Genomic DNA, 115343 nt, shown 5'->3' with positions numbered 1-115343 from the left:
TGCCGCAGGTAGCGCCGGGGCCGGGCCAGGTGGCGCCCGGCGCGGATCAGCCGCGGCAGGTCGGCCCGGTCGTGCACCCAGGCGGTGTCGGCGGGCGAGCCCGCGTCGCGCACCAGCAGCACACCGGAGTCGCGGTCGGCGAGCGCCTGCGCCTCGGCGGTGGCCCGGTCGACGGCGCCCTCGGCCGCGAGGCCGATGTGGCAGTGGACGTCGACGAGACCCGGGACGACCCAGCCGCCGATCGTCGTCACGTCACCGGACGCGGGCCGCTCGAACGTGATCCGGCCGCCGACCACCCAGGCCTGCCCGACCACCCGGTCGTCGTCCAGGACGACCGGGCCGGTCAGGTGCAGGACCTCGGCGGTCACCGGCGCGGGCCTCAGCGCCCGAGGAACTTCTGCAGGTCCTCGAGGCTGGACGGGTCGAAGGCGTCCGGCTGCTGCTGCGGCGCGGCGCCGCCCAGGCCGAACGCCGAGCCCTTGGCCGCGGCGGGCGCGGCCGGGGCGATGCCGGCGGCCCGGTCGGCCGCGGCCTTCGCCTCGAGGGCGCGCTTGGCCGGGTTGCCGGACTTGCCCTTGACCTTCTTGGACGCCGCCGCCGTGCGGCCGCGGCCCTTCTTGCCCGTGCCGGGCAGGTTGCCCATGCCCGGGATCGGCATGCCGCCGCCCTTGGCCATCTGCTGCATCATCTTCTGCGCGGCGGTGAACCGCTCCAGCAGCCCGTTGACGTCGGACACCTGGACGCCGGAGCCCGCGGCGATGCGCGAGCGGCGCGAGCCGTTGATGATCTTCGGGTTGTCCCGCTCGGCCGGCGTCATCGACCGGATGATCGCCTCGACGCGGTCGACCTCGCGCTCGTCGAAGTTCTCGATGGCCTCGCGCATCTGCCCCATGCCGGGGAGCATGCCGAGCATCTTCTTCATCGAGCCCATGTTCTTCAGCTGCTGCATCTGCTGCAGGAAGTCCGCGAGCGTGAAGCCCTGGCCCGACGCGAGCTTGCCGGCCATCTCCTCGGCCTGCTCGGCGTCGAACGCCTTCTCGGCCTGCTCGATGAGCGTGAGCACGTCGCCCATGTCGAGGATGCGCGACGCCATGCGGTCCGGGTGGAACACCTCGAACTCGGTGAGCTTCTCGCCCGTGGAGGCGAACAGGATCGGCCGGCCGGTGACCGAGGCGACCGACAGCGCGGCACCACCGCGCGCGTCGCCGTCGAGCTTGGACAGCACGACGCCGGTGAAGCCGACGCCCTCCTGGAACGCGGTCGCGGTCGCGACGGCGTCCTGGCCGATCATCGCGTCGATGACGAACAGGATCTCGTCCGGGTCGACCGCGTCGCGGATGTCGGCGGCCTGCTGCATGAGCTCGGCGTCCACGCCGAGCCGGCCGGCGGTGTCCACGATGAGCACGTCGTGCTGGCGCGCCCGGGCGGTCGCGAGGCCCTCGCGGGCGACGGCGACCGGGTCGGCACCGGTGACCACGTCCAGCTCGCTGCCCTGGTTGCCCGGGTGCGGGGCGAACACCGGGACGCCGGCGCGCTCGCCGACCACCTGGAGCTGGGTGACGGCGTTCGGGCGCTGCAGGTCGGCCGCGACCAGCAGCGGCGTGTGGCCCTGGCTCTTGAGGTGCAGCGCGAGCTTGCCGGCGAGCGTCGTCTTGCCCGCACCCTGCAGACCCGCGAGCAGGATGACGCTCGGCGGGTTCTTGGCCAGGTGCAGCGGCCGGCTCTCGCCGCCGAGGATCGCGACGAGCTCGTCGTTGACGATCTTGACGACCTGCTGCGCCGGGTTGAGGGCGCCGGAGACCTCGACGGAGAGCGCGCGCTCGCGCACCGCGCCGGTGAACTGGCGCACCACGGGCACGGCGACGTCCGCGTCGAGCAGGGCCCGGCGGATCTCGCGCACGGTGGCGTCGATGTCCGCCTCGGACAGCCGCCCCTTGGAGCGCAGGTTCTTGAAGGTCGACGTCAGTCGGTCGGACAGGGTGGCGAACACCGCGCGATCCTCACGCTCTCTCGGCGGTCAGGGACGTCCCAGGGTACCCGCCAGCCGGGCCGACGCCCGCGCCACGAGGTCGTCGGCGAGCTGGGCGCGCCACGCGGTCCAGGCGGCCGGCCCGGCGGAGGACGCGTCGGCCTCGGTGAGCGCCCGCAGCAGCGTCAGCAGGTCCGCCCGGTGGTCGACGGCGGCCAGCAGCGCGTCCACGGTCGCCGGGTCGTCCGGGTCGGAGCCCGTGGCGAGCTCGGACAGCGTCAGGTGGTGCCGCACCAGCCGCGCGACGTCGGCGGCGTCGTCGGGACCGAAGCCCATCCGCAGCGCGATCGGCCCGGCCAGGCGCGCGCCCTCGACGGAGTGGTCCCCCGCACCGGCGCGCTTGCCGATGTCGTGCAGCAGCGCGGCGACGAGCAGCACGTCCGGCCGCTCGACCGTCCGCCGCAGCCCGGCGGCGCGGGCCGCGGCCTCGACCAGGTGCCGGTCGACGGTGTGCCGGTGGATCGGCGAGCGCTGCGGGCGGTTCCGCACCCCGGCCCACTCCGGGATCCAGGTCGTGACGACGCCCGCCAGGTCCAGCGCCTCCCACACCGGCACCTGCGCCGCGCCTGTGGCGAGCAGCTGGACCAGCAGCGTGCGCGCGGCCCGGGGCCACGGCGTCGGCAGCGCGGGGGTCCGCTCCAGGCTGGCCACGGTGATCGGCGACAGCGTGAGCCCCGTGCGCGCGGCGGTCGCGGCGGCGCGCAGCGCGAGCAGCGGGTCGGTGCCCGGCTCGGCGTCGGCGGCGAGCACCAGCTCCCCGTCGTGCTCGACCAGGCCCTCCCCGACGGTGCGCAGCCGCGGGGGCGTCCGGCGGCCCCGGACCAGCACCGGCCGGCGGGCGGGCCGGGCCAGCGCCTGCCGGGCGTTCCGGGCCGTGGTGTCGAGCGCGTAGGAGACGATGCGGCCGGCCTCGGCCAGCCCGGCGAGCAGGTCGTCGCGGTCCCCCACGCCGAGCAGCGCGGCGACCTCGTCCTGGTCCGCGAGCAGCAGCCGGTTGGTGTGCCGCCGGCTCACGGTCTGCACGGCGTCCCGCACGTCGAGCAGGTGCGCGTGCGCCCGGTCGACGGCGCCGTGCGGGCGGTCGGTCAGCCAGGTGGCGGCGAGCGCGGACAGCACGACGGCGTCCCGGATCCCGCCGCGGGCCTCCTTGAGGTCGGGCTCGATCAGGTACGCGAGCTCGCCGTGCCGCTCGGCGCGCTGCCGGGTGGAGGCCAGCAGCTCGGGCAGCCGGCGGCGCGCGGCGGACCGCCAGTCGGCGAGCAGCGCGGAGCGCGCGCGGTGCACGATCCCCGGGTCGCCCGCGACCGGGCGCAGGTCGAGCAGCCCGACCGCGGCCGGCAGGTCCTTGGACGCGACCTGGCGGCACTGCGCGAGCGAGCGCACGGAGTGGTCCAGGTCCAGCCCGGCGTCCCACACGGGGTACCAGAGCCGGTCGGCCAGCTGTGCGAGCTCCGCGGCGGTGTGGCCGCGGCCGTCGTGCACCAGCAGCAGGTCCAGGTCGCTGGTCGGGCTCGCGTCGCCGCGGCCGACGCTGCCGACCGCGCCGAGCCCGATGCCGGGCGTCTCGCGCCCGTCGGTGGCGAGCTCCCACTGCTCGGCGAGGCGCCGCAGCACCAGGTCGGACATGGTCCGGCGCCGCTCGGCGCCGTCGGCGTCGGGCCCGGACTCCCGCGTGGCGAGGTCGAGCCGCTCATGGCGGAGGTCCCGCACCCCCACGGGATCGCGGGGGTGCGGGACCTCGGGCAGTGCAGCCATCTACAGCGCGTCGGGGCCGTGCTCGCCGGTGCGCACCCGGGCGACGTCCTCGACCGGGACGACCCAGACCTTGCCGTCGCCGATCTTGCCGGTCTGCGCGGCCTTGACGACCACCTCGACGACACCGGGGGTGTCCTCGTCGGCGACCAGCACGTCGATCTTCACCTTCGGCACCAGGTCGACGGTGTACTCCGCGCCGCGGTAGACCTCGGTGTGGCCGCGCTGCCGGCCGTAGCCGCTCGCCTCGCTCACCGTCAGACCGCGGACACCGGCCGCCTCGAGGGCCGACTTCACGTCGTCCAGCCGATGGGGCTGGATGACTGCCGTCACGAGCTTGGTCATGCCTTCACCTCCGTCACCACGCGGGCGCCGCCCAGCGTCTCGTATGCGGTCTCACCGTGCACGGCGAGGTCGATGCCGCCGACCTCGGCCTCCTCGCTGACCCGCCAGCCCATCGTGGCCTTGAGGATCACGGCGATGACGAGCGTCGCCAGGCCGGAGAACACGATCGCCGCGACCGCGACGATGATCTGCGTGAGCAGCTGCGTCACGCCGCCACCGTAGAACAGGCCCTCCATGGCGCCGTCCGGGAACCAGGCGGAGTCGCCGTCGGTCGCGAACAGGCCGATCAGGATCGTGCCGACCAGACCGCCGACCAGGTGCACGCCGACCACGTCGAGCGAGTCGTCGTAGCCGAACCGGTACTTCAGCCCGACCGCGAGGGCGCACAGGACGCCCGCGACGAGGCCGATGGCGATGGCGCCGAAGGTGTCGACCGCCGCGGCGGCCGGGGTGATCGCGACCAGGCCGGCGACGACGCCGGACGCGGCGCCCAGCGAGGTGGCGTGGCCGTCGCGGATCTTCTCCGTGATCAGCCAGCCGAGGATGGCGACCGCGGTGGCGACGAGCGTGTTGAGCCAGGCGCGTCCGGACACGGAGTCGGCGCCGAACTCGGAGCCGGCGTTGAACCCGAACCAGCCGAACCACAGCAGCGCCGCGCCGAGCATGACGAACGGCAGGTTGTGCGGCCGCATCGGCTCCTTGCCGAAGCCCTTCCGCTTGCCGATGATCACGGCGAGCACCAGGCCCGCGATACCGGCGTTGATGTGCACGACCGTGCCGCCGGCGAAGTCGATCGGGGTGGACAGGCCGCTGGTGATGCCGTCGGCGCCGAGCGCGCCGCCGCCCCAGACCATGTGCGCGAGGGGGACGTAGACCACGGTGACCCAGACGGCCACGAAGGCCAGCCAGGTGCCGAACTTGGTCCGGTCCGCGATGGCGCCGGAGATCAGCGCGACGGTGATGATGGCGAAGGTCGCCTGGTAGCCCACGGCGACCAGCGCCGGGACGCCCATGCCGAGCATCAGGCTGTCGTCGTCGGTCATCCCGGCGAGGCCGAACCAGTCGAACGGGTTGCCGATCAGGCCCGCGACGTCGGTGCCGAACACACCGGAGTAGCCGTAGAGCACCCAGATGAGGCCGACGACGCCGATGGCGCCGAAGCTCATCATCATCATGTTCAGCACGCTCTTGCCACGCACCATGCCGCCGTAGAAGAACGCCAGACCAGGCGTCATCAGGAGGACCAGGGACGCGGACGTGAGCATCCACGCGGTATTTCCGCTGTCGAGCGCGAACTCTTCCATGCAGGTCGCCTTTCCCGTTCGTCGGCACGAGCGGCCGGATCGGGCACCAGCGTCCTGGTCGGGCATTTCGTGGCGTGGCAGCGCGCGTTACACGCGTGTGACGCGAGGGTCCGCGAGGTAAACGTTCTGTTGCCGGACGGCCTGCGTCTCAGCCCGCGAACGGTCCGGCGTCAGCCGAGGATGCCGTCCACGAACTCCTCGGCGTCGAACGGCGCCAGGTCGTCCGGGCCCTCCCCCAGGCCGACGAGCTTGACCGGCACGCCGAGCTCGCGCTGCACCGCCACGACGATGCCGCCCTTGGCGGTGCCGTCCAGCTTGGTCAGCACGATGCCGGTGACGCCCGCGACCTCGGCGAACACCCGGGCCTGGTTCATGCCGTTCTGGCCGGTGGTGGCGTCGAGGACCAGCAGGACCTCGGACAGCGGCGCGGTGCGCGTGATGACGCGGGTGATCTTGCCGAGCTCGTCCATCAGGCCGGCCTTGTTCTGCAGCCGCCCGGCGGTGTCGACCAGGACGACGTCGACGCCCTCGGCCACGCCCTCGCGGACCGCCTCGAACGCCACCGAGGCCGGGTCGGCCCCGTCGCGGTCGGAGCGGACGGTGCGCACGCCGACGCGCGACCCCCAGGTCTCGAGCTGGTCCGCCGCGGCGGCGCGGAAGGTGTCCGCCGCGCCCAGCACGACCGTGCGGCCCTCGGCGACCAGGACGCGGGACAGCTTGCCGACGGTGGTCGTCTTGCCGGTGCCGTTGACCCCGACGACCAGGACGACGGCCGGGACGGTGACGCCGTCCTCGCCCGAGGTGGGCGCGGTCGCGAGCGAGCGGTCCAGCGTCGGGTCCACCAGCGCGAGCAGCTGCTCGCGCAGCAGGGACCGCACCTGGGCGGGGTCCTTGAGGCCCTGCACCCGGGCCTGCGTGCGCAGCGCCTCGACGAGGTCGGCGGACGGGCCGGCGCCGACGTCGGCCAGCAGCAGCGTCTCCTCGAGCTCGTCCCAGTCGTCCTCCGTGAGGTGGTCGCGGGACAGCACCTGCAGCATCCGGGCGCCGAGCGGCGAGCCCGACCGGGCGAGCCGGTCGCGCAGCCGGGACAGCCGGCCGGCCGCGGGCGCCGGGACCTCGAGGGCCGGCGCCGTCGCGGCGGACTCCGGCGCGGGGACCGCGACCTCGGGCGCCTCGGCCTCGGGCGCGGGGGCCGCGGGGCGCTCCAGCGTGGTGGTGCTGCCGGCGGGGCGGTCCTCGGGCCGGTCGCCGCGGTCGCCCGAGCGGCGTCGCTGGATGACCGCGGCACCGCCGCCCAGCAGGGCCAGGGCCGGCACGCCGACGAGGAGCAGGTTCAGGAGGTCGTTCGAGTCCACCCGGACAGTGTGTCAGGCCGCGTCAGCCGTCGCCGCGCTGCGGCGGCACGGCGGGCGGTGCGGCGGGCGCCGCGACCCTGCCGACGGGCACGTGCCCGCCGCGCCGCGGCCCGGTCGGGCCCGCGGGGCCGGGCGCGCCCGCGGGGCCGGGCGCTGCCGACGGCGTCGCGGGCCGGCGGGCGGCCGTGCTCGACCCGGTGCGGGACTGCGGCAGGTGCCCGCGGAGCCGGCTCGCGCGCTCGCCCGTGCGCTCGAGCACGCCGGCGAGCTCGTCCAGCTGCAGGTAGCCGTCGTCCGGCTGGGAGACCTCGGCGAACAGCTGGTCGAACGGGACGTCGACCGGCTCGGCCTCGTCCAGGTCACCGGCGTCCTCGTCGCGCCGGCGGCGCAGGCCGCTGCGGAAGTCCCGCCAGAACCCGCGCACGTCCGTGCTGCCGCCGCCGGCTGCGTTCGCGACGGCGATGACCCCGATCGCGGCCAGCAGCGCCAGCCCGACCACCCAGATGTACCCGCCCATGGTGATGATGATCGGTCGTCCGGCGGCGACGCGCCGGGGCGCCGCGCGCACCCGCGTCGAACTGCTACGGGATCTTCACACGGCGCCGTGGCGCCTCAGACCCCGACCTCGTCCCGCAGCCGCTGGCTGATGACGGTCGTCACGCCGTCGCCGCGCATCGTGACGCCGTAGAGGGCGTCGGCGATCTCCATCGTGCGCTTCTGGTGGGTGACGACGATCAGCTGGGAGTCGCGCTGCAGCTCGGTGAAGATCTCCAGCAGCCGGCCCAGGTTCGCGTCGTCCAGCGCGGCCTCGACCTCGTCCATCACGTAGAACGGGCTGGGCCGGGCCTTGAAGATCGACACCAGCAGCGCGACGGCCGTCAGCGACCGCTCGCCGCCGGACAGCAGCGACAGCCGCTTGACCTTCTTGCCGGCGGGGCGGGCCTCGACCTCGATGCCGGTGGTGAGCATGTCGCCGGGGTCGGTGAGCACCAGCCGCCCCTCGCCGCCCGGGAAGAGCCGCGGGAACACCAGGTCGAACTGCGCGGCGGTGTCCCGGTACGCCTCGGCGAACACCTGCTCGACGCGCTCGTCGATCTCGCGGACGATCTCCATCAGGTCGGCGCGGGACTTCTTGAGGTCGGCGAGCTGCTCGACCAGGAACTTGTGCCGCTCCTCCAGCGCCGCGAACTCCTCCAGCGCGAGCGGGTTGACCCGCCCCAGCTGGGACAGCGCGCGCTCGGCCTGCTTCAGGCGCTTCTCCTGCTCGGCCCGGACGTACGGCACCTCCCGGGGCGCGGGGTCGCCGTCCGGGTCCGCTGCGTCCGCTGCGTCCGCCGGTGCCGTCAGCACGGGGACCCCGCGGTGCGGGCCGAACTCCTCGACCAGCACGGCCGGGTCGATCCCCAGGTCCTCGACGGCGCGGGTCTGCAGCTGCTCGACGCGCAGCCGCTGCTCCGCGCGCGCCACCTCGTCGCGGTGCGCGGCGTCGGTCAGCCGGGCGACCTCGCGCTGCCGCTCGTCCAGCTGGGTGCGCACGGTGCCCAGCTCGGCCTCCCGCTCGGCGCGCGCGGCCTCGGCGGCGTCCCGCTCGGCGGCGGCGGCGGCCAGGCTGCGCTCCAGCACGCCGAGCGTCTGCGCGGCGCCCTGCGCGACGGCGGTGGCGATCGCGGCGTGCCGGGCCCGGGCGCGCTCGCGCTCCGCGGCCTTCTCCCGGGCGGCGCGCTCCGTCCGCGCGGCGCGGGCCAGGGACTCGGCGCGCCCGGACAGGGCCCGGGCACGCTCCTCGGCCGTGCGCAGCGTCAGACGGGCCTCCATCTCGCGGCCGCGCGCGGCCGAGGCCGCGGCCGTCAGCGTCTCCCGCTCGGCGGTGCGCTCCTCGATGGCGGTGTCGGTGTCGGCGGGCTCGGCCTCCGCGGCGGCGAGCCGCTCGGTGAGCTCCGCCAGCTCGGTGGCGCCGGCCGCCAGCGCCTCCTCGGCCGTGGTCAGCGACGCGCGCACGCGCTCGGCCTCGGCGCGCGCTGCGCGGGCGGTCGCGCCGAGGTGCCCGAGCTGCTCGGCGACGGCCGCCAGCGCGGCGTCGGACTCGTTCAGCCGCTCCAGGGTGCCCTCGTACTCCGCGCGGGCCGCCTCGTGCGCCTCGCGGGCCCCCACCAGCGCGAACCGGGCCTGCTCCGCCCGGGCCGTGGCGGCGTCGGCGCCCTGCCGGGCGTCGTCGAGCGCGGTCTGCAGGTGCAGGGCGCTCGGCGCCGTCGCCGACCCGCCGGACGCCCGGTGCGTGGCCAGCACGTCACCGGTGCGCGTCGCGACCACCAGGTCGGGACGACCGCGCAGCACCACCCGGGCCGCCACCAGGTCGTCCACGACGACGACGTCGCGCAGCAGCCGGCGCACGGCGGGCAGCACGGCCGGCGGGGCCTGCACCAGGTCCACCGCCCAGGCGGCCCCGTCCGGGGCGGCGCCCGGCGCGTCCTCGGCGTCGGAAGCCGCGGCGGCCACCACGAGCCCGGCGCGCCCGGCGTCCTGGTCCCGCAGCCAGCGGATCGCGTCGACGGCGGCCTCGACGGACTCGACGGCCACCGCGTCGGCCGAGGCCCCGAGCGCGGCGACGATCGCGTCCTCGTCGCCCGGGGCCACGCCGATCAGGGCGGCGAGCGAGCCGACCACGCCGGCCAGGTCGTCCGAGCCGAGCAGCGCGCCGGCGCCGTCCTTGCGCGTGAGGCTGAGCTCCAGCGTCTCGATCCGGGAGGTCAGCGCCGCGTGCTCGCGCTCCGCCCCGCTCAGCTGCTCGGTCAGCTCCGCGACGCGGGCGGCGGCGGTCTCGACGGCCTCGGCCGCGGCCTCGTGCGCGGCGTCCAGGCCCTCCTCCCCCTCCTCGACGCCCGCGACCTGCGTCTCGAGGGCGGCGAACTCGACGGTGGCCTCCTGCCCGCGGCGCTCGGCCTCGGTCAGGGTGGCGCGCAGGCGGCCGATCTCGGCCTCGGTGGCCTCGAGCCTGCTGCGCCGGGCGCCGACCTGGCCCGCGAGCCGGGCGAGGCCCTCGCGCCGGTCGGCGGCACCGCGCAGCACGGTGGCGAGCGCCTTCTCCGCCGCGGCGGCGGCGTCCTCCGCCTCCTGGCGCGCGGCCTGCGCGGCGGTCAGCCCGGTGCGCGCGACCTCCACCTCGGCCGCCAGCTCGGCCTCCGCCGCCCGCGCGCGCTCGGCCTGGCGCTCCAGCTCGTCGGGGTCCTGGCCGCGGCTCGGCTCGGGGCCTGCCGTGCCGAGCAGCCGCGCCCGGTCCCCCGCCAGCGAGGCAGTGCCAAGCAGCCGCTCGCGCAGCGACGACAGCCCGTACCAGAGCTCCGCGGCCGCCCCCAGCGCCGGTGCGGCCTCCGCCGCCTCGCGCTCGAGCGCCGCCAGCCGCGCGCGGGCGGAGTCCAGCGCCTGCTCCGCCTCGGCCCGCCGGGCGCGCAGCGCCGTGTCGTCGGCGATCTCCTGCTCCAGGGTCGCGGTCAGCTGGGCCAGGTCGTCGGCCAGCAGCCGCGCGCGGGCGTCGCGCAGGTCGGCCTGCACGGTCTGCGCGCGGCGGGCGACCTCCGCCTGCCGGCCGAGGGGGCCGAGCTGCCGCCGCAGCTCCGCGGTCAGGTCGGTCAGGCGGGTCAGGTTGGCCTGCATCGCGTCGAGCTTGCGGAGCGCCTTCTCCTTGCGCTTGCGGTGCTTGAGGACGCCGGCCGCCTCCTCGATGAAGCCGCGGCGCTCCTCGGGGGTCGCCCGCAGCACGGCGTCGAGCTGACCCTGGCCGACGATCACGTGCATCTCGCGACCCAGGCCCGAGTCGGACAGCAGGTCCTGGATGTCCAGCAGCCGGCAGGCGCGGCCGTTGATCGCGTACTCCGAGCCGCCGTTGCGGAACAGCGTCCGCGAGATCGTCACCTCGGTGTACTCGATCGGCAGCGCGCCGTCGGAGTTGTCGATCGTCAGGGACACCTCGGCCCGGCCCAGCGGCGGGCGGCCGGAGGTGCCGGCGAAGATGACGTCCTCCATCTTGCCGCCGCGCAGGGACTTGGCGCCCTGCTCGCCCATCACCCAGGCGAGCGCGTCGACGACGTTGGACTTGCCCGAGCCGTTCGGCCCGACGACGCAGGTCACCCCGGGCTCCAGGTTCAGCGTCGTCGCCGAGGCGAACGACTTGAACCCGCGCAGGGTGAGCGTCTTCAGGTGCACGGCCGCAGCCTAGTGCGGCGGACCCGCCCGCCCGCGGAGGCTCCGGCCGCGGGCACCTCGCGGCCCCCGCGGACCCGTGAGGTCGTCAGACGACGACGAGGTCGTCACGTAGGTGTGACGACCTCGCCGACGTGTGACGACCTCGGCGCTCGACGGCTCCGGGTACGGGACGGGTGCGGGACGGGTCAGGACGCGAGGGCGGGGAACCAGAGGCCGATCTCGCGGGCGGCCGACTCCTCGGAGTCCGAGCCGTGCACGAGGTTCTGGGTCACCTTGAGGCCCCAGTCGCGGCCGAGGTCGCCGCGGATGGTGCCGGGCGCCGCGGTGGTCGGCTCGGTGGAGCCGGCCAGGGACCGGAAGCCCTCGATGACGCGGTGGCCCTCGGCGACCACGGCGAGCACCGGGCCGGACTTCATGAAGTCGACCAGGGGCTGGAAGAACGGCTTGCCCTCGTGCTCGGCGTAGTGCTGCTGCAGCAGGGCGTCGTCGGCGGTGCGGAGCTCGACGGCCACGAGGGTGTAGCCCTTGGCCTCGATGCGGCGGAGGACCTCGCCGGAGAGTCCGCGGCGGACGCCGTCGGGCTTGACCAGGACGAGGGTGCGCTGGATGTCGCTCATGCGGGTGACTCTAACCGGAGGGGCGGCTACGGCGCGGGCGGGTCCGAGCGGTCCGGCAGCCCGCCCTGCGGGGTCTGGTCCGGGTAGAGCCGGTCGAACTCCGCGCGCTCCGCGTCGATCCGCCCGCCGAGCCGCAGCGACACGAACCACAGCACCGCGAACAGCAGCCCGAGGACGTACATCAGCGGGATCACCACCCCGCAGGCGATCACCAGCAGCTGGGCCACCGAGCCGGCGACGTAGCCGCCAGGCCGCGTCACCATCCGGGACAGGACGACCAGGACGAGGAACATCGACCCCGCCACGGTCCAGATGACCGGTGGCGGGGCCGAGCGCAGCCCGTACGCCGTCAGCGCCGCGAACAGCACCAGCACGCCCTCGAGGACCAGGATCATCGAGGTGAACTGGGGCTTGGCGGGGCGCTTGGGGCGCGGGGGCCGCGACGCGTGCATGCTCACTCCGGGGCCCCCGCGGGATCGGGAGCGCAGCGAGCGATGTCGTGGGCTGAGTTCACGACCGCAGGTTACCGGCGGTCGTGGCCGGACCCGGCACCGGGGGTGCCGTCGCCTGCCCCCGACGGGACGGTCGCGCCGACCGGGCCGGGCGGCACGGACGCCGCCCCCTGCGCAGCCGCGTCGACGGCCGCGGGCGTGCCCGCGGGACCGCCGGCCGTCGCCTCGCCGCGCGCCACCATGCCGGCGACGTCGGAGAGCTTCACCTCGCGCAGGAACAGCGTGAGCACGAAGCCCAGCGCCAGCAGCGGCACGAGGTACCAGAACGCCGGGGCCAGCGCCTCGGTGTAGGCGTTCACGACGCCGTCGTGCAGCTGCTCGGGCAGCTGCGCGACCACGGCCGGGGTGAGCGACTCGGCCGAACTGGACGGGTCGATCGCCGCGTCCCCGCCGGCGGGCGCGCCCGCGAAGACGGCCTCCAGCCGCTCCGACAGCCGGCTGGTGAAGATGGTGCTGAACAGCGCCGTGCCGACGGCCGCGCCGATCTCGCGGAAGAAGTTGTTCGCGCTGGTCGCGGTGCCGAGCTCGTGCGGGTCGACCGAGTTCTGGACGGCGAGCACGATCGTCTGCATCACCAGGCCGAGGCCGGCGCCCAGGAAGAAGATCATCGCGCCGAACAGCACCATCGACATGTCGCCGGTGATCGTGGTGAGCCACGCGAGGCCGAGCGTCGCGATGGCCATGCCGGTGATCGGGAACGCCTTGTACCGCCCGGTCTTCGTGATCGCGATGCCGGACCCGATCGCCGTCAGCATGACGCCGACGGTCATCGGGAGCATGAGCAGGCCGGACTCGGTCACGCCCGACCCGGTCGACATCTGCAGGAAGGTCGGCAGGAACGCGAGCGAGGCGAACATGCCCATGCCGATGACCAGGCCGACGCCGGTGGCCAGCGTGAAGGTCCGGTTCTTGAACAGGCGCAGCGGCAGGATCGGCTCCTGCGCGCGCAGCTCGACCAGGACGAACGCGACCGCGGCGGCGACCGTCGCGACCAGCAGGCCGACCAGGCGGCCGTCGGACCAGTCGTAGCCCGCCTCGCCGCTGACGGAGCTCCACGAGGTGACGAGCACCAGGCCGGAGGTGGCCAGGGTGAGCAGCACGATGCCGGCGACGTCGAGCTTGCGGCCCGAGCGGTGGCTCGGGAGCTTCAGCGTGATCCACGCGGTCACGAACGCCGCGATGCCGACCGGGATGTTGATCCAGAAGCACCAGCGCCAGTCGGCGTGGTCGGTGAACAGGCCGCCGAGCAGCGGGCCGGCCACGGCCGCGACGCCGAACATCGCGCCCATCGGGCCCATGTACTTGCCGCGCTCCTTGGCAGGCACGATGTCGGCGATGATCGCCTGGGACAGGATGATCAGGCCGCCGCCGCCGAGGCCCTGCACGCCGCGCCACGCGACGAGCTCCCCGAACGACTGCGCGAAGCCCGCGCCGGCGGACGCGACGGTGAACAGCGCGATGGCGATGAGGAACGGCCAGCGCCGGCCCCACAGGTCGCCGAACTTGCCGTACAGCGGCATGACGATCGCGATGGCCAGGATGTAGATCGTCACGACCCAGCCCTGGTGCTCGACGCCGTTCAGCTCGCCGACGATGGTCGGCATCGCGGTGCCGACGATCGACTGGTCGAGCGACGACAGCAGCATGCTGGCGAGCAGGGCGCCGAAGATCAGCCAGATGGTGCGCTGGTTCAGCTCCACCAGCGGCTTGTCGGGTGCGGGGGCGGCGGATGCCATGGGTACCTCGTCCGTTCGGTCGGGGTCGGCAGGACGCCCCGGCGACGGCTCGGGGCGTCGTCGTCGACGGGGTGCGGAGGTGCTCGAGTGCGGAGGTGGTCAGCGGGGCGGCGGCGCGAGGATGCCCGCCAGGTCCGCGACCACCGAGGGCAGGTGGGTGTGCACGTCGCCCTCCCGGCCGGCGGTGTCCCACCGGAGGAAGGTCGCGTGGGACAGGACCAGCAGCAGGGCGCCGACCAGCAGGACGACGGCCTCGTCGGCCGCGTCCCCGAGCCGGCGCCGGACCAGGGCCTCGATCTCGTCGTGCAGGCCCTGGACGTGCGTGTAGGCGCGCATCAGCAGGTCCGGGTGGCTGCGCACCACCGCGAACGCGCGCTCCATGCGCTCCTTGCCGAGCGGCGGGTGGTCGAGCGCGCTGGCCAGCAGCGTCTGCATGTCCGTCAGCAGGTCGCCGCTCGGGCCGCCGGAGGCGAACGCCTCCGCGGCGGCGGGGTCCATCCGCCAGTGCGCCAGGCCGAGCACCGCGTCGTTCTTGGACTCGAAATAGTTGAAGAACGTGCGGACGCTGACGCCGACCTCGGCGCAGATGTCCTCGACGGTGACGGCGTCCAGGCCGCGCTCGGCGGCCAGCCGGTGCGTCGCGTCGACCAGCGCCTCCAGGCGGGCGCGCTTCTTGCGGGCGCGCAGCCCCTCGGGCTCGGTCGATTCCTGCATGGCATGCATTCTTGCACGTGCTGCAGAGTTGTGTCAGTCAACCACCAGTGCCTCGTGCGTCACACCGGGTCACACCTCGCCGAAGCCCTCCTCGACGGCCCCGACGAACGCGTCGACCGCGACGCGGGCCTGCGGGCCGCTGGCTGCGACCTCGAGGCTGCGGCCCTGGCCGGCACCGAGCTGCATGAGCTCCAGCACGCTGGCGGCGTTCACGCCGTCCACCTGCACGGCGGCGTCGAACCCGGCCATCATCCGCGCGAGCACCGCGGCGGGCCGGGCGTGCAGGCCCAGCGGGTTGCGCACCACGACGTGCGCCGTGATGACGCCGGCGTGCTCGTCCGGGTGCGGGGCGGGGGTGGCGGCCGCCGGCTCGACCTGCCCCGCGCCGACGGCGTGCGGGAACCCCGCCCCGGCGGCCACCGCGGCGCCCAGCACCTCGCCCACCGGCGCCCCGCCGGCCGCCGTCACGCCGGCGGCCACCGCGGCCTCCACGAAGGGCGCGTCGGCCAGGTGCACCCGGGCGGCGACGTCCTCGTCCAGCAGCTCCAGCACCGACTCGGTGGTGAGGACGGCGGACCCCAGGTCCGTGAGCACCACCGCCGAGCGCCCGTCGGCGGTCGCGTCGGTCAGCGCCTGCTCGACCAGGTCGAAGCTGGTGCCGAGCCCGCCCGCGCCGTCCCCGCCCGCCGCGAGGATCAGCACGTCCGGCGCCATCTGGGCGGCCAGCTCGCGGACGCCCGCGGCCAGGGTCGCCGAGTGCGAGACCAGCACGAGGGCGACCGGGGCGGTGCTCATCCCGCCGCCTCCGCCGTGACGGCCGCCGCGTCGAGGATGAGAGCGGTGGACGTCGCCCCCGGGTCCTGGTGTCCGGCGGACCGCTCGCCGAGGTAGGACGCGCGGCCCTTGGTCGCCACCAGCGGGATGGTGGCCTCGGCGCCGGCCCGCGCGGCCTCGGCCGCCGCCGCGAGCACGGCGGCGGGCGAGCCGCCGGCGTCCGCCGCGGCCACGGCGGCCTCCACGGCCGGGGACCAGGCGTCGACCATGGTCTTCTCCCCCGTGGTCGCCTTGCCGCGGACGACGATGCCCTCCAGGCCCGCCTCGAGCATCGCGACGACGGCGCCGCTGTCCAGCTCCGGGAGGCCGGTGACCTTGGCGGCGCGCAGGTAGGCCGTGCCGTACAGCGGGCCGGCGGCCCCGCCGACGGTCGACATCAGCGTGGTCGCGACCAGCTTGAGCACGGCACCGACCTCGGCCGGCGCCTCGGGGAGCGCGTCGAGCTTGGCGACGACCGCGGTGAACCCGCGCGTGAGGTTCTCCCCGTGATCCCCGTCGCCGATCTGCCGGTCGAGCTCGATCAGCTCCTCACGGTGCTCGACGACCACCTGCGCCGTCCGGCGCGTCCACGCCACCGCCCAGGCCGCATCCAGGGATCCCGCCATGCTCTGCTCCCACCTCCGCCGTCACAGCCCCGCGAGCCCGTGCGCCCGGACGGGCGACGCGACCGCTACCAGTGCAGCGCGGCCGTGCGCACCGGTGCGTCCCAGAGCGCGGTGAGCTCGTCGTCCAGCCGGAGCACAGTGACCGAGGCGCCCTGCATCTCCAGTGATGTCACATAGCTGCCCACGAGCGAGCGGGTCACCTGCACCCCGCGGCCCTCGAGCAGCCTGCGTGCCTGACGATAGACGACGTACAGCTCGCTCAGCGGCGTGCCGCCCATCCCGTTGACGAACAGCAGCACCTGCTCCCCCGACGCCAGCGCCAGGTCGTCGGCCACCGGGGTCAGCAGCAGCTCGGTGATCTCGTCCGCGCCGGCGAGCGGCACCCGGCGCCGGCCGGGCTCGCCGTGGATGCCGATGCCGATCTCGATCTCGTCGTCCGGCAGGTCGAAGGACGGCCTGCCGGCGTGCGGCACGGTGCCGGCCGCGAGCGCCACGCCCATCGACCGCACGTTCGCCACGACCTTCTCGGCCACGGCGACCACGGCGTCCAGGTCGTCCCCGCGCGCGGCGGCCGCCCCGGCGATCTTCTCGACCGCGAGCGTGCCGGCCACGCCGCGCCGGCCGGCCGTGTACAGCGAGTCCTCCACGGCGACGTCGTCGTTCACGACCACGGTGCGGACCGTCAGGTCGTCGGCCTCGGCGAGCTCGGCCGCGGTCTCGAAGTTGAGCACGTCGCCCGTGTAGTTCTTCACGATCGCCAGCACCCCGGCCCCGCCGTCCGCGGCGGCCAGCGCCGGCGCGATCTGGTCGGGGGTGGGCGAGGTGAACATCGCGCCCGGCACGGCGGCGTCGAGCATGCCGTCGCCGACGAACCCGGCGTGCAGCGGCTCGTGCCCGCTGCCGCCCCCGGAGACCAGGCCGACCTTGCCGCTCACGGGGCCGGAGGCGCGCGTGACGAACAGCGGGTCGGTGTGCACCTGCACGACGTCCGCGTGCGCGAGGCCGAAGCCCTCCACGGACTCGGCGACGACGGTCTGCGGGTCGTTGATGAGTTTCTTCACGGCGTGGGTCCCTTCGCCACGGGAGGTCACGGCGCCCTCGCCGCGACAGCACTCACACTCGTCCGCGCTGGTCGGGCGCGTCAAGGAGGGAACGTGCAGCGGGGGTGCACATCGGTGCACCCCCGCTGCCGGCCGTTCTGCCGAGCGCGACCCGTCAGGCGCGCCCCATGAGCGTCCGGGCCTCGGCCACGAGCAGGATCGAGCCCGTCACGAGCACGGCGGCGCCGCGCTCCACCTCGGCCTCGGCCAGGTCGGCGGCGAGCGTCACGGCCTCGTCCAGGCGCTCGCGCACGTGCACCCGGTCCTCGCCGAACACGTCGACCGCGATCTCCGCCAGGTCGTCGACCTCCATCGCCCGCGGGTTGGAGGCCCGCGTGACGACGACCTCCGCCAGCGACGGCTCGAGCACCGCGAGGATGCTCTCGGGGTCCTTGTCCGCCATCACGCCGACCACGCCGACGACCCGCTGGAACGCGAAGGTCTCCTCGACCGCCGCCACCAGCGCCTCGGCCCCGGCGGGGTTGTGCGCCCCGTCGACCAGCACCGTCGGGCTGGACCGCACCAGCTCGAGGCGGCCCGGCGACTCCGCGTCCGCGAACGCGGCCTCGACGATGCCCGCCTCCAGGGCGCCGCCGCCGGCCATCAGCGCCTCGACGGCCGCGAGCGCCGCCAGCGCGTTGTGCGCCTGGTGCGCGCCGTGCAGCGGCAGGAAGATCTCCGTGTAGGTGCCGCCGGTGCCGCGCAGCGTGAGCAGCTGGCCGCCGACGGCGACCTGGCGCTCCACCACGTCGATGTCGACGCCCTCCCGGACGACCCGGGCCCCGCGCTCGGCGGCGGCGTGCAGGATCACGCCCTCGGCGTCCTCCTGCTGCTGCGCGAGGATCAGGGTGGCGCCGTCCTTGACGATGCCGGCCTTCTCCCCCGCGATCTCCACCAGCGTGTGCCCGAGGTAGCGCTCGTGGTCGTAGGCCACCGGGGTGATGACCGCGACCTCGCCGTCCGCGACGTTCGTGGCGTCCCAGCGCCCGCCCATGCCGACCTCGACGACCGCGACGTCCACGGGGGCGTCCGCGAAGGCGGCGAACGCCATCACGGTGAACACCTCGAAGAACGACAGCCGCGGGCGCCCCGCCTCCTGCTCCCGGACGTCGACCATGTGCACGTACGGCGCGACGTCCTGCCAGGTCGCGACGAACGTCTCGTCGCTGATCGGCTCGCCGTCGATGGCGATCCGCTCCGTCACCCGGGTCAGGTGCGGGCTGGTGAACCGGCCCGTGCGCAGCCCGTGCTCCCGGATCAGCCGCTCGACCATCCGCGCGGTCGAGGTCTTGCCGTTGGTGCCGGTGAGGTGCACGACCCGGTAGGCCTTCTGCGGGTCGCCCAGCAGCTCGCACACCGCCAGGACCCGGTCCAGGGTCGGGTCGATGTCGTGCTCGGGCGCGCGCTCGAGGATGCCGGCGTACACCTCGTCCGCCGCGCGGCGGGCGGCCTGGGCCGCCTCGTCGCGCAGGTGGTCGGCGCCGCCCTGGCCCCGCTTCGCGGCGCTCACGCGGACACCTTCTCGACCGCGACCGTCAGCTCGACGCCGTCCGCCGGGTCGAGGACCACCTCGGTGGCGAGCGTCTCCGTGGCGATGAACTCCTGGTGCGTGCGGACCGCCTCCTCGTGCTGGGCCGGGACCTTGAGGGTCAGCCGGATCCGGTCGCCGACGGCCAGGTCGGCCGCCTTGCGGGCGTCCTGCACGGCGCGCACCACGTCGCGGGCGTAGCCCTCGGCGCGCAGCGCGTCGTCCAGCGCCAGGTCGAGCACCACGAACCCGCCCGAGGGCAGCACGCCCGCGGCGAGCGCCGGCGCCTCGCCCTCGGCGGTCGCCACCTCGATGGCCGTGGTCAGCTCGTACTCGGACGGCTCCAGCGACACGTCGCCGTCGGGCGTCCGCACGACCACGGTCCCGTCAGCGTCCGTGTCCCAGTCACCGGCCTTCGCCGCGCGGATCGCGGCCTGGACGCCCCGGCCCAGGCGCGGACCGGCGGCGCGGGCGTTGACCGCCAGGTTCCGGCGGACGGCGACCCCGCTCGCGGCGGCCTCCTCGACGGTGCTGAGCGCGACGTGCTTGACGTTGAGCTCGGCGGCCAGCAGGTCGGTGAACGGGGCGAGCAGGTCCGGCTGCGGCAGGGCGACGCGGAGCGCGCGCAGCGGCTGGCGGACCCGCAGGCCGTGCGCCTTGCGCAGCGCCAGCGCCGCGGACACGGCCTCGCGCACGCCGTCGACCGCGGCGACCAGGTCGTCGTCGGCCGCGAGCGCCAGGTCGTCCGCCGAGCCGTCGCCCAGGGTCGGCCAGTCGGTCAGGTGCACCGACCGGTCGCCGGTCAGGCCGCGCCAGACCTCCTCGGACAGCAGCGGCGCGAGCGGCGCCATCACCCGGGTCAGGGTCTCCAGGGAGGTCCACAGCGTGTCGAACGCCGCCTGGTCCTCCGCCCAGAACCGGTCGCGCTGCGTGCGGACGTACCAGTTGGTCAGCAGGTCCAGGTGCACGCGCACCGTCTCGCACGCGCCCGGCACGTCGTAGGCGTCGAGCTGCGCGGTGACGTCCTCGACCAGCCTGCGGGTCCGGGCCAGCACGTACCGGTCCATCGTGGTGACGGGCGTCTCGGGCGTGACGCGGCGCGCGGTCAGCCCGGCGCCCTGCTGAGCCGCGTTGGCGTACAGCGCGAAGAAGTACCAGGTGCTCCACAGCGGGAGCAGCACCTGGCGCACCTCGGAGCGGATGCCCTCCTCGGTGACGACCAGGTTGCCGCCGCGCAGGATCGGCGAGGCCATCAGGAACCAGCGCATCGCGTCCGAGCCGTCGCGGTCGAACACCTCGTTGACGTCCGGGTAGTTCCGCAGCGACTTGCTCATCTTGCGGCCGTCCGAGCCCAGCACGATGCCGTGCGACACGGAGGTGCGGAACGCCGGGCGGTCGAACAGCGCCGTGGCCAGCACGTGCAGCAGGTAGAACCAGCCGCGGGTCTGCCCGATGTACTCGGTGATGAAGTCGCCCGGGTAGTGGTGCTCGAACCAGTCGGCGTTCTCGAACGGGTAGTGCACCTGGGCGTACGGCATCGACCCGGAGTCGAACCAGACGTCCAGCACGTCCGGGATCCGGCGCATGGTGGACGCACCCGTCGGGTCGTCCGGGTTCGGGCGGGTCAGGTCGTCGATGAACGGGCGGTGCAGGTCGGGCTGCCCCTCGTCGTTCAGCGGCAGCCGGCCGAAGTCGGCCTCGAGCTCCGCGAACGAGCCGTAGACGTCGATCCGCGGGTAGGCCGGGTCGTCGCTCACCCACACCGGGATGGGCGTGCCCCAGTACCGGTTGCGGGAGACGGACCAGTCGCGGGCGTTGGCCAGCCAGTTGCCGAACTGCCCGTCCTTGATGTGCTCCGGGACCCAGGAGATGTCCTGGTTGAGCTCGACCATCCGGTCGCGGAACGCCGTCACCTTGACGAACCAGGACGACACCGCCTTGTAGATGAGCGGCTTCCGGCAGCGCCAGCAGTGCGGGTAGGAGTGCACGTAGGACGCCTGGCGCAGCAGCCGGCCGTCCGCGCGCAGCCGCTGGGTGATCGGCTTGTTCGCCTCGAACACCTGCAGCCCCTGGAAGTCGGGCACGAGGGACGTGAACTTCCCGCCCTCGTCGACGCTCAGCACGGTCGGGATGCCGACGGCCTCGCAGGTCTCCTGGTCGACCTCGCCGTAGGCGGGCGCCTGGTGCACGACGCCCGTGCCGTCCTCGGTGGTCACGTAGTCGGCGAGCAGCACCTGGAAGCCGTGCTCGGCCATGCCCGGCTGGTCCGCCAGGTAGCCGAACAGCGGCGCGTACCGCACGCCCGCCAGCTCGGCGCCGCGCAGCTCGCGGGTGACGGCCGCCAGCGCGTCCTCCGCCCAGTCGTACCCGAGGTCCTTCGCGTAGCCCGCGACCAGGTCGCGCGCCATCAGGAACGCCTCGCCGGCGGCGGAGGTGCCGTTCGGGCCGGCGGGCACCACCGCGTACGTGACGTCCGGTCCCACCGCGAGCGCCGAGTTGGTGGGCAGCGTCCACGGCGTCGTCGTCCAGGCGAGCGCGGCGACGTCGGTCAGCCCGAGCGCCTCGGCGCGCTCGCCCGTCAACGGGAACGTCACCGTGACCGTCTGGTCCTGGACGTCCTTGTAGACGTCGTCGTCCATCCGCAGCTCGTGGTTGGACAGCGGCGTCTGGTCGTTCCAGCAGTAGGGCAGCACGCGGTAGCCCTCGTACGCCCAGCCCTTGTCGTACAGCCGCTTGAACGCCCAGATGACCGACTCCATGTAGGACGGGTCGAGCGTCTTGTAGTCGTGCTCGAAGTCCACCCACCGGGCCTGGCGGGTCACGTACACCTGCCACTCGTCGGTGTACCGCAGCACCGAGGTGCGGCAGGCGTCGTTGAACGCCTTGATGCCCATCTCCTCGATCTGCGCCTTGTCCGTGATGCCGAGGATCCGCTCCGCCTCGAGCTCCGCCGGCAGGCCGTGCGTGTCCCAGCCGAACCGGCGCTCGACGCGGCGGCCGCGCTGCGTCTGGTACCGGCCGACGATGTCCTTCGCGTACCCGGTCAGCAGGTGCCCGTAGTGCGGCAGGCCGTTGGCGAACGGCGGGCCGTCGTAGAACACGAACTCGTTGGCGCCGTCCGCGCCGGCGTCCCGCGCGTCGATCGACGCCTGGAACGTCCCGTCGGCGTCCCAGTAGGCCAGGACGTCCTTCTCGAGGGCCGGCAGGTCCGGGGAAGCCGGCAGGCCGAAGGACGCGCCGGGCGCGACGGGGGCGGCGTGCTTGCCGCTCGGGGTGCGGTGCAGCGGATAGGCCATGGCGGATGGCGCTCCTGTGGTCGGCGGGCCCTCACGGGTCCGCGTGCGGCGGCGGGACCACGGGGACGACGTCGCACGCGGTCCGTTCCGACCTCGCGCGTTGCCGCGGTACCACCCCGCTTGCCGCTCGTTGCCCTGGTGGGGGCGGCGTGCGACCACTCGCTGACGGCTGTGACGGGCCTACCCGTCCGGGTCTACTGGGGGCGTCGGTGGAGCAGGCGCCCTGTTCTTCCGGAGGCTCCCCGGTGATGGCCGGATCGGTGCCTGTGGTCGTCAGTGTAGCGACGGCGGGCGGTGGGGTGCACGGGGATAGCAGCCGTGCCACGGGTGACGGACACGAGGCGCCTCGACGGTCAGCCCTCGACCGCCGAGAGCGCCCCCTCCAAGAACAGCTCGACAGGAGCATCGTCGTTGAAGTCTGTTCCGCACCGGTCGACGAGCAGCCTGGTCCAGTCGGCCTCTCCCAGGTAGGAGGCCGACTGGACCGCGATCTCGACACCGTCGATGGACACGACCAGCCGGCCGGAGCCTTCCCACGACCACTCGCCGCTCCCGGTGACCTCGGTACCGCCGGCGACGACGCTCGTGCATGTCGTGTCGTCGTGCGGGATGTCGGTCACGGACGCGCGGTTCTCCTCGTCGAGCGTGATCGAGATGTCGTCCTGACTCCAGGTCAGCGGGAGTCTCATACTCGGGGCGCCGTCGTCTGGAGCGCAGGCCGCGAGCGCTGCCGTCAGCGCGACGGTGAGGACGACGACCCTGACGTTCATCGAGCACGTCTCCCGAGCGCAGCTCGGACTGCACCGGGTCGACGGTGCAACGTGGCTCGAACGGATCCTCCATCATCCCGTCCGGGTACGTCGACCTGCGTGCACAGCGGGTCGAGCGCACGTTCCTGCTCACCGGCGTCAACCAGCACGACCCGCATCCGCCTCGCGATCACCGCCACCCAGCGATCATCGGTCACGGCCACGTCGTGGGGCTTCGCTCGTGGGGCGCTTCGCCCCACGTTCTCCCTGACGGAGCACGCTCGACAACTGCGTGACCGCGGTGGCGTCGTCCCGTACCCTCGTCCCGAACCCGCCCCAGGCGCGCCTACCCGGTACGGGCGCGTCCGACCGCAGCCGGCGAGGGGGGCCGCCCGTTCGAGCCGGGCCGGGTCCGTCGGAGTCCCTCGCGCTGCGGTCGCGATTCGGGCCTCCACCCTCGGCCACCCTCGGCGCGCCGAGGCGCGGTCGCTCGAGGACCGATCGCGCACCCCACGCAGCTCCTGGGACGTCACGACTCACGAAGCTCCTCACTGACGAGACTCGCCACGTGCCGAGAGTGCACGGCCCGAGCCTCGACGCGACGTCGCGCTCGCCAACGGAGCGGTCGCCGTTCCCTACGGCCGATCACGGTTCCACCAGAGGGCGGAGGTGAACGCCCGGACGCTCCGAGCGCACATGGGCAGGGCTCAACTCGGCAGCTCGTAGATCACGAAGCGAACGGTTGCCGGATCACCAGGGGGCCACAGCACGACGATGTTGCGGTCCGGGACCTCCGGGTCGACGGAGTGCACGAACCAGTCGACCGCAGGCGTCGTGGGGTCGTACGGCTCGCCGATCAGATCAGCCATCGACGGCGCCAGGATGTCACCCGCCGTGATCCCTGTGGGGAAGAACAGACCGGTCGACGTCCAGTCGAGCATCGGCTCCACCGCGTCACGCGGCAGATCCATCGCGATCAGGGTGGCATCGGCGACCATCCACCCCGACCGCTCGAAGTCGACCTCCGACATCGACACGTCCGTCGCCACCTCCGGCAGCTCCACCCCGTACGCCGCCAGGGCCTCGCTCGCGGCGACCCGAGCGTCACCCGGCACCATCTGCTCGTGGCGCGCCACCCGGTCGCCTGTCCGCGCTCCTGTGGTGTTCGGCTCGAACGTCCACGACCAACCGAAGGTGCACCCCGCCGCGCTGGTCCCGACCGCGAGGACCAGCGCAAGCGTCATCCCGGCACGTCGAAATCTCATGGCCTTCGTCCCGTCGTGATCGGTCGTCCCGTCCATCGCGTGCTCACCGGAGAGCCCACCGGCTCACGAGACCCGGTCATCGCGGCACGCGTGGCTCGACGACGCACCGGCGCTGCCGGGCGGACCCGTGTCGCCGGTCGCCGCTCACATCCGGGTCACGGGGTCGTAGACGAGGAACGTCACCTCGGCGGGATCGCCGTACGGGGCGACGACCGCGAGCCAGGGCTCCCCCACCGATCTGCGCTCCGCGACGGGCACGTGCAGGTCGACGTACTCGCCCATCAGGTCGAGGACCCAGGGCTGAAGGTCCTCCACGGTCCAGGACCCTGTGGACGGCGACAGGTCCCACCCGACGACCTCGGGGGCCAGCCACGCCTCCGCCTCGTCCCCCGGCAGCATCACGCGCACGAGCGTCCCGTCCTCGACCCAGGCGTCCTGCTCGGACTCGAAGTCGACGACGTCGACCTCGACCCGGAGGGCGCTCGGGGGGATCGCGATGCCGAACGGCTCCAGCGCCGCGTCCGCGACCCGGCGCGCGTCGTCCGCCGGGATCGCCGTGGCGTACCGGGCGACCTGCACGTCCGACGCGATGCCGGTGCCGTTCGGCTGCATCTCCCAGGCGTGCCGGAACAGCCAGTCGTCCCGGAACGTGGCAGCGGCGATCAGCAGGCCGAGCAGCGTCCCGGCGATGCCGACCAGGGCCAGGACCATCGCACGACGGGCGGTCGACACCGCGCACCACCCTCCCGGTCCGGTGCACCGGGCGGCGCGCTGTCCCTGGTCGGGACCGTAGCGCCGCGATCGGGGCGCCGTGGCTGGTCGGCGCACGTTCCCCCGAACGGGTGCGCTGCCGCGCTGCTCCGCGGAGAGCCACCGCGACGGCGCACGCGGTGGCGACGGCCTGAAGACCGACCGAGGCGGCGCACCCGAGTGCGTCTCCCTCGTCCTCGCGCGATCACGCCCGGGCAGCGCCCACCACGACGGTCCGCCCCGGCAGCCGGAGCTGCCAGGGCCGGCCGCGCGGGTCGGAATCGACCTCGATCCGACCTCGGGTGAGCTCGAAGACCGTCACCCCCCGGCGCGGGCCGCGGCCGTGCACCGCGACGAGCTGCTGCCCGCTGAGGAGCGGCACCAGGTCCCGCGTCCCCGCGTCGTCCCGATCCACCTGACGTCCCTCGATCTCACCGCGCCAGGGAGACCAGGCCGCCAGGTACCAGTCCTGTCCGCGGACCACCAGCACGGAGCTGTCGAACGAGGCGTCGACCACGTCGAGCGGGAGGTGGTCGGCGATCGAGACCCCAGAGCCCGGGGTGGAGTCGGCATCGAACCAGGACTGGAGCTCGGCCTCGGACATGCCGCGGAACGGCGCGGGGATCTGGAACGCGGGCCACCCGGTGAGGCGGACGACGAGCAAGTTGATGCCCAGCACGACGATCCCGAGGACGTACCCGAGCAGGACCGGACCGGGCGTCTCGTCCTGGATCAGCAGCGCCGTCGCGGCGCCGATCGAGCACCACGTGATCATGAGGGTGACCGGCACGATGGTGCGGACGACCGTCCGGAGGCCCCCGCCCGCGTACAGCAGGCGGACGCGCCAGTGCAGGAGATACCGCTGCAGGTAGTCGCGATCACCGCGGTTCGCCCTCCTGACGAAGTCCAGGTTCACGACGAGCGCCACGACGAGTACGAGGACGATCACCACGCGGAAGAGCACGCACGCACGTTAGTGGCGCGCGGCAGCGGCCGAGCAGGTTCACGGCGGTGCCACCCGTTCGGCTCTGCGGCCTCCGACCACGTCGAGCCCACCTCGCCCCTAGGCTGCGCGCGTGGCCGCCTTCGACCGTGACACCGACCCCGCCGAGGACCGGGCCCTCCGCCTGCTCCAGCTGTCGCCGGTGACGTTGTTCCACCGCCCGGCCGCCCTCGCCGAGACGACCACGTGGCTCGCCGGACGCGGCTACCAGGTCGTCACGCTGCCCGCCGGCACGTGGACCGACGAGGCGGACCTGCACCGGGACGTCGCCCGCCTGCTGCACTTCCCTGCGTACTACGGGCGCAACCTGGACGCGCTGCACGACTGCCTCCGCGACGTCGTGGAGCAGGCCTACGGCTGGGACTCCCAGGCAACGGGACTCGTCGTCGTCCTGTTCGGGTTCGACGCGTTCGCCCGGCTCCGACCGACCTCGGCACGGGTGCTGCTCGACCTCCTGGCCCAGCACTCGCGGGAGGCCTCCCTGCTCGGCGGCCGGCTGCTGACCCTTTTGCAGAGCGACGACCCCGAGGTCCGGTTCGCCCGCGTCGGCGGGAGCGACGTCGCGTGGAACGACCCGGAGTGGCCGGCGGCGCGGCGCCGGGGCGACGCCTGACTCAGCCGTCGACGTCCGGTCGCACCCGGGCGGAGCGCCGGCCCGGCGGCGCCTCGGCATCAGCCAGGTCGATCTCCGCGAGGCACGCTACGACCGCCGTCGGTTCCCCCGCCAGCAGCGCCGCCACGTGCCCCTCGTCCTCGACGAGCTCCCGGTACCCCCACACGGCCACGCAGGGCTCGCCCCACAGCGTCCGCCGACCCGCGCGGGCACCGGTGTCCAGCGCGAAGGACCACCCGGCCGGGAGCGTCGTGGTCACCTCGGCGAACAGCCCGGCCGGGACGAACGCCGGCCCGCCCCAGTCGTCGCGGACCAGCACGCTCAGGTGGTCCGCGAGCGCCAGCACCCCGGCGGCGACGTAGGCCCGCCCCGGCGTGACCGCGAACGCCGATGAGGCCGTCGTGCCCCGCGGGCGTCGGCCGTCGGGCAGGAAGACCCCGCGGTTGGCGACGCACCGCAGCCGCAACCCGGTCACGTGCCACCTCCCTGCCTCGTGCTGCTCATCCTCGTGGCCGGACCGCGCGAGGCCACCTCTGCCGAGCGGCCGCACCTGCTGCAGTCTCGCCCCCGGCCGGGCCCGGGTCGATCGCCCGGGGAGCCGGGCCACGCGCCCTTCCGCCCGGGACGCGTCCCGGGCGAGCGTCGTCGGCAGCGGAGGCGCACGGCCTCCGGCGAGAACCGAGGAGCCAGCGATGACCACGCACGACACACCCTCCGCCGGCCGCACGTCCAGGGTCGGTGCCGCCGCAGGGGGCGGCACGGGCACGGTGACGGCGACGCCCGCACCGGACGTCCGGGTGCGGCCGCAGCCGCGCGGCTGGGCGCTCGCCGGGATCGGGGCGGGCCTGGCCGGCCTCGTCTCGATCCAGGCGTCGCTCGGCCTCTCGGTCGACTGGGACCAGACCGCCGGCGACGCCGACGCGATGGTCGCCGACATGGCGGACAAGATCCCGACGATGGTCCTGTTCCACACCGCGACCCTGATCACGATGGTCCTGGTGACGGTGTTCGCCGCGGGGCTCGCCCGGCGGCTCGGGCAGCAGGCGCCGGCGGGGAGCCTGCTGCCGGCGGTGGCGTCGGCGGGGCTGCTGCTCGTGGCCGTCGCCGCGCTGCTCGGGACGGGCCTGGACACGCAGTTCATGTTCGGGTTCGCCGAGCCGGACAAGATGGTCACCGAGTCGGGCGCGTTCTACACGGACTGGGTCGCGACCATCCCGTGGCTGTGGGTCGGTGCCGGCCTGACGGGCGTCGCCGTGGCGGTCGCCGCGCTGCGGCACGGTGCGGCTCCGCGGTGGATCGGCTGGGTCAGCGCGGTGCTGGGCGGGCTGACGCTGCTGCTCGGGCTGTCGCCGCTGCAGTACATGGCCGGGTTCACCGGGCCGGTGTGGCTGCTGGTCGCCGCGATCGGTTTCGCGGTCGGCGACCGCCGGTGAGGGCGCCCGACCCCTCCCGTTCTGTGGTGGTTTGCCCCTACGGTGACGCCATGGTCCGGGAGGGGTCGGCGGCGCAGCGGGGCGCGGACGGCGGGCTGCCCGTCGTCGCCGCCACGATCGCGGTCGTGGCCTGGCTGCTCGCCGGGACGGCGACCGTGCTGCACGTCGCGGCCGGTGGCGGGATGATCGCGGGCGACCTGCTGTTCACGGCGGTCGACGTCGCCGTCGCGGCGGTCTACGGGACGGTCGGCGCGGTGATCCTGTCCCGGCGGCGGCACCCGGTCGGCTGGCTGGTGGCGTTCGCGGGCCTCGCGGGCGGGGTGTCCGCGGTCGGCGGCGCGTGGGGCGCGTTCGCGGCGACCCGGCCGGAGCTGCCCGCGCTGGACTGGCTGGTCGCGACGTTCGGCTGGATCTGGGTGCCGGGCACCGTGGCGCTGTTCACGGTGGTGCCGTGGCTAGCCCGCGACGGGCCGCTGGGGCCGTGGGCGCGCGCCGGCGTGGCGCTGGGCACGGTGGCCGCCGTGCTGCTGACCGGGACCCGGCTGCTCGCGCCGATGTCCGACCCGCGGTGGGCGATCGCCCTGGTCGTGGCGGCCGGGCTCGCCACGGCGGGCGGGACCTGGTGGCGGTACCGCCGCGGGCCGGCGGCCGAGCGCCGCGGGCTCGGCGTGCTGGCGGTCGCGGCCGGGATCATGGCGCTGTCGTTCGTCCCCCTGGTGCTCAGCGACCCCGGACCGGGGCTGGTGCTGGCGATCCCGGTCAGCCACCTGGTGTGCCAGGCGCTGTTCCCCGCCGCCCTGCTGGTCACGGTGCTGCGCAACCGGCTGTGGGGGCTCGACCTGGCGGTGAGCCGCGCGACGGTCGCCGCCCTGCTGGCCCTGACCCTGGCCGGCGCGTACGCCGCGGTGGCCGCGGGTGTGTCCGCGCTCGCGGGCACCAGCAGCGCCGGCGCCCAGGTGGCCGCGGCCGTCGGCGTGGTCCTGCTGCTCCAGCCGGCGCGCGGCTGGCTGCAGACCCGGGTGCGGCACCTCGTCTACGGCGACGGCGACGACCCGGCACGCGCGGCGCTGCGCCTCGGCCGCACGCTGACCGCTCCCGGCGACGCCGGGCAGCTGCTCGCGGGCCTGGTGACCAGCGTCGGCGAGGCGCTGCGGCTGGAGTCGGTCCGGCTGAGCACCACGGACGCCGACCCGCTGACCGCCGCCTGGGGCGACCCGACCTCCGCGCCGCTGCAGGTCGCCGTCGAGCACGGCGGCAGGACCGTCGGCGACCTCGCCGTCACCGCACCGCCCGGCGAGCGGCTGGACGCGCGCACCCGCACCGCGCTGGACCAGGTGCTGCCGGTCGTGGCCGCCGGCCTGGCGCTCGCCGCCGGGGCGCGGGACCTCGAGCGGGCCCGGGACGCCGCGACGAGCGCCCGGCTGCGGGAGCGCCGGCTGATCCGCCGGGAGCTGCACGACGGCCTCGGGCCGTGGCTCAGCGGCGTCCGCCTGGGGCTGCAGGGCGCGGTGAACCTGCTCGACGCCGGCACACCAGCCGGGGTGCAGGCGGCCCGCGAGGCGCTCCGCGCGCTGGGCGCCGAGGCCGAGCGGCGGGTCGAGGACGTCCGGGGCCTCGCACGCAGCCTGCTGCCGCCCGTGCTCGACGAGCACGGGCTCGGGCGTGCGCTCGACGACCTGGTCGGGCGGCTGGGCCAGGACGGGTTCGCGGCGGTGCGCACCGGTGACGACCCGGGCGACCTGGACCCGGTCGTCGCGGCCGCCGCCTACGCGGTGCTGGGCGAGGCGGCGCGCAACGCGCAGCGGCACTCGGGCGCCGCCGGGTGCACGCTCGCGGTGCGCCGGACCGCGGCGGCGCTGGAGCTGGTCTGCGAGGACGACGGCCGCGGACCCGGCGGCACGGTCGGCGTCGGCACCCGTTCGATGCGGGAGCGCACGGACGAGCTCGGCGGGGTGCTGGAGGTGACGGCGCTGGCGCCGGGCACCCGGGTTCGGGCCGTGCTGCCGCTGGTGCCGGGCGCGCCGCTGGACGCCACCGCGCCGGCCCGGGCCACGGCGGTGCCGACGTGACCGTGCGGGTGGCGCTGGTCGACGACCACCCGGTGTTCCGGATCGGGATGACGGCGCTGCTCGGCTCCCTGCCGGGCGTCGAGGTGGTCGGCGCCGCGGCGGGTGCGGCGCAGGCGCGGGCGCTGCTGGTGCGCGAGGCGCTGCCCGTCGACGTGGTGGTCATGGACCTGGACCTGGGCGACGGGTCGGGCGTCGACGTGACGCGCGAGGTGCTGGCGGCCCGGCAAGACGTCGCCGTGCTGGTGATGAGCATGCACGAGGACGACGACGCGGTCGTCGCGGCCGTGCGCGCCGGCGCCCGCGGCTACCTGGTCAAGTCCGCCCCGCCGGACCAGGTCGAGCGCGCGGTCCGCGCCGTCGCCGCGGGCGAGATGATCCTCGGCCCCTCGGTGGCGGCCCGGGCGATGGCCTACGTGCTCGGCGGTCGGTCGGCGGTGCGGGTGCCGTTCCCGCGGCTGACCGACCGCGAGCGCGAGGTGCTGGACCAGGTCGCGGCCGGCCACGACAACGTGGTCATCGCCCGGCGGCTCGGGCTGTCGGCCAAGACCGTGCGGAACCACGTGGCGAACGTGCTCACCAAGCTCGAGGTCCCGGACCGGTCCGCGGCGATCGTCCGGGCGCGGGCCGAGGGCCTCGGCGGCGCGTCGGTCGACGCCCCCGGCCGGTGAGCGTCGTGGGGCTCAGACCGTGACGGGAGGCTCCGCCGACCACGGGAACGTGATCCACCGGTCGGTGCGGCGCCACACGTAGTCCGGCGCGACGATGGAGTGCGGCTTCGCGTAGAGCACCGCGGTGCGCGCCTCCTCGCAGTGCTCCGCGACCAGGCGCTGCACCAGCGCGAGCGTCTCGCCGGTGTCGGCGACGTCGTCGACCACCAGCGCGCGCCGGCCGATCAGGGCGGCGTTGTCCAGCAGCGGCGGCAGCACGACCGGCTCGGGCAGGCGGGCGTCGACACCGGTGTAGAACTCGACGTTCAGCGTGCCGCAGGCCTTGAGGCCCAGCGCGTAGGACAGCGCGCCGGCGGGCAGCAGGCCGCCGCGCGCGACCGCCACGACGACGTCCGGCTCGAAGCCCGAGGCCACCACTGCCCGTGCGAGCTCGCGCGAGGCCTCCCCGAACTGGTCCCAGCCCAGGATCTCGCGCTCGTCGGGCAGCTCCTGGCCGGGTGCGGCCTCCGCAGTCGTCATGGGCGCCAGGGTAGACGGCTCCGGTGTGCGGCAGGTTTCGTGCGGGCGTCGTCAGGCGCCGGTGACCGCGGCGGCGTGCTCGACGATCCGGCGCACGTCGTGCAGGTGGTGCAGCGCGTCGTGCGCGTTGTTCCGGGCGACGTCGGCCGCACGCTGCGGCCCGCGGGTCGCGTGGTCCAGGACCACCCCGGCCGCGAGCGCCGCCTCGACCGCGTCGGTCCAGCCCGGGACGGCCCGGCGCAGGGCCAGCAGCGACGCGCCGACGGTGGCGTGCGCGTAGTCCTTGGCGTCCCCGAGCCGGTCGGGGTCGTAGCCCGCGGCGGCCCGGCGGCCGTCCAGGCGGGCGGCGTCCAGCCGGTAGGCCCACATCTCCAGGTTGTCGGCCACGTGCCGCACGTACGCGGCGGTGGTCCAGCCGAGGTCGGGGTGCCGCAGCGGCTCGGGCGCGGTCACCAGCACCGCCGCGAACCGTCCCGGGACCTCGGTGACGGCGTGCACCGCCTGGCCCGGCGTGCGGTCCCAGACGTACCAACACTCCCGGCACGGCTCCCCGTACAGGGCGGCGCCCCACAGCTCCATCCCGGCACCGTACCGCCGCCGGGCGCAGCCGCTGCGGGGCGCAGCCGGCGGGCGGCAACCGCTGGGGTCAGGCGCTCTCGCGCAGGGCGCGGCGGCGGTTCTCCTCGGCCATCAGCTGCACCGCGAGCGTGCGGTAGCCCTCGGGGTCCGCGGTCGCGTCCATCCGCTGCAGCCGGCCGCGCAGGTCGGCGATGTGCCGGGTGATCTCCATCTCGATCAGCGCCATCACCAGCCCGCGGGCGTAGCCGGGCAGCCGGTCGGCACGGTCCTCGGGCAGCGGCGCGACGGCGAGCTGCGTGACCAGGCCCGCCACGGGCGCGGCCGCCTCCTCGCGGACGGCCTCGACCCAGCCGACGGTCGCGCCGGGGCCGGCCGCGGCGACCCGCTGCCGGGCGGACGCCGCTCCCCCGGCGGCACGCACGGCGGCGTGCACGGCGCGGTAGGCGGGCGCGGTGAACGCGTCGGGTCCGAGGTCGTCGAACTCCGGCGGCACCACCTCGGGCATCTGCAGCACGGCCTCGAGCGCCCGGCGCTCGGTCGCGGTGACCGGGTCGCGCGGGTCCGGCATCGACATCCGCGGCGCGGGCAGCGCGATGGTGCCGTCGCCGGACCCCTGCTGGTCGAGGTCGGGCGGCGGCTCGTGCGACGGGTCGTACGGCGGCTCGCCGCCGCGCGCGTCCCACTGCCGGTCGGGACCGGGCCCGCGACGGTCGCCGCGGCCGTTGCCGCGGTCCTGCCAGCGGCCGCCGTTGCCACCGCCCCCGCGCTGGCCGCCGGGACGCCCGCCGCGACCCCCGTCCCGCTGCCAGCCGCCCTGCTCCGGGCCGGGCGGCACGAACGCGGACCGGCCGCCGCCGGGCTGGCCGTAGGTGCTCGGCGCTCGGTTCGACCCGCCGCCGCCCGCGCGCGAGCCGCCGCGGGTGGCGCTCTGCACCGCGCGCTGCACGGTGTCCAGGTCCATGCCCAGCCAGCCGGCGAGCATGCGGGTGTACTCCGGTCGCAGCGCGGCGTCGCGGATGCCGCCGGGGATCGGCGCCGACGCCCGCAGCGCGGCCACGCGACCCTCGGCGGTGTGCAGGTCGTAGCCCTGCAGCGTGGTCCGGATGACGAACTCGAACAGCGGCTGCCGGGTCCGGACCAGCGCGCGCACGGCGTCGGGCCCCTGGGCCTGCCGCAGGTCGCACGGGTCCATCCCGCCGTCGGCCACCGCGACGAACGTCTGCGCGCTGAACGCCTGGTCCTCGCCGAACGCGCGCATCGCGGCCTTCTGGCCGGCGGAGTCGCCGTCGAACGTGAACACGACCTCGCCGCCGACCGACTCCCCCGACGCCAGCTGGACGCCGCTCGCCGCGCCGCCCGCGCCCATCAGCCGCCGCACGATCCGCGCGTGGTCCGAGCCGAACGCGGTGCCGCAGGTGGCGACGGCGGTGCCGACGCCGGACAGGTGCATGGCCATCACGTCGGTGTAGCCCTCGACCACGACGACCTGCTTGTTCTTCGCGATCTCGCGCTTGGCCAGGTCGATGCCGTAGAGCACCTGGGACTTCTTGTAGAGCGGGGTCTCCGGGGTGTTCAGGTACTTCGGCCCCTGGTCGTCCTCGTACAGCTTGCGCGCCCCGAAACCGACGACGTCGCCGGTGACCTCGCGGATCGGCCACACCAGCCGGCCGCGGAACCGGTCGTACACGCCGCGGGCGCCCTGGCTCATCAGGCCGCTGGCGATCAGCTCGGCCTCCGTGAACGACCGCCCGCGCAGGTGCCGGAGCAGGTGGTCCCAGCCCTGCGGGGCGTAGCCGACGCCGAACTGCTCGGCCGCGGCCCGGTCGAACCCGCGCTCGGCGAGGAACGCGCGGGCGGTGGCGGCCTCCGGGGTGAGCAGCTGCTCGGCGAAGTACTCCTCGGCGATCCGGTGCGCCTCGAGCAGCCGCTGCCGCTTGCCGGGCTCGTGCCCGGGGCGCGGCGCGCCGCCCTCCTCGTAGCGCAGGGTCACGCCCGCGCGGCCGGCCAGGTACTCGACCGCCTCGGCGAACGGCAGGCCGTCGATCTTCTGGATGAAGTCGATGACGTCGCCGCCCTCGCCGCACCCGAAGCAGTGGTAGAGCCCGACCTGCGGGCGGACGTGGAACGACGGCGACTTCTCGTCGTGGAACGGGCACAGGCCCTTCATGGACCCGACGCCGGCGGACTTCAGCGCGACGTGCTCGCCGACGACGTCCTCGATCCGGGCGCGCTCGCGGACCGTCTGCACGTCCTCCCGCCGGATCCGTCCTGCCACGGGTCGATCCTAGGGCTCGCGCGAGGTGCACCCGGGCGCGCTCCCGGGCTCAGCGGTGCACGTCACTGCACGAGGTCGAGGGTTTCCGCCGAGGTCGAGGGTTTCGGGCCTCGATCTGGCGGCGAACCCTCGACCTCGGTGGTGGCACCGCGGTGCCGGGAGGTCGCGATCAGTACCGCGGCGGCGGGGCCAGCCGGGCGTGCCAGGCCGCGGCGCTCACGTCCGTCAGGCTCGCGACCTGGTCCACCACGACCCGCAGCCGCGCCGCGTCGTCGGCCGCCGCGCGCCAGTCGGCGGCGAACGGCGGTTCCAGCGCCAGCGGCGCGCGCTCGGACAGCACGTGCACCAGGTCGGCCAGGATCTCCCGCTGCCGCTGGTACAGCGGCTCGAGCTCGCGCGGCGCCATGACGAACGCGACGGCGAGGCCCTTGAGCACGAGGATCTCGGCCTGCGTGTCCTCCGGGACGATCAGGTCGGCGGCGTACCGGGTCAACGGGCCGGGCCCGTACTCCTCGCGGGTCGCGACCTGCGCGGCGCGGGCGAACCGGCCGATCAGCTGGCTGGTGGTGTCCTTGAGCGCCGCGAGCGCCCCGCGGGTGCCGTCGAACCCGGGCCGCCACAGCTCGGCCGCGACCAGCCGGTCCATCGCGGCCTCGAGCCCCGCGGCGTCGATCGCGTCGCCGTACCAGGTGTGGATCGCCTCGACGACCCGCGCCCGCTGGTCCGGCACGGTGAGCACCCACAGGTCGAACCGGCCGCCGACGACGGCGTCCTCGACGTCGTGCACGGAGTAGGAGATGTCGTCGGCGAGGTCCATGACCTGCGCCTCGAGGCACTTGCGGCGGCTGGGAGCGCCGTCGCGCAGCCAGGTGTACACCGGCAGGTCGTCGGCGTAGACGCCGAACTTGTGCGTCGGGCGGCCGCTCGCCGACAGCGGGCCCTCGCCGACGCCCCACGGGTACTTCACCGAGGCGTCGAGGGAGGCGCGGGTCAGGTTGAGCCCGACCGCGACGCCGTCCGGGCCGACGACCTTCGGCTCGAGCCGGGTGAGCAGCCGCAGGGTCTGCGCGTTGCCCTCGAACCCGCCGATGTCCCGGGACAGGTGCGCGAGCGCCCGCTCGCCGTTGTGCCCGAACGGCGGGTGGCCGAGGTCGTGCGCCAGGCAGGCGGTGTCGACGACGTCGGGGTCGCAGCCGAGGGTCTTGCCGATCTCGCGGCCGACCTGCGCGACCTCGAGGGTGTGCGTCAGCCGGGTGCGGACGAAGTCGTCGCTGGACGGGCCGAGCACCTGCGTCTTGGCGCCGAGCCGGCGCAGGGCCGAGGAGTGCACGAGGCGCGCGCGGTCCCGCTCGAACGGGGTGCGGGCGCGGGACTTGGGTGCCTCGGGGACCCAGCGCTCCCGGTCGGCGTCGACGTAGCCGTCGGGGTGCTCGCTGGTCACGGGGCCAGCCTATCGGCGCGCCGCCGCGCAACGGGCGCCCGACACCCTCGACCTTGGTGCAGGATGCATGCAGAATGGTGGCATGGTGGCCCTCCAGATCCGCGATGTGCCCGACGACGCACGTGACGCCTTGACCGAACGGGCCCGCGCCAAGGGCCAGAGCCTGCAGGCGTTCCTGCGCGAGATCGTGCTGCGCGAGGCGGCCTTCGGGCACAACGTCGCCGTCCTGGACACGATCGCGACCTGGCGCACCGGCTCGGACGCCACCGGGCAGGACGTGCTGGGCGCACTGGACGACGCCCGGAGCCGCCGCTCGGGCGATCCGACGTGATCGTCCCGGACGCGTCGGCGTTCGCGCTCACCTTCGCCGGGGACGATCCGCGCGCCGAGCAGGCCGACAGCGCGCTGCGTGCCGACCCCGCGTGGCTCGTCCCCGAGCACTGGCACGTGGAGGTGCTCGCGGTGATCCGCGGCCTGCTCCTCGGCCGCAGGCTCGACGAGGACCGCGCGGAGGCTGCCGTCGTCGCCCTCGCGTCGGCCACCGTGGCCGTGACCCCGACGGGGCCCCTGCTGCCCCGCATGTGGCAGGTCCGGTCGAACCTGTCCACCTACGACGCCGCCTCCGTCGCCGCGGCCGAGGCCCACGACGCGACGCTCGTCACCGCGGACGCGCGGATCGCCCGCGCCGGGGTCGCGCGCTGCCCGATCCGCACGATCGTCTGAGACCGACGCCCGGTGCCCCCTCACCGGCCGGCTTCACGCCAGGCGCCACACCTGCAGCCCCGGCCCGTCGCCCGGCAGGTGCAGCCCCGCCTCGTCGACGAGGAGGTCGGCGCCCCCGTACAGCGACGCCGGCCGCTCCCCCGCCGCCAGCAGGTACCCCGGCAGCACCGCGCCCGGCCACGGCCCCCGCGACGCGAGCACGAGCACCCGCTCGTCGGCGGTCTCCCGGAGGTAGGCGACGGCGTCGTCCTCGACCAGGACCCAGCGCAGGCCGCCCTCGCGCAGCGCGCGCGAGGACCGGCGCAGCGCGATCAGCGACCGGTACACGTCGAAGGTCGCCGCGTCCCAGCCCGCGCCGCCGCCGGCGTCGATCGCGGACCACGGCATCGGCACGCGCGCGTGCTCGCCGTTGCGCCCGACGGCGCCGCCCTCGTCGCCCGCGAACACGACCGGCGTGCCCGGGTAGGTGAGCAGCAGGCCCGCACCGACCTCGACCCGCTCGCGGGTGCCGACGATGGTGCGGAACCGCGCGGTGTCGTGCGAGCCGAGCAGGTTCCACTGGTGCGTGGTCACGGACCACGGCACGGCGGCGGCGAACTCCCGCATCGCCGCGACGGCCGCCTGCCCGGACCGGCGCGGGATGCCCGTCGGCAGCTCGACGTACCGGACGCCGGCGGCAGACCCCGGGTCGACCAGCCAGGTCCACAGCGGCCGGGTGAACGCGGAGTAGTTCATCGTGGCGTGCCAGCCGCCCGCGCGCAGGTCCTCCCCCGCGTCGTGGAAGTGCTCGGCGATCAGGGCGGCGTCCGGGTTCACGGCGGTCATGGCCGCGCGCATCCGGCGGGCGACGTCGTGCGTGAGGTCGTCCGCGCCCTGGCGGCCCGTCATGTTGGCGACGTCCACCCGCCAGCCGTCCATCCGGAACGGCTCGGCCAGGTAGCGGCCGACCACGGAGCCGGGCCCGTCCAGCAGCCGGTCCGCGAGCGCCGGCGCGTGGTGGTTGAGCTTGGGCAGGGAGGCGTGGCCGAGCCAGCCGACGTAGCCGGGGTGCTCGTCGCGCCAGTAGTAGAAGTCGCGCTCGGGCGCGCCCGGGTCGGCGACCGCCCGGCGGAACCAGTCGTGGTCGTCGCCGGTGTGGTTGGTGGTGAGGTCGCCCATGATCCGCATGCCGCGCCGGTGCACCTCCCGCGCCAGGGACGCGAACGCCGGGTCGCCGCCGAGCAGCGGGTCGACGTGGTCGAAGGTGCGGGCGTCGTAGCGGTGGTTCGACCGGCCCTCGAAGAACGGGGTCAGGTAGAGGGTGTCGACACCGAGCCGCTGCAGGTGGTCCAGCCGCGCCTCGATGCCGGCCAGGTCGCCGCCGAACAGCTGCGTGCCGGTGCCGGGGCCGCCGCCGATCGGCTCGTCGTCCCAGGACGCGGGCAGCGCCCACTCCGGCAGCGGGCCGCGCGGCGGGCCGTCGTGGCCGGTCGACCGGGCGAACCGGTCCGGGAACACCTGGTAGACCACGGCGTCCCGCGCCCAGTCGGGGCCGGCGGGCGACGTCGAGAGCCGGAAGTCGGAGGCGTCGGGCACGTCGCGGGCGATCACGCCCTCGCCGTTCAGCCACGCCTGCCCGCCCTCCAGGCCGGGCCCGGAGAGCAGGAACCGGTAGGACGTCACCGGGTTGGTGACCGGGACGTCGGCGGTGAACCAGCGCTCGTGGTCGTCGCCCCCGTCGGCGCGCGCCGGGTGGACGCGCGGTTCGCCGTCCTCGACGACGCGGACCAGCACCTCGGGCGCCGGGCCGGCGACCGGCACCCGCACCCGCACCGGCACCACGTCGCCGAGGGACGGGGTGCCGGGCGGGACGTGCAGCGCGGAGCCGTCGTGGTGCGCGCCGAGCCGCACGTGCGTCATGGTCGAGGTCAGCCCTTCACCGAGCCGGCGGTCAGCCCGCCGACGATGTACTTCTGCAGGTACAGGAACAGCAGCACCACCGGGATCGCGGCGAGCACGGCGCCGGCCGCGAACAGGCCCCAGCGCGCGTTGCGCTCGTCGGACGCCCAGTTGTAGAGCCCCAGCGCCAGTGTGAACCGCTCGGGCCGCTGCAGCACGACCTTGGCGATGATGAACTCGCCGTAGGACGAGACGAACGAGAGCAGCCCGACGACCGCCAGGATCGGGGCCACGAGCCGCAGGATGATCGTCCAGAAGATCTGGGCGTGCGTGGCGCCGTCGATCTTCGCGGCCTCGTCGAGCTCGCGCGGGATGCTGTTGAAGAACCCGTACATGAGGAACGTGTTCACGCCGAGGGCGCCGCCCAGGTAGACGCAGATGAGCCCGAGCTGGGTGTTCAGGCCGATGGCCGGGAACACCTCGGACAGCGCCAGCAGCAGCAGGAACAGCGCCACGAACGCGAGCATCTGCGGGAACATCTGGATCAGCAGCAGCGCGGTCAGGCCGGAGTGCCGGCCGCGGAACCGGAACCGCGAGAAGGCGTAGGCCGCCGCGGCGCCCATCAGGACGGTGCCGATGGCCGTGACGCTGGAGACCAGCAGCGAGTTGAGCGCCCAGTCCCCGTACCCGCGCGGCCAGAGGTCCGCGTAGTTCTCCAGGCTGAAGGAGCGGAACAGCTGGTTGGAGCCCGTCAGCGTCCCGCCCGGGTTGAGCGACGCCGACAGCACGTACAGCAGCGGCAGCACGCAGATCGCGATCATCACGACGCCGACGACGTGCCGCCAGCCGATCTCGGACCACCAGCGACGACCGCGCACGGCGGTGTGCTGCTCGAGGGTGCGGGCCATCTCAGATCTCCTCGAGGGTGCGGGTGCGACGGAAGCCGAGGTAGGACACGACCCCGACGATCAGGAAGATGACGATCGACAGCGCGCTGGCCACGCCGTACTGCTTGACGCCGCTCTCGAACGCCACGGAGTAGACCATCGAGATCAGCAGGTCGGTGTGACCGACGACGTACGGGGTGCCGACGAAGTTCGGGCCACCGCCGGTCAGCATGTAGATCAGCGAGAAGTTGTTGAAGTTGAAGGCGAACGACGAGATCAGCAGGGGCGCGACGGAGATCATCAGCATCGGGAGCGTCAGCGACCGGAAGATCCGCCAGCGCCCGGCGCCGTCGATCCGGGCGGCCTCGATCATGTCGGACGGGATCGCCTGCAGCGCGCCCGTGCAGATGAGGAACATGTACGGGAAGCCCAGCCAGAGGTTCACGCCGATGACGGCGAGCTTCGCGAGCCACGGGTCGCTCAGCCAGCCGATGCTCGCGCCACCCAGCAGCACCTCGTTGATGAAGCCGAACCGCTCGTTGAGCATGCCGCGCCAGACCAGCGCCGAGAGGAACCCCGGGAACGCGTACGGGAGGATCAGCAGCGAGCGGTAGACCCGCCGGCCGCGGACGCGCTTGTCGTTGAACGTGATGGCGAGGAACAGGCCGAGCGCGAACGTCGTCGCGACGGACAGGAACGCGAAGACGAACGTCCAGACGAAGATCTGGGCGAACGGCCCGGCCATCCGGGAGTCGGTCACGAACGCGGTGAAGTTGTCGAACCCGACGCCGACCCGCCAGCCCGGGGTCAGCCGCTCCCCCTCCGGGGAGACGAAGTTGCCGCGGTCGCCGGGCGCGTAGACGGTGCCGGTCTCGGTGTCGGTGAACGTGTCGCTGCCCGCGTCGTACTCGAGCGTCGAGCGGGCCAGGTAGCCGGTCGAGCCGTCCTGCGTGCGCACGGACCCGTCGGACGGGTCGTCGGAGAAGGGCACCCGCAGCGAGGTGATGGCCTCCTGGTCCTGCGCGACCTGCCCGAAGCTCAGCACGTCCCAGCCGGGCACCTCGGTGACGCGGCCGCCCTCGACGGTGGCGTCGGCGTCCTCGAACGGCTGCTCGGCCGTGCCGACCTGGACGTCGCCGTCCTCGCCGACGACGGCGAACCCGAGCTCCTCGCCCTGCCGCACCACGGTGAGCGGCAGCGTGGGCGAGCCCTCGACGCGGCGCTCGTTCTGCGCGGCGATCTGCGAGATCGCGTCCGCCTTGGTCGAGTTGTGCCCGTCGCCGTAGTTCGTGAACGCGACGTAGCCGGTGTAGCCCATCGCGTAGATCTGGTAGACGAGCAGGAACAGCAGGCCCGGGACCAGGTACTTGGCCGGGACCATCCGGCGGGAGAAGTACGCCCAGTTCGCGCCGGCCAGCGCGACCACGAGGAACGCCAGGATCCCCCAGGACTGCACGGCCCACGCGGTGAGGATCCCGTAGACGCCGAGGGCGTCGACCGTGCCGATGAGGATCAGCTTGGCGATGAAGCCCCTGGAGAAGTGGCGGGCGTGCGACGTGGTGCCGCGTCGCCCGCGACGCGCAGGCGGGTGGCCGGGGTCGTCGGAGACGACCTCCGGGACGGTCGACTGGTCGGTCATGCGAGGGCCTCCGGGCGCGCGGCGGTGCGGGTGGTGCGGGAGAAGAAGGTGGGACGGCGCGACCGCCGGGGCGCCCTGGGGCACCCCGGCGGTCGGCGGACGGCTCAGGCGCCGTCGATCGCGCCCTGGATGTTGGCGACCATCGCGTCCCAGGCGCCGGCCGGGTCACCGGTCTGCTGGCCGACGATCTGCGCCTCGGTCGCGCCCCAGAAGGACCACACCGAGCTCATCGCGGGGATGGCGGGCATCGGGGCACCGGTCGCGCCGGCCTCGTTGAAGCCCTGCAGGACCGGGTCCTCGACCTTCTCGGCGGAGGCGGTCAGCGCGGGGAGGCGGCCGCCGGCCTCGTAGAGCATGTCCTGCGCCTCCTCGGTGGTGAGGAAGTTGGCCACGAGCTCGTTGGCCAGCACCGGGTTCTTCGACTGCGCGGAGATGAACACGCCCTGCACGCCGACGAACGGCTGCGCGGGCTCACCGCCGGCGGACGGGATCGGCAGCACGGAGATGTCCATGCCGGCCTCCTCGAACGCCGTCGTGTTCCACGGGCCCGTGATGATGTAGGGCGCCTGGCCGTCGAGGAACGCCTGCTTGGCCTTGTCGCCGTCGACCGACAGGTCGAGCACCTTCTCCTGGCCGAGCTTGGCCAGGTACTGGGCGTACGCGTGGCCTGCCTCGCCGCCCATCGCGAGCGTGTCCGTGTAGGAGCCGTCGGGGGCCTGCTCGAACACCGGGGCGCCGAACGAGGTCTGCAGCGGGTACAGGTGGTACGGGTCGGACTCCTCGCCCTGCTGGACGACGACCGAGAACGGCTGGCCGACGCCCTGCGCCTGCGCGACGAGCTCGTCGAACGTGGTGGCGGTGGTCTCGCTCAGCAGCGCGTTGTTGCGGACCAGCGCGATGTTCTCGATGGAGATCGGCACGCCGTAGTTCTGGCCGTCGTAGGCCATGGCGGCGACGGCCGACTCGGCGAACCCGTCGGCCTTCTCGCCGAGCTCGAGCGGCGCGACGACACCGTTGTTGACCCACTCGCCGAGGCCGTCGTGCGCGGACACGATGACGTCCGGGCCCTCGCCGGTCGGGACCTGCGTGACGAAGTCGGGGCCGATGTCGCCGGTGGCCTTCTGGACCAGCTCGACGTCGACGCCGGACTCCTCGGTGAAGGCCTCGACGACCGGGCGCATGGAGTCGATGCGGGTGTCGTCGACCCACATCGTGAGCGAGCCCTCGGCGCCGGCGTCGGCGGAGGTGTCGTCGGTGGCGGTGTCGTCGCCCGAGCCGCTCGAGCACGCCGTGAGGGCGAGCGCGAGGACCGCGGTGGTGGCGAGGGCGGGGATGCTCCGTCGCATCAGGGTGTCTCCCAGCGTGAGTGGATCAGGGGGGCGGTGAGCCGTCGACGGCACCGCCGGCGCTGGCTCGATGACCCGGACGGTAGCCCGATCGGGAACGTCGTTGCAAGCCGTTACGGTAACTTTCAGGTCTCGGTTACAGTGCTCCTGCAACGCGGCACGGATCACCCTGCGACAACGACGACGAGGAGGCACCGGTGCGCCCTACGCTCGCTCCCGTGCGTACCCGTCTCACAGACCTCGCCGACCAGGCCGGCGTCTCCACCGCCACCGTCTCGCGCGTCCTCAACGGCAAGCCCGGCGTGTCGTCGCAGGCGCGGCAGGCGGTGCTCGCCGCGCTCGACGTGCTCGGGTACGAGCGGCCGGCGCAGCTGCGGACCAAGCCGGCCGGCCTCGTGGGCCTGGTGGTCCCCGAGCTGTCCAACCCGGTGTTCCCGGCGATGGCGCAGGTGATCGAGTCGATGCTGACCCAGCGCGGGTACACCCCCGTGCTCTGCGCGCAGCAGCCGGGCGGCACCACCGAGGACCAGTACGTCGAGATCCTGCTCGAGCACGACGTCGCCGGGATCCTGTTCGTCTCCGGCCTGCACGCCGACACCCAGGCCTCGGTCGAGCGGTACCAGAACCTGCGCGCCCGCGGCCTGCCGCTCGTGCTGGTCAACGGCAAGGCCGACGGCGTGGACGCCCCGACCATCGCGACGGACGACGCGGTCGCGATCGAGCTGTCGGTGCGGCACCTGGTCGCGCTCGGGCACCGCTCGATCGGCCTGGCCATCGGCCCGGAGCGCTTCGTCCCCGCGGCCCGCAAGCGCCGGGCGTTCGCCGACCAGCTGCGCGCACAGCTCGGGGTCGAGGACGCCGCGCCGCACGTCAACACCACCCTGTTCACGGTCGAGGGCGGCGCCACCGCGGCGCACGAGCTCATCGACTCCGGGCACACCGCGATCATCTGCGGGTCGGACCTCATGGCCCTCGGCGCGATCCGCGCCGCGCGCTCGCGGGGCCTGCACGTGCCCGCCGACCTGTCGGTGGTCGGCTTCGACGACTCGCCGCTGATCGGCTTCACCGACCCCCCGCTCACCACGGTGCGCCAGCCCGTGCAGGCGATGGGTCAGGCCGCGGTCTCCGCGCTCATGGCGGAGATCAACGGCACCCCGACCTCGCGCACCGAGCTCCTGTTCCACCCGGAGCTGATCGTGCGGGGGTCCACCAGCTCAGCACCCGCTTCTCCCGGAGGACCCGCGTGACCCTGCTCGACGACCGCACCGCCGACCGCACCGCCGCCCAGGTGGTGCACGAGCCCGGCCCCGCCGACGGCCCCTGGTGGCGGGACGCGGTGATCTACCAGGTGTACCCGCGCTCCTTCGCGGACGCGAACGGCGACGGCATCGGCGACATCCCGGGCATCACCGCCCGCCTGGACCACCTGGCCGCGCTCGGCGTCGACGCCGTCTGGCTGTCCCCGTTCTACCGCTCCCCGCAGGCCGACGCGGGCTACGACGTCGCCGACTACCGCGACGTGGACCCGCTGTTCGGCACGCTGGCCGACTTCGACGCGATGCTGGCGAAGGCGCACGGGCTGGGCCTCAAGGTCGTCGTCGACCTGGTGCCGAACCACTCCTCCGACGAGCACGTGTGGTTCCAGGAGGCGCTGCGCACGCCGCCCGGCTCCCCCGAGCGCGCGCGGTACCTGTTCCGCGACGGCAAGGGCGAGCACGGCGAGCTGCCGCCCAACAACTGGCAGTCGATCTTCGGCGGCGACGCGTGGACCCGGCTGACCCCGGAGCAGCACGGCGTGGACGACGGCCAGTGGTACCTGCACCTGTTCGACTCCAAGCAGCCCGACCTGGACTGGACGAACCCCGAGGTCCGGGCCGAGTTCGAGGACGTGCTGCGGTTCTGGCTGGACCGCGGCGTCGACGGCTTCCGGGTCGACGTGGCGCACGGCATGGTCAAGGCCGAGGGGCTGCCCGACTGGGACGGCCACGTCGCGATGATCGACGGCAGCGACGACGCGGACGCCGTGAGCGGCTCCGGCAACCAGGGCCCGATGTTCGACCAGGACGGCGTGCACGAGATCTACCGCGCCTGGCGCGCGGTGCTCGACGAGTACGACGGCGACCGGATGCTCGTCGCCGAGGCCTGGGTCGAGCCGCTGTCCCGGCTCGCGCGCTACGTCCGCCCGGACGAGATGCACCAGGCGTTCAACTTCGCGTTCCTGGCCACCGGCTGGGACGCGGCGGCGCTGCGCAAGGTCATCGCGGCGTCCTACGAGGTCAACGACTCCGTCGGCGCCCCGACCACCTGGGTGCTGTCCAACCACGACGTCGTCCGGCACGCGTCCCGCCTGGGGCTCGCCGACCCGTCGTCGCGGCCGAACGGCATCGCCGCCGAGGACGAGCAGCCCGACGAGGTGCTCGGCCTGCGCCGGGCGCGCGCCGCGACGCTGCTGCTCTTGGGCCTGCCCGGCTCGGCATACCTGTACCAGGGCGAGGAGCTCGGGCTGCCCGAGCACACGTCCCTGCCGGCCGAGGTGCGCGAGGACCCCGCGTTCTTCCGCACGAACGGCGCCGAGCGCGGCCGCGACGGCTGCCGCGTGCCGCTGCCGTGGGAGTCCGGCGCGCCGGGCTTCGGCTACTCCCCCACCGGCGACACCTGGCTGCCGCAGCCGGCCGAGTGGGCCGCGTACGCCGCCGACGCGCAGGACGGCGTGCCCGGCTCGACCCTCGAGCTCTACCGGGCGACGCTGCGGCTGCGCCGCGCCGAGGGCCTGGGCACCGGCGGCGCCGCGTGGGAGCCGGCGTACGCCGGCGCGACCGACGTGATCGCGGTGCGCAACGGGTCGGTGCTCGTCGTCGCGAACCTCGGGTCGGCGCCGGTCGCGCTGCCCGAGGGCGCCGAGGTGCTGCTGGCCTCCGGCCTGCCGGACGACGCGCCGGTCGGCGCCGAGCTGCCCGGCGACACCACGGTCTGGCTCCGGGTGCGCTGACGCCGTGACGCACGACGACGGGGCCGCTCCCACGCACGGGGGCGGCCCCGTCGTCGTCGTGGGACCCGCCTCCTGGAACACCCTGGTCCGGCTCGACCGGCTGCCCGACGCGCGGTCGCAGACGCTGTTCGCCGACGGGCACCACGACGGGCTGGGTGGCACGTCGGCCGGGAAGGCGCTGACGCTCGCGGCGCTCGGCGTCGACGTGCGGCTGCGGACGGTGCTCGGCGCGGACCGCGAGGGGCGGCTGGTGCGCGACGCGCTCGCACACCCGCGGATCGCGCTGGACGTGCTGCCGGCGCTCGGGGGGCGCACGGAGCGGCACGTGAACCTCATGGCCCGCGACGGCGGCCGGGTGTCGGTCTACCTGGAGCTGCCGGCTCCCGCCGCGGTGCCGCCGGTGGCGCTGACCGGGGCGCACGCCGCCGTGGTGGACCTCGCGGAGCACGCCGTGCCGGTGCTCGCCGCGGCCCGGGCCGCCGGGGTGCCGGTGTGGTGCGACGTGCACGACGACGACGGCGCCGCGGAGTTCCAGCGGCCCTTCGCCGACGGCGCCGACGTGCTGCTGGTGTCCGACGCGCGCCTGGCCGACCCGGCCGCGTACCTGCGGGCGCGGGTCGCCGGCGGGACGCGGCTCGCGATCTGCACGCGGGGTTCGCGCGGGGCGCTGGCGCTCGACGCGGGCGGGTTCTGGTCGGTCGACGCGGCCCCCGTCGACGCGGTGGTCGACACCAACGGCGCCGGGGACGCGTTCCTGGCCGGTCTGCTCGCCGCGGAGCTGGCCGGCCTGCCGACGGCGGCGGCGCTGGCCCGCGCGTCCGCCGCGGGCGCGCTGGCGGTCGGCACGGAGGCGCTCGGCGCCCCGCACGCGACCCCGGCCTCGGTCGCAACCCTCGCCGCACGCGTCCGCGTCACCCGCACCTGACCCCTCGCGTCTCCTCGCCGAGCGGGCAGTCCCTGTCCCCTCACCGCGGTCCGAGGGGACACGTCCTGCCCGCTCGGCGCGCCGCGGCCGGGCGGGTCAGCCTCCCGAGACGCTGAGCTCGGCCTCGTGCAGGGCGCGGCGGAAGTCCTCGGACAGGTCGCGGGACTCCAGCCAGCCGTCGGGCAGGTGCGGGCGCTTCGGGGTCCCGGCGCGCCCGCGCTGGCCCTCGGCGGGCTCGCCCGGGTACGGCTGGTCCAGGTCGAGCGCCGCGAGCCGGTCGTCCAGCTCGGCGAGGCTCGACACCAGGCCGAGCGCCGCACGCTGCTCGCCACCGACGACGTAGCCCTTCCAGTACCAGGCCATGTGCTTGCGCAGCTCGCGCAGCGCCTTGCCCTCGTCGCCGAACGCCTCGACCATCAGCTCGGCGTGCCGGCGGATCACCTGGGCGACGTACCGGGCGCCCGGCCGGATGCGCTCCGGCGAGCCGGCGAACGCCGCCGCGAGGTCGGCGAACAGCCACGGCCGGCCCTGGCAGCCGCGGCCCACCACGACGCCGTCGCAGCCGGTCTCCCGGACCATGCGGATCGCGTCCTCGGCGGACCAGATGTCGCCGTTGCCGAGCACCGGGATGTCGGTGACCGTCTCCTTGAGCCGGGCGATCGCCTCCCAGTCCGCGGTGCCCGAGTAGTACTGCTCGGCGGTGCGGGCGTGCAGCGCGACGGCGGCGACGCCCAGGTCCTGCGCCACCAGGCCCGCCTCGAGGTACGTCAGGTGGTCCTCGTCGATGCCCTTGCGCATCTTCACCGTGACGGGGACCCCGTACGGCGCCGCGGCCGCGACGGCCGCGCGCAGGATCGACCGGAACAGGTCGCCCTTCCACGGCAGCGCGGAACCGCCGCCGCGCCGGGTCACCTTGGGCACCGGGCAGCCGAAGTTCAGGTCGACGTGGTCGGCCCGGTCCTCGGACGCGATCAGGTGCACCGCGGCACCGACGGTCGCCGGGTCCACGCCGTAGACCTGCACCGACCGGGGCTTCTCGTCCGGGGCGTGCGAGATGATCCGCATCGACTCCTCGCCGCGCTCGACCAGCGCGCGCGACGTCACCATCTCGGCGACGTAGAGGCCGGCGCCCGACTCGCGGCACAGCCGTCGGAACGCCGCGTTCGTCACGCCGGCCATCGGCGCGAGCACCACGGGCGTGTCGATCGTCAGCGGACCGATCTGCAGCGGCGGCAGCACGTTGCCGGCGGGCGTCGCCGTGGCGGTGGAGGAAGCGGTCATGGGTCGATTGTCCCTCAGCCGGACGGGTGCACCCGAGCCGGACCGGGCAGAATCGCCCCGTGCCCACCCCCGCCGCCCTGCGCACCCGTCGTGTCATCGCCGCGATCCTGCTGCCGCTCGTGCTCGCCGCCGCCCTCGGCATGGCCCTGACCTGGCCGCACGGGGACCCCGTCACCGCCCGGACCGTCTCGGCGGTCGACGTGGACTACCCGACCGCCACCGTGACCGGCACCACCGCGGAGCGCTGCGAGGGCACCGTCGAGGACCGGGAGACCGACGGCACGATCCCCGCCGACGTCCCGTGCCTGCGCGTGGCGGCGACGGTCACCAGCGGCCCGATGCAGGGCGAGGACATCCAGGTGTGGGCGACCGCGTCCACCACCGCCGACGACGTGCCGGCGGGGACCCGGATCCTCGTCGAGCACTACCCGGCCACGGACACCGACGCGGAGATCTGGGCCTGGCACGACTACGACCGGACGCTGCCGCTGGTGACCATCGCGCTGGTGTTCGCCCTCGCCATCGTCCTGGTGGCGCGCTCGCGCGGGCTGCGGGCGCTGGTCGGCCTGCTGATCGCGTTCACGGTGATCGGCGGCTACGTGCTGCCGGCGCTGCTCGCGGGGTCCAACCCGGTGGTGGTGGCGCTGTCGGCGTCGACGCTGATCATGGTCGTCGTGCTGTACCTGGCGCACGGCCTGTCGCTGCGGACCTCGGCGGCGCTGCTCGGGACGCTCGCCGGGCTGGCGGCCACGACGCTGCTCGGCGTGCTCGGGGCGGAGTGGGCCCGGCTGTCCGGCGTCAGCTCCGAGGACTCGTACCGGTTGTCGCAGCTGCTCGGGGAGAACGGCGCGACGTCGCTGCGCGGGCTGTTCCTGTGCGGGCTGGTGCTCGCCGGGCTCGGTGTGCTCAACGACGTCACCATCACCCAGGCCTCGGCGGTCTGGGAGCTGCGCGCGGTCTCCCCCGGTGCGACCCGGCGGGAGCTGTTCCGCGGCGGCATGCGGATCGGCCGGGACCACATCGCCTCCACGGTGTACACGATCGCGTTCGCCTACACCGGGGCCGCGCTGCCGGTCCTCCTGCTGCTGGAGCTGTACCAGCTGCCGCTCGGGCCCACGCTGACGTCCGGGGAGTTCGCCGAGGAGATCGTGCGGACGATGGTGTCGTCCATCGGCCTGGTGCTCGCCATCCCGCTCACGACCGGCATCGCGGCCCTGGTCGTCACCCGGGCGGGAGCCGCTCCCGCGCGGCACGCGGAGGCCGACGGCCACGGGCACGCGCACGTGCACGTCGTCTCCGGCCCGGACACCGACGCCGCGCACACCCACGGCGCCCCCGCCTCCCCTGCGGACGACCACGCGCCGAGATGACACTCGGCGCCTGCGGGATCCGGCCGGGACGCAGGCGAGGACTGCCATCTCGGCGGGGAGGCGGCGACGCGGGAGGGCGGCGCGTCAGGCGCGGGTGCTGAGGGGGTCCGCGTCCGGGGCGGGGTCCGGCTCCGAGGTGGGGTTCGCGTCCGGCGGCGTCGTCACCGGCGCCGGGACCAGGACCGCGGCGACGGCGGTCGTCAGCGGGATCGCCAGCACCAGGCCGATCGACCCGACCAGCGTCCGGACGACCTCCTCCGCGATCTCGCCGCTGGACAGGGAGTCGAGCAGCGTCCGGTCCGACATCGCCACCAGCATCACCAGGGGCAGCGCCGCCCCGAGGTACGCGAACGCCACCGTGTACACGGTGGACGCGATGTGGTCCCGGCCGATCCGCATGCCGCCGCGGAACAGGTCGCGCCGGGACGTCGCCGGAGCCACGGCCCGCAGCTCCCACACCGCGGAGACCTGCGTGATCGTGACGTCGTTCAGCACCCCGAGCCCCGCCAGCACGATGCCGACCAGCAGGATCCCGCTGAGGTCGGCCTCGGGGGCGAGCGAGCGCAGGTCGAGGGAGTGCTCCCCGCTGAGGGCGTTGAGGTGCGTGGCCCCGGTCGCCCACGCGGCCAGCAGCCCGGTGGCGAGCAGCCCGCCGAGCGTGCCGAGCAGCGCCGTCGACGTCCGGATCGAGACACCGTGCGCCAGGTACAGCAGCGCGAACATCAGCGCCGACGCGGTCACCAGGGCGACGGGCAGCGCCGGCTGCCCCTCGAGCAGCGCGGGCACGGTGAACCAGAGGATCCCCCCGACCGAGACCGCGAGCCCGGCCAGCGCACCGAGCCCGCGCAGCCGCGCCACCGCGAGCACCAGGACGCCGAGCACCGCCGCGAGCAGCGCCATCGGCGGCCCGCGGACCAGGTCGACGAACACGTAGGGCGCCGCGCCGGTCGCCTGCGGCAGGCTGAGCACGCGGATCCGGTCGCCGACCTCGATCACGTCCAGGTACTCGGGGGCGACCTGGACGGACACCGGCTCCCCCGCGTCCGTCTCGGCGAGCAGCACCGGGCCCGCCGCGGAGTCGGCGAGCAGGTCGACGTCGGTCGTCGTCACCTCGGAGTAGGACGAGCCCTCCGGCGCGGTCTCCAGGGTCGGCCGGTCGTCGGACCGCGGCCAGAGCCAGACGAGCCCGGCGACGGTCGCGGCCAGCGCGACGGCCAGCAGCACGACGACGACGGCGCGGGCACGCCCGCCGACCCGGAGGTCGGGAGCGCCGCCCGCGCCGTGCGCGTGGTGGGAGGCCAGGGTCAGGCCCCGAGCAGCCGCTGCGCGAGGTAGCCGGTCACCTGGTCGAGCGCGACGCGCTCCTGCGACATGTCGTCGCGGTGCCGGATCGTCACGGCCTGGTCGTCCAGGGTGTCGAAGTCGACCGTGATGCAGAACGGGGTGCCGATCTCGTCCTGGCGGCGGTAGCGGCGGCCGATGGCGCCGGCGTCGTCGAAGTCGACGTTCCAGTGCTTGCGGAGCTCGGCGGCGAGGTCGCGGGCCTTCGGGGACAGCGCCTCGTTGCGGGACAGCGGCAGCACGGCGGCCTTGACCGGGGCGAGGCGCGGGTCGAGCTTGAGGACGGTGCGCTTGTCCACGCCGCCCTTCGCGTTCGGCGCCTCGTCCTCGGTGTAGGACTCGATGAGGAACGCCATCAGCGACCGGGTCAGGCCCGCGGCCGGCTCGATGACGTACGGCACCCAGCGCTCGTCCTTGGTCTGGTCGAAGTACGACAGGTCCTGGCCCGAGTGCTCCGTGTGCGTCTTCAGGTCGAAGTCGGTGCGGTTGGCGATGCCCTCGAGCTCGCCCCACTCGGAGCCGCTGAACCCGAACTTGTACTCGATGTCGACCGTCCGCTTGGAGTAGTGCGACAGCTTCTCGGCGGGGTGCTCGTAGTGCCGCAGGTGGTCGCGGTCGATGCCCAGGTCGACGTACCAGTCGGTGCGCTGGTCGATCCAGTACTGGTGCCAGGTCTCGTCCGTGCCGGGCTCGACGAAGAACTCCATCTCCATCTGCTCGAACTCGCGGGTCCGGAAGATGAAGTTGCCGGGCGTGATCTCGTTGCGGAACGACTTGCCGATCTGGCCGATGCCGAACGGCGGCTTCTTCCGGCTGGTGGTCAGCACGTTCGCGAAGTTCACGAAGATGCCCTGCGCGGTCTCGGGCCGCAGGTAGTGCAGGCCGGACTCGTCCTCGACGGGGCCGAGGTAGGTCTTGAGCATCATGTTGAAGTCGCGCGGCTCGGTCCACTGGCCGCGCGTGCCGCAGTTGGGGCAGACGATGTCCGCGAGGCCGTTCTCCGGCGCGCGGCCCTTCTTCTCCTCGTACTGCTCCAGCATGTGGTCCTCGCGGAACCGCTTGTGGCAGGACAGGCACTCGGTCAGCGGGTCGGTGAACACGCCGACGTGGCCCGAGGCGACCCAGACCTGGCGGGGCAGGATCACCGCGGAGTCCAGGCCGACGACGTCGTCGCGGCTCTGCACGACCGTGCGCCACCACTGCTTCTTGATGTTCTCCTTGAGCTCCACGCCCAGGGGCCCGTAGTCCCACGCGGAGCGCGATCCGCCGTAGATCTCCCCGCTCTGGAAGACGAAGCCGCGCCGCTTGGCGAGGGAGACGACGGAGTCGAGACGGGTGGGTGCTGCCACGGTGAGTGCTCCTGGTGCCGAGGTCCTGGCGCGCCTGGGTGACGCGCGGGGGGTGGATCGCGGTCCAGGCTACCGGCCCGTGAGCAGGGGCACACCGTCCGGTTTTGACACTCGTTCTCAACAGGTTGAGGATGGTCCCCATGTCCTCTCGCCGCTCCCTGCCCGCGGCCGTGTCCGCGGGCCTCGCCGTCCTCGCCCTCGCCGCGTGCTCCTCGGGCAGTGAGGGCACAGGCGGCACCGGCGGGTCGGGCGACGGCGACGGCGTCGCGGTGCTGGCGTCGTTCTACCCGCTGCAGTACGTGGCGCAGCAGGTCGGCGGCGACCTCGTCGACGTGCGGTCGCTCACCCCGCCCGGGGCCGAGCCGCACGACCTCGAGCTGTCCCCCGCCCAGGTCGACGAGGTCGGCCGCGCCGACCTGGTCGTCTACCTCTCGGAGTTCCAGACGGCCGTGGACGAGGCCGTCGACGCGAACCCGCCGGCGCACGTCGTCGACGCGGCGCAGGACACCGAGCTGCACGCGGCGGAGCACGCCGAGGACGGCGAGGAGCACGCCGAGGACGACGGGCACGAGCACGGCACGCTCGACCCGCACTTCTGGCTGGACCCGACCCGGCTGCCCGCCGTCGCCGACGACGTCGCCGCGCAGCTGAGCGAGGTCGACCCGGACAACGCCGCCACCTACGCCGCCAACGCCGAGGCGTTCGCCCAGGAGATGGCGGACCTCGACCAGCGGTACGTCGACGGCCTGGCCACCTGCGAGAGCCGCACGATCGTCACCACGCACGAGGCGTTCTCCTACCTCGCCGAGCGGTACGACTTGGAGCAGGTCGGCATCGCCGGGGTCGACCCGGAGGGCGAGCCGTCCCCCGCCCGCCTGGCCGAGGTCGGGCAGGCGGTGCAGGACGAGGGCGTGGGCACGATCTTCTTCGAGACCCTCGCCAGCCCGAAGGTCGCCGAGACCCTCGCCGACGAGCTCGGCGTCGACACGGCGGTGCTCGACCCGCTCGAGGGCCTGACCGACGACACCCAGGACTACGTCTCGGTCGCCGACGCGAACCTGGAGACCCTCCGCACCGCGCTGGTCTGCTCGTGAGCGACGCCGCCGCCCCGGCGGTGCTCGCCACCGGCGTCGACGTGACGCTGGGCGGGCACCAGATCCTGTCGGGCGTCGACCTGCGGGTCGACCGCGGCGAGGTCGTCGCCCTGCTCGGTGCCAACGGCTCCGGCAAGTCGACTCTGGTCCGCGCGCTGCTGGGCATCGTGCCGCGCGCCGCCGGCGAGGTGCACCTGCTGGGCAGCGCGCTCGGCGACGGCGTGCCGTGGGAACGGATCGGCTACGTCCCCCAGCGGCTGCCCGCGGGCGGCGGCATCCCCGCGACGGCCCTCGAGGTCGTCATGTCCGGCCTCGTGCACGGTCGCCGGCTGCGCCCGCCGCGCGACGCCCGGCAGCGCGCGCTCGCCGCGCTGGACGACGTCGGCATGACGGCCCACGCGCGCCGCTCGGTGCTGCAGATGTCCGGCGGCCAGCAGCAGCGCGTCCTGATCGCCCGGGCGCTGGTCCGCCGGCCCGACCTGCTGGTGCTGGACGAGCCGACCTCGGGCATCGACCTGCCCACCCAGGAGACCTTCGTCGCCACCGTGCGCCGGCTGCACGAGGCCGGCGGCACGGTGCTGGTGATCCTGCACGAGATGGGCGCCTGGGACGGCCTGATCGACCGCGCCGTGGCGCTGCGGCACGGCCGCGTGGTCTACGACGGCCCGCCGCCGCACCCGCGGGGCGAGCACGCCGGCGCCGAGCACGAGCACACCCACCCGCACGCCGACCCGCCCGCGCCGGACGGCGGCACCGGGCTGTCGATGGAGGTCCTGCCGTGACGTGGTTCGAGACGCTCGGCCAGATGCTCTCCTCCCCGCTGATGCAGCGGGCGCTGCTCGCCGCCGTCCTCGTCGGCGCAGCCGCGCCCGTCGTCGGCACGTTCCTGGTGCAGCGCCGGCTCGCGCTGATGGGCGACGGCATCGGGCACGTCGCCCTGACCGGCGTCGCGCTCGGCTGGCTGGTCGGCACCTGGGCCGGCCTGGTCCCGCAGGACACGCTGGCCATCCCCGGCGCCGTCGTCGCCGCGCTGGTCGGGTCGATCGCCATCGAGTGGGTCCGCGCCCGGGGCCGCACGTCCGGCGACCTCGCGCTGGCCCTCATGTTCTACGGCGGCATCGCCGGCGGCGTGCTGCTGATCAAGCTCGCCGGCGGCACCAACGCCAACCTGGTGTCCTACCTGTTCGGCTCCATCTCGACCGTGTCGGACGGCGACCTGTGGTGGATCGCCGCGCTCGCCGTCGGGGTCCTCGTAGTCGGCGTCGGGCTCCGGCACGTCCTGTTCGCGGTCAGCCACGACGAGGAGTTCGCCCGCGGCTCCGGCCTGCCGGTGACCGCCCTGAACATCGTCGTCGCAGCGATGTCGGCGCTGACCGTGACCATCGCGATGCGCGTGGTCGGGCTGCTGCTGGTCAGCGCGCTGATGATCGTGCCCGTCGCGGTGGCGCAGCTCGTCGCCCGGTCCTTCGCCCGCACCATGGCGCTCGCCAGCGCGATCGGCGTCGCGGTCAGCGTGGTCGGGCTGTCGATCACCTACTGGGAGGACGTCCCGCCCGGTGCCACCATCGTGCTGCTGGCCATCGGCCTGTACGCCATGGCGGCGGTGACCCGGCCGCTGTTCGCGCGGCGCGCCGGCGGGGACCCGCACGACCCCCACCCCGAGCTGCCGGACGACGTGGACCTGCCCGCAGCGCGGTGAGCCTCGTCTCACCTGGGACCTCGTCGGCGGAGGTGAGGGTGACCTCACTCGTAGACTCGTGCGCGTGACGGACACGGCTGCGGCGTACGGGATGGACGGCTGGCCGTTCGAGGCCGTCATCGCCGGGCTGTTCGTCATCGTCATCGCGCGGTCGCACGCGTTCTACTGGCTCGGTCGCGGCGTCGTGGGCGGCGCCGCACGGCTGGCGGACCGGACGCCTGACACGCCCGGGCCCGACGCGCGCGGCTCCGAGGACCGGCCGGCCGCCGGTGCGCGGTCGCACGTGCTGCGGCTGATGCGCACGCCCACCGCCCGGCGGGGGCTGGCGATGGTGCACCGGTTCGGCCCGTTCGCCGTGACGCTCGCGTACCTGACCGTCGGCGTGCAGACGGCGGTGTTCATCGGGTCCGGGCTGCTGCGGATGCCCTACCTGCGGTTCGCGCTCGCGTCGCTGCCGGGTGCCGTGGCGTGGGCGTTCATCTGGGGCACCGTCGGGCTCGGCGCGGTATGGGCCGCGGTCCGGCTCGCGACGGCGTCGCCGTGGGGCCTCGCGGGGGTGCTGCTGCTGCTGGCGGCCCTGGTCACGTGGCTGGTGCGCCGCGGCCGCGCGCGCCGCGCCGGCCGCGCGGCGGACGCACCCGCGGACCAGCTCGTCTGACCCGCTGCCGGCTGCCCCTCGCACCGGCCTCGCCCGCACGCACCACTCGGGTCGCCGCTCGTCGAAAGACCACGAACTGGCCGATGGCATCGTTGCATCCGCGGAGTTCGTGGACACTCGACGGGTGGTGGCTCCGGGTGGGCGGGCGGTCAGGTGCCGGCGGGCTTGTCGACCGCGCCGCCGTAGCGGCGGTCGCGCTTGGCGTAGGTCTCGACGGCGCGCCACAGGTGCCGCCGGTCGACGTCGGGCCACGGCTCGTCCAGGAACACCATCTCGGCGTACGCGGCCTGCCAGATCATGAAGTTCGACGTGCGCTGCTCCCCCGAGCTGCGCAGGAACAGGTCGACGTCGGGCAGGTCGGGCTCGTCGAGGTAGCGCTGGATGGTCTTCTCGTCCACCTTGTCGGCCTTGAGCCGGCCCGCGGCGACGTCCTGCGCGATGGCCTTCGCGGCGTCGGCGATCTCGGCGCGGCCGCCGTAGTTCACGCACATCGTCAGCGTGCACGTGGTGTTGCCGGCCGTCTGCCGCTCGGCGGTCTCCAGCTCGGTGATGACCGAGCGCCACAGCCGCGGGCGGCGGCCGGCCCAGCGGACCCGCACGCCCCACGAGTCCATGAGGTCCCGGCGGCGGCGCAGCACGTCCCGGTTGAAGCCCATGAGGAACCGCACCTCCTCGGGCGAGCGCGACCAGTTCTCGGTGGAGAACGCGTACGCCGACACGTGCGTGACGCCGACCTCGATGGCCCCGGCGACCACGTCGAGCAGCGACGCCTCCCCCGCGGCGTGCCCGGCGGTGCGCGGCAGCCCGCGTGCGTTGGCCCACCGCCCGTTGCCGTCCATGACGATCGCCACGTGCCTCGGCACGAGTTCCTTCGGCAGCACGGGCGGGGTGGCCCCGCTCGGGTGCGGGGGCGGCGGAACCGGCATCAGATCCTCTCGACCATCGGCAGCGAGCGCAGCGTGCGCTCGAGGTGGAACTGCGAGTACGCGGACACCAGGCCGTTGCCCTCCTTGCGGTGCCGCTCGGCGGACGCGTCGGCCACCGACCAGTCCCCGACCAGCAGGGCGGACAGCAGCTCCAGCGTCTCCGGGGCGGGGGCGGTCGCGCCCGGCGGGCGGCAGTGCCCGCAGACGGCGCCGCCCTGGGCGATCGCGAACGAGTGGTGCGGCCCGGGCCGGCCGCAGCGCGCGCAGTCGGTGAACGACGGCGCCCACCCGGCGATCGCGAGCGCGCGCAGCAGGTACGAGTCGAGCACCAGACCGGGCGCGTGCGCGCGCTGCGCGAGCGAGCGGACCGCGCCGACCAGCAGCCAGTACTGCTGGACGGCGGGCTCGCGCTCGGCCTCGACCAGGCGCTCGGCGGTCTCGAGCATCACGGTGCCCGCGGTGTAGAGCGCGTAGTCCTCGCACACCGCGCGCCCGTACGGGCCGAGGGTCTCCACCTGGGTGACCACGTCGAGGTTCCGGCCGGTGTTGAGCTGCAGGTCGATGTGCATGAACGGCTCGAGCCGGGAGCCGAACCGGGAGGTGGTGCGGCGCACGCCCTTGCCGACCGCGCGCACCTTGCCGTGGGTGCGGGTCAGGAGGGTGACGATCCGGTCCGCCTCGCCCAGCTTGTGGGTGCGCAGCACGATCGCCTCGTCGCGGTAGAGGCTCACCCGGACATTCTCCCCCGCCGATGTCGCCCCGCGCGTCACCGTTCGCCCAGCGCGTGCCGCATCCTTCCAGGTCCCGCACGAACCCGCCGCGGTGCCGGTGAGCCGCGCGAGGTCGTCACTCGTGGTCGAGGTCGTCACACGTGCAGGACGACCTCGGCCGCGTATGACGACCTCGGCGAGCGGTGCGGGAGCGGGCGCCGGCCCGGGTGTGTCGTCGGCGGGCGCGGCGACGCCCGGCCCCGGCACCGCGCGGGTGGCGCGGTGCTGCCGGGACCGGGCGCAGGGCCGGTCAGGGGTGGTGCCGGCCCGTCAGGGGCCGCGCGGGGTCAGCGCTGGGCGGGGTGCGGCGCGGGTGCGCGCCGGCGGGTCCGGGTCAGCGCTGGGCGCGGTTCACCGCGGAGATGATCGCCTTGAGCGACGCGGTGGTGATGGACGGGTCGATGCCGACGCCCCACAGGGTCTGGTCGCCGACGGCGCACTCCACGTACGCGGCGGCCGTGGCGTCGCCGCCGGCGGAGAGCGCGTGCTCGGCGTAGTCCAGCACCTGCACCTGGACGCCGACCTCGCCGAGCGCCGCGACGAACGCGGCGATCGGGCCGTTGCCGGACGCCTCGACGGTGCGCTCGGCGCCCCCGTCCACCAGGTCGACCGTGAGGGTGTCGGGGCCGTCCTCGACGCTGGTCTGGCGGGTGCCGCGCAGGGCGAGCCGGCCCCACGGCGCCAGGTCGGAGCCGGGCTCGACGGGCAGGTACTCGTCGGTGAAGATCCGCCACAGCACGTCGGCGGTGACCTCGGAGCCGTGCGCGTCGGTGTAGCGCTGCACGACCTGCGAGAACTCGATCTGCAGCCGGCGCGGCAGGTCCAGGTCCCGCTCGGACTTCATCAGGTAGGAGATGCCGCCCTTCCCGGACTGGGAGTTCACGCGGATGATCGCCTCGTAGGACCGGCCGACGTCCTTGGGGTCGATCGGCAGGTACGGCACGGCCCAGTCGATGTGGTCGACGTCGGTGCCCTCGGCCTCGGCGCGGACGGCCATGGCGTCCAGGCCCTTCTTGATCGCGTCCTGGTGCGAGCCCGAGAACGCGGTGAAGACCAGGTCGCCGCCGTACGGGTGCCGCTCCGGCACGGCCATCTGGTTGCAGTGCTCGACCGTGCGCCGGACGTGGTCCAGGTCGGAGAAGTCGATCTGCGGGTCGATGCCCTGGCTGAACAGGTTCATCCCCAGCGTGACCAGGCAGACGTTGCCGGTGCGCTCGCCGTTGCCGAACAGGCAGCCCTCGATGCGGTCGGCGCCCGCCAGGTAGCCGAGCTCGGCCGCCGCGACGCCGGTCCCGCGGTCGTTGTGCGGGTGCAGGGACAGCACGACGTGCTCGCGGTGCCGCAGGTTGCGGCCCATCCACTCGATCGAGTCGGCGTAGACGTTGGGGGTGGCCATCTCGACCGTCGCCGGCAGGTTGATGATGACGGGCTTGTCGGCGGTCGGCTCGAAGACGTCCAGCACGGCGTTGCAGATCCGCGCGGCGAACTCGAGCTCGGTGCCGGTGTAGGACTCCGGGCTGTACTCGTAGAAGACCTCGGTGCCCGGGACGGTCTCCTCGTACTTCTTGCACAGCCGCGCGCCCTGGACCGCGATGTCGACGATGCCGTCCTCGTCGGAGCGGAACACGACCTCGCGCTGCAGCACCGACGTCGAGTTGTACAGGTGCACGATCGCCTGCTTGGCGCCGGCGATCGCCTCGTAGGTGCGCTCGATCAGGTGCTCGCGGGCCTGGGTCAGGACCTGGATGACGACGTCGTCGGGGATCCGGCCCTCGTCGATCAGCATCCGCACGAAGTCGAAGTCCGTCTGCGAGGCCGACGGGAACCCGACCTCGATCTCCTTGTAGCCCATCTGCACCAGCAGCTCGAACATCGCCAGCTTGCGCGCGGCGTTCATCGGCTCGATCAGCGCCTGGTTGCCGTCCCGCAGGTCGACGGCGCACCAGCGGGGGGCCGTCGTGATCTGCTTCGTGGGCCACGTGCGGTCGGGCAGGTCGACGGCGATCTGCTCGGCGAACGGGCGGTACTTGTGCACCGGCATGCCGGAGGGCTGCTGCGGGGTGCGGTCGTGGTAGCTCATCGGGGATCCTTCGCTTCGCGGGTGCTGGGGGTCAGCCGGCGCACCGAACACCGCGACGAGGATCCGGCCTAGTAGGCCTCGTCGCGGCGGCGAAGAAGGAGGTCGCGGCGCGTGAGCACCTCAGCACCATACCCCGCACCATCGGGCGGACCGCAAGCGCTCAGCATGCAAGACGTGGGACGCCGCCGCTCAGGCCAGCAGGATCAGCTCCTGGCGCGTGCGCAGCAGCAGGTGACCGCCGACGGCCGTCACCGACCGCACCCCCTCGTCGAGCGGCAGGACCCACTGCAGCGACCCGTCGGTGAGCCGCCGCCCCTCGACGACCGGCTCCCCCGTGCCGGAACGGCCCGCCGCGACGACCGTCTCGCCGTCGGTCAGCGGCGCCCACCACATCAGCACCCGGGTGGGCGACTCCCACTGCACGACGCCGGTGCGGACGTCCACCACCTGGTAGCCGTCGACGCCGAGCAGGAGCAGGTGGCCCGCCGACTGCAGCCGGACGGCGCGGTAGGTGTCGAGCCGCCACAGCTCCCTGCCCTCGGGCAGCGACCGCGCCACCAGGGTCCCGCCCTCGTCCAGCACCAGGACGCCGGGCGGGTCGCCGTCGCTCGCCGCGACCGTCGGCGGCAGCGCACGGGACGCGAACAGCACGGTGCCGTGCCGGTCCCGGACCACGCCGCCCCGGGTCCGGGACCAGGTGCCGAACACCTCCGCGGACAACGACCCGACGACGAACCACGACGCCGGCGTCCGGTCCAGCTCGGCCCCGTCCACCGCGGACAGCACCGTCGCCGACCACCCCTGCACCAGCACGAAGGCCTCGTTCACCCGCAGCTCCGTGCCCGAGACGATCCCGTCGCGGAGCCGCAGCGGCCCCGGCGACCGGTAGCCCCACGCCTGGTCGCCGTCCGCGCCGGCGAACCGCCCGATCCGGGCGTGCCCGTCCGCGCCGACCTCCATCAGGACGAGGTCGTCGCCCAGGCGCTGCACCGCCGCCAGCCGGCCGGCCCGGGACCACGTGCCGACGACCGCGCCGGTCGCCGCGTCGACGGCGAACACCCGGGCCCAGCGCTCCTCCGGCGCGGGGAACGGAGCGGGGTCGTGGACCCAGGGCTCCTCCACGACCTCCGGCGGCTCGACCACGCAGAGCACGACACCACCGACGTCGCGGTCGTCGTGGGGGCACCCGGTGAGCGGTCGCGTGCCCGCCACCGGCCCCAGGTCGCGTTCCCAGACCCGCGCCCCGGTGAGCTCGTCGTAGCCGGCGACCGTGAACCGCCGGTCCCGCACGGCCGACACGACCACGACGTCGTCCGCCGCGAGCACGTCGTCACCCCGCTCCACCGGCACCCGCCAGCGCACCCAGGGCGGACCGTCGAGCGGGGCCAGCATGCCGGGGACGACCGCGGTCACCGCAGGCTCCGTGGTCGCGGCGCGGCCGACGGCGACCGCCCCGGTGACGACCACGACGAGGACCAGGAGCACCGCGACGCGGCGCCGCCGGTGCCGGGTGCCGGTCCGGGGCGGCCGCGCGGGGACGTGCGGAGGTTCAGCGACGTCCACGAGCTCGACGTCCTGCATCGACGCACCAGACCGCGGGCGGCCCATGCGTCACTCTAGGACCGCAGCCTCACAGACAGCGCGAGGTCCCCGAACGCCACCAGGGAGCCGTCGGCGAGCCGCACCCGGCGGTCCGGCAGGCACACGATGCGCTGGCCGTCGGCCAGGGTCACGAGCGTGCCGTTGGTCGACCCGCGGTCGACCACCCACGGGCCGTGCTCGTCGACCCCGAGCATCAGGTGCGTCTTGGACACCGACCGGCTCGGGTCGTCGACCGGGACGCTGCGCGAGCCGGGCTGCGGGTCGGGGTTGCGCCCCACCAGCAGCGGCAGGTCCAGGGCTGCCAGCGTGCCGTCCGGCAGCCGGACGACCCAGCCGGCGTCGGGGCCCGGGGCAGGCGAGGCCGTCCGGGCCGGGAACGGCTCCGGGGGCAGCGGCGGGGCGGCGGGCGGTGCCGCGGGGAACGGCGCAGCCGCCGGAGCCGGCGGGAACGGTGCCGGGGCGGGTGCCGCCGCCGGTGCCCCGGGCGGCGCGGACGGTGCCGGGGCGGGCGCGGCGGACGGCCACGGTGCCGGGGCCGCCACGGGACCGGCCGGTGCGTCCGGGTGCACGGGCGGCTCGGCCGGCACCGCGTGCCGGCCGGCACGGGCCGCGTCCCCGCCGGGCGCGGGGAGGCCGCCGAGGGCGTCCCGCCACGCGGCGCCCTCCCCCGCGTCGGGCGCGGGCGCCTGCGGGATCTCCGGGTACGCCGGGGACGGGGCCGCCCACGCGGCGGGCGCGGGAACCGGCGCTACCTCCGCGGCCGGGGCCGGGGCGGGGGCGGGAGCGGGAGCGGACGCGGGACCGGGCGCGGGCGCGGGCGCGGGCGCGGGCAGCGGCGCCGGGACGACCGGCATCTGCCGGGTGTCGAGGTCCGGCCCGAGGCCGGGCGACCGCAGCGGCGGCAGCACCAGACCCGGCGCGTCGAGCTGGCGCTCCGCGGCGAGCGTCGACCACCGCGTGCGGGCCGGCTCCTCCGGTGCAGGAGCAGGTGCCGGCGGGGGGGCCGGGTCGGGAGCCGGCGCCAGCGCCGGCCACACCGCGTCGGCAGGGGTCGCCGGGTGCGGCACGCCCGCCACAGCACCGGCAGCGCCCGCACCTGCAGGGTTCGCACCCGCAGGGCCCGCGCCGGGGGCCGACCGCCGGGTACCCGAGTCCCACGACTCGACCCGCCGTGCGGTCACCAGGCCCCGCACGTCGACGACGATCGCCTCGCCCACCCGGTCGTGCCAGCCGCGGCGCCGGCCGCTGCCGTCGAACAGCGGGGACAGCAGCACGACGGCCTGGCCCACACCGCAGGCGAGCGCACCCAGCGAGACGATCAGCGCGCGCACGAGCGCCCGGCCGAGCCCGATCGGCTGCCCCGTCCGCACGTCGACGGTGCGGAGCCCGAGCAGCCGCCGGCCGACGGTCCAGCCGCGGGTGCCCTGGCACCACCACTGGAACCCGCCCCAGGCGAGCAGCAGGACGGCACCGAGCGCCAGCAGCACGGGGCTCGGGCCCGCCGGGGCGACCGCGAGGGTGCCCGGCGTGGCGGTGCGCGAGGCGGCGCCGGCCGACGCCACGGCCGCGGGCAGCCACGCCAGCACGAGCGGCGCGGCCGCCACCGAGGTCAGCACGCCGTCCACGAGCCAGGCCGCGACGCGGCGGCCGAGCGGGGCCGGCGGCGCCCCGTAGGTGCCGCCGCTGCCGGTGGTGCTGCTCATCGATCCGCTCCCGTGCCGTCCGCTCGCCGTGCTCCTCGTGCCCGCCCCGTGCCTGCTCCGCCACCTGTCCCCCGCCGCGCCGACCGGCGCAGCGACCGGGTGGTGACCCGGCCGCGCCAGCGCTGCTTGCGCGGCGTGGCGGCCCGCATCCGGGCCAGGGCCTGGTCGACCTGCGCCCAGTACGCCCGCGCGTCCTCGACGCTCGGCTCCTGCGGCCCGAAGACGGCGGCGTCGGCCCGGTCGGCCAGCGCGACGACGGCCGCGCCGGCCTCGGCACCGGCCTGCGTCGGCGCCGCGACCGCGGGTGCGGGTGCGGGTGCGGATGCGGCCCGCTTCGCCTTCTTCTTGCGGGGCTGCTCGGCAGCGACGGGCACGGTGGTGAACCCGTCGTGCAGCGCACGGGCACCCTCCCGGCGGGTGGCCACCGGGTCGACGTCGCGGCGCAGGTCGGTCGCGAGGTCCAGCACCTCCTGCCAGCCGCCGACCACGCGGCGCAGCGGCTGCGGGTCGCGGCGACGGAGCCGCCGCCGCCGGGCCTTGAGCGCGGCGACCACGAGGAACGGCGCCAGCAGCAGCAGGATCAGCCCGCTGCCGGCGGCGACGCCGAGCGCGATCCGCTGCCAGAGCGCGAACGTCGGGTCGTCCTCGCCGTCCTGGGTCTGCGGCTGCTCGGTGTCGTCCTGCGGCGGGTCCACCGGGTCGGCGGGCGGCGGCGGGGGCTGGGCGACCTGCGGCTCGGGATCGGCCTGGCTGGTCTCGGTCTCGTCCTGGGGGGTCTGGCTCTCGGGCGGCGTCGGGTCGAACGGGACCCAGCCGTAGCCCTCGAACGCGATCTCGACCCACGCCCGCACGTCCGCGCCGGTCACGGCGACGGGCGCGTCCGGGTCGGCGTCGGGGTCCGTGACCGGCTCGCCGTTCTCGTCCTCCCCGGGCGCGAAGCCCATGACCACGCGCGCCGGCAGGCCCATCTCGCGGGCCATCAGCGCCATGGCGGACGCGTACTGCTCGTCGTCGCCGACCATGATCTCGCCGCCGAGCAGCGTCGCGACGCGGTCGGCGCCGTGCCCGGACAGCGACGGGTAGTCGCCCTGGTCGGCGAGGCCGTGCGAGAAGAAGCCGCCCTCGGCGAGCGCCTGCTCCAGCGCGCGGGCCACCGCGATCGGCGTCTCCGCCTCCCGGGTCGCGTCGGAGGCGGTGGACACGACCGCGTCCGGCACGGCCTGCGGCTCGGGCAGGTCGAGGGCGCTGCCGGCGGCGGTGCCGACCTGCTCGTCGTCGGGCTCGGCGGGGACGACCGCGTCGAGGGTGTAGGTGAGGCCCGCGTCGAGGCCGCCCGTGAGCACCGCGGCACCGGTCGCGTCGTTGAACCGCAGCCGGGACTGCGCCTCCGTGTCGTCGAACCGGACGGCCACGGCGTCGCCGACGGTCGGCAACCACACGCCTCCGAGCTGGGCCACCTGCACCTCGACGTCGACCCGGGTGCCGCCCGTGCCCGACGCGGAGACGGCGTCCGCACGCTCCTGCGCCTGCTCGCTGACGGTCTCGCCGACCCGGCGGAACTCGCCCGACGCGCGCGACGAGCCGTCGCCGGCGACGTTCCAGACCACGCCGTCGAACCGGTCGAAGGTCGCCAGCCGGACGCGCGCGCCCTGGGGCAGACCCGAGACGGTGAACAGCTCGACGGTGTCGTCGTCCTTCACGTACGCGCGGAACGCGGACAGCGGGCTCGCGTAGTCCCTCGGGTCGAACGGCGGGATCAGGGCGTCGCGGAGCACGTACCGGTCGCGCTCGGCGCCGACCACCGTGCCCGCGCCGACGCCGGCCCCGGCGGCGAGACCGACCAGCACCAGGACGGCGACCGGGCGGCGCAGCCGCAGCCGGCCCGCCCGCCACGAGGCCCACACCAGCAGGACGACCGCGATGCCGGTCCCGACCGCGACGGGCGCGACGGTGGTGTGCGTGCCGAGCAGCACCGCGCCGGCCAGGACGGCCGGCGGCAGCAGGGCGGCGGCGGGCGCGGCCCGGCTCGTGCCCAGCGCCAGGCGCACGGCGACGGCGGCGCCCACGACGGCCAGCAGGTACGGCGGGACCAGCAGCCACCCGGAACCGCCGAGCGGCGGCTGCAGCGTCAGCACGTCCTTCCAGCCCAGCGCGGAGCCGCGGACCACCGCCACGACGGAGGCGGGCGTCGGCACCACACCGCCGAGCGTCTCGGTGGGCGTGGCGAGCGGCCCGCCCGCCAGCACGGTGGCGACCAGCAGCGCGGCGGTGGTGACGGCCGGCGACCAGCGCGCCCAGGCGGACAGCACGCCGACGGCCACGCCCAGCACGACGCCGCCGACCACCGGGACGACGAGGGTCGAGCCGCCGTACACCGGCAGCAGCGGGGTGAGGGCGGCGAGCACCGCACCGGCCAGCACGAGCACGTCGACGACGCCCAGCAGGCCGCGCGGGATCCCGCGGGGGGCGCGGTCGGCGGGCGCCGGGCGCCCGGAGCCCCCCGTGCGGCGCGTGGGGCCGGACGGCGGCGCGGGCGGGGCGGGAGCGGTGGCCGGCGGCGCGGGGGTCGCCGGCGCGGTCGTGGTGGTCATGAGGCGGCCGCCAGTCGCAGCGCGCGCGGCAGGTCGTCGAGGGCGCCCAGGCGCACCAGGCTGAGACCGCGCTGCGTGCGGACCTCGACCTCCACGCCGGGAACGCAGCTGACCACGAGCGTGCGGGTCCCCTCGGGCACGTGCCGCGCGGCGGCACGCAGGTCGGCGTCCGGGACCACGGAACCGGTGACCAGGAACGCGAGCGTCACGTCGGGCGCCTCGCGGGCGATCCGGCGGCCGAGCAGCGTGGACGCGGTCCCGTCCGGGCCGCAGACGATGCCGGAGCAGTCGTCGAGGAACGGGCGGCGCGCGGTGGTCCGCACCCGGCCGGAGCCGGCGAGCACCTCGAGCGGGTGCTCCTCGGCCAGGACCTGGACCCCGAGCGACGCGACGACGCTCACCGCGAGCTCGAGCTCGGCGTCGTCGTGGCCGTGCTTGTAGTCGCGGGCGTCGGTGGCGAGCGCGACGGCGGTCTGGGTGCGCCGGGTGTCCTCGTACTGCTTCACGGTCAGCTGCCCACGGCGGGCGGTGGACTTCCAGTGGATCGAGCGCCGGTCGTCACCGACCACGTAGTCGCGCAGCGCGTGGAACGCGAGATCCATGTCGGACAGGTCGCGGGTGGAGCCGCCCTCGAGGTCCCGCAGCAGGCCGGCGTTGGCCCCCGTCAGCATGACGACGCGCGGGTGCACGTACAGCTCCTCCGATCCGGTCGTCACCGCGTGCCGCACCGCGAGCCCGAGCGGGTCGCCGCGCACGGCGCGCACCGGTCCGACCGTGACCACGGCACGGCGGTCCGTGGGGACGGCGAACAGCTCCTCGTGCTCCTCGCCCGGGGCGAGCGCGGGCACCTCGAGCTCGGCACGCCCGGCGCCGACCTGCAGCTCGAGCCGCACCGCGCGGGTGCGCCGGGTACCGGGCGCGGACACGACGACGCCGCCGAACGCCCGCTCCCCGACCCGCACGCGGCGGTCGGCGAGGTCCAGGCGGACGGCCTGCGGCAGCCGGCCCCAGGTCATGGCGACGGCCACGAGCACGGCGACGACGCCGACGGCACCGGCCGAGGCGAGCTCGACCCAGCCGAGCAGCACGCCGGCGACGGCGGCGACCAGGCCCAGCAGCCCCGCGCCCCAGCCGATCCCGGACAGCCGGGTCCGCGACCGCCTCACGCCGCGCCCCGCCGGTGCACCCCCACGTGGACCCTGCTCACGCGCGCGCCACCGGCGGCGGGGTCGCGGACAGCACGCGCTCGACGACCTGCGTGGTCGTGGCGCCGAGGAAGTCCGCCTCCGGGTCCAGCACGAGCCGGTGAGCGAGCACCGGGACGGCCAGCTCCTTGATGTCGTCCGGGATCACGTACGCGCGACCGGCCGCGGCCGCCTGCACGCGCGCGCAGCGGACCAGCGCGAGACCACCGCGGACGCTCGCGCCCAGCGCGGTCTGCGGGTCCTCGCGGGTGCCCTCGATCAGGCGCGCGACGTAGTCCAGCACCGAGCCGTCGCAGTGCACCGTCTGCGCGAGCTCGGCCATCTCGACGACGCCCGCCGTCGTCACGACCGCCTCCAGCACGCGGGTGCGGTCCCGGTTGCCCGAGAGGATCTCCACGGTCGCCGTGCGGTCGGGGTAGCCCAGCGACGTGCGGACCAGGAACCGGTCCAGCTGCGCCTCCGGCAGCCGGTAGGTACCGGCCTGCTCGATCGGGTTCTGGGTCGCGATCACGACGAACGGCCGGCCCACGGGGTGGGTGTCGCGGTCGACCGTGACGTGCCCCTCCTCCATGACCTCGAGCAGCGCCGACTGCGTCTTGGGCGAGGCGCGGTTGATCTCGTCCGCGAGCAGCACGGAGGTGAACACCGGGCCCGGGTGGAACTGGAACGTCCGCGCGCCCTGGTCCCAGATCGTCACGCCGGTGACGTCGCTGGGCAGCAGGTCGGGCGTGAACTGGATGCGCTGGTGCGTGCCCTGCACGGACGCCGCGATCGCCTTGGCGAGGGACGTCTTGCCCGTGCCGGGTGCGTCCTCCAGCAGCACGTGGCCCTCGGCCACCATCGCCGTCAGCACCAGGCGCACCGCGCGGTCGGCGCCCAGCACCGCGCGGGAGACGTTCCCCACCAGGCTCGTGAACGTCTCGGCGAACCAGGCGGACTGCTCGGGGGTCATCGGGGGTTCGTCTCCAGTCGAGGATCGCGGGTGGTGCAGGTGCGGGTGGTGCGCGGCGATGCAGGTGTCGGTGACCCCATCGGCAGGCGGGTCGTCAGGGCGAGCCTTCGGGCGGCTCCACCGGAGGGGTGGGAACCACGGGGGGCGGCTCGGGCTGGGGCTCGGTCCAGGTGATCTGCACCGAGTGCTCGGCCCAGGAGCTCCAGCCCGCGTCGGTCTGCACCCGGACCCGGAGGGTCACCCACGTGCCGCTGTCGCGGTTGCCCGACAACCCGACGGTGGCGGTGGTGCCGGCGACCGAGCCCTGGGCCGGCCGCCAGTCCCAGCCGCTCAGCTGGTACTCGTACTGCCCGAGCGCGCCGCCGCCGGTGTCGCTCGGCGCGGCCCACGAGAGCACGGCCTCGGCCGGGCGGTTGTCCGCACCGGGCGACGTCGGCGTGATCTGCAGCCCGGTCGGGGCGGCCGGACGGGTCCGGACCTGGTCGGGGGTGGTCGTGTAGGCGGGGCCCACCGCGCCGCAGCCGCGCAGGTTGCACGCCTGCACCGACACCGAGACCCGCGCACCTGCCGGCAGGCCGGTGATCCGCGCGGACCGGTCGCCCGTGCGCTGCACGGAGCCGGCCGAGGTGCTGATCTGGTAGTCGGTGACGGGCGAGCCGTTGCCGTCCACGCGGTCCCACTCGACGGCGAACCACCCGTTGCCGGGGTCGGCGTCGCCGGACGACCCGGTGAACCGGGGCGCGCCCGGCGTGCTCGGCACCCCGAACGCGATCGCGCGCGTGACCCCGGCGTCCGACCACCCGGCCTTGTTCCGCGCCGAGAGCTGGAAGGTGTACTCGGTGCCGTTCTGGGCGCCGGTGAGCGAGTAGCCCAGCCGGTCGGCGCCCCAGGTGAAGTCACCGGCGCCGGGGCCGCCGGTGATGACCAGCCGGTACTCCTTGACCGGGTCGCCGTTCGCCGCCGGCGGGTCCCAGGCGACGTCGATCTGCCGGCCCTCGTTCGAGGCCACCGACTGGGCACGGACCGCCGGGACACCCGGACGGGCGGCCGGCACCTCCGTCGCCGACGGCGCGCTGAACGCGCTCGGCTCGGGTGCGCGGTTGTGCGCGCGCACCTGCACCGAGTACGCCGTGCCGTTGGCCAGCCCGCGGAACGTGTACGACGTGCCCGAGGTCGTCACGGTGGCGGCACCACCGGACGGGGCCGGCGAGATCGTCAGCGTGTACGACGACACGGGCGACCCGGTCGTCTCCGGGGCGCTCCACCGGGCGGTGAGCTCGCCGTCGCCGAACCCGTCCCACACGGGCGGGGCCGGTGTCCCCGGCACGGCGTCCGGACGTGCCGAGGCGGAGGCCGGGCTCGGGTCGGACAGCCCGACCGCGTTCCGCGCGGCGACGGTGAACGTGTACTCGGTGTTGTTGGTCAGCCCGTCGATCGTGCACGTGGTGCTGGCGCAGCTGTACGTCCGGCCGCCGCTGGCGACGACCTCGTACCCCGTGATCGGCTCGCCACGGTTGTCCGGCGCGGTCCAGGTCAGCACGACGGTCGAGTCCCGCACCTCGCCCACGCGCGGCGCGGCCGGCGCGGCGGGCTTGCCCCGCACGCGCAGGGTGATGCTCGCGGCGACCTCGCGGGCGCTGTCGTCGGTGGCGTCCCGGACGCGCACGCGGACGACCATCTGACCCACCAGGTCGGCTGTCGGGCGCACGACCACGTCGGTGCCGGACGCGCTGGCGGTGCCGGTGCCCGGGGTCTCGACGGTCACGCCGACGATCCGCAGCGGCTGGTCCGGGAACGGGTTGTACGCGCCGCTCAGGACGTCCACGACGGACTGCTGGCCCTGCACCGCGTCGGTGATCACGCGGTCGGGCACGGTCGCCGTGCGGCGGGTGCTCGCGATGGTCCGCACGTCCACCTGCACGTCCATGGACCCCGCCCGGCCGTAGCCGAGCTCGAGCTGCAGGGTGCCGCGGGTGCCCTTGGGGGTGCCGACGTCGGAGGAGACGCTGAGCCGGGTGCCGTCGAGCGTCGCCGAGAACCCGGCCGGGACCGCCGCGGCGAGCCGGTAGGTGAAGGTCTCGGCGCCGGACGCGCCGTCGACACCCTGCGTGAACGCCAGCAGGTCGACGGTCCGCGGCGCCTCGCCGGGGCCGACCTCGAGCGTGGACGGCACGAACGTCGGCGGGTAGTCGTCCAGGGTGAACACCGTGATCGGCAGCGTGATCACCGAGGTGCGGGCGGAGGTGTCCCCCGCGCCGGTCCGGTCGGTGACCGGGACGGTGATGGAGGCCGGGCCGACGTAGCCGGCGGCCGGGGTGAACTGCACGGTCGTGGAGTCGGCGACCAGCGGGCCGCCGTCGGACCGGGTCGCGGTGACGGCCGCCGGGTCGGCCACCTGCGCGGTGCGGCCCGGCGCGACCTGGACCTGCTCGCCGAGCGGGATGGTCAGGGTCTCGCCGCCGGCGACGCGGAGCTCGGGCGCCCGCGGCCGGGCGGTCGGCGGGAAGAAGCCGAGCGCGGGGACCGAGATGAAGGCGTACGCGCGCACGCCCTCGACGCTGGTGTTGGTCAGCACGTACGGGATGGTCTGGGCGGTCTCGGCCAGCGTGACGGTGACGGTGCCGTCGCCGCGGACCGTCGCCACGTCGGCGGCGCTGCTGGGCACGGAGACCTGCAGGTCGCTGATCGGACCGCTCGGGTTCTGGGCCACGGCGAGCACGTCGACGTCCACGCTGGTCCGGCCCACGGTGTCGACCGGCGGCACCACGACGTCGCGCGGGATGGGCGCGAGCACCGGGGCCTGGGGGTCGACGGTCACGGCGAGCGTGGCGCTGGCCCGGCCGCCGACGTCGTTCGTGGCGGTGTAGCCGATGTTGTGCACGCCGGCCTGGTCGCCCTCCACGAGCACCCGGCTGCCCAGGACGGACGCGGTGATGCCGGGGTCGACCTCGAGGTCGTCCTGCAGCGTCAGGTCGCCGCCGGAGACGTCGGTGTCGTTCTCCAGGACCCGGACCTCCACGGCCTGACCGGGGCGCAGGGTGACGGAGTCGTCGCGCGCGACGACGCGGTTGCTGTCCCCGGGCCGGGCGGCGATGCCGACGCGGACGGCCGCGACGGCGCGCTGCCCCGTCCAGTCCTCCACCGCGTAGCTGAAGGTGTCGGTGCCGGCCTCGCCGGGCAGCGCCTCGTACTCGAGGTAGTCGGCGCCGACGGTGACGACCCGGCCCTTGGTGCCGGCGGACGCGACGCCGAGCAGGGTGATGCCGTCGCCGTCGGAGTCGATGCCGACCAGCGGCACCGGGATGCGCACGGTCTCGCCGGCGAACACCCGGGCGGTGAGCGCCTGCGGCCGCGGCGGCGCCTTGGTCTCGGGGTCGGACTCGTGCACCCGGACCGTCAGCGTGGCCGCGGTCTCGTTGCCGGTGGCGTCCTGCACCACGAACGTCGCGTGCACGGTCATCGCCTCGGAGGGCGCCTGGTACCGGAGGTTCTCGCCGGACACGAACAGCAGGCCCTGGCCGTCGCCGAGCGGCTCGGCGAACTCGGTCTTCAGGGTGATCTCGTCGCCGTCGGGGTCGTAGGCCTCGGCCAGCACGGGGACGGTCACGACGCCGCCCGTGCGCACGTCGGCGGTCGCGTTCGGCACGACGGGCGGCTGGGAGGTCGCCGACGCCGGGACGGGCGACACGAGGATCTCGCCGGTGGCGGACGCGGTCCCGTTGGACACCACGTACTGCAGGGTGACGGGCTCGGTGAGCGCACCGACCGCGGAGATGGTGACCAGCTCGCGCTGCCGGACGGCGACGCGCAGCCCGTCGGGCGCGTCGACGCTCTGCAGCACCAGGACGCCGCCGGCGGGGTCGGTGTCGTTGGCCAGCGGGTTCACGGTGGTCTCGCCACCGGCCGGCAGCCAGGCACGGTCCTGCACGGCGATCGGCGGCTCGGGGGTGTCCGGGCGCTCCCGCACGTCGATGCGCGCGACGCCGACGGCCTGCTGCGGCGCGGCGCTGATCGTGAAGGTGACGTAGAACGTGCCGGCCTGCGGCGCCCGGAACGTGAACGTCCCGGCCTCCAGGTCGGGCGTCAGGGTCGTGCCCGCCAGGTCCTCGACGCCGGCCAGCCGGGGTCGCTCCGCCCCGAAGGACCGCACGGCGTCGAGCGGGCGGACCACGACGTCCTGGTCGACGTAGGTGACCGCGTGCACGGGGTCGATCTGCAGGTCGAGCGTGCCGACGGCGCGCACGTCGACGTCGACGGTGCCCTCCGTGGTCGAGACGCCGTCCGACACGACGACGTGCACGACCGTGCGGCCGAGGGTGCCGCCGTCCGCGACGTAGGTGAGCGTCCCGTCCTGCCGGAACCGGGCCGTGCCGGACTCGGCACCGGCCGCCACCAGGGTGAGGGGGTCGCCGTCGGGGTCGGAGAAGTCGGCGAGCACGGGGTACGTGGCCGTGGCGCCCTGCTCGACCCGGATCTCGCCGGTCCGGTCCTGGACCGGCGGCTCGTCCTGCCCGGGGTCGCGGACGGTCAGCGTGACCTGGGCGGTGGACGGGGCGGTGGCGCCGCGGCCGTCGTTGATCGAGTACGCGAACGTGACCGTGCCTGCGGCGCCCGCGGGCACCGTGATCTGCAGGGCGCGCCCGCCGTAGACCTGCTGCATCGTGCCGAACTCGGCGGGCAGCGGGTCGACCTCGCCGAGCACGAGGATGCCGCAGTCGGAGGAGGTGTCGTTGTCGATCACCGGCAGGATCGTCGTGCGGCCGGCACGGACGCCGAACGCGTCGTCCACGGCGCTGGGCGCGGCCGACGTCGGCGAGCACTCCGGGACCAGCTGCTGCGTGGTGCGGTCGCCCTCCGCCTGGTCGGTCTCGTCCTCGGGCTTCTCCTCCGGGACGACGTCCGTCCAGTCCGGCTCGCGCACCTCCGTGTCCTCGAGCGGCAGCCACAGCCGGCCGTCGACGGTCTCGTTCAGCGCGACGACCTGGCGGTTGACCCGGAAGACGAGGCGGTCGGCGCTGGTCACGCCGTCGAGGTCGAGCACCCGCGGCTCGGCGTCGGCGCACAGCTCCAGGTAGTTCCGGGCGGCCGTGGGCCACGCCGCGTGCGCGCAGGACCCGACGCGGACCGGCGCGGCGGGGGTGCCGCCACCGCCGGCCTCGTGCTCGGCGGCGACCTGGCCGGAGGACAGCGCGACCTCGACCAGGCCGGTGCTGCCGGCGACCAGGGCGGTGCTCGCGGTCGGGCCGGGCTGCTGGAGCACGGGCTGGCCGATGCCCAGGCTGCTGGACCCGCCCGGGGTGCGGACGGTGTCGCCGTCCAGGCCCACGGGCACGTCGCCGACCGCGGTCAGCGCGTCCACCGGACCGTCGAGGGCGGTGCCCTCCGCCGCGGACGCCGGACCGCCCGGGTTCGGCGTGAGGCGCGTGACCTCGCCGGTCTCCGCCGCGACGGCGAACGCGTCGCCGGTGACGGAGGCGACCACCAGGCCGCCCGGACCCACGTCGGCGTCCGGCTCGTCGCTGGTGACCTGCAGCAGCGGGAGGTCGTCGAAGTCGCGCACCCACGCCTGGCCCTCGGTGTCCATCACGGCGACGGTGCCGCCGGCCATCGACACCTGGGCACCGGCCGGCACGGCGACCTGCGCGGCCGCGGTGACGCCCGCCGGGTCGACGACCGTGACGGTGCCGGCCTCGACGATCAGGACGTCGCCCGCGTCCTGCAGCACGTCGAACTCGGTGCTGGTGGCGACGAGCCCGGCGTTGAGCTCCTCGACCTGGGCGTTGTACCGGCCGACCTGCAGCGTGCTGGTCGACGTGAGCCACACGGCGCCGTCGTTCAGGTCGACCTGCGCGAGCGGGAACCCGGGGTTGACCAGGGCGAGCGTCGCGATCACGGCGGGCACGGTGACGACCGCCGCGGTCGAGGCGACGCGGCGCCGGTTCCAGGTCACCTTCACGGGACGCACCCCTCGGCGGGCACCGCGGAGGCGCGCCGGTCGGCGCGGACCACGGAGACCTCGATGCAGAGCTCGCCCGTGCCGGCCTCGGCGGCGGGCACGACGACCCGCTGCTCCTGGACGAGCTGCAGCTGCGGCTCACCCGTGGCGGCCCGGACGCCCCACAGGTACTGGTCGCCCTCCTGCTCGTCGGGGTTGGTCCAGGTGAACTCCACGGAGCCGTCGTCCTGCCGGTTGCCGAACAGGTTGGTGGGGGCCGGCACGGTCGCGGCGACGGTGCCCGCGGGACCGGGGAACTCGGTGCCGTCGCCCGGCGCCGGCGTCTGCTCGGGCCGTCCGGCCAGCAGCACCACGGCGACGACGGCCACCACGATGGCCAGCACCGAGCCGACGGCGGCGAGCACCCGTCCCGTGCGCGCCCGCGCGGGAGCACCCGGGCTGACCTCGTGCAGCACGGGCGGAGCGTCGGCGGCGCCGGCCAGGTCGGCTGCCGCGGCCACGGCGGGCGCCTCGTCGGCGCGGACCGTCACGACGGGGCGCAGCCGGGTCGCCTCGGGCCCGGAGCCGATGTCGAGGGGCGGGCCGACCGGGACGGTCGCGCGAGCAGGCGGCGCGGCGGGCCCGGGCGCGATCTCGACGACGGACCGGACGCGCGTGGCGTCCGCGGGCGCGCCGGCAGCCGCACCGGCGGCAGCGGCGGTACCGGGGGCCACCAGCGCCGGGTCGTCGTCCACGTCGAGCGCGGTGACGGGCAGCCCGAGGTCGGCCTGCACCGCCCGGAGGTCCTGCGCCAGGTCGACGGCGCGCGGGTGCCGCTGCTGCGGCTCCCGGGCCATCGCGCGGGCGAGCACGGTGCGCAGCCGGTCCGGCACGTCGTCCCGGCTGAACGGGACGGGCGCGCCGCGCTCGATCCGCCCGACCAGGTCGGCCGCCTCGTTGCCGCCGCCCGGGCGCTCGAACGGCGAGCGACCGGCCAGCGCGGAGAACAGCGTCGCCGCCAGCGAGTAGACGTCGGACCGCGCGTCGCCGTGCGGCTGGGCCGCCAGCAGCTCGGGCGCGGCCCACGGGATGGACATGCCGACGGCGGGGCCGCCGGCGTCGACGGTGGACGCGATGCCGAAGTCGGTCAGCACCGGGCGCCCGAAGTCGTTGGTCAGCACGTTGCCGGGCTTGATGTCCCGGTGCAGGATGCCCGCGCGGTGCGCGGTCTCGACCGCGGAGGCGAGCCGGACGCCGAGCTCGAGCACCTCGGCGACCTCGAACCGCTCGGCGCGGTACCGCTGCCCGAGGCCGGGCCGCGAGCAGTACTCCATCACCAGGAACGGGCGGCCGTCGGACGCCAGGCCCGCCTGGTAGACCGTCACGATCGACGGGTGGTGCGACAGCCGTGCCGTCAGGTCCGCCTCGCGCGCGAACGCGTCGCGCGTGTCGGCGTCGACGCCGCCGAGCAGCACCTTGACGGCCACCTTGCGCCGCGGCAGCTCCTGCTCGTACAGGAACACGTCCGCGGATCCCCCCGCACCCAGCAGCCGCTGCACCGTGTACCCGGGCAGGTGCGGCGGCTGCGAGGCCTCACGTCGACGACTCACGAACCGGGCTCCACGGTGAACGTCACGCCGTCGCCCAGGTCCACGACGTCCCCCTCGGTCACCGCGACGGGCTCGCCGGCGGTGATGCGCCGCGGCGGCAGACCGCCGCCGGCGACGGTGATGCCGTTGGTCGAGTACAGGTCCGTGACCAGCACGCGGCCCAGCTCCAGGCGCACCTCGGCGTGCGTGCGCGAGATGTCCTGCTCGGGGCTCGGCACGGTCACGAGGCGCGTCTCGGCGCCGTCGGGCGCGCGGTCGGCCTGCGGGGCGCGGCCGATCAGCACGACGCCGTCGACCGGGACCGACGCACCGGTGGACAGCGCGAGGCGCGGCACCGGGGCGTGCGTCGTCCCGGCGCTCGGCACCGGGCCCGCGGCCAGCGGGGTGGCGCCCAACGGCCCGGGCGCCGGCGCGGGCATGGGCAGGACGGGGCCGGACGGCCAGTCGCCGGTCTGGGACACGGCCCAGGACGGCAGGTGCTGGCGGATGGAGGCGAGCTCGCCGCTGAGGATGGTGAGCCCGTCGTGGTCGTCGGCGGACGCCGGGCCCGGCAGCGCCGGGGCGGGCGGGGCCGGCGGGACGAACGGCTCGCGCGCGGCGGGCACGTCGGTCGCCTCGGGGACACCGGGCAGCGTCGGCGCCGGCGCGGGGAACGCGGGCCGGGGCGCCGGGGCCGGCGCGGGCTCGGGCGCCGCGTCGTCGTGCTCGACGACCTCGGCGGGCACCTCCACGGGCTGGTCCGCGGCAGGCCGGTCCTCGGCGGGCGCGGCGGTCTCCTCGACCACCTCGGCCTCCACGAGCTCGCCCTCGACGACCTCGGCGGGGACGGTGCCGCCCTCGACGACCTCGGTGCCGAGGGGCTCGTCCGCCTCGGCCACCGGGAGCGCCGCGGCGGGCTCGCTCTGCGCAGCGGGCGCTGAGGGCGCAGCGGGCTCGGGCGCCTCGGTCCCCCGCGGGGACCCGGCCACCGCGGTCGGGGCGGCGGGCAGCACGACGGGCGCGGACGCCGCGGGAGCCGCGGCCTCGGCGGTCACCTCGGCGCCCGTCAGGCGCACCCGCACGCGGGACGCGCGGACCACGCCGCTGACGATGGGCAGGGCTCCGCCCCGGCTCGCGCCGGAGACGCGGATCGTGACCTCCTCCGCCGACCCGACCGAGCGCTCGGACCAGGACACGACCTGCGGCGCGGTGAGGACCTCGGCGCGGGTACCGCGCACGACCTCGACCTCGACGTCGCCGCGCAGCGCGGTCTGCACCTGGCCGGCGGTCAGGTCCACGGCCGCGAACGGGTGCAGCCCGCCGATGCCGTGGCGGACGAGGGCGTCGAGCTGCGCACCGAGGCCGGCGCCGCGCTCGGGCGCGCTGGCCCAGACGTCGCGGACGACCTCGGGCGGGGTCGTGGGCGCGAGCAGCAGCACGACGCCGTTGGCGACGACGGCGTACCAGTCGCCGGGGGTGTACTCCGGCACGATCACCGCGGGTCCTCCTGTTGGCTACGGGGTCGAGGGATGGTGGCCCCGTCGACCGTCTCGTCCCAAGTCCTATCGGCAGGCTCGGTGCCGAACGCAAGCCATCCGGGTGAAACTTCCGGGTCGGGTTCGACGTCCACGACGACCGCGGTGGCGTTGTCCCTGCCCCCGGCCTCGACGGCCCGGCGGACCAGCTCCGCGGCGGCCGCCCCGCTGCCGGCGGTCCGCGCCAGCACGTCGGCGACGTCCGCGGGGGCGAGCTCGCCGGTCACGCCGTCGGAGCACACCAGCAGCCGGTCTCCCGGGCGGGCGGGCAGCATCCAGTAGTCGGGCTCGGGGTCCACCCCGGTGCCCAGCGCGCGGGTCAGCACGTGCCGCTCCGGGTGCTGCTCGGCGGCGTCCCGCGTGAGGGTGCCGGAGTCGACCAGCTCCTGCACCACCGAGTGGTCGACGGTCAGCTGCGCGAGCTCGCCGTCCTGCCAGCGGTAGACGCGCGAGTCCCCCACGTTGAACACCAGCCAGTGCGCGACGCCGTCGTGCTCCCCCAGGGCGACCCCGGCGACCGTCGTGCCGCCCTCCTTGCGCTCGAAGGCGGCCCGGATCCGCTGCGCGGCGCGACGGAAGCACGCGTGCAGGTCGGACGGGTCGACCACGGCCTGGCCGGTCAGCCCGGCGAACTCCTCGACGGCCAGCCGGCTGGCGACGTCGCCCGCCTCGTGCCCGCCCATGCCGTCGGCCACCAGGAACACCGGCGGGTGGGCCAGCAGCGCGTCCTCGTTGAGCGCGCGCACCCGTCCCCGGTCGGTCGCCGATCCCCACGTCGTGCGCACCTTGGTTCCTCTCGTCGGCGTCGGGTACCCATCGTGCCTGGTGCGGGCGCACCCACGCGCACCCGGGTGGGGACGGCGGAACCGGCAGAGGGGGACGCGGACGATTGTAGGAGGCGCCACGGGCGCCGCCCGCGCAGGTGGTCGCGGTCTGGGGACGCGTCATCCGGCGCGCCCGGTGCGGCACGCCGGTCGGCCTAGATGCCGAGCTGGTAGACGCCCCAGTAGGCGAGCACCACGAGCAGCGCCGCGCATGCCGCGCAGGTCCCCCACAGCACGGCGTGCCCCACGACGCCGTGGGCGAGCGGCTGCCCCGCGTGCCGCAGCTGCCGGAGCCGCTGCACCAGGGCCGCGGCCGCGAGCACCGCCGCCAGCCCCAGCAGGCGGACCGCGATCCAGCCGCCCTGCACCACCCAGCCGTTGCGCTCGTAGCCCAGCGCGAGCCGGGCCACCGCGACCAGGTACCAGACCAGCGCCCCGACGGTGCCGACGGACGCGAGCGACAGCAGGGCCAGCCGGCGCGCCACCACCGGGTCGCGGCCGTGCGCGGGCTCGCGGCCCCGCACGCGACGGACCCCCACCAGCACCAGCCGGCCGGCGGGCAGCAGCACGATCACGCCCACCGCCCCGACCACGAGGAACACCAGGACGTCGCCGTCGCCGAGCCAGCCCGGCTGCGGCACCGGCGCGGCCCAGTACAGCTGCTCGGGCTGGTCCCCCGCGATCCGCGGCCACGCCGAGCGGGTCTCCGGCAGCCCCTGCACCCAGCCGGTGAGGTCGCGCAGGAACGCCGGGGACACCGCACCGTCCACCTTGATCCCGTGGTCGGCGCCCCGGTAGTACCGGATGGTGTAGTCGCCGTTCCCGGCGATGGCGGCGTCCCGGATGATCTGCTCGGCACCCTGCACGGTGGGCATCGAGGCGTCGGCGGTGCCGTAGGCCACCAGCAGCGGCTGGGTCATCCTCCGCTGGTACGGGGAGACGTCGAAGTCGGCGTACTCGAACCCGCCGCCGGGCAGGGACATGCCGACCGCCCGCGGGATGGCGCGGAACACCTGCTGCGGCACGTCCGTGTTGCGCAGGTAGGAGTCGACGGCGAACGCCGCCTGCTGCCGGGGCGGCACGACCGGCGCCGACACCAGCACCACGAACGCGACGTCCGGGTCCTCCGCGGCCATGACGGGTGCGATCCACGCACCCTCGCTCTCGGCGTACACGCCGACGCGGTCCGGGTCGACGCCGGGGACGCCGCGCAGCAGGTCGAACGACTGCCCGTAGTCCTCGGCCATCTGCAGGTAGTCGCGGTGCCGCACCGTGTAGGTGTCCAGCCGCTTGTCCGGCACGAGCGTCGCGACACCGGCCTCGGCCAGATCCCGGGCCTGGTCGACGAACGCGTCGGCGTACAGACCGGTGCCCGCGCCGTGCACGAACAGCACCGCCGGGACGTCGCCCGCGACGCCCACCGGCATCAGCAGCCGGGCCGCCACGTCGGCGCCGTCGAGCGGCACCCGGACGACCGTGCTGCTGACCGGGTACGAACCGATCCGGGGTGCGCCCGGGATCGCCGTCGACGCCGACTGCACCGTCAGCGGGTCCGTCATCGGCACGGGCGTCCACTGGGGCCCCATGAGCGCTCCGAGGACGGCGAGGACGATCGCCCCCACCACCGTTCCCGCGGCGACCCGGTAGCGCACGTCGCGATTATCGCGGACGCGGTTGTCCCGCTCCGGGACCTGGTGCCCGTCCCGCGTGGTGGTCGTGCTCAGAACCCCAGCCGCCCGAGCTGCTTGGGGTCGCGCTGCCAGTCCTTGGCGACCTTCACGTGCAGGTCCAGGTAGACGCGCGAGCCGAGCAGCGCCTCGATGCCGTGCCGGGCGCGGGTGCCGACCTCGCGCAGCCGGGAGCCGCCCTTGCCGATGATGATGGCCTTCTGGCTGTCCCGCTCGACGTAGAGGTTGACCCGCACGTCGAGCAGCGGCGTCTCGCCCTCCGCGGTGTCGCGGGGCACGATCTCGTCCACGACGACGGCCAGGGAGTGCGGCAGCTCGTCGCGGACGCCCTCGAGCGCGGCCTCGCGGACCAGCTCGGCGACCATGACGGCCTCGGGCTCGTCGGTCAGCTCCCCCTCCGGGTACAGCGCGGGGCCCTCGGGCAGGTGCGAGATGAGCACCTCCTCGACCGTCGGCACCTGGTACCCGGACTCCGCGGAGACCGGGACGATGTCGGCCCACTCGCCGAGCTCGGAGACCGCCAGCAGGTGCTCCGCGAGCCGCTGCTTGCCGACCAGGTCGGCCTTCGTGGCCAGCGCCACGACGGGCGTGCGCCGGCCGAGCTGGGCCAGCTGCTCGGCGATGAACCGGTCGCCGGGACCGACCTTCTGGTCCGACGGCAGGCAGAACCCGACCACGTCCACCTCGCTGAGCGTGTCCCGCACCAGCGCGTTCAGCCGCTCGCCCAGCAGCGTCCGCGGGCGGTGCAGGCCCGGGGTGTCGACCAGCACCAGCTGGGCGTCGGGACGGTGCACGATGCCGCGCACGGTGTGCCGGGTGGTCTGGGGGCGCCCGGACGTGATCGCCACCTTGGTGCCGACGAGGGCGTTGGTCAGCGTGGACTTGCCGGCGTTGGGCCGACCCACGAGGCAGGCGAATCCGGAGCGGTGGGTCACGGGGGTCTCCGTCACTGGTCGGGTCGGTTCTCGGCGGCGACGCGCGCCGGCCGGTCGTGCGGGTCACGGGGCTCGCGGCCGTCACGCGGCTCGCGGTCCTCGCGGGGCTGCGGCTCCGGGTCGGGCTCGGGCGCGCGCGACACCAGCACCCGGGCGACGCGCTTGCGCCGCCCCTCGGTGCCCTGGGCCACCAGGCGCAGGCCGTGCACCTCCCCCGCGGAACCGGGGATGGGCACCTTGCCGAGCGCCTTGGCCAGCAGCCCGCCCGCGGTGTCGACGTCGTCGTCGTCCACCTCGAGGCCGAACAGCTCGCCGAGCTCGTCCTTGCCCAGCCGCGCCGGCACCAGGTAGGTGCCGCCGCCGAGGTCCTCGACCTGCGGGGCGGACGGGTCGTGCTCGTCGGTGAGCTCGCCGACGATCTCCTCCAGCGCGTCCTCGATGGTGACCAGCCCGGCGATGCCGCCGTACTCGTCCACCACCATGGCGATGTGCGAGGCGCCGGCCTGCAGCTCGCGCAGCAGCTCGTCGACCGGCTTGGACTCCGGCACGAACACCGCGGGCCGGACCAGCGACCCGGCGGGCGCCTCGGCCGAGCCCGGGTCGTCCTGCATCCGCCGGACCAGGTCCTTCAGGTAGAGCACGCCGCGCAGGTCGTCCACCTGCTCGCCGACCACCGGCACGCGGGAGTAGCCGGACCGCAGCAGCAGCGACAGCACCTTGCGCAGCGGCGTCGACTCCACGGTCGTGACCATGTCGGTGCGCGGCACCATCACCTCGCGGGTCAGCGTGTCCCCCAGGCCGAGCACCGAGCGGACCATCGCCCGCTCGTCCAGGTCGACGCCCGCCTCGCCGGCGCGCTCCACCATCTCCCGCAGCTCGTGCTCGTCGAGGTCGCCGCCGGCCGACGGGGCGATCCGGACCAGCGGCGCGGCGACCGCCCGGACGACCAGCAGCAGCCGCGACGTCGCGGTCAGCACCTGGCGCGGGTAGCGGTGCCCGAGCGAGCGCGGGCTCAGCCGGGCGAGCACCACGGTGAGGAACGCGCAGGTCGCCACGGCGATGATCAGCTCGACGGACCACGTCAGGTCGGACGCGGCGATCGCGAGGGTCAGGCAGACGGCGGCCAGCATCTCGCAGAGCAGCCGCAGCACCGCGGCGGCCCCGGCGACGGCCGCGCGGTCGTCGGTGAGCCGCTGCACGCGCTCGGCGGCCGGGTGCCGGGCGGCGAGCAGGTCGGCGACGGCCGTGCGGCCGATGCGCACCACCGCGGCCTCGCCCGCCGACAGCGCCGCCGCCAGCAGCACGGCGACGAGCGTCAGCGTCGCGAGCAGCGCGACGGGCACCTCGTTCATCGGCCGGCGAGGAAGGTCAGCAGCAGCTGGCGCTGCAGGCCGAACATCTCCTTCTCCTCCTCCGGCTCCGCGTGGTCGTAGCCCAGCAGGTGCAGGATCCCGTGCGTGGTGAGGAGCAGCATCTCCTCGACCGCGGAGTGCCCGGCGGTGCGGGCCTGCTCCACGGCGACGTCCGGGCACAGCACGACGTCGCCGAGCAGCCCGGCGGGCGTCGGGTCGTCGGCGCGGCCGGGGCGCAGCTCGTCCATCGGGAAGGACAGGACGTCGGTGGGTCCCGGCTCGTCCATCCACTTCACGTGCAGGTCCGTCATGACCTCGGTGTCGACGAACATGATCGACAGGTCGGTCTGCGGGTGCACGTGCATCTGGTCGAGGACGAAGCGCGCCAGCGCGGCGAACTCCGCCTCGTCGACCTCGTGGCCGGACTCGTTGTTGACCTCGATGCTCATCTCGGGGCCCCCGCGTGAGCGTGAGCGCAGCGAGCGGTCGCGTGGGGTGAGTTCATTTTGCGGTGTGGTCCCAGCGTGCGTAGGCGTCGATGATGTCGCCGACCAGGCGGTGGCGGACGACGTCGGAGGAGGACAGGCGGCAGAACGCGACGTCGTCGACGTCCGCGAGGATCGACTCGACCACGCGCAGGCCGGACGTGGTGCCCGACGGCAGGTCCACCTGCGTGACGTCGCCGGTGACCACGACCTTGGACCCGAAGCCCAGGCGGGTGAGGAACATCTTCATCTGCTCGGCCGAGGTGTTCTGCGCCTCGTCGAGGATGATGAACGAGTCGTTCAGCGTGCGGCCGCGCATGTAGGCCAGCGGCGCGACCTCGATCGTCCCGGCCTCCATCAGCCGCGGGATCGAGTCGGGGTCGACCATGTCGTGCAGCGCGTCGTACAGCGGGCGCAGGTAGGGGTCGATCTTCTCGCTGAGGGAGCCGGGCAGGAAGCCGAGCCGCTCCCCCGCCTCGACCGCCGGGCGCGTCAGCACGATGCGGTTGACCTGGCGCGCCTGCAGCGCCTGCACGGCCTTGGCCATCGCGAGGTACGTCTTGCCGGTGCCCGCGGGCCCGATGCCGAAGGTGACCGTGTTGCGGTCGATCGCCTCGACGTACTCCTTCTGGCCCGCGGTCTTGGCCCGGATGGTGCGGCCGCGGCTGGACAGGACGTTCATCGTCAGCACGTCGGCGGGCCGCGTGGCGGTGCCGGCGGTGAGCATGGCGACGGAGCGGGTGACGACGTCGGGGGTCAGCGGCGTGCCGCCGACGGCCATCTCGACGAGCTCGTCGACCAGGCGCGCGACGAGCGCCACGTCGCCGGCGGGGCCGGCCAGCGTGATCTCGTTGCCGCGCACGTGCACGTCCACCGTGCGGAAGCCGGTCTCGATGGTGCGCAGGACCTGGTCGTTCAGACCCAGGAGCTCGACCATGGACACGCTGGACGGGATCGTGATCCGGTGCTCGACCCGGGCTGCGCCGGGGAGCGGACGACCGCTGCGGTCGGGTGTGGTCTCGGCCATGTGCTCGGCTTGCGCCGTCGCGCTCCTTCATGAGGTGGGATGCGTCCCGCCATCCTACCGACCACCACCGACGGGCCGCGCCCCGATTCAGGGCTGGGCAAGCGCCGTCCCGCGCGGGACACTGGGAGGGCCGCGGCAACGGCGCCGTGGCGGTCGGACGCGGAGGCTGACGTGGCGCGGTACGTCCAGGACTTCTCCGAGGGCGGGAAGGACCAGAAGGACCTGCTCGGCGGCAAGGGTGCGAACCTCGCCGAGATGACCCGGCTCGGCCTGCCCGTGCCGCCCGGCTTCACCATCACCACCGAGGCCTGCCGCGCCTACATGCGCACCGGGCACCTGCCCGCGGAGCTGCGGGTCGAGGTGACGACCGCGCTGCGCAAGCTCGAGGACACGCTCGGCCGCCGGCTCGGGGACTTCCACGACCCGCTGCTGGTGTCGGTGCGGTCCGGCGCGAAGTTCTCGATGCCCGGGATGATGGAGACGGTGCTCAACGTCGGGCTGAACGACGCGTCCGTCGTCGGGCTCGCCGAGTTCTCCGGCGACGAGCGGTTCGCGTGGGACTCCTACCGCCGCCTGATCCAGATGTTCGGGAAGACCGTGCTGGACCTGGACGGCGCGCTGTTCTCGGACGCCCTGGACGACGCGAAGGCGGCCAAGGGCGTCCGGCACGACGTCGACCTGGACGCCGAGGACCTGCGCGCGCTGGTCGGCGTCTTCAAGGAGATCGTGCGCAGCGGGTCGGGCGGGGAGTTCCCCCAGCACCCGCGCGAGCAGCTCGACCTCGCCGTCGTCGCCGTCCTGCGGTCGTGGGACACCGACCGCGCGCGGCTCTACCGCCGCCGCGAGCGCATCCCCGACGACCTCGGCACGGCGGTCAACGTGGTCAGCATGGTGTTCGGCAACCTGGGGCCGACGTCCGGCACCGGCGTCGCGTTCACCCGGGACCCCGCGACGGGGCGGACCGGCGACTACGGCGACTACCTGGTGAACGCGCAGGGCGAGGACGTCGTCGCCGGGATCCGGAACACGCTGAGCCTGGCGGAGATGGAGCGGGTCGACCCGCGGGCCTACGCCGACCTGCAGCAGGCCATGCGCCGGCTGGAGACGCACTACCGGGACCTGTGCGACGTCGAGTTCACCGTCGAGCGCGGCAGGCTCTGGATGCTGCAGACCCGGGTCGGCAAGCGCACCGCCCCAGCCGCGTTCCGGATCGCCACCCAGCTGGTGGACGAGCACCTCATCACGATGGACGAGGCGCTGGCGCGCGTCAGCGGCGAGGAGCTGTCCCGGCTGATGTTCCCCCGGTTCGACGCCCAGGCGGAACGGACCCTCCTGACGCGGGGCATGGGGGCCTCCCCGGGGGCCGCCGTCGGCCGGGCCGTGTTCGACTCCGCGACCGCCGAGGCCTGGGCGGCCGACGGGCAGGACGTCGTCCTGGTGCGCCGGGAGACCAACCCGGACGACCTGGGCGGCATGATCGCCGCGGTCGGCGTGCTGACCGCGCGCGGCGGCAAGACCTCGCACGCGGCCGTGGTCGCGCGCGGGATGGGCCGCACCTGCGTGGTCGGTGCCGACGAGCTCGACATCGACCTCGCCGCGCGGTCCCTCAAGGTCGGGGGGCACGCCGTGGCGGAGGGCGACGTCATCGCCATCGACGGCACGTCCGGCGAGGTGCTGCTCGGCGCCGTCCCCGTGGTGCCGTCCCCGGTCAGCACCTACCTGGAGGACGGGCTCGACGCGGCGCTGGCGCAGGCCGGCGACGACGAGCAGACGGCCGACCTGGTGCAGGCCGTGCACCGGCTGCTCACGCACGCCGACGACACGCGCCGGCTGCGGGTGCACGCCAACGCGGACACCGCGGACGACGCGCGCCGCGCCCGCGCTCTCGGCGCCGAGGGCATCGGGCTGTGCCGCACCGAGCACATGTTCCTCGGCGAGCGCCGGGTGCTCGTCGAGCGCGTCGTGCTCGCGGACGACGACGACGAGCGGCAGGCGGCCCTCGACGCGCTGCTCCCCCTGCAGCGCGCGGACTTCGGCACGCTGCTGGCCGAGATGGACGGCCTGCCGACGACGATCCGGCTGATCGACCCGCCGCTGCACGAGTTCCTGCCCGACCTGACCGACCTCGCGGTCGCGGTGGCGTTGGCGGAGGCGCGCGGGGAGGCGGACCCGCACGACGTGCGGCTGCTGGCGGCGGTGCGGCGGATGCACGAGGCGAACCCGATGCTCGGGCTGCGCGGCGTGCGGCTCGGCCTGGTCGTGCCCGGGCTGTTCGCGCTGCAGATCCGGGCCGTGTGCGAGGCGGTGGCGGACCGGCTCGACGCCGGCGGCACCCCCCACGCCGAGATCATGGTGCCGCTGGTCGGCTCGGTGATGGAGCTGCACCTGGTGCGGGACGAGGCGCTGCGGATCATGGCCGAGGTCGGCGCGACCCGCGGGGTGCCGCTGGACCTGCCGGTGGGCGTGATGATCGAGCTGCCCCGCGCGGCGCTGACCGCCGACCGGATCGCCGAGGTCGCGCAGTTCTTCTCGTTCGGCACCAACGACCTCACGCAGACCACCTGGGGGTTCTCCCGGGACGACGTCGAGGGGGCCTTCTTCCCGACGTACCTGGCGAACGGGGTGCTGACCCAGTCCCCGTTCGAGACCATCGACACGAAGGGAGTCGGTCGGCTCGTCCGCATCGCCGTCGAGGAGGGCCGCGCGACGCGGCCGGACCTCACGGTGGGGGTGTGCGGCGAGCACGGAGGTGACCCGGAGTCGATCCGGTTCTTCGACGCGGTGGGTCTGGACTACGTGTCCTGCTCGCCGTTCCGGGTTCCGGTCGCGCGGCTCGAGGCCGGCAGGGCCGCGATCCGGGGAGCCGGCACCGACGCCCGCTGAGGGGACGCACGCGGCGTCGCCACCCGGTTGGGACACCGGGCCGGCGGCGACGCGGCGTCCGATCCACGCGGGCCGCGCGCTCACCCGACCACGGGCGCCAGCGCAGGCCCGCCGAGGTCGTCATACCTGCATGACGACCTCGCGCACGTGTGACGACCTCGGCGGCGCGCGCGGTCCCGGGTGGAGCCGGACGCCGCCGGGGGTGCCGGTCAGGCGCGGGTGAGCGACACCGTGCTCCAGCTGATGGCCGGGAGGGACATCGTCAGGGTGCCGTCCGTCAGGGTCACGTCGTCCCGGTCGCGGGGCGCCACCTCGTCGGGGGCGTCGGCGGTGTTCACGGCGAACGGGTCGTCGTGGTGCAGCGTGGTGGCCGCGGCGACGCGGACGTCACCGAGACGCGACAGGTCGACCGTCAGCTCCTGCGCGTTCTCCGGGTGCCGGTTGACCACGAGCAGCGACCCGGTGCCGGTCTCCTCGTCCCAGGTGGCGACGGCGTCGACCGCCGGGACGTCGCCGTGCTGCGCGGTCGGGAAGGTCTCGGAGACCGGGGCGACCCGCAGGACGGAGCCCTGCGCCAGGGCGGCGGCCTGCGCGAACGGGTGGAAGATCGTCTGCTTCCAGACCCGGCCGCCGGGCTCGGTCATGATCGGCGCGATCACGTTCACCAGCTGCGCCTGGGCCGCCGAGGTGACGCGGTCCGAGTGCCGGAGCAGCGTGATGAGCATGTTGCCGACGACCACGGCGTCCATCGCGGAGTACCGGTCCTCGAGCAGCACCGGCGCGACCGGCCAGTCGTCGCCGGCCGGCGGGACCGAGGCGGCGCGGGACTGGTACCAGACGTTCCACTCGTCGAACGAGAGCATCATGCGCTTCTCGGCCTTGAGCGCCGCGCGGACGCCGTCGGCGGTCGACACCACGTCGTCGATGAACGCGTCCATGTCCACGCAGGACCCGAGGAACGAGTGCGTGTCGTCGCCCTTGATCTCGTAGTAGCGGTGGATCGAGATGTAGTCGACCTGGTCGTAGGTCTCGGTGAGCACCTCGCGCTCCCAGGAGCCGAACGTCGGCAGGTCCGGCGCGGAGGAGCCGCAGGCGACCAGCTCCAGCGTCGGGTCGACCTGGCGCATGGCGCGGGCGGTCTCGGCGGCCACCCGGCCGTACTCGTGGGCCGTCTTGTGGCCGGTCTGCCACGGGCCGTCCATCTCGTTGCCGAGGCACCACATCGTCACGGCGTACGGCTCCGCCGAGCCGTTGGCGGCACGCTGCTTCGCCCAGGCCGTCGGCGCGGTGCCGTTGCAGTAGTCCAGCAGGTCGACGGCCTCCAGGACGCCCCGGGTGCCGAGGTTGACGGCCATCATCGGCTCGACCCCCGCCTTGCGGGTCCAGCGCATGAACTCGTCGACGCCGACGGTGTTCGGCTCCAGCGAGTGCCACGCGAGGTCGAGGCGGGCGGGGCGGTCCTCGACCGGGCCGATGCCGTCCTCCCAGCGGTAGCCGGACACGAAGTTGCCCCCGGGGTACCGGACGGTCGTGACGCCGAGCTCGCGGACGAGCTCGAGGACGTCCTCGCGGAACCCGTCGGCGTCCGCCGTCGGGTGGCCGGGATCGTGGATGCCGGTGTAGACGCAGCGGCCGAGGTGCTCGACGAACGAGCCGAACGTGCGGCGGTGGACCGGCGAGACGACGAGCTCGGGGTCGACGGTGAGGCGGGCGTGTGCCACGGGGTCCCTCCTGGGGGTGTGGTGCGGGTGCTGGACAGCGCCGTGCAGCAGTCCGCTGCGCTCGGCAGCGGTCGTTCACGGTGCACGGTACGACCCTCGGCAGGGGCGGGTCAGCCCCGGAAGCGGTCCGCGCGCTCGACGACCGTGGCCGTCGCGGTCTCCTGGTCGTAGGTGTAGACGGTGCGGCCCTCGATCAGGACGTGCTCGGCACGCGCGTGCACGTCGAGCGGGTCGCCGGACCAGATGACGACGTCGCCGTCCCGGCCGGGCTCGAGGGCGCCGATCCGCTCGTCGAGCCGCAGGAACGACGCCGGGTTCACCGTCAGGGCCTCCAGCGCCGTCTCGCGCGGCAGCCCGTCCTTCACCGCGAGCGTCGCCTGGTGCACCAGGAAGTTGATCGGCACCACCGGGTGGTCGGTCGTGATGGCGACCCGCACGCCGGCGGCCGCGAGCGCGGCGAGGTTCGCGATCGCCCGGTCCCGCAGCTCGACCTTGGACCGCGAGGTGAACATCGGGCCGAAGATCACCGGGATGTCGCGCTCGGCGAGCACGTCCGCGACCTTGTGGCCCTCGGTGCCGTGGTTCAGCACCAGGCGGTAGCCGAACTCGTCCGCGAGGCGGATCGCGGTGACGATGTCGTCGTGCCGGTGGGCGTGCTGGTCCCACGCCAGCTCGCCGTCGAGCACGCGGGCCAGCGTGTCCAGCCCCAGGTCGACCTTGAACGGGTCGCCCTTGGCCTCCGCGGCGGCGCGGGCGGCGCGGTAGTGCTGCGCCGCCGTGAACGCCTCGCGGATGATCATCGCGGTGCCCAGCCGGGTCTGCGGGGTCTGCTTCTTCTCGGCGTAGACGCGCTTGGGGTTCTCGCCGAGCGCGGACTTCACGCTGACCGAGGCGGAGATGACCTGCTCGTCGACCGTGCGGCCACCCCACGCCTTGATCGCGACGGTCTGCCCGCCGATCGGGTTGCCCGAGCCGGGCTTGACGACGATCGAGGTCACGCCGCCGGACAGGGCGTCGCGGAAGCCCTCGTCGTCGATGTTGATGCCGTCGACCGCGCGGACCGCCGCCATGTTCGGGCCGGTCATCTCGTTGGTGTCGTTGCCGGCGACGCCCTCGCCCTCCTCGTGGATGCCCACGTGGCCGTGCGACTCGACGAAGCCGGGGAGCACCCAGCGGCCGGTCGCGTCGATCACGGTCGCGCCCTCGGGCACGACGACGTCGGCGCCGACGGCCTCGATGCGGCCGTCGCGGATCAGGACGGTGCCGCCCTCGATCGGGGCGGAGGAGACGGGGACGACATGGCCGCCGGTGACGGCGACGACAGAAGAGCTCATGCCCGCCACCGTACGTCGGCTCCCGCCGGGTCACCGTCGCGTCACCCGCCGGGTCACCGTCGTCCGCCCCGCGGCCCCGCGGTGCCGGTTGGGCCTCCGGTGTGGCACGGTGACCGGGTGCGATACGTGATCATCGGCGCCGGCGCGGTCGGCGGGACCATCGGCGGGCTGCTGGCGGAGGCGGGGCGCGAGGTCGTGCTCGTCGCGCGCGGCGCCCACCTGGACGCGATGCGGGCCGCCGGCCTGCACCTGACCACCGAGGCGGGCGCCCGCGTGGTGCACGCCCCCGCCGCGGCGGGCCCGGACGACGTCGCGCTGCGGCCCGACGACGTGCTGGTGCTCGCGGTGAAGGGCCAGGACACCGCGGCCACGACCTCGCAGTGGGCGGACCGCCCCGTGGCCGGCGGCGGGACGGCGGGCGAGCGGCTGCTGCTGGTCTGCGCGCAGAACGGCGTCGACAACGAGCGCACGGCGCTGCGCCGGTTCGCCCGGGTGGCCGGGATGTGCGTCTGGCTGCCCGCGACGTTCCTGGAGCCGGGCCGGGTCTCCGCCGCCGGCAGCCCGGTGGCGGGCGTGCTGACGCTGGGCTCGATCCCCGCGGGCGATCCCGACGCCGACCTCGCGACCGTGGGCGCCGACCTGGAGGCGGCCGGCTTCCGGGCCCCCGTGGTCGAGGACGTCATGGCGTGGAAGTACGCGAAGCTGCTGAGCAACCTCGGCAACGCCGTCGAGGCACTGTGCGGCCCGGTCCGCGAGCCGGCCGCGCGCGAGCTGCTGGACGCGACGGTCGCCGAGGCGCGCGCGGTGCTCGCCGCCGCCGGGATCGAGCCGACGTCGCCGGAGGAGGAGGCCGCGGTCCGCGGTGACTTCACGCTCGTGGACCTGCCGGGCGTCGACCGCCGCGGCGGGTCGTCCTGGCAGAGCCTGGTGCGGGGCGCCGGCTCCATCGAGGCCGCGTACCTCAACGGCGAGATCGTGCTGCTCGGGCGCCTGCACGGCGTGCCGACGCCGCTGAACGCCGCGCTGCTGCGCCGGGCCGAGCGCGCCGCGGCCGACGGCGAGCAGCCCGGGGGGCACGACGCGTCGGAGATCCTGGCCGACGCCCGGGCCGCGGTCTGAGGCGTGCCGGACCCCGCGCCGGACGCCCCGGCACCGCGGCCGCTGCCGCCGGGCCCGCCGTCCACGCGGGTCGACCGGTGGGTGTGGGCCGTGCGGCTGACCAAGACCCGCGCCGCGGCGGCGACCGCCTGCCGGGCGGGGCACGTGAAGGTCAACGGCGAGCGGGCCAAGCCCGCGACGGCCGTGAAGATCGGCGACGAGGTGCGGGTCCGCGGCGACGGGCCGGAGCGGATCGTCGAGGTCGCGCACGTCGTCGAGCGCCGCGTCGGCCCCGCGCCGGCCGCGACCGCGTACGTCGACCGCACGCCCGCTCCCCCGCCCCCGTCGCAGGTCGCGGTGGCGGCCCGGCGCGACCGCGGCGCCGGCCGGCCCACCAAGCGCGAGCGCCGCGAGATCGACCGCCTCCGCGGCCGCGACCGCGACCACTAGCCCGGGGTCAGGTCTGCTCTCAGGTCTGCGCGGTGCACCGAGCGTCCAGAAACCGCGACGTTCTGCCCGATAAGTCCGTGAGTTTCTGGACACTCGGCGAGCCTGGACGCGCAAGGCTCGGAGCGAGCGCGACGCACAGCGCGGGACGCGGGTACGCGCGGGCTCAGGGCGGGGGCGGGCCGACGCCGAGGCGGCGGGCCAGGGCCATCGCGTCGAACGGGGCGCGGACCTTGACGTCGTTGTCGAAGTACACGAAGACGTCGCGCCCGGCCGGCGCCGGGGGTGCCGGCGGGCCGAGGCGGTGCGCGTCCGCCGGTTCCCCGCCGCCGGCCCAGGCGGAGACCCGCGCGGCCCACCGGTCCAGCGCCGGGTCGTCGTAGCCGGAGACGTACAGCTCGGAGTCGCCGTGCAGCCGGACGTAGACGACGTCCGACGTCACGTCCTCCAGGTACGGCCACTTGCCCGCGGTGTCGGCGACGACCAGCCCGATGCCGTGCGCCCGGAGCAGCGCGGGGAACTCCGGCGTCTCGAAGCTCGCGTGCCGCACCTCGAGCACGTGCCGCAGCGGCCGGTCCGCGTCGGTCTCGGTCAGGGCGCGGCCGTCCAGGCGCTCGTCGTGCCGGGCCGCGAGCGCCGCCGCCGCCGCGGTGCTGCGCGGCAGCAGGTCGAAGAACCGCGCCAGCCGGTCGGGGTCGTAGCCGAGGGTCGGCGGCAGCTGCCACAGCACCGGGCCGAGCGCGTCGCCGAGCGCCAGCACCCCGGAGGCGAAGAAGTTGGCGAGCGGGACCTCGACGTCGGCGAGCTTCTTCATGTGCGTGACGAACCGGCCGCCCTTGACCGAGAACACGAACCCGGGCGGGACCTCCGCCTTCCACGCGGCGTACGACGCGGGCCGCTGCAGCGCGTAGAACGAGCCGTTGATCTCGACGGTGCCGAGCTGCCGCGAGGCGTGCTCGAGCTCCCGGCGCTGGGCGAGGCCGCGGGGGTAGAACACCCCGCGCCACGGCTTGTAGCGCCAGCCCGAGATGCCGATCCGGACGTCCGAGGTCATGCGACGGGACGCTAGCAACGGTGCCGGTCGCCCGCCGTTCAGCGTGCCGACACGCGCCGGACGCCGAACGGCGGTATCCCTGGTGCGTGACCGCCGACGCCGCCCCGCCACCTGCCGCCCCCGCCGACGCCGGCGTCCCCGCGGACGGGACGCACCGCGGCCGCGGTCCGGTCGCCGCCTGGGCGCTGTGGGACTGGGGCTCGGCGGCGTTCAACGCGGTCATCACGACGTTCGTGTTCACGCGGTGGCTGACCTCGGACGCCTTCGTCGACCCCGCGGTCGTCGCGGAGGGCGGGCCGGCCCTGGACGCGGCGCTCGCCGAGCACTCCACCTGGCTCGGCTGGGGCCTGACGGCGGCCGGGGTGCTCATCGCCCTGCTGGCCCCGATGTCCGGGACCCGCGCGGACGGGTCGGGGCGCCGGCGCCGCGGCCTGGCGGTGCAGACCGCGATCACGGTCGCCCTGTGCGCCGCGATGGCGCTGGTGCGCCCGGACCCGGGGTCGCTGACCGCGAACCTGGTCCTGGGCATCGCGCTGCTGGCCACCGCCAACCTCACGTTCGAGCTGGCGTCGGTGCACTACAACGCGATGCTGCCGCGGGTGGCGACGCCCGCGACGCTCGGCCGGATCAGCGGGATCGGCTGGGGGGCCGGCTACGTGGGCGGCATCGTGCTGCTGCTGGTCCTGTTCGTGGGGTTCATCAACCCGGAGGTGGGCTGGTTCGGGGTCACCGGCGAGGACGGCCTGAACATCCGGGTGGCGGTGCTGGTGTCGGCGCTCTGGTTCGGCGCGTTCGCGATCCCCGTCCTGCTGGCCGTGCCGGACGCGCCCGACGCCGGCACGGGTGCGCGCCGCCGGCCGGGGGTGCTCGAGTCCTACCGCCGGGTCGTCGCCGACGTGCGCGAGCTGTGGCGCACGTCGCGCAGCACCGTGCTGTTCCTGCTGTCGAGCGCGGTCTACCGGGACGGGCTGGCGGGGGTCTTCACGTTCGGCGCCGTCATCGCGTCCGGGACCTTCGGGTTCTCCGCGAGCGAGGTGGTGGTGTTCGCGATCGCGGCCAACGTGGTCGCCGGCATCTCGACCGTGCTGGCGGGCCTGCTGGACGACCGCGTGGGGCCGCGTGCGCTGATCGTCGGGTCGTTGACCGGCCTGGTGGTCGCGGGCGTCGCCACGTTCGCGCTGTCCGGCCTGGGGACCTCGGCGTTCTGGGTGTGCGGGCTGCTGCTGTGCCTCTTCGTCGGCCCGGCGCAGTCGGCGAGCCGGTCGCTGCTCACCCGCATCGCGCCGCCGGGGCGGGAGAGCCAGATCTTCGGCCTGTACGCGACGACGGGGCGCGCCGCCAGCTTCCTCGCGCCGCTGGCGTTCGCGACGTTCGTCGCCGTCTCGGGGTCGCAGCGGTGGGGCATCCTGGGTCTCGTGCTCGTCATCGCCCTGGGGCTCGCCGCGCTGCTGCCGCTCCGGCTGCCCGCGGCCCGGGTGCGGGGGGCCGCGTGACGCCGGCCTGGCAGCCCGACCCGCTCGGCCCCGGCTGGGAGCAGACCACGCTCGCCCTGTCCGCGGACGACCCGGACCTGGTGGCGACGGTGGTGCGCCGCGCCCCGGGCTCCGACGCCGTGCCGGGGCCGGCCGTGCTGCACGTGCACGGGTTCAACGACTACTTCTTCCAGACGCACGTCGCCGAGGCGTTCGAGGCCGCGGGGTACGCGTTCTACGCCGTCGACCTGCGCCGGTGCGGCCGGTCCTGGCGCCCCGGGCAGACGCCGCACTACGTCGACGACCTCGCGGAGTACCGGGCCGACCTGGGCCTGGCCGCCCGGCTGCTGCGCGACGTGCTCGGGCACGACCTGCTGGTGGTGCACGGCCACTCGACGGGCGGGCTGACGGCGGCGCTGTGGGCCAACAGCCCGGCCGGGCGCGGCACCGTCGACGCGCTGGTGCTGAACAGCCCGTGGTTCGACCTGGACGCGCGCTGGTTCCACCGGGTGGTGTCGACGTGGGTGCTGGACAGTTTCGGGCCGGTCGACCGGATGCGGGTGCTGGCCGACGGTCCGTCCGCGTACTCGTGGCACCTGCACGTCGCGAACGGCGGGCGGTGGGAGTACGACCGCCGGCTCAAGCCGGCGGAGGGCTTCCCGGTGCGCGCGGGCTGGCTGCGCGCGGTGCGCCGGGGCCAGGCGCGGCTCGCGCGCGGGCTCCGGATCGAGGCGCCGGTGCTGGTCGGCACGGCGGCGGAGTCCGGGCCGAACTCGCGGGACAACCCGCTGCTGGACGCGCAGGACACGGTGCTGGACGTGCGGCAGATCTGGGCGCGGGCGCCGCGGCTGGGCGACGACGTGACGCTGGTGACCGTGCCCGGCGGCATCCACGACCTGGCGCTGTCGGCGGACGCTCCCCGGTCGCGGTACCTCGCCGAGGTGCTCGACTGGCTCGGCCAGGTCACGAACACCCGCGCCGCCTGACCGGAGGCGGCGCTCGAGGCCGTCGGCGTCCGGGCGGGGGGTGTCAGGTCCGCGGGACCCCCGCCGCGTCGACCAGGACCTCCGCCGCGGCCCGGGCCTGGGCGGCGGCCTCCCCGGAGCCGGCGATGGCCGCGGTGGTCTGCGCGCCCTCCGCGAGGATCGCCAGCTGGGCGGCCAGCGCCGGCGGTCCGCCCACGGCGGCGACCAGGTCGGCGACGTACGCCTGGAACGTCGCCTTGTGCTGCCGCGCCAGCGTCGCGACCTCGGGCGAGCAGCCACCGAGCTCGCCGAACGCGTTGATGAAGATGCACCCGTGGAAGTCGGTCTCGCCGAACCACCCGGCCAGGTGGTCGTAGACGGCGAGCACCCGCTCCCGCGGGGTCGGGGCAGCCGCGACGGCGGCGGTCAGCCCCTCCTCCCACATCGCGCTCCGCCGGCGCAGCACCTCGGCCACGATCGCGTCCTTGCCGCCGAACAGCGCGTACAGCCGCTTGAGCGGGACGCCCGCCTCGGTGCGGAGCTCGTCCATGCCCACGGCCTGGATGCCGCGCCGGTAGTAGAGCCGGTCGGCCGCGGCCAGCACGCGCTCGCGCAGGTCGTCGTCGGTCGACGGGACAGCGGACGTCGCGACGGACATCGGGCCCACCTCCAGGGGGTTGCGCGGAAAACGAACGTTCTCTAGTGTAGGCGACATCGCGGAGAACGCTCGTTCTCCACCGTCAGGGAGAAGGCGCACGATGCCGTTCATCACCGTGGGAACCGAGAACACCACCTCGATCGACCTGTACTACGAGGACCACGGCACCGGCCAGCCCGTGGTGCTGATCCACGGCTACCCGCTGGACGGGCGCTCCTGGGAGAAGCAGTCGGCCGCGCTGCTGGACGCCGGCTACCGCGTCATCACGTACGACCGCCGCGGGTTCGGGCAGTCGAGCCAGCCGACCATCGGGTACGACTACGACACCTTCGCCGCCGACCTCAAGGTCGTCCTCGACACGCTGGACGTCCGCGACGCCGTGCTCGTCGGCTTCTCGATGGGCACCGGCGAGGTCGGTCGCTACCTCGGGACCTATGGCTCCGAGCGCGTCGCCAAGGCGGTGTTCCTGGCGTCGCTCGAGCCGTTCCTGCTGCACACGGACGACAACCCGACGGGTGTCCCCCAGGACGTGTTCGACGGCATCCTCGCCGCCGTGACCGCCGACCGCTACGCCTACTTCACCAGCTTCTACGCCGACTTCTACAACACCGACGAGAACCTGGGCGGCCGGCTGTCCGAGGAGGCCCTGCGGCACTCGTGGGACGTCGCCGCCGGCGCGTCGTGGTTCGCCTCCAGCGCGGTCGTGCCGACGTGGCTGACCGACTTCCGCGGCGACCTGCCGAAGATCGACGTCCCCACGCTGATCGTGCACGGCACCGCCGACCGGATCCTGCCCGTCGAGGCGACGGGCCGGCCGTTCCACGCGGCGCTGCCGCAGGCGGAGTACGCCGAGATCGAGGGCGCCCCGCACGGGATGCTCTGGACCCACGGCGCCGAGGTGAACGCGCTGCTGCTGGACTTCCTCAAGCGCTGAGCCCGCGCCCGCACCGGACCCCGCCCACGCCGCCGACCCGCGGTGTGTCGGCGGGGTCCGTCATGCTGGTGGGGTGCCCGACCCGTCCCCCGACGCGGCGCGCGACGCCGCCCACGACGACGTCGCGCCGCTCACCAGCGCCTACGTGCCGGACGGCCCGCTCGACGTCCGGCTGACGCTGCGGCTGGTCCGCCGCGGGGGCCTCGACCCCGCCGTCCGGCTGGAGCGCGACGGCACCGCGTGGCTCGCGCTGCGCACCCCGGACGGCACCGCGACGCTGCACCTGCGTCCCGGTGCGGCGGGCGTGGCCGCCACGGCGTGGGGCCCCGGGGCGGCGCGGGCGCTGGCCGGCGTGCCCGACCTGCTCGGCGCCCGGGACGACCCCCGCACCTTCGACCCGGTGGGCCACCTCGCGCTGGCCGCCGCGCACCGCAGGCTGCGCGGGCTGCGCATCCCGCGCACGGGCGACGTGCTCGGCGCCCTCGTGCCCGCGGTGCTCGAGCAGCGGGTGGTGACCGTCGACGCGCACCACGCCTGGCGCTGGCTGCTGCTGCGGCACGGCTCCCTGCCGCCCGGACCCGCGCCCGCCGGCATGCGGGTGCCGCCGGACGCGCTCGGCTGGCGGCAGGTCCCGGTGTGGGACTGGCGCCGCGCCGGCGTGGACGACCAGCGCTCGGCCACGATCCTGCGCGCCGCCGCGGTCGCCGGCCGGCTGCAGGAGGTGCTCGCGGTGGCGCCCGACGCCCCCGGCGCGGACGCGGAGATCCGCCGCCGGCTGCGCACCGTGCCCGGCATCGGCGTCTGGACCGTGGCGGAGACCACCCGCCGTGCGCTCGGGGACGCCGACGCGGTCTCCGTCGGCGACCTGCACCTGCCCCGCCTGGTCGGCACGGCCATCGCCGGCCGGAAGGTCGAGCAGGAGGAGGTGCTGGAGGTGCTCGCCCCGTGGGCGCCGCACCGCGGTCGCGTCGTCCGGCTGCTGGAGCTCACCGACCGGAGCCGCGCGCCCCGGCACCGCCCGCTCCCCCGCCGCGCGTTCCGCCCCGCCTGACGGCGGCGGCCCGGGACGCCCGGCCGCCGACACGACCGTCCACGGCCGGCCGCGCGGAATACCCCCGGCCGCCCCGTCGCTGCACAATGGTCCGTGTTCGTCCGACCCACCCGAGGAGACCTGTGAACCAGCCCCGCATGAACGTCGAGTCGTTCAACCTCGACCACCGGACCGTGGCCGCGCCGTACATCCGGCTCGCGGACAAGAAGGTGCTGCCGGCGGGCGACGTGATCAGCAAGTTCGACATCCGGTTCGCGCAGCCGAACAAGGCGCACCTGGAGATGCCGGTGGTGCACTCGCTCGAGCACATGTTCGCGGAGCACTCGCGCAACCACAGCGACCGGGTGATCGACTTCTCCCCGATGGGCTGCCAGACGGGCTTCTACCTGATCCTGCAGGGCGAGTGGGCGGACGAGGACGTCTACACCCTGGTCCAGGAGACGCTGCAGGACATCACCACGGCCGACGAGGTCCCCGCCGCCAACGAGACCCAGTGCGGCTGGGGCGCCAACCACACGCTCGAGGGCGCCCAGGGTGCGGCGAGGGAGTTCCTCGCGCACCGCGCCGGGTGGAGCCAGGTGACCGCGTGACCACGACCGGGCTGGCAGGGGTCGACGTCGTGATCTCGGTGGCGATGCCGGACGAGGCCGCCCCGTTCCTGGAGCGGGCGGACTCGGTCGGCGCGCCGAGCACGGTCGGCGGCGCGGAGCACCACGTGCTCACGGTCGGTGGTCGCGAGGTGCTGCTGGTGCGCGCCGGCATCGGCCTGGCGAACGCCGCCTCGGCCGCCTCCGCCGCCCTGGTGCTGGTGGCCGCGGCGCGCGGCGGCGAGGCGCCCGCGGCGCTGATCAGCGCGGGCAGCGCCGGCGGCGTCCAGGCCGGCGTGCACGTCGGCGACGTGGTGGTCGGCACCGAGCACGTCTACACGAACGCCGACGCCCGCGCGTTCGGCTACGCGCTGGGGCAGGTGCCGGGGATGCCCGCGACCTACACCGGCGACCCCGGTCTGCGCGGCGCGGCGCTCGGCGCGGACGCCGGCGACGTCACGGTCCGGGCCGGGCAGATGCTGTCCTCGGACGCGTTCGTGGACGCGAACCTGGTCGGCCCCGTGCGGGAGCAGTTCCCCGGCGGGCTGTCGACCGACATGGAGACGACGGCGCTGGCCCAGGTGGCGCACGTGTACGGCGTGCCGTTCCTCGCCGTGCGCGGCATCTCGGACCTCTGCGGGCCCGCGGGCGCGGACGACTTCCTCACCCACGTGGACGACGCGGCGGACCGCTCGGCCGCCGTGGTGCTCGGCATGCTCGCCAGGGTGGGCGCGACGGCCTGACGGCGGGGCCGCCGCGCCGGGGCTCAGTCCTCGGCGCGGCGGTCGCCCGACCGGCGCTCGCCCTGCGCCCGCCGGTCGCCGGCGGAGCGGCGGTCACCGCCCTGCCGCCGGTCGGCACCCTGGCGACGGTCGGCACCCGACCGGCGCTCCTCGCCGGTCCGCCGGTCCGAGCGGCCCCGCCGGTCGCCGCCGAGCTTGGCCCGGTACATCACCTGGTCCGCGTCGTGCAGCAGCAGCTCCGTCGTGTGGAACCGGTCCGCGACGGTCGCGCCCACGCTCGCGCGCACCCGGGCCGTCTCCCCCGCCGCGTCGACGGTCACCTCGCCCATCGCCGACGCCGCGGCGATCGCCCGGCGCACGGCCGCCGGGGTCCCGGTGACCAGCAGCGCGAACTCGTCGCCGCCCAGGCGCGCGACCGCGCTGCCGGGCGGCACCAGGGACCGCAGGCGCTCCGCGACCGCCACCAGCACCCGGTCGCCCACCGCGTGGCCGAAGCTGTCGTTCACCGCCTTGAAGTCGTCCAGGTCGACGTACAGCACCGCGACGCTGCGCCGCGTCCCGAGCCGGCCGCCGGCCAGGGCCTCGTCCACCAGCCGGTGGAAGTGCGCGCGGTTGACCAGCCCCGTCAGGGCGTCGTGGTCCACCATGTGCGCGAGCCGCTCCTCGAGCGTCTTCTCCTGCGTCACGTCGAGCAGCACGCCGTGCAGCCGCGGGCGCCCGTCCCGATCCCGGCGCAGCACGGCGTCGTCCCGCACCCACACGTCGTGGCCGTCGCGGTGCCGCAGCCGGTAGGTGATCGACGGCAGCATCTCCCCGTCCGCCACCCCGGCGCGCAGCGCCTCCTCGTGGGTCCGCACCGGGCGGTCGGCGGGGTGGATGGTGCGCGCCCACGCCGCCGGGTCCGCCAGCCAGTCCTGCGCGGGGTAGCCGAGCATCCACTCGAGCCGCGGGCTGACGTACTCGAAGCGCCCGCCCGGGCCGGGCTCGGCGATGTAGACGACGGCGGGCACGTGCTCGACCAGCAGCCGGTAGTGCAGCTCGGCGGCACGGAGCTCGTCGGCCAGCCGCTTGCGCTCCGTGACGTCCTGGGCCATCCCGATGGCGTAGTCGGGCCGCCCGTCGGCGTCCCGGACCAGCGACACGGTCAGGTCGACCCAGAGCACGGAACCGTCCTTGCGGACGAACCGCTTCTCCATCGCGAAGCCGTCGTTCTCGCCGTCGACCATCGCCCGGAACAGGCGGTCGTTCTCGGCGACGTCCTCCGGGGCGGTGTACTGCGAGAACGGCATCGCCGCGAACTCCTCGGTGGAGTACCCGAGCAGCTGGCGCAGCGTGTCGTTGGTCAGCGGCGTCCGCCCGTCCAGCTGGACCAGGCCGATGCCGACCGGGGCCGCCTCGATCAGGCTCTGCAGCTGCCGGATCCGCTGCGCCTGGCGGGCGGCCACCGCGGCGGCGTCCTCCGCCGTGCTCTCGCCCTTGCGGCGGCGGCGCGGCAGCCCCGGCGTGCGGCCCGCGCCCTCGGCGGCCGAGGCCGGCGGGCGCGGGGTGACGCCGTCCAGGCCGAACCCACCCTCACGCGTCAGGGCGGCGAGCGCGCCGCTCAGCAGCCGGGCACCCTCGGCGGCGTCCTGCCACGTGTCCTGCGGCCCTGCGGCTCCCACGTCCCTGCCCGATCTCTCGCGACGACCGTGCCCGGCCGGCAGGCCGGGCACCTGGTCGTCACATCGGCGTCCGCGCAGGTCATCTGAGTGCCCGACCGGGTGGACCCGGCCTGCGAGCGGGTGACTTCAGACCTCGGAGGACCCGAGGTCCGGGCCGGCCGCGAACGTCACCCGGGCCTGCGCGGCACCGTGCAGCTCGAGGACGACGATCTCGTTGTCCTCGGCGCGCAGCAGCGGTCCCGGCACGTACATCGTCGCGGTGGGACCCGCGCTCCAGTACCGGCCGAGCAGGAACCCGTTGACCCACACCAGGCCCTTGCCGAACCCGTCGGTGCGCAGGAAGTGGTCGGCGCCCGCGACGGTGGCGAACCGCCCGTGCAGGAACACCGGCCCGGCGACGGGCGCGTCCACGGCGGCGGGCGCGGCCTCGGCGAGCAGCGCGGCCAGGGCCGGCTCCACCTCGTCCAGGCGCAGGGCGACCGTCTCCCAGGCGGTGATCTCGCGGTCGGCGGTGCGCGCCGGTCCGATCAGGCCCTTGGGCTCGCCGATCCGCGGCCCGTAGTTCACGCGGCCCTGGTCCTCGACCAGCAGCGTGAGCTCCCCGGCGCGGGCCGGCAGCGGGATCGTCCGGGTGTGCTCGGTGCGGCTGAGCACGCCGACCGGCTCGCCGTCCAGCGCGACGACGGCGCGGTCCCGCACCTCGTCGAACGTCACGGCGCGGTCGGTCGCCGTCACCTGCGTGCGGTAGACCGTGAAGCCCGACCAGTGCGCGAGCTCGTCGTGCGTCGGCAGGTGGTCCCAGGTCCGGGCCTCGCCGAGCACCGGCAGCGCGTCGGCGAACGGCACGCGGCGGTCCAGGTCGACCGTCAGCTCCGGCGCCGGTCCCGGGTCGGCCGGGAGCTCGTCGGGCACCGGGGCGTACCGGGCGATGACCTCGCGCATGGCGTGCCACTTGGGCGTCACCGCGCCGTGCTCGGCCAGCGGGGCGTCGTAGTCGTAGGACGTCGTGATGGGCAGGTAGGTGCCCTTGTCGTTCGCCCCGTTGGTGAAGCCGAAGTTGGTGCCGCCGTGGAACATGTAGAGGTTCACGGAGCCGCCCGCGGCGAGCAGGTCGTCCAGGTCCTGCGCGTTCGCCTCGGAGGGGGCGACGTGGTGGTGCAGGCCCCAGGAGTCGAACCAGCCGTTCCAGAACTCCATGCACATCAGCGGGCCGGTGGGCTGGTGCCGGCGCAGCAGCGCGAGGCGCTCGGTCGACCGGGAGCCGAACGTCGCCGTGCGGTGCAGCTCGGGGATGCTGCCGCGGGTCTGCATGGTGTCGTCGGCCTGGTCGCAGCTGAGCAGCGGCACGTCGATGCCGCGGGCCCGCACCATCGCGATCAGCGCGCGCAGGTACTCGTGGTCGTCGCCGTAGGCGCCGTACTCGTTCTCCACCTGCACGGCGACGACCGAGCCGCCGCGCGTGACCTGGCGCTCGGCGACCAGCGGCAGCAGCTGGTCGTAGTACTGCTCGATGGCGGCGAGGTAGCGGGGCTCGTGCCGGCGGACGCCGACCTCGGGGTCGGCCAGCAGCCAGCCGGGCAGGCCGCCGCCGTCCCACTCGGCGCAGATGTACGGGCCGGGACGCACGATCGCGTGCATGCCCTCGGCGGCGACCAGGTCCAGGAACCGGCCCAGGTCGCGCCGGCCGTCCAGGTCGAACCGCCCGCGCTCCGGGGCGTGGAAGTTCCACGCCACGTAGGTCTCGATGGTGTTGAGCCCCATGAGCCGCGCCTTGCGGATCCGGTCCGCCCACTGGTCCGGGTGCACCCGGAAGTAGTGCAGGGCTCCGGAGATCACCTGGTGCGGGCGGCCGTCGAGCAGGAAGTCGTGCTCGCCGATCTCGAACGTGGGCATGGCTGGGTGGTCCCCCGGGGTCTCGTGGTTCAGGACGGGCCGGCGGCGGGGTGCTCCCCGCCGCCGGCCCTGGTCGTGCGGCGGCGCTCAGTCGGTGGTGAAGCCCTGCTCGTTGCCGTAGCTGATGGACTGCTCCTGCCAGGCCTCCAGGCCCTCGGTCAGCGTGGTGCCGCCGACGTACGCCTGGCCGACGGTGTCGTTGAAGACGCTGTTGGCGTAGACCTGGAACGGCAGGTACTGCCAGCCCTCGACGACGTCCGCCGCGGACTGCGACAGCACCTCGTTGATCTTCTGGCCGCCGAAGTACTCCGACTCCTTGTTCAGGAACTCGTCGGACTCGAGGTCGGCCGTCGTGGCGGGGAAGCCGCCGGCGTCGATGCGGATCTGGGTGCCGTCACCGTTCGACAGGTACGTGAGGAAGTCGTACGCGAGCTCCTTGTGGGGGCTGGCGGACGTGATCGACATCGCGCTGCCGCCGTTCTCGGACGACGCGCTGGCGCCCTCCTCCCACTGCGGCATCGGGGCGACGCGCCACTGGCCCGCGGCCTGGGTCACGCTCGCCTCGAGGTTGCCCGGCATCCAGGCGCCGATGGTCAGCGTGGCGAGGGTGCCGTTGCCGAGGCCCTGGTACCACTCGTCGCTCCAGGACGAGGTCGGGGCGATCAGGTCCTCGTCGATGAGCTGCTGCCACATCTCGGCGAACTTGGTCGAGCCCTCGTCGGAGAAGTCGACCGTGACGTCCGTGCCGTCGACCTGGTACGGCTGGCCGCCGGCCTGCCAGATCATCGACGTCGCGAAGCCGGCGTCGCCGGTGTCGTTGGTGATGTAGACGTTCGGGTCCGCGGCGTGCAGGGCCCGCGCGGCCTCGAGGTACTCGTCCCAGGTCGTGGGGACCTCGACGCCGTACTTCTCGAACACCGTGGTGTTGTAGAACAGCGCCATCGGGCCGGAGTCCATCGGCAGGCCGTAGACGCCCTCGCCCTGCTGGACGGCGGACCACGGGCCGGGGCTGTAGGTGCCGTCCAGGTCGGCCGCGCCGAACTCGGACAGGTCGGCCAGCGCCTCGCCGATGGCGAACTGCGGGACCGCGTAGTACTCGATCTGGGCCAGGTCCGGGACGCCGGAGCCCGCCGCGACGGCGTTCTGCAGCGCCGTGTACTGGTCGGTGTTGGTGCCGGCGTTCACGACGTCGATCGTGACCTCCGGGTTCTCCTCCATGTAGGCGTCGGCGATCGGCTCGACCGTGTTGTCCCAGGCCCAGACGGTCAGGGAGCCGCCCTCGGCGGCCGCGTCGTCCGAGCCGGAGCCGGAGCCGCCGCCGGAGGAGCAGGCCGTGAGGCCCAGGGCGAGCACGCCGGCGGTGGCGATGCCGCGCCAGAGGGTGCGGTGGGTGGTGGTCATGCGAGGTCCTCTCACTTCGTCGTCAGATGCCGTAGAGCGTGTGGGGGTGCGGGTCACTCCTTGACGGAGCCCGCGGACAGGCCGGACTGCCAGAACCGCTGCAGCAGCAGGAACGCGACGATCAGCGGGATGATCGTGAGCAGCGCGCCGGTCAGCACGAGGTTGAAGATCGCCTGCCCGCCCGCCGTGGCGGCCTGCGCGTTCCAGGCGTTCAGGCCGAGCGTCAGCGGGTACCAGTCGGGGTTCTTCAGCATGATCAGCGGCAGGAAGTAGTTGTTCCAGGTCGCGACCATCGTGAACAGCAGCACCGTGACGATGCCGGGGGCCAGCAGCGGCAGGCAGATCTGGGCGAACGTCCGCGCCTCGTTCGCGCCGTCCATCCGGGCGGCCTCCATCAGCTCGGTGGGGATCGCCTCGGCGGCGAAGGTCCACATCAGGTAGAGGCCGAACGGCGAGATCAGCGACGGGATGATGACCGACCACGGCGTGTTGGTCAGGCCCATCTGGCTGAACATGAGGAACGTCGGGACGGCGAGCGCGGTGCCGGGCACGGCCACGGCGCCGATGACGGTGGCGAACACCGCCTTCTTGCCGGGGAACGTGAACTTGGCCAGCCCGTAGCCGCCGAGGACGGCGAGCAGGGTCGCCCCGCCGGCGCCGACGACCACGTAGAGCAGCGTGTTGCCGAGCCAGCGGACGAAGATGCCGTCGTCGTACGTCAGCGTGTCCGCGATGTTGGAGAACAGCGCGAAGTCACCGCTGAACCACAGGCCGAACGAGTCGAACAGGTCCGACTGCGTCTTGCTCGCGTTGATGAGCAGCCACGCCAGCGGGATCAGGCTGTACAGGCCGATGATCGCCGTGAGCACCGTCAGCAGGACGCTGCGCCGCGGCTTGTCCGAGCTGTAGGCCTTGCGGGACCGCAGGCGCGGGGCGCTCGCCGTGCGGCGTGCGGGCGCGCTCGTGGTCGGGGTGGTGGTGGTGGTCATCGCGTCACGCCTCCTTGCGCATGCCGCGCAGCTGGACGACGTAGGCGATGACCATGGTGATGAGGCCCATGATGATCGCGATGGTCGCCGAGTAGTTGTACTGCTGGCCGGAGAAGGACAGCGAGTAGGCGTACAGGTTCGGGGTGAAGTACGTGGTGATCGCGTTCGGCGCCAGGCTCTGCAGGATGCTCGGCTCGTTGAACAGCTGGAAGCTGCCGATGATCGAGAAGATCGTCGCGATGACCAGGCCGCCGCGGATCGCGGGGATCTTGATGGCGCGGATGACCTGCCACTGGCTGGCGCCGTCCAGCTCCGCCGCCTCGTACAGCGAGCCCGGGATGGTGCGCAGCGCCGAGTAGAAGATCAGCATGTTGTAGCCGACGAAGCTCCAGGTGACGATGTTGCCGATCGAGGCGAGCACCAGGTCCGGGGACAGCGGGTTGGGCAGCTGCACCCCGAGCGCGTCGTTGATGTTGCCGACCAGGCCGAACCGGGTGCCGTACATGAAGCCCCACATGAGGGCGGCGACCACGGCCGGCACGGCGTAGGGCAGGAAGATCGAGATCCGGAAGAAGCTCGTGCCGTAGAGCCGGCCGCTGTCGATCGCCAGCGCGACCAGCAGGGCGAGGCCGAGCATGATCGGCACCTGCACGACGAGGAACGCGCCGACCCGGCCGACGGACTCCCAGAACTGCGGGTCGGAGAACGCCCGCGAGTAGTTCTCGAACCCGACGAACGAGTTGCCGCCCACCAGCTGCTTGCGGAACAGGCTCAGGTAGATCGAGTAGACGATCGGGGCCAGGAACACGAGGGCGAAGACGGCCATGAACGGGCCGACGAACCCCCAGCCGGTCCACCGGCCGCGCCGCACGGGCTTGCGGGCGGGGACGCCTCGGGTCGCCACCACGGGCACGGGGACGTTCTGCGTCGTCACAGCGAGCCACTCCTTCGGGGTCAGGCGCCAGCCGATGTTCACGTCAACATCCGGCGGCGCGGACGCAACGTTCCCACGCGGTCGGGATCGTGTCAAACCTGTCCGGAGCCGGTGCGCACACACGATGGCGACGTCACCATCCGCACGATGCTGCGGGTGAGGGCGTCGGAGCGGTCGGACGGCCTGCCGAGCGGGCAGCACGGTTCACCCGGGCCCGACCGCCTCGCCGACCGGTCCCGACCGCCGCGATGGTGACGTCACCATGGCGCTATCCTCGGCGCATGACCGACACCGTCCCGGCACCCGGCCGCAGCCGCTCGGGTCCGTCCATCGCGGACGTCGCCCAGCTGGCGGGCGTGTCGTCCCAGACGGTCTCCCGGGTCTCGACCGGCGCGGAGAACGTGCGCCCGGAGACCCGCGAGCGGGTCCTGGCCGCCATGGACCGGCTCGGGTACTCCCCCAACCACGCCGCGCGCGCCCTGCGGTACGGCAGCTTCGGCACCATCGGCCTGATCGCGCACCGCCTGGCCCGCACCGGCGAGTCCCGCACGGTCGAGGCCGTCGTCGAGGCCGCCCGCGCCGAGGGCTACACGGTCAGCCTGGTCGACGTGCAGACCCCCAGCTCGGACGAGATGGCCGAGGCCGCGCAGCGGCTGTCGCACCAGTCGATCGACGGGCTGGTGATCATCCGGGCCGAGACCGCCACCCCGGCGAGCCTCGCGCTGCCGCCGCGGATGCCGGTCGTCGTCTCGGACTCGCGGTTCGTCGGCCACCACCCGGCCGTCGGCGCCGATCAGGTCACCGGCACCCACCTCGCGGTGCAGCACCTGCTGGACCTCGGCCACCGCACCGTGCACCACCTGGCCGGCCCGGTCGACTCCGCGCCCGCCGAGATCCGCGTCGACACCTGGCGCGAGCACCTGGTCGGCTCCGGCCGGGACGTCCCCGCGGTGCTGCGCGGCGACTGGTCCGCGCGCTCGGGCTACGAGCAGGGCCGCGTCCTGGCGGCGGACCCGGACGTGACGGCGGTGTTCTGCGCGAACGACGAGATGGCGGCGGGGCTGGTGCGCGCGCTGCACGAGGAGGGCCGCCGGGTGCCCGAGGACATCTCCGTGGTCGGGTTCGACGACATCCCGCTGACCGAGTTCCTGTGGCCGCCGCTGACCACGGTGCAGCAGGACTTCCACCACATCGGCGACCGGCTGGTCGACCTGCTGCTCCGGCAGATCCGCGGCCGCGAGACCCTGACGGACACGCGGATCGTCGTCCCCACGCGGCTGGTGGTGCGCGCCAGCACGGGAGCCCCGCGCGCCTGACCCGCCGCCCGACCTGCCCCGCGCCTCAGGTGCCCGCGGTGGTGCGCTCCGGCTGGGCCGAGGCGCCCGCCGGGACCGCGTCGGCCCCGCGGGTCACCAGCACCGGGCACTCGGCGTGCTGGGCGACCGCACGGCTGGTCGACCCGAGGACCAGGCTGGCGAACCCGCCGCGACCCCGGGTGCCGACGACGACGAGGCCCGCGTGGTGCGAGCGGCGCTGCAGCACCTGCGCCGCCCGGCCCTCCGCGACGTCGCAGGTCACCGTGACGTCCTGCTGCGCCGACGCCCAGGACCGCGCCCGGTCCGCCACCCGCTCGGCCTCGTCCAGCGCGACCTCCCCCGGCGAGCGCACCGGGTAGGTGGTCGCCCAGTACCGCGGGCTGGCCACCTCCACCGCGGACGTCCACGCGGTGACCACCAGGACGTCGGTGCCCAGCCGCCGGGCCTGGTCGCACGCCGCCTCGAGCGCGCCGAACGACCCCGGCGATCCGTCGAACCCGACCAGGACCGGCTCCCGGCCCGTCCCCGGGCGCGCGCCGACGGGGACGACGGCCACGGGGCACCGCGCGCGGTGCAGCACGCCGGTCGCGACCGAGCCGAGCAACGACGCCCGTCCCCCGCCGGCCCCCCGCCGGCCCATGACGACCATCCGCACCCCGTCGCCGCGCTCGGCGAGCACCCGGGCGGGCGGGCCGTGCAGCACGAGGGCGCGGACGCCGACCTCCGGGACGGCCTCCCGGGCGAGGGCCGCGCCCTCCGCGGCCACCTCCAGCACCTGCGCCTGCACCTGGCGCCCGAGCCAGGTCTCCCCCGCCCCGCCGCCGTCGCGGCCCGCGAACCCCCAGACGTGCACCACCTCGAGGGCCCAGCCCCGGGCCGCGGCCTGCGTCGCGGCCCACCGGACCGCTGCCGCGGACTCCGGCGACGTGTCGTACCCGACGACCACGGTGTCGTCCATGTCCCTGCACCTCCCGGCTCGACGCCGATCGCCTCCACCATGCGCCTCCGGACGTCGGACACGCCAGGGACCGAGGTCCCCCTCAGCGTCCCGTCGTGGAGAAGTGCTGGTAGTCGACGGGCGACGTCCAGGACCCGCCCCACTGCCAGCCGTGCGCCGCGAAGGCACGCACCACCGCGTCACCGGCGTGCACCACCCCGGGCGCGTCCGGGCGGGCCGCGTACGGCTCGCCCTCCGGCGGCAGGACCAGCGACCCGCGCACGTACGGGTTCTCCACCGGGTTCAGGTCGATCGCCCGGCCGTACGCGTGCTCGGACCAGCCCGTGCCCCGGCTGATCGGCCGGCAGTTGAAGGCCGAGGTGTTGTCCGCCGCCATGGAGGCGTCGTCGCTGCCGCCGAAGTCGTCGACCAGGCGCATCGAGCGGATCGGGTAGCCGAGCGCGAACAGCTCGCCGAACACCGCGACCACGCCGTCCGCGACGTCGGCGTGCACCACGAGCTCGCCGGTCGCCACCGCCCCGTCGAAGTCCCGGTACGTCACCGTGACGTACCGCAGGTCCGCGAGCGGCACCGGGCAGCCCGCCCGCCACGAGGGCGCCATCCGGGCGGCGAGCTCCGCCGAGATCGGCGCGACGGAGCCGGTGTACCCGAGCGCGTAGGCGTCCGCCGCGACCGCGTCGTGGTCCGCCCAGGCCGCCTCCGGGGCGACGACCGGGCCGGCCCCGGCCGCCGGGCGCCGCCCGTCCGCGAGCTCCACCGGGTCCGGCGACGCCGTGGGGGCGGCGACCGGGCTGCCGCCCGGCGAGGGCACGGGTGCGTCCGCCGGGCCGCACGCCGCCAGGCCGGTGCCGACCGCGAGCGCCGCGACCAGGGCGGCCGCGCGCCTCACGAGGTCAGCTCCACGTCGACGACCACCGCGAAGTGGTCCGACGGGTACCGGCCCGCCACGGGCCGGTCACCGGCCAGGCGGGCCCCGCTCGCGCGGACGGCGGCGCCGGGGAGGCCGGGCCGGCCCGGCCTCGCCAGCACGTGGTCGATCCGCTGGTCGATCAGCTCGGTCGCCTCCAGCGGCGCCTCGGGGACCCGCGAGCTCAGCGTCACCGCGGCGGGGTCGCCGCCGCCCGCGGGCCACAGGTCGGTGAGCTGCCGGGTGAGCGCCGCGAGCTGCGGGCCGGTCGGCGTCGCGTTCAGGTCCCCGAGCACCAGGACCGGCAGGTCGCCGTCCAGGTCCGCGTCGGCGGCGAGGTCGGCCAGCGCCCAGGCCTGCGCCATGCGGTCCTCGTCGTAGCGCGGCTCCCACTCCAGCGTCGCGACCAGCACGTGCAGGGGGCCGGCGGGGTGGTCCAGGGTCGCCACCAGCGCGTGCGCGGGCGGGCCGGGGCGCTGGGACGCGGGCAGCGGCACCGTGCGGGTCGCCAGCGGCGGCCACCGGGACACCAGCGCGACGCCCATCTCGACGCCGGACAGGTCGGGGTCGTCGTCGTCCTCGGGCACCGGCGGCAGGCCGGTCGGCACGAACACCGCCGACGGCAGCCCCAGGTGCGCCGCGACCACGTCCGCCTGCGTGACGTCGCCGTCGCGCCACGTCTCCACCAGCGCCAGCACGTCGGGGCGGACGTCGGCGAGCACGCCGAGGACGGCGGCCTCCCGCTCCCGCCACGCGCCCCCGAAGCGCCACCACACGTTCCACGTCATGGCCCGCACGGCCCCCAGCGTAGGGAGCCCGGCGCGTCCGCGCGCCCGGGAGGACCCCCCGCGCACCCGCGTCACCCGGCCACGCGCCCGCATCGCCCACGGATTCTCGCGCCGCCGGCCGGGAGATCGGTGGGCGCGGCGAGAACCGGTGGGCGGTGGGGCACGTCACCGCGGTCGGACGTGCCTCGGGCTGGCCCTGGCACTCCCCGCGTGCCTACCGTGGTGCCGCCTCACCCGATCCGCCTCTCCCCCGACGCCCGACCGAAGGAACTCCCGCGTGCGCCGACCCGCTGCCCTGATCGGCGCCGGAGCCCTCGTCCTGGTCCTCGTGCTGGTCGCGGTCCTGGTCCTGGTGTCCCGCGACGACGACGCCCCCGCACCGGCCCCGTCGGCGTCGGTCAGCACGCCGCCCGCCGAGGCGATGACGACCGTGCTGTCCAGCGGGTTCGACGAGGGCGACGAGGGCTGGACGCCGCTCGGCGAGGGGGTCGAGGTGGCGGCCGCGCAGGACGTCACCCACGCCGGTGCCGGCAGCCTGCTGGTGCGCGGCCGGCAGGAGCCGTGGCACGGCGCGGCGGTCGACCTGTCCGGTGCCGTGTCCCGCGGCCAGGTGCACACCCTGTCGGCGTGGGTGCGGCTCGGCGACGGCGCCGAGGACGCCGACGTCCAGCTGACCCTGGAGCGCGACCCCGGCGGCGCCGACCCGCTGTACGTGCACGTCGCCCGCGGCGCCGCGACCTCCGGGGAGTGGGTGCAGCTGGGCGGCACCGCCGAGGTCCCCGAGGGCGACGGCGAGTGGCGGCTGTACGTCGAGACGCCGGAGTCGCTCGCGGACCTGCGGGTGGACGACGTCACGGTGCAGCGCCCCACCCCGGAGGTGCAGACCGACGTGCCGGCCCTCAAGGACGTGTCGGCGGCGCCGGTGGGTGTCGCCGCGGGGCCGCAGGACCTGACGGGCCGGCCCGCGGACCTGCTCCTGCGGCACTTCGACCAGATCACGGCCGAGAACGCGATGAAGCCGATCACCGTGCAGCCGGTCGAGGGCGAGTTCGACTTCGGCCCGATGGACGAGGTGCTCGACTTCGCCGTGGCGCACGGGCTCACCGTGCACGGGCACACCCTGGTCTGGCACCGGTCCACCCCGGAGTGGTTCTTCGAGGCGGCCGACGGCCGGCCGCTGACCAGCAGCCCCGAGGACCGGGCTCTGCTGCTGGACCGGCTGCGCGCCCACACGCAGGCCGTCGCGGACCACCTGGCCGAGCGGTACGGCGACGCGAACCCGGTGACGTCGTGGGACGCGGTCAACGAGGCGCTGGACCCGGAGCAGGCGGACGGCCTCCGGCACAGCCGGTGGTACGAGGTGCTCGGCCCCGGCTACGTCGGCGAGTCGTTCCGCGTCGCCCGCGAGGTGCTCGGCCCGGACGTGACGCTGTACCTCAACGACTACGACACCGACGCACCCGACCGCCGGCGCCAGCTGGTGCGGCTGCTGATGGACCTGCAGGCGGAGGGCGCGCCGGTCGACGCGGTGGGGCACCAGATGCACGTCGACGTCGACACCGACGTCGACCGGGTGGCGACCACGCTGGACGCGGTGGCGGCGCTGGGCTTCCGGCAGGCGGTGACGGAGCTCGACGTCGCGCTGTCCGACGAGGACGAGCGGCTCGAGTCCACCCCGCAGGACCGCGTCGAGCGGCAGGGCGACCAGGTGCGCGCGCTGATGGCCGCGTTCACGGCGCGCGACCTCGCGTTCGTCAGCGTGTGGGGGCTGTACGACACCCGGTCCTGGCTGCGGGCCTGGCCCGAGGAGCGCCCGTTCGAGGCGCCGCTGCTGTTCGACGACGACCTGCAGGCGAAGCCCGCGTTCTGGGGCTTCGTCGAGGGCGCGGGCGGCGGCTGAGCCGCCCGGCGCCTCAGGCGTCCGCGTCCGGGACCCCGGCGCGGTAGACGACCAGCGCCACGTCGTCGTCGGCACCGTGCGGGGCGAGCTGGCGCAGCACGTCGTCCGCCACCGACGCGGCACGCGCGCCCTCGGGCTGCGCGGCGACCACGGCGGTCAGGCGCTGCAGGCCCACCAGCAGCGACTCGTGGCGCCGTTCGATGAGCCCGTCGGTGCACACGACGAGCAGGTCGCCGTCGGCCAGCCGCTCGACGCCCTCGGGGCGGTCGGAGCTGCCGACCGCGAGCGCCGCGCCCCGGGCCCCGGTCAGCAGCTCGGCGCCGCCGCCGGCCCGGCGCAGCACCGGTGGCAGGTGGCCCGCGGTGGCGTAGGTCAGCGTGTGGTCGACCTCGTCGACGACGCCGCAGAACACGGTGGTGCACTCGGCGCCCGGCAGCGTCCGCGCGAACCGGTCCAGCCCGGCGAGGACCGCGGCGGGGCTGCGGTCCTCCAGCAGGAGCGCGCGGCCCGCCGCGCGGAGCTGGCCCATCCGGGCGGCCGCGTCGAGGCCGTGGCCGACGCAGTCGCCGACGACGAGTGCCCGGCGACCCGGGCCGAGCTCGATCAGGTCGTACCAGTCGCCGCCGACGGCGAGGTCCCCCACGGCGGGGAGGTAGCGGGCGACGACGCCCGCGACGCTGGAGCCCTGCGGCACGATCGCCGCCTGCAGGGTGTCGCTGACGACGCGCAGGTGGTCGACCTCGCGGACGTGCCGGAGCGTGCCGCTGACGGCCTCGCCCACGGCCGAGCCGACCAGCCGGAGGAACGACCGGTAGGCGTCGTCCCACGGCCGGTGGGAGCCGGCGGTGAGCGTGATCGTCCCGGCGGGCACGGCGTCGCCGGCCGCCATCAGCGGCAGCACGAGCGTCCGGTCGCGCTCCTCGGGCGCCGCGGTCCGCAGCACGCGGTCGACGACCTCGGCGGGGACGACCGGCACGCCGGACGCGGCGGTGCTCACGACGAGCCCGGCGTCGCCCCGCAGGGACAGCTCGGCCCGCACCACGTCCGGCGACCCGCCCAGCAGGTCGACCGTCGTGCGCCCGATCGCCCCCAGGTCGCCGTGGGCGCCCGTCAGCCGCACGGAGAGCTCCCCGAGCAGCTGCATCCGCCGCCGCTCGACCACGCGCTCGGTGGTCTCGGTCGCGATGTCCAGCAGACCGAGCACCGCGTCGGTGGCGTCCCGGATCGGCGAGTACGAGTAGGTGAAGTAGGTCTCCTCGTCGTACCCCGAGCGGCGCATCGCGAGGTACTGGTCGACCACCCAGGTGGGTTCGCCCCGCACCATCACCTGCTCGACCGACGGCGCGATGTCGTCCCAGATCTCCTTCCACACGTCGGCGATGGGGGCACCCATCGCCGCCGGGTGCTTGTCGGAGCCGAGGCAGTCCCGGTAGCCGTCGTTGTAGATCATCGTGAGCTCCGGACCCCAGGCGACGAGCACCGGGAACCGGGTCGCGAAGCACATCTCGACGCTGACCCGCAGCGCCGTCGGCCAGGTGCTCGGCACGCCCAGCGGCGTCGCTGCCCAGTCCACCTCGCGCGCCAGCGCACCGGTCGCACTGCCGGCGGTCACGCGACGGAACCACGGTGATCTCACGCGCCGACAGTACGCGGACGCGACCGCCGAGGCCGCCTCAACCGTCGCGGTACAGGCAGAACGGGTGACCGGCCGGGTCCAGCATCACGCGGAGCGACGGCTGCTCCTGCTGGTCCGGCGCCACGCGCGCGCCGAGCCGGACCGCGTCCGCCACCGCGTCGTCTAGCTCGACCACCTCGACGTCCAGGTGCAGCATCATCTGCTGCCGCCCGTCCTCCGGCGGCCACACCGGCGGCACGAAGTCCGGGTTGCGCTGGATGGCGAGGTACGCGACGCCCGCCGGTGCGGCGACCACCGCGTGCTCCGGGTCGTCGCCGACCACCTGCCAGCCGAGCACCTCGGCGTAGAACGACGCCAGCGCGCACGGCTCCGGGGCGTCGATCACCACCCCCCACCAACCACCCTCGGCTCGCCCCCGCATACGTCCATCCTGGCCACCGGCGGGCCTCAGCGCGCGTCGAGCCCCGCGACCCGCGTGACGGCGCGGGCGACGGCGTCCCGCACCCCGCCGTCCTCGGCGTCTGCTCACGGCAGAACGGTGCGGCCGCGCCGGTGCGGGCGGCGGGGCTACCGTGGCGAGGACCCGAGGAGGTCCCCGATGCCGCAGCCGCCCGTCGCCCCCGCAGCGCCCACGGCGCGCCGCACCCCGCCCGCCCGGCCCGAGCCGCCGCTGCGCGTGCTGGTCGGCGCCATCCTGCGCGGGCACCGCGAGCGCCAGGGCCGCACCCTGCGGGACGTCGCCGAGGACGCCCGCGTCTCCGTGCCGTACCTGTCCGAGGTGGAGCGCGGCCGCAAGGAGGCGTCCTCCGAGGTCCTGGGCGCCGTGTGCCGCGCACTCGGGCTGGGGCTGGTCGACCTGGTGGGCGAGGCGCACGCGCGCCTCGCCCGGCAGCAGGGCCGGGTCGTGCTGGACCTGGCCGCCGCGACGGGTCCGGCGGCCGACCGGCCGGACCGGCGGGACCTGGCGTCGGTCACCCCGCTGCACCCGGCCCCGCCGGCCCCCGGCTCCGTCCGCCTGGCGGCCTGACCGGTCTCCCTCAGGCCGCGAGGTGGCCCGAGCCGGTGCCGGGCGGCTGCTTGATCGTCGTCACCACCGTGTCCGCGATGCCGTAGGCCACCGCTTGCTGGGCGGTCAGGACGCGGTCCCGGTCGGTGTCGGTGCGCAGCTGCTCGACCGAGCGGCCCGTGTGCGCCGCGAGGACCTCCTCCACCTGCGCCCGCAGCCGCAGGATCTCGGCGGCCTGCAGCTCCAGGTCCGCCGCGGTGCCCTGGCCGCCGCCCGACGGCTGGTGCAGCAGCACCCGCGCGTGCTCCAGCACGTGCCGCTGCCCGGGGGTGCCCGCCGCGAGCAGCACCGCCGCGGCCGACGCCGCCTGACCCAGGCAGAACGTCGCGACGTCGGGCCGGACGTACCGCATGGTGTCGTAGATGGCGAGCAGCGCCGTCACGGAGCCGCCGGGCGAGTTGATGTACAGGTGGATCGGCTGGTCCGGGTTCTCGGACTGCAGGTGCAGCAGCTGCGCGATGACGACGTTCGCGACGCCGTCGTCGATCTCGGTGCCGATGAAGATGATCCGGTCGCTCAGCAGCCGGGAGAACACGTCCGAGGCGCGCTCGCCGTTCGGCCGCTGCTCGACCACGACGGGCACCGTGTACTGGCCGGCCATCACAGGCCCGCCCGCCGCTGCGCCGCGTCGGGGCGCACGTCGTCCAGGTGCTCGACGACCCGGTCGACGAACCCGTAGACGAGCGCCTCCTGCGCCGTGAACCACCGGTCCCGGTCGGAGTCGCGCTCGATGGTCTCGACCCGCTGCCCGGTGTGCTCGGCGATCAGCGCCTGCATGGTGCGCTTGGTGTGCGCCAGGTTCTCCGCCTGGATCGCGATGTCGACCGCCGTGCCGCCGATGCCGCCCGACGGCTGGTGCATCAGCACCCGCGCGTGCGCCATCACGTTCCGCTTGCCCGGCGTGCCCGCGCTGAGCAGGAACTGGCCGGCGCTCGCCGCGAGCCCCATCGCCAGCGTGGCCACGTCGTTCGGGATCAGCCGCATGGTGTCGTACATCGCGAACGCGGCGCTCACCGAGCCGCCCGGCGAGTTGATGTAGAGCGCGATGTCGCGGCGCGGGTCCTCGGCGGACAGCAGCAGCAGCTGCGCGCAGACCCGGTTGGCGACGGCGTCGTCGACCTCCTGGCCCAGCACGACGATGCGCTGGTGCAGCAGCCGGGCGGCCAGGTCGTCGTCGAACGCCCGGGCGGGCGGCGCCTCGGCGCGGGCGCGGGTCGGGGTGGGGAGCATGCGGACCTCCTGGGGTCGTCGGTCCCGCCACGCTCGCACTGCGCGCGGTCCGCGCGGGGGCCGCTCTGCCCGCGGCAGATCTGCGGCAGGCAGACGGCCCGGCGCAGAGGTCCGGTGCCGAGGTCGGGCGCGCCGGCCCGCGCGCCGGTCAGGCGGTCGGGTCGAGCACCTCGTCCGCCGCGTCGACCGCGGCCCCGGCCAGGCGGGCCCCCTCCCCCGCGCGCGTGCCCCGGGCACGGACCACGTCGGCCACCACCACGCTGACGTTGTCCCAGGCGTCCGCCTCCAGCGCGGCCTCGACCAGGGCGTCGGCGACGACCTCCGGACCGCCCGGGCCGCCCAGCAGGGCGAGGACGCGGTCCTCGCCCACGTAGTCGGTCAGCCCGTCGGTGGCCATCAGCCACCGGTCACCGGGCCGGGTGTCGACGGTCAGCACCGTGACGTGCGCCGGGTCCCCCGCGTCGCCCGCGAGGCAGTGCAGGATCACGTTCCGCCGGGGGTGCTGCGGGGCGTCGGCGGGGTCGACCACCCCGGCCTCGACCAGCAGCTGCACCAGCGAGTCGTCGCGGGTGACCCGGTGCGCCTCGCCGTCCCGCCACAGGTAGGCGCGCGAGTCGCCGATGTGCACCACGCGCGCCGCCTCCCCCGCGCAGAACACGCCGGTGAACGTGGTCGCCATCCCCTCCAGCGCGGGCTCGCGGCGCATCCGCTGCGCCAGTCCCGCGTTCGCGTCGGCGACGGCGGCCCGCAGGTCCGCCCCGGTCAGCTCCGGCGTCCGGGCCCCCGCGAGCGCCGTCACGAGGCGGTGCGCGACGGTGCCCGACGCGACGTCGCCCCCCGCGTGACCGCCGACGCCGTCCGCGACGAACGCGAACCCGGCCGCGCCGGCGGCCGCGTCCTGGTTGCTCGCCCGGTGGGCGCCCGCGACGGACCGCACCGCGGTGACGAGCGACAACGACATGGGGGCACCTCCAGGGGGTCGGGCACCTCGTGCTCCCACGATGCCACGCCCGGGCGCACTCGGCTGATCGCCCGCCGGAGGGACCCGCGACGGCTCAGCCGATCAGGCCCCGCAGCGCCTCGGGCGCCACGTCCCGCTGCGTGGCGATCACCTCGCGCGCCCGGTCGGTCGCGTCCCACACGTTCCACAGCAGCACGCCGACCACCGCGTCGCCGTCCAGGTAGTAGACGACCCCGGCCCCGAAGCCGTCGTCGTGCCAGTCCTCGACGGTGTTCAGCGACGCGTCCAGCCGGCCGACGGCCTCGTAGCCGTACTCGAACAGGTCGGAGTAGAAGAACGGCGTGTGCGCGTACTCCTCCGCCGCGCCGGCGAGGTTCCGGCCCGCCTGGGTGCCCGAGGTCGTGGCGTGGTCGACGTGCTCGACCCGGGTGCGGCCGAGCAGCCGGTCCGGGTAGCGCGCGACGTCGCCCGCCGCCCACACGTGCGGGTCCGACGTGCGCAGCCGCGCGTCCACGACCACGCCGTCGTCCACCTCCAGACCCGCCGCCCGCGCCAGCTCGGTCTCCACGACGATGCCCGACCCGACCACGACGCCGTCCGCGGCGATCTCGCGACCGTCCTCGAGCGTCACGGTGACGCCGTCCGCACCGGACTCGGTGGCCACGACGCGGGCACCGCCGAGCAGGGTCACGCCGGCGTCCGCGTACCGCTGCTGGACGTGCGCCGCGAGCGCGGCGGGGAAGGAGGCGCCGGTCAGCGTGTCCTGGGGGAACACCAGCGTGACCCGGGTGTCGTTCTGCACCAGCGACGCCGCGAGCTCGGTGCCGATGTACCCGCCACCGACCACCACCACGTGCCGCCCGGCACCCGCGAGGTCGCGCAGCCGCTCGTAGTCGCGCACGGTGCGGAAGTAGATGACCCGGCCCGACGCCTCGACGCCGGGGAGCGGCCGCGGGTGCCCGCTGGTCGCGAGCAGCAGCGCGCCGTAGCCGACGGTGAAGCCGGCGTCGGTGGTGACCGTGCGGGCCTCGAGGTCCAGCCCGACCACGGACTCCCCCAGCAGCAGCTCCGCACGGGTGTCCTCGGC

General features: G+C 75.0%; 94 protein-coding genes (2 of these 94 running past the window's edge). 26 read left to right on the top strand and 68 right to left on the bottom strand.

Translation table 11 applies throughout. The features are described 5' to 3' along the window. The 21 genes from AC1050_RS15135 to AC1050_RS15035 form a co-directional block, all read right to left on the bottom strand. Positions 1–368, bottom strand: partial view of an amidohydrolase family protein gene (locus AC1050_RS15135; RefSeq protein ID WP_482388230.1) — the 5' end (the start) only. It extends 727 nt beyond the left edge of the window; only the first 368 of its 1095 coding nucleotides appear in the window; its start codon is at positions 366–368; its stop codon lies off the left edge, out of view. 11 nt (positions 369–379) lie between these two features. Continuing rightward, positions 380–1990: a signal recognition particle protein gene (gene ffh / locus AC1050_RS15130; protein ID WP_482388229.1), complete on the bottom strand. Its 1611-nt coding sequence runs from the start codon at positions 1988–1990 to the stop codon at positions 380–382. 27 nt (positions 1991–2017) lie between these two features. Further along, a complete protein-coding gene (locus AC1050_RS15125) occupies positions 2018–3784 on the bottom strand; it encodes a [protein-PII] uridylyltransferase (RefSeq protein ID WP_482388228.1) in 1767 nt (588 codons plus the stop codon). Beyond that, on the bottom strand, positions 3785–4126 hold the full coding sequence (locus tag AC1050_RS15120) for a P-II family nitrogen regulator (protein ID WP_454049186.1): 342 nt from the start codon (positions 4124–4126) through the stop codon (positions 3785–3787). Then, complete coding sequence (locus AC1050_RS15115) at positions 4123–5430, bottom strand: ammonium transporter (RefSeq protein ID WP_482388227.1); 1308 nt, start codon at positions 5428–5430, stop codon at positions 4123–4125. The genes AC1050_RS15120 and AC1050_RS15115 overlap by 4 nt, the downstream gene beginning before the upstream one ends. Before the next feature lie 170 nt (positions 5431–5600). Beyond that, positions 5601–6785, bottom strand: a complete 1185-nt coding sequence (ftsY, locus tag AC1050_RS15110; protein ID WP_482388226.1) for a signal recognition particle-docking protein FtsY — start codon at positions 6783–6785, stop codon at positions 5601–5603. 22 nt (positions 6786–6807) lie between these two features. Then, positions 6808–7302, bottom strand: coding sequence for a hypothetical protein (locus AC1050_RS15105; protein WP_482388225.1), 495 nt, complete (start codon positions 7300–7302; stop codon positions 6808–6810). A gap of 95 nt (positions 7303–7397) precedes the next feature. After that, positions 7398–10985: a chromosome segregation protein SMC gene (smc, locus tag AC1050_RS15100; protein WP_482388224.1), complete on the bottom strand. Its 3588-nt coding sequence runs from the start codon at positions 10983–10985 to the stop codon at positions 7398–7400. 185 nt (positions 10986–11170) lie between these two features. Continuing rightward, positions 11171–11602, bottom strand: a complete 432-nt coding sequence (ndk, locus tag AC1050_RS15095; RefSeq protein ID WP_482388223.1) for a nucleoside-diphosphate kinase — start codon at positions 11600–11602, stop codon at positions 11171–11173. A gap of 26 nt (positions 11603–11628) precedes the next feature. Further along, a complete protein-coding gene (locus tag AC1050_RS15090) occupies positions 11629–12054 on the bottom strand; it encodes a DUF4233 domain-containing protein (RefSeq protein ID WP_482388222.1) in 426 nt (141 codons plus the stop codon). 71 nt (positions 12055–12125) lie between these two features. Continuing rightward, entirely contained in the window at positions 12126–13850 is a 1725-nt protein-coding gene (locus tag AC1050_RS15085) for an MDR family MFS transporter (RefSeq protein WP_482388221.1), read from the bottom strand. A 99-nt stretch (positions 13851–13949) separates the two neighbouring features. Next, the gene (locus tag AC1050_RS15080) at positions 13950–14564 is read right to left on the bottom strand and encodes a TetR/AcrR family transcriptional regulator (RefSeq protein ID WP_482388220.1); all 615 of its coding nucleotides are present in this window, start codon (positions 14562–14564) and stop codon (positions 13950–13952) included. A 69-nt stretch (positions 14565–14633) separates the two neighbouring features. Next, a complete protein-coding gene (gene dhaM / locus AC1050_RS15075) occupies positions 14634–15359 on the bottom strand; it encodes a dihydroxyacetone kinase phosphoryl donor subunit DhaM (RefSeq protein WP_482388219.1) in 726 nt (241 codons plus the stop codon). Continuing rightward, complete coding sequence (dhaL, locus tag AC1050_RS15070; RefSeq protein WP_482388218.1) at positions 15356–16003, bottom strand: dihydroxyacetone kinase subunit DhaL; 648 nt, start codon at positions 16001–16003, stop codon at positions 15356–15358. The genes dhaM and dhaL overlap by 4 nt, the downstream gene beginning before the upstream one ends. Before the next feature lie 65 nt (positions 16004–16068). Next, positions 16069–17064, bottom strand: a complete 996-nt coding sequence (dhaK, locus tag AC1050_RS15065) for a dihydroxyacetone kinase subunit DhaK (protein ID WP_482388217.1) — start codon at positions 17062–17064, stop codon at positions 16069–16071. 154 nt (positions 17065–17218) lie between these two features. Beyond that, positions 17219–18613 carry a bifunctional folylpolyglutamate synthase/dihydrofolate synthase gene (locus tag AC1050_RS15060; protein WP_482388216.1) on the bottom strand — a complete coding sequence of 465 codons (1395 nt, stop codon included), beginning with the start codon at positions 18611–18613 and terminating at the stop codon, positions 17219–17221. Next, positions 18610–21927, bottom strand: a complete 3318-nt coding sequence (ileS, locus tag AC1050_RS15055) for an isoleucine--tRNA ligase (RefSeq protein WP_482388215.1) — start codon at positions 21925–21927, stop codon at positions 18610–18612. The genes AC1050_RS15060 and ileS overlap by 4 nt, the downstream gene beginning before the upstream one ends. Before the next feature lie 353 nt (positions 21928–22280). Then, on the bottom strand, positions 22281–22697 hold the full coding sequence (locus AC1050_RS15050; RefSeq protein ID WP_482388214.1) for a hypothetical protein: 417 nt from the start codon (positions 22695–22697) through the stop codon (positions 22281–22283). A gap of 686 nt (positions 22698–23383) precedes the next feature. After that, entirely contained in the window at positions 23384–23920 is a 537-nt protein-coding gene (locus AC1050_RS15045) for a hypothetical protein (protein ID WP_482388213.1), read from the bottom strand. Positions 23921–24085: 165 nt separating this feature from the next. Next, a complete protein-coding gene (locus AC1050_RS15040) occupies positions 24086–24673 on the bottom strand; it encodes a hypothetical protein (RefSeq protein WP_482388212.1) in 588 nt (195 codons plus the stop codon). Positions 24674–24896: 223 nt separating this feature from the next. Further along, on the bottom strand, positions 24897–25655 hold the full coding sequence (locus tag AC1050_RS15035) for a hypothetical protein (RefSeq protein ID WP_482388211.1): 759 nt from the start codon (positions 25653–25655) through the stop codon (positions 24897–24899). 112 nt (positions 25656–25767) lie between these two features. Here AC1050_RS15035 and AC1050_RS15030 point away from each other — a divergent pair, with 112 nt between their 5' ends. Next, a complete protein-coding gene (locus AC1050_RS15030) occupies positions 25768–26307 on the top strand; it encodes a barstar family protein (protein WP_482388210.1) in 540 nt (179 codons plus the stop codon). 1 nt (position 26308) lies between these two features. On the opposite strand, the gene AC1050_RS15025 is transcribed toward AC1050_RS15030, so the two are convergent. After that, positions 26309–26782 (bottom strand): hypothetical protein, encoded by a 474-nt coding sequence (locus AC1050_RS15025; protein WP_482388209.1) that lies wholly within the window; start codon positions 26780–26782, stop codon positions 26309–26311. Between the two features lie 217 nt (positions 26783–26999). On the opposite strand from AC1050_RS15025, the gene AC1050_RS15020 reads away from it, so the two are divergent. Genes AC1050_RS15020 through AC1050_RS15010 form a run of 3 tightly spaced genes read left to right on the top strand, consistent with a single transcriptional unit; the run spans position 27000 to position 30477 of the window. Beyond that, entirely contained in the window at positions 27000–27740 is a 741-nt protein-coding gene (locus tag AC1050_RS15020; protein ID WP_482388208.1) for a hypothetical protein, read from the top strand. A gap of 50 nt (positions 27741–27790) precedes the next feature. After that, positions 27791–29809 carry a sensor histidine kinase gene (locus tag AC1050_RS15015; RefSeq protein WP_482388207.1) on the top strand — a complete coding sequence of 673 codons (2019 nt, stop codon included), beginning with the start codon at positions 27791–27793 and terminating at the stop codon, positions 29807–29809. Then, the gene (locus AC1050_RS15010; RefSeq protein ID WP_482388206.1) at positions 29806–30477 is read left to right on the top strand and encodes a response regulator; all 672 of its coding nucleotides are present in this window, start codon (positions 29806–29808) and stop codon (positions 30475–30477) included. Before AC1050_RS15015 ends, AC1050_RS15010 begins: the two co-directional genes overlap by 4 nt. A 12-nt stretch (positions 30478–30489) precedes the next feature. On the opposite strand, the gene AC1050_RS15005 is transcribed toward AC1050_RS15010, so the two are convergent. The 4 genes from AC1050_RS15005 to AC1050_RS14990 form a co-directional block, all read right to left on the bottom strand. Further along, positions 30490–30996: a phosphoribosyltransferase gene (locus tag AC1050_RS15005; protein WP_482388205.1), complete on the bottom strand. Its 507-nt coding sequence runs from the start codon at positions 30994–30996 to the stop codon at positions 30490–30492. Between the two features lie 51 nt (positions 30997–31047). Further along, on the bottom strand, positions 31048–31575 hold the full coding sequence (locus tag AC1050_RS15000) for a DinB family protein (protein WP_482388204.1): 528 nt from the start codon (positions 31573–31575) through the stop codon (positions 31048–31050). A 67-nt stretch (positions 31576–31642) separates the two neighbouring features. Then, complete coding sequence (gene dnaG / locus AC1050_RS14995; RefSeq protein ID WP_482388203.1) at positions 31643–33850, bottom strand: DNA primase; 2208 nt, start codon at positions 33848–33850, stop codon at positions 31643–31645. Between the two features lie 169 nt (positions 33851–34019). Then, complete coding sequence (locus AC1050_RS14990; RefSeq protein ID WP_482388202.1) at positions 34020–35291, bottom strand: deoxyguanosinetriphosphate triphosphohydrolase; 1272 nt, start codon at positions 35289–35291, stop codon at positions 34020–34022. Positions 35292–35373: 82 nt separating this feature from the next. On the opposite strand from AC1050_RS14990, the gene AC1050_RS14985 reads away from it, so the two are divergent. Continuing rightward, positions 35374–35622, top strand: coding sequence for a FitA-like ribbon-helix-helix domain-containing protein (locus AC1050_RS14985; protein ID WP_482388201.1), 249 nt, complete (start codon positions 35374–35376; stop codon positions 35620–35622). After that, positions 35619–36014 (top strand): type II toxin-antitoxin system VapC family toxin, encoded by a 396-nt coding sequence (locus tag AC1050_RS14980; protein ID WP_482388200.1) that lies wholly within the window; start codon positions 35619–35621, stop codon positions 36012–36014. Before AC1050_RS14985 ends, AC1050_RS14980 begins: the two co-directional genes overlap by 4 nt. Before the next feature lie 33 nt (positions 36015–36047). Here AC1050_RS14980 and AC1050_RS14975 read toward each other — a convergent pair whose 3' ends face one another. From AC1050_RS14975 to AC1050_RS14960, 4 genes are all read right to left on the bottom strand, one after another. Next, positions 36048–37913 carry a glycoside hydrolase family 13 protein gene (locus AC1050_RS14975; RefSeq protein ID WP_482388199.1) on the bottom strand — a complete coding sequence of 622 codons (1866 nt, stop codon included), beginning with the start codon at positions 37911–37913 and terminating at the stop codon, positions 36048–36050. Positions 37914–37921: 8 nt separating this feature from the next. Then, on the bottom strand, positions 37922–38800 hold the full coding sequence (locus AC1050_RS14970; RefSeq protein WP_482388198.1) for a sugar ABC transporter permease: 879 nt from the start codon (positions 38798–38800) through the stop codon (positions 37922–37924). Position 38801: 1 nt separating this feature from the next. Next, the gene (locus AC1050_RS14965; protein WP_482388197.1) at positions 38802–40418 is read right to left on the bottom strand and encodes an ABC transporter permease subunit; all 1617 of its coding nucleotides are present in this window, start codon (positions 40416–40418) and stop codon (positions 38802–38804) included. 104 nt (positions 40419–40522) lie between these two features. Then, the gene (locus tag AC1050_RS14960; protein ID WP_482388196.1) at positions 40523–41764 is read right to left on the bottom strand and encodes a sugar ABC transporter substrate-binding protein; all 1242 of its coding nucleotides are present in this window, start codon (positions 41762–41764) and stop codon (positions 40523–40525) included. Between the two features lie 218 nt (positions 41765–41982). On the opposite strand from AC1050_RS14960, the gene AC1050_RS14955 reads away from it, so the two are divergent. The 3 genes from AC1050_RS14955 to AC1050_RS14945 are packed head-to-tail and all read left to right on the top strand — an operon-like array spanning position 41983 to position 45678. After that, positions 41983–43011, top strand: coding sequence for a LacI family DNA-binding transcriptional regulator (locus AC1050_RS14955; protein WP_482388195.1), 1029 nt, complete (start codon positions 41983–41985; stop codon positions 43009–43011). After that, positions 43008–44753: a glycoside hydrolase family 13 protein gene (locus AC1050_RS14950; protein ID WP_482388194.1), complete on the top strand. Its 1746-nt coding sequence runs from the start codon at positions 43008–43010 to the stop codon at positions 44751–44753. Before AC1050_RS14955 ends, AC1050_RS14950 begins: the two co-directional genes overlap by 4 nt. 4 nt (positions 44754–44757) lie before the next feature. Beyond that, the gene (locus AC1050_RS14945; protein ID WP_482388193.1) at positions 44758–45678 is read left to right on the top strand and encodes a carbohydrate kinase family protein; all 921 of its coding nucleotides are present in this window, start codon (positions 44758–44760) and stop codon (positions 45676–45678) included. Between the two features lie 96 nt (positions 45679–45774). Here the strand turns inward: AC1050_RS14945 and dusB are convergent, their stop codons facing one another. Beyond that, positions 45775–46959, bottom strand: a complete 1185-nt coding sequence (dusB, locus tag AC1050_RS14940) for a tRNA dihydrouridine synthase DusB (RefSeq protein WP_482388192.1) — start codon at positions 46957–46959, stop codon at positions 45775–45777. Positions 46960–47018: 59 nt separating this feature from the next. Between dusB and AC1050_RS14935 the strand changes: the two genes are divergently transcribed. Then, positions 47019–48329: a YibE/F family protein gene (locus tag AC1050_RS14935; RefSeq protein ID WP_482388191.1), complete on the top strand. Its 1311-nt coding sequence runs from the start codon at positions 47019–47021 to the stop codon at positions 48327–48329. Between the two features lie 84 nt (positions 48330–48413). Here AC1050_RS14935 and AC1050_RS14930 read toward each other — a convergent pair whose 3' ends face one another. Further along, a complete protein-coding gene (locus AC1050_RS14930) occupies positions 48414–49553 on the bottom strand; it encodes a YibE/F family protein (RefSeq protein WP_482388190.1) in 1140 nt (379 codons plus the stop codon). 80 nt (positions 49554–49633) lie between these two features. After that, a complete protein-coding gene (locus AC1050_RS14925) occupies positions 49634–51019 on the bottom strand; it encodes a glycine--tRNA ligase (protein WP_482388189.1) in 1386 nt (461 codons plus the stop codon). A 140-nt stretch (positions 51020–51159) separates the two neighbouring features. On the opposite strand from AC1050_RS14925, the gene AC1050_RS14920 reads away from it, so the two are divergent. The 4 genes from AC1050_RS14920 to AC1050_RS14905 all read left to right on the top strand — a co-directional run bounded on the left by AC1050_RS14920 (position 51160) and on the right by AC1050_RS14905 (position 54470). Continuing rightward, positions 51160–52113: a metal ABC transporter solute-binding protein, Zn/Mn family gene (locus AC1050_RS14920; RefSeq protein ID WP_482388188.1), complete on the top strand. Its 954-nt coding sequence runs from the start codon at positions 51160–51162 to the stop codon at positions 52111–52113. After that, the gene (locus tag AC1050_RS14915; protein WP_482388187.1) at positions 52110–52895 is read left to right on the top strand and encodes a metal ABC transporter ATP-binding protein; all 786 of its coding nucleotides are present in this window, start codon (positions 52110–52112) and stop codon (positions 52893–52895) included. Before AC1050_RS14920 ends, AC1050_RS14915 begins: the two co-directional genes overlap by 4 nt. A gap of 23 nt (positions 52896–52918) precedes the next feature. Next, positions 52919–53812 carry a metal ABC transporter permease gene (locus tag AC1050_RS14910; RefSeq protein ID WP_482388404.1) on the top strand — a complete coding sequence of 298 codons (894 nt, stop codon included), beginning with the start codon at positions 52919–52921 and terminating at the stop codon, positions 53810–53812. Positions 53813–53876: 64 nt separating this feature from the next. Beyond that, the gene (locus AC1050_RS14905; RefSeq protein WP_482388186.1) at positions 53877–54470 is read left to right on the top strand and encodes a DedA family protein; all 594 of its coding nucleotides are present in this window, start codon (positions 53877–53879) and stop codon (positions 54468–54470) included. A gap of 149 nt (positions 54471–54619) precedes the next feature. On the opposite strand, the gene AC1050_RS14900 is transcribed toward AC1050_RS14905, so the two are convergent. The 17 genes from AC1050_RS14900 to AC1050_RS14820 form a co-directional block, all read right to left on the bottom strand. Beyond that, positions 54620–55396 (bottom strand): isoprenyl transferase, encoded by a 777-nt coding sequence (locus AC1050_RS14900; protein WP_482388185.1) that lies wholly within the window; start codon positions 55394–55396, stop codon positions 54620–54622. Further along, positions 55396–56127 (bottom strand): DNA repair protein RecO, encoded by a 732-nt coding sequence (gene recO / locus AC1050_RS14895; protein WP_482388184.1) that lies wholly within the window; start codon positions 56125–56127, stop codon positions 55396–55398. The genes AC1050_RS14900 and recO overlap by 1 nt, the downstream gene beginning before the upstream one ends. A gap of 373 nt (positions 56128–56500) precedes the next feature. Next, the gene (leuA, locus tag AC1050_RS14890; RefSeq protein ID WP_482388183.1) at positions 56501–58246 is read right to left on the bottom strand and encodes a 2-isopropylmalate synthase; all 1746 of its coding nucleotides are present in this window, start codon (positions 58244–58246) and stop codon (positions 56501–56503) included. 189 nt (positions 58247–58435) lie between these two features. Further along, positions 58436–59827 (bottom strand): hypothetical protein, encoded by a 1392-nt coding sequence (locus AC1050_RS14885; RefSeq protein WP_482388182.1) that lies wholly within the window; start codon positions 59825–59827, stop codon positions 58436–58438. Between the two features lie 35 nt (positions 59828–59862). Next, positions 59863–61551, bottom strand: coding sequence for an RDD family protein (locus tag AC1050_RS14880; protein WP_482388181.1), 1689 nt, complete (start codon positions 61549–61551; stop codon positions 59863–59865). After that, complete coding sequence (locus AC1050_RS14875; protein WP_482388180.1) at positions 61548–64142, bottom strand: transglutaminase-like domain-containing protein; 2595 nt, start codon at positions 64140–64142, stop codon at positions 61548–61550. The genes AC1050_RS14880 and AC1050_RS14875 overlap by 4 nt, the downstream gene beginning before the upstream one ends. Beyond that, a complete protein-coding gene (locus AC1050_RS14870) occupies positions 64139–65308 on the bottom strand; it encodes a DUF58 domain-containing protein (protein ID WP_482388179.1) in 1170 nt (389 codons plus the stop codon). Before AC1050_RS14870 ends, AC1050_RS14875 begins: the two co-directional genes overlap by 4 nt. A gap of 37 nt (positions 65309–65345) precedes the next feature. Further along, on the bottom strand, positions 65346–66299 hold the full coding sequence (locus AC1050_RS14865; protein ID WP_482388178.1) for an AAA family ATPase: 954 nt from the start codon (positions 66297–66299) through the stop codon (positions 65346–65348). A gap of 94 nt (positions 66300–66393) precedes the next feature. Next, positions 66394–72255: an Ig-like domain-containing protein gene (locus AC1050_RS14860; protein WP_482388177.1), complete on the bottom strand. Its 5862-nt coding sequence runs from the start codon at positions 72253–72255 to the stop codon at positions 66394–66396. Continuing rightward, complete coding sequence (locus AC1050_RS14855; protein ID WP_482388176.1) at positions 72252–73844, bottom strand: serine/threonine-protein kinase; 1593 nt, start codon at positions 73842–73844, stop codon at positions 72252–72254. Before AC1050_RS14855 ends, AC1050_RS14860 begins: the two co-directional genes overlap by 4 nt. Continuing rightward, entirely contained in the window at positions 73841–75319 is a 1479-nt protein-coding gene (locus AC1050_RS14850; RefSeq protein ID WP_482388175.1) for an FHA domain-containing protein, read from the bottom strand. The genes AC1050_RS14855 and AC1050_RS14850 overlap by 4 nt, the downstream gene beginning before the upstream one ends. Further along, positions 75316–76143, bottom strand: coding sequence for a PP2C family protein-serine/threonine phosphatase (locus AC1050_RS14845; protein WP_482388174.1), 828 nt, complete (start codon positions 76141–76143; stop codon positions 75316–75318). The genes AC1050_RS14850 and AC1050_RS14845 overlap by 4 nt, the downstream gene beginning before the upstream one ends. 194 nt (positions 76144–76337) lie before the next feature. Further along, on the bottom strand, positions 76338–77834 hold the full coding sequence (locus AC1050_RS14840) for an alpha/beta hydrolase family protein (RefSeq protein ID WP_482388173.1): 1497 nt from the start codon (positions 77832–77834) through the stop codon (positions 76338–76340). Between the two features lie 68 nt (positions 77835–77902). After that, positions 77903–78805 carry a GTPase Era gene (gene era / locus AC1050_RS14835; RefSeq protein ID WP_482388172.1) on the bottom strand — a complete coding sequence of 301 codons (903 nt, stop codon included), beginning with the start codon at positions 78803–78805 and terminating at the stop codon, positions 77903–77905. Positions 78806–78816: 11 nt separating this feature from the next. After that, positions 78817–80157: a hemolysin family protein gene (locus AC1050_RS14830; RefSeq protein ID WP_482388171.1), complete on the bottom strand. Its 1341-nt coding sequence runs from the start codon at positions 80155–80157 to the stop codon at positions 78817–78819. Beyond that, on the bottom strand, positions 80154–80606 hold the full coding sequence (ybeY, locus tag AC1050_RS14825; protein ID WP_482388170.1) for an rRNA maturation RNase YbeY: 453 nt from the start codon (positions 80604–80606) through the stop codon (positions 80154–80156). Before ybeY ends, AC1050_RS14830 begins: the two co-directional genes overlap by 4 nt. Positions 80607–80658: 52 nt before the next feature. After that, entirely contained in the window at positions 80659–81669 is a 1011-nt protein-coding gene (locus AC1050_RS14820; protein ID WP_482388169.1) for a PhoH family protein, read from the bottom strand. Between the two features lie 171 nt (positions 81670–81840). Here AC1050_RS14820 and ppdK point away from each other — a divergent pair, with 171 nt between their 5' ends. Next, complete coding sequence (ppdK, locus tag AC1050_RS14815; protein WP_482388168.1) at positions 81841–84552, top strand: pyruvate, phosphate dikinase; 2712 nt, start codon at positions 81841–81843, stop codon at positions 84550–84552. A gap of 209 nt (positions 84553–84761) precedes the next feature. Here ppdK and arfA read toward each other — a convergent pair whose 3' ends face one another. After that, a complete protein-coding gene (gene arfA / locus AC1050_RS14810) occupies positions 84762–86273 on the bottom strand; it encodes an arabinosylfuranosidase ArfA (protein ID WP_482388167.1) in 1512 nt (503 codons plus the stop codon). A gap of 110 nt (positions 86274–86383) precedes the next feature. Beyond that, the gene (locus tag AC1050_RS14805; protein ID WP_482388166.1) at positions 86384–87607 is read right to left on the bottom strand and encodes an amidohydrolase; all 1224 of its coding nucleotides are present in this window, start codon (positions 87605–87607) and stop codon (positions 86384–86386) included. 117 nt (positions 87608–87724) lie between these two features. On the opposite strand from AC1050_RS14805, the gene AC1050_RS14800 reads away from it, so the two are divergent. Next, positions 87725–88726 carry a ketopantoate reductase family protein gene (locus AC1050_RS14800; RefSeq protein ID WP_482388165.1) on the top strand — a complete coding sequence of 334 codons (1002 nt, stop codon included), beginning with the start codon at positions 87725–87727 and terminating at the stop codon, positions 88724–88726. Between the two features lie 42 nt (positions 88727–88768). Beyond that, positions 88769–89155 carry an RNA-binding S4 domain-containing protein gene (locus tag AC1050_RS14795; protein ID WP_482388403.1) on the top strand — a complete coding sequence of 129 codons (387 nt, stop codon included), beginning with the start codon at positions 88769–88771 and terminating at the stop codon, positions 89153–89155. 163 nt (positions 89156–89318) lie between these two features. Here the strand turns inward: AC1050_RS14795 and AC1050_RS14790 are convergent, their stop codons facing one another. Next, positions 89319–90206 (bottom strand): DUF72 domain-containing protein, encoded by an 888-nt coding sequence (locus AC1050_RS14790; RefSeq protein ID WP_482388164.1) that lies wholly within the window; start codon positions 90204–90206, stop codon positions 89319–89321. A gap of 86 nt (positions 90207–90292) precedes the next feature. On the opposite strand from AC1050_RS14790, the gene AC1050_RS14785 reads away from it, so the two are divergent. Next, a complete protein-coding gene (locus tag AC1050_RS14785) occupies positions 90293–91699 on the top strand; it encodes an MFS transporter (RefSeq protein ID WP_482388163.1) in 1407 nt (468 codons plus the stop codon). Continuing rightward, the gene (locus AC1050_RS14780) at positions 91696–92664 is read left to right on the top strand and encodes an alpha/beta hydrolase (RefSeq protein WP_482388162.1); all 969 of its coding nucleotides are present in this window, start codon (positions 91696–91698) and stop codon (positions 92662–92664) included. The genes AC1050_RS14785 and AC1050_RS14780 overlap by 4 nt, the downstream gene beginning before the upstream one ends. Positions 92665–92707: 43 nt before the next feature. Here AC1050_RS14780 and AC1050_RS14775 read toward each other — a convergent pair whose 3' ends face one another. Beyond that, entirely contained in the window at positions 92708–93301 is a 594-nt protein-coding gene (locus AC1050_RS14775; protein WP_482388161.1) for a TetR/AcrR family transcriptional regulator, read from the bottom strand. 100 nt (positions 93302–93401) lie between these two features. Between AC1050_RS14775 and AC1050_RS14770 the strand changes: the two genes are divergently transcribed. The 4 genes from AC1050_RS14770 to mtnN all read left to right on the top strand — a co-directional run bounded on the left by AC1050_RS14770 (position 93402) and on the right by mtnN (position 96616). Next, positions 93402–94235, top strand: a complete 834-nt coding sequence (locus tag AC1050_RS14770; protein ID WP_482388160.1) for an alpha/beta fold hydrolase — start codon at positions 93402–93404, stop codon at positions 94233–94235. Between the two features lie 73 nt (positions 94236–94308). Continuing rightward, positions 94309–95286 carry a DNA-3-methyladenine glycosylase family protein gene (locus tag AC1050_RS14765; RefSeq protein WP_482388159.1) on the top strand — a complete coding sequence of 326 codons (978 nt, stop codon included), beginning with the start codon at positions 94309–94311 and terminating at the stop codon, positions 95284–95286. 137 nt (positions 95287–95423) lie between these two features. Further along, the gene (locus tag AC1050_RS14760) at positions 95424–95876 is read left to right on the top strand and encodes an S-ribosylhomocysteine lyase (protein WP_482388402.1); all 453 of its coding nucleotides are present in this window, start codon (positions 95424–95426) and stop codon (positions 95874–95876) included. Continuing rightward, positions 95873–96616, top strand: a complete 744-nt coding sequence (gene mtnN, locus AC1050_RS14755) for a 5'-methylthioadenosine/S-adenosylhomocysteine nucleosidase (RefSeq protein ID WP_482388158.1) — start codon at positions 95873–95875, stop codon at positions 96614–96616. Before AC1050_RS14760 ends, mtnN begins: the two co-directional genes overlap by 4 nt. A 23-nt stretch (positions 96617–96639) precedes the next feature. Here the strand turns inward: mtnN and AC1050_RS14750 are convergent, their stop codons facing one another. The 5 genes from AC1050_RS14750 to AC1050_RS14730 all read right to left on the bottom strand — a co-directional run bounded on the left by AC1050_RS14750 (position 96640) and on the right by AC1050_RS14730 (position 103473). Then, complete coding sequence (locus tag AC1050_RS14750) at positions 96640–98277, bottom strand: PAS domain S-box protein (protein WP_482388157.1); 1638 nt, start codon at positions 98275–98277, stop codon at positions 96640–96642. A 126-nt stretch (positions 98278–98403) separates the two neighbouring features. Next, positions 98404–100170, bottom strand: a complete 1767-nt coding sequence (locus tag AC1050_RS14745) for a glycoside hydrolase family 35 protein (protein WP_482388156.1) — start codon at positions 100168–100170, stop codon at positions 98404–98406. Between the two features lie 87 nt (positions 100171–100257). After that, positions 100258–101571, bottom strand: a complete 1314-nt coding sequence (locus AC1050_RS14740; RefSeq protein ID WP_482388155.1) for an ABC transporter substrate-binding protein — start codon at positions 101569–101571, stop codon at positions 100258–100260. Positions 101572–101624: 53 nt separating this feature from the next. Then, positions 101625–102560, bottom strand: a complete 936-nt coding sequence (locus tag AC1050_RS14735; protein ID WP_482388154.1) for a carbohydrate ABC transporter permease — start codon at positions 102558–102560, stop codon at positions 101625–101627. A gap of 4 nt (positions 102561–102564) precedes the next feature. After that, complete coding sequence (locus tag AC1050_RS14730; RefSeq protein WP_482388401.1) at positions 102565–103473, bottom strand: carbohydrate ABC transporter permease; 909 nt, start codon at positions 103471–103473, stop codon at positions 102565–102567. Between the two features lie 302 nt (positions 103474–103775). On the opposite strand from AC1050_RS14730, the gene AC1050_RS14725 reads away from it, so the two are divergent. Next, entirely contained in the window at positions 103776–104810 is a 1035-nt protein-coding gene (locus tag AC1050_RS14725; RefSeq protein ID WP_482388153.1) for a LacI family DNA-binding transcriptional regulator, read from the top strand. 25 nt (positions 104811–104835) lie between these two features. Here AC1050_RS14725 and AC1050_RS14720 read toward each other — a convergent pair whose 3' ends face one another. From AC1050_RS14720 to AC1050_RS14710, 3 genes are all read right to left on the bottom strand, one after another. Next, positions 104836–105768: a universal stress protein gene (locus AC1050_RS14720; RefSeq protein ID WP_482388152.1), complete on the bottom strand. Its 933-nt coding sequence runs from the start codon at positions 105766–105768 to the stop codon at positions 104836–104838. Positions 105769–105850: 82 nt separating this feature from the next. Beyond that, positions 105851–106657: a M15 family metallopeptidase gene (locus tag AC1050_RS14715; protein ID WP_482388151.1), complete on the bottom strand. Its 807-nt coding sequence runs from the start codon at positions 106655–106657 to the stop codon at positions 105851–105853. Then, positions 106654–107463, bottom strand: coding sequence for an endonuclease/exonuclease/phosphatase family protein (locus AC1050_RS14710; RefSeq protein ID WP_482388400.1), 810 nt, complete (start codon positions 107461–107463; stop codon positions 106654–106656). The genes AC1050_RS14715 and AC1050_RS14710 overlap by 4 nt, the downstream gene beginning before the upstream one ends. A 277-nt stretch (positions 107464–107740) precedes the next feature. Between AC1050_RS14710 and AC1050_RS14705 the strand changes: the two genes are divergently transcribed. Then, entirely contained in the window at positions 107741–109363 is a 1623-nt protein-coding gene (locus AC1050_RS14705) for an endo-1,4-beta-xylanase (protein ID WP_482388150.1), read from the top strand. Between the two features lie 13 nt (positions 109364–109376). On the opposite strand, the gene AC1050_RS14700 is transcribed toward AC1050_RS14705, so the two are convergent. Both AC1050_RS14700 and AC1050_RS14695 read right to left on the bottom strand, forming a co-directional pair. Next, a complete protein-coding gene (locus AC1050_RS14700) occupies positions 109377–110975 on the bottom strand; it encodes a PP2C family protein-serine/threonine phosphatase (protein ID WP_482388149.1) in 1599 nt (532 codons plus the stop codon). A 61-nt stretch (positions 110976–111036) separates the two neighbouring features. Then, positions 111037–111420: a VOC family protein gene (locus AC1050_RS14695; RefSeq protein ID WP_482388148.1), complete on the bottom strand. Its 384-nt coding sequence runs from the start codon at positions 111418–111420 to the stop codon at positions 111037–111039. A gap of 177 nt (positions 111421–111597) precedes the next feature. On the opposite strand from AC1050_RS14695, the gene AC1050_RS14690 reads away from it, so the two are divergent. Beyond that, complete coding sequence (locus AC1050_RS14690; protein WP_482388147.1) at positions 111598–112026, top strand: helix-turn-helix domain-containing protein; 429 nt, start codon at positions 111598–111600, stop codon at positions 112024–112026. 10 nt (positions 112027–112036) lie between these two features. Here the strand turns inward: AC1050_RS14690 and AC1050_RS14685 are convergent, their stop codons facing one another. The 4 genes from AC1050_RS14685 to AC1050_RS14670 form a co-directional block, all read right to left on the bottom strand. Beyond that, complete coding sequence (locus tag AC1050_RS14685) at positions 112037–112666, bottom strand: ClpP family protease (protein ID WP_482388146.1); 630 nt, start codon at positions 112664–112666, stop codon at positions 112037–112039. Continuing rightward, a complete protein-coding gene (locus tag AC1050_RS14680) occupies positions 112666–113295 on the bottom strand; it encodes a ClpP family protease (RefSeq protein WP_482388145.1) in 630 nt (209 codons plus the stop codon). The genes AC1050_RS14685 and AC1050_RS14680 overlap by 1 nt, the downstream gene beginning before the upstream one ends. A 148-nt stretch (positions 113296–113443) precedes the next feature. Next, positions 113444–114256, bottom strand: a complete 813-nt coding sequence (locus tag AC1050_RS14675; RefSeq protein ID WP_482388144.1) for a PP2C family protein-serine/threonine phosphatase — start codon at positions 114254–114256, stop codon at positions 113444–113446. A gap of 94 nt (positions 114257–114350) precedes the next feature. After that, positions 114351–115343: the 3' portion of an NAD(P)/FAD-dependent oxidoreductase gene (locus AC1050_RS14670; RefSeq protein WP_482388143.1), read on the bottom strand. 201 nt of this gene lie beyond the right edge of the window; the window shows 993 of its 1194 coding nt (coding positions 202–1194); its start codon lies off the right edge, out of view; the stop codon is at positions 114351–114353.

The sequence above is a fragment of the Cellulomonas sp. NEAU-ZC6 genome (genome assembly GCF_056844425.1).
This window is presented reverse-complemented; position numbering and strand designations above follow the sequence as displayed.

Bases quoted from the DNA above. Each gene is read 5' to 3' on its own strand.
- AC1050_RS14830 (WP_482388171.1), bottom strand. From the start codon at position 80,157: ATGAACGAGGTGCCCGTCGCGCTGCTCGCGACGCTGACGCTCGTCGCC.
- ybeY (WP_482388170.1), bottom strand. From the start codon at position 80,606: ATGAGCATCGAGGTCAACAACGAGTCCGGCCACGAGGTCGACGAGGCG.
- AC1050_RS14725 (WP_482388153.1), top strand. From the start codon at position 103,776: ATGACCGACACCGTCCCGGCACCCGGCCGCAGCCGCTCGGGTCCGTCC.
- AC1050_RS15080 (WP_482388220.1), bottom strand. From the start codon at position 14,564: ATGCAGGAATCGACCGAGCCCGAGGGGCTGCGCGCCCGCAAGAAGCGC.
- AC1050_RS15005 (WP_482388205.1), bottom strand. From the start codon at position 30,996: ATGACGACTGCGGAGGCCGCACCCGGCCAGGAGCTGCCCGACGAGCGC.
- AC1050_RS14675 (WP_482388144.1), bottom strand. From the start codon at position 114,256: ATGTCGTTGTCGCTCGTCACCGCGGTGCGGTCCGTCGCGGGCGCCCAC.
- AC1050_RS14680 (WP_482388145.1), bottom strand. From the start codon at position 113,295: ATGCTCCCCACCCCGACCCGCGCCCGCGCCGAGGCGCCGCCCGCCCGG.
- AC1050_RS14880 (WP_482388181.1), bottom strand. From the start codon at position 61,551: ATGAGCAGCACCACCGGCAGCGGCGGCACCTACGGGGCGCCGCCGGCC.
- AC1050_RS14975 (WP_482388199.1), bottom strand. From the start codon at position 37,913: ATGACGCACGTGCGGCTCGGCGCGCACCACGACGGCTCCGCGCTGCAC.
- ndk (WP_482388223.1), bottom strand. From the start codon at position 11,602: ATGAGCGACATCCAGCGCACCCTCGTCCTGGTCAAGCCCGACGGCGTC.
- AC1050_RS14745 (WP_482388156.1), bottom strand. From the start codon at position 100,170: ATGCCCACGTTCGAGATCGGCGAGCACGACTTCCTGCTCGACGGCCGC.
- ileS (WP_482388215.1), bottom strand. From the start codon at position 21,927: ATGGCCTATCCGCTGCACCGCACCCCGAGCGGCAAGCACGCCGCCCCC.
- AC1050_RS15020 (WP_482388208.1), top strand. From the start codon at position 27,000: ATGACCACGCACGACACACCCTCCGCCGGCCGCACGTCCAGGGTCGGT.
- AC1050_RS15105 (WP_482388225.1), bottom strand. From the start codon at position 7,302: ATGGGCGGGTACATCTGGGTGGTCGGGCTGGCGCTGCTGGCCGCGATC.
- AC1050_RS14885 (WP_482388182.1), bottom strand. From the start codon at position 59,827: ATGCAGGACGTCGAGCTCGTGGACGTCGCTGAACCTCCGCACGTCCCC.
- AC1050_RS14735 (WP_482388154.1), bottom strand. From the start codon at position 102,560: ATGACCACCACCACCACCCCGACCACGAGCGCGCCCGCACGCCGCACG.
- AC1050_RS14910 (WP_482388404.1), top strand. From the start codon at position 52,919: ATGCTCTCCTCCCCGCTGATGCAGCGGGCGCTGCTCGCCGCCGTCCTC.
- AC1050_RS14740 (WP_482388155.1), bottom strand. From the start codon at position 101,571: ATGACCACCACCCACCGCACCCTCTGGCGCGGCATCGCCACCGCCGGC.
- AC1050_RS14900 (WP_482388185.1), bottom strand. From the start codon at position 55,396: ATGCCGGTTCCGCCGCCCCCGCACCCGAGCGGGGCCACCCCGCCCGTG.
- AC1050_RS14970 (WP_482388198.1), bottom strand. From the start codon at position 38,800: ATGGCCCGCACCCTCGAGCAGCACACCGCCGTGCGCGGTCGTCGCTGG.
- AC1050_RS14775 (WP_482388161.1), bottom strand. From the start codon at position 93,301: ATGTCCGTCGCGACGTCCGCTGTCCCGTCGACCGACGACGACCTGCGC.
- AC1050_RS14820 (WP_482388169.1), bottom strand. From the start codon at position 81,669: ATGGCCGAGACCACACCCGACCGCAGCGGTCGTCCGCTCCCCGGCGCA.
- AC1050_RS14920 (WP_482388188.1), top strand. From the start codon at position 51,160: ATGTCCTCTCGCCGCTCCCTGCCCGCGGCCGTGTCCGCGGGCCTCGCC.
- dhaL (WP_482388218.1), bottom strand. From the start codon at position 16,003: ATGGCGGGATCCCTGGATGCGGCCTGGGCGGTGGCGTGGACGCGCCGG.
- AC1050_RS15045 (WP_482388213.1), bottom strand. From the start codon at position 23,920: ATGACGCTTGCGCTGGTCCTCGCGGTCGGGACCAGCGCGGCGGGGTGC.
- leuA (WP_482388183.1), bottom strand. From the start codon at position 58,246: ATGAGCTACCACGACCGCACCCCGCAGCAGCCCTCCGGCATGCCGGTG.
- AC1050_RS14690 (WP_482388147.1), top strand. From the start codon at position 111,598: ATGCCGCAGCCGCCCGTCGCCCCCGCAGCGCCCACGGCGCGCCGCACC.
- AC1050_RS14875 (WP_482388180.1), bottom strand. From the start codon at position 64,142: ATGACCACCACGACCGCGCCGGCGACCCCCGCGCCGCCGGCCACCGCT.
- AC1050_RS14805 (WP_482388166.1), bottom strand. From the start codon at position 87,607: ATGAGCTCTTCTGTCGTCGCCGTCACCGGCGGCCATGTCGTCCCCGTC.
- AC1050_RS15000 (WP_482388204.1), bottom strand. From the start codon at position 31,575: ATGGAGCTGTGGGGCGCCGCCCTGTACGGGGAGCCGTGCCGGGAGTGT.
- AC1050_RS14710 (WP_482388400.1), bottom strand. From the start codon at position 107,463: ATGACGTGGAACGTGTGGTGGCGCTTCGGGGGCGCGTGGCGGGAGCGG.
- dusB (WP_482388192.1), bottom strand. From the start codon at position 46,959: ATGACCGCTTCCTCCACCGCCACGGCGACGCCCGCCGGCAACGTGCTG.
- AC1050_RS15115 (WP_482388227.1), bottom strand. From the start codon at position 5,430: ATGGAAGAGTTCGCGCTCGACAGCGGAAATACCGCGTGGATGCTCACG.
- AC1050_RS14770 (WP_482388160.1), top strand. From the start codon at position 93,402: ATGCCGTTCATCACCGTGGGAACCGAGAACACCACCTCGATCGACCTG.
- AC1050_RS14985 (WP_482388201.1), top strand. From the start codon at position 35,374: ATGGTGGCCCTCCAGATCCGCGATGTGCCCGACGACGCACGTGACGCC.
- AC1050_RS14685 (WP_482388146.1), bottom strand. From the start codon at position 112,666: ATGGCCGGCCAGTACACGGTGCCCGTCGTGGTCGAGCAGCGGCCGAAC.
- AC1050_RS14720 (WP_482388152.1), bottom strand. From the start codon at position 105,768: ATGGACGACACCGTGGTCGTCGGGTACGACACGTCGCCGGAGTCCGCG.
- AC1050_RS15125 (WP_482388228.1), bottom strand. From the start codon at position 3,784: ATGGCTGCACTGCCCGAGGTCCCGCACCCCCGCGATCCCGTGGGGGTG.
- AC1050_RS14790 (WP_482388164.1), bottom strand. From the start codon at position 90,206: ATGACCTCGGACGTCCGGATCGGCATCTCGGGCTGGCGCTACAAGCCG.
- AC1050_RS14760 (WP_482388402.1), top strand. From the start codon at position 95,424: ATGAACGTCGAGTCGTTCAACCTCGACCACCGGACCGTGGCCGCGCCG.
- AC1050_RS15015 (WP_482388207.1), top strand. From the start codon at position 27,791: ATGGTCCGGGAGGGGTCGGCGGCGCAGCGGGGCGCGGACGGCGGGCTG.
- AC1050_RS15085 (WP_482388221.1), bottom strand. From the start codon at position 13,850: ATGGCATCCGCCGCCCCCGCACCCGACAAGCCGCTGGTGGAGCTGAAC.
- AC1050_RS14960 (WP_482388196.1), bottom strand. From the start codon at position 41,764: ATGCGACGGAGCATCCCCGCCCTCGCCACCACCGCGGTCCTCGCGCTC.
- AC1050_RS15120 (WP_454049186.1), bottom strand. From the start codon at position 4,126: ATGACCAAGCTCGTGACGGCAGTCATCCAGCCCCATCGGCTGGACGAC.
- AC1050_RS14695 (WP_482388148.1), bottom strand. From the start codon at position 111,420: ATGCGGGGGCGAGCCGAGGGTGGTTGGTGGGGGGTGGTGATCGACGCC.
- dhaM (WP_482388219.1), bottom strand. From the start codon at position 15,359: ATGAGCACCGCCCCGGTCGCCCTCGTGCTGGTCTCGCACTCGGCGACC.
- AC1050_RS15090 (WP_482388222.1), bottom strand. From the start codon at position 12,054: ATGCACGCGTCGCGGCCCCCGCGCCCCAAGCGCCCCGCCAAGCCCCAG.
- AC1050_RS14865 (WP_482388178.1), bottom strand. From the start codon at position 66,299: ATGACCCCCGAGCAGTCCGCCTGGTTCGCCGAGACGTTCACGAGCCTG.
- AC1050_RS15050 (WP_482388214.1), bottom strand. From the start codon at position 22,697: ATGAACGTCAGGGTCGTCGTCCTCACCGTCGCGCTGACGGCAGCGCTC.
- AC1050_RS14965 (WP_482388197.1), bottom strand. From the start codon at position 40,418: ATGACCGACCAGTCGACCGTCCCGGAGGTCGTCTCCGACGACCCCGGC.